General features: G+C 65.0%; 109 protein-coding genes and 1 pseudogene (1 of these 110 running past the window's edge). 87 read left to right on the top strand and 23 right to left on the bottom strand.

What is annotated here, in order from left to right:
* The 14 genes from ACX80T_RS08665 to ACX80T_RS08600 form a co-directional block, all read left to right on the top strand.
* Positions 1-534, top strand: the 3' portion of a protein-coding gene (locus tag ACX80T_RS08665; protein WP_019483488.1) for a CoA transferase subunit B. The gene continues 120 nt to the left of window position 1, outside the view; 534 of the gene's 654 nt are visible here — the last part of the coding sequence; its start codon lies beyond the left edge, outside the window; it ends in the stop codon at positions 532-534.
* Positions 527-1,033 carry a MaoC family dehydratase gene (locus ACX80T_RS08660; RefSeq protein WP_459304192.1) on the top strand — a complete coding sequence of 169 codons (507 nt, stop codon included), beginning with the start codon at positions 527-529 and terminating at the stop codon, positions 1,031-1,033. The genes ACX80T_RS08665 and ACX80T_RS08660 overlap by 8 nt, the downstream gene beginning before the upstream one ends.
* Complete coding sequence (locus ACX80T_RS08655; protein WP_116779090.1) at positions 1,030-1,857, top strand: HpcH/HpaI aldolase/citrate lyase family protein; 828 nt, start codon at positions 1,030-1,032, stop codon at positions 1,855-1,857. Before ACX80T_RS08660 ends, ACX80T_RS08655 begins: the two co-directional genes overlap by 4 nt.
* A 27-nt stretch (positions 1,858-1,884) precedes the next feature.
* Positions 1,885-2,556, top strand: coding sequence for an NAD(P)-binding oxidoreductase (locus ACX80T_RS08650; RefSeq protein ID WP_024477006.1), 672 nt, complete (start codon positions 1,885-1,887; stop codon positions 2,554-2,556).
* A 150-nt stretch (positions 2,557-2,706) separates the two neighbouring features.
* Entirely contained in the window at positions 2,707-3,924 is a 1,218-nt protein-coding gene (dxr, locus tag ACX80T_RS08645; protein ID WP_459304191.1) for a 1-deoxy-D-xylulose-5-phosphate reductoisomerase, read from the top strand.
* 15 nt (positions 3,925-3,939) lie between these two features.
* Positions 3,940-5,304, top strand: coding sequence for a M50 family metallopeptidase (locus ACX80T_RS08640; RefSeq protein WP_459304189.1), 1,365 nt, complete (start codon positions 3,940-3,942; stop codon positions 5,302-5,304).
* Positions 5,305-5,390: 86 nt separating this feature from the next.
* Positions 5,391-5,990: a MarR family transcriptional regulator gene (locus ACX80T_RS08635; protein WP_459304188.1), complete on the top strand. Its 600-nt coding sequence runs from the start codon at positions 5,391-5,393 to the stop codon at positions 5,988-5,990.
* 68 nt (positions 5,991-6,058) lie between these two features.
* Positions 6,059-6,601: a hypothetical protein gene (locus tag ACX80T_RS08630; RefSeq protein ID WP_459304187.1), complete on the top strand. Its 543-nt coding sequence runs from the start codon at positions 6,059-6,061 to the stop codon at positions 6,599-6,601.
* 19 nt (positions 6,602-6,620) lie between these two features.
* Entirely contained in the window at positions 6,621-6,911 is a 291-nt protein-coding gene (locus ACX80T_RS08625) for a YciI family protein (RefSeq protein WP_019483480.1), read from the top strand.
* Between the two features lie 45 nt (positions 6,912-6,956).
* Positions 6,957-8,123, top strand: a complete 1,167-nt coding sequence (gene ispG, locus ACX80T_RS08620; protein WP_116779093.1) for a flavodoxin-dependent (E)-4-hydroxy-3-methylbut-2-enyl-diphosphate synthase — start codon at positions 6,957-6,959, stop codon at positions 8,121-8,123.
* A complete protein-coding gene (locus tag ACX80T_RS08615; protein ID WP_083850938.1) occupies positions 8,077-9,015 on the top strand; it encodes a GNAT family N-acetyltransferase in 939 nt (312 codons plus the stop codon). Before ispG ends, ACX80T_RS08615 begins: the two co-directional genes overlap by 47 nt.
* A complete protein-coding gene (locus ACX80T_RS08610; protein ID WP_019483477.1) occupies positions 9,012-9,809 on the top strand; it encodes a hypothetical protein in 798 nt (265 codons plus the stop codon). The genes ACX80T_RS08615 and ACX80T_RS08610 overlap by 4 nt, the downstream gene beginning before the upstream one ends.
* Before the next feature lie 106 nt (positions 9,810-9,915).
* A complete protein-coding gene (locus ACX80T_RS08605; protein WP_459304186.1) occupies positions 9,916-11,715 on the top strand; it encodes a proline--tRNA ligase in 1,800 nt (599 codons plus the stop codon).
* A gap of 9 nt (positions 11,716-11,724) precedes the next feature.
* Positions 11,725-12,528, top strand: coding sequence for a sulfite exporter TauE/SafE family protein (locus ACX80T_RS08600; RefSeq protein WP_019483475.1), 804 nt, complete (start codon positions 11,725-11,727; stop codon positions 12,526-12,528).
* Positions 12,529-12,546: 18 nt separating this feature from the next.
* Here the strand turns inward: ACX80T_RS08600 and ACX80T_RS08595 are convergent, their stop codons facing one another.
* Positions 12,547-13,593 carry an aminoglycoside phosphotransferase family protein gene (locus tag ACX80T_RS08595; RefSeq protein WP_019483474.1) on the bottom strand — a complete coding sequence of 349 codons (1,047 nt, stop codon included), beginning with the start codon at positions 13,591-13,593 and terminating at the stop codon, positions 12,547-12,549.
* Between the two features lie 76 nt (positions 13,594-13,669).
* Positions 13,670-14,815: a DUF4439 domain-containing protein gene (locus tag ACX80T_RS08590; protein WP_459304185.1), complete on the bottom strand. Its 1,146-nt coding sequence runs from the start codon at positions 14,813-14,815 to the stop codon at positions 13,670-13,672.
* Positions 14,816-14,920: 105 nt separating this feature from the next.
* On the opposite strand from ACX80T_RS08590, the gene ACX80T_RS08585 reads away from it, so the two are divergent.
* The 5 genes from ACX80T_RS08585 to rbfA all read left to right on the top strand — a co-directional run bounded on the left by ACX80T_RS08585 (position 14,921) and on the right by rbfA (position 20,748).
* Positions 14,921-15,574, top strand: coding sequence for a ribosome maturation factor RimP (locus ACX80T_RS08585; RefSeq protein WP_459304184.1), 654 nt, complete (start codon positions 14,921-14,923; stop codon positions 15,572-15,574).
* Positions 15,575-16,546 carry a transcription termination factor NusA gene (gene nusA / locus ACX80T_RS08580; RefSeq protein ID WP_019483472.1) on the top strand — a complete coding sequence of 324 codons (972 nt, stop codon included), beginning with the start codon at positions 15,575-15,577 and terminating at the stop codon, positions 16,544-16,546. It begins immediately after the preceding gene.
* A 147-nt stretch (positions 16,547-16,693) separates the two neighbouring features.
* Entirely contained in the window at positions 16,694-16,945 is a 252-nt protein-coding gene (locus ACX80T_RS08575) for a YlxR family protein (protein WP_237715314.1), read from the top strand.
* 152 nt (positions 16,946-17,097) lie between these two features.
* Positions 17,098-20,037: a translation initiation factor IF-2 gene (gene infB, locus ACX80T_RS08570; protein ID WP_459304183.1), complete on the top strand. Its 2,940-nt coding sequence runs from the start codon at positions 17,098-17,100 to the stop codon at positions 20,035-20,037.
* Positions 20,038-20,289: 252 nt separating this feature from the next.
* Positions 20,290-20,748 carry a 30S ribosome-binding factor RbfA gene (gene rbfA, locus ACX80T_RS08565; RefSeq protein WP_116778771.1) on the top strand — a complete coding sequence of 153 codons (459 nt, stop codon included), beginning with the start codon at positions 20,290-20,292 and terminating at the stop codon, positions 20,746-20,748.
* Positions 20,749-20,828: 80 nt separating this feature from the next.
* On the opposite strand, the gene ACX80T_RS08560 is transcribed toward rbfA, so the two are convergent.
* Positions 20,829-22,007 (bottom strand): pyridoxal phosphate-dependent aminotransferase, encoded by a 1,179-nt coding sequence (locus tag ACX80T_RS08560; RefSeq protein ID WP_019483468.1) that lies wholly within the window; start codon positions 22,005-22,007, stop codon positions 20,829-20,831.
* 39 nt (positions 22,008-22,046) lie between these two features.
* On the opposite strand from ACX80T_RS08560, the gene truB reads away from it, so the two are divergent.
* The 8 genes from truB (at position 22,047) to ACX80T_RS08520 (ending at position 29,978) form a co-directional block, all read left to right on the top strand.
* Complete coding sequence (gene truB, locus ACX80T_RS08555) at positions 22,047-22,964, top strand: tRNA pseudouridine(55) synthase TruB (protein ID WP_116778773.1); 918 nt, start codon at positions 22,047-22,049, stop codon at positions 22,962-22,964.
* Entirely contained in the window at positions 22,961-23,332 is a 372-nt protein-coding gene (locus tag ACX80T_RS08550; RefSeq protein ID WP_019483466.1) for a hypothetical protein, read from the top strand. The genes truB and ACX80T_RS08550 overlap by 4 nt, the downstream gene beginning before the upstream one ends.
* Entirely contained in the window at positions 23,329-23,796 is a 468-nt protein-coding gene (locus ACX80T_RS08545) for a hypothetical protein (protein WP_019483465.1), read from the top strand. Before ACX80T_RS08550 ends, ACX80T_RS08545 begins: the two co-directional genes overlap by 4 nt.
* Before the next feature lie 53 nt (positions 23,797-23,849).
* Entirely contained in the window at positions 23,850-24,521 is a 672-nt protein-coding gene (locus ACX80T_RS08540; RefSeq protein ID WP_133185494.1) for a DUF4345 domain-containing protein, read from the top strand.
* A gap of 60 nt (positions 24,522-24,581) precedes the next feature.
* Positions 24,582-25,574 carry a bifunctional riboflavin kinase/FAD synthetase gene (locus ACX80T_RS08535; protein WP_019483463.1) on the top strand — a complete coding sequence of 331 codons (993 nt, stop codon included), beginning with the start codon at positions 24,582-24,584 and terminating at the stop codon, positions 25,572-25,574.
* A 118-nt stretch (positions 25,575-25,692) separates the two neighbouring features.
* Positions 25,693-25,962 carry a 30S ribosomal protein S15 gene (gene rpsO / locus ACX80T_RS08530; protein ID WP_019483462.1) on the top strand — a complete coding sequence of 90 codons (270 nt, stop codon included), beginning with the start codon at positions 25,693-25,695 and terminating at the stop codon, positions 25,960-25,962.
* Between the two features lie 284 nt (positions 25,963-26,246).
* Positions 26,247-28,508, top strand: coding sequence for a polyribonucleotide nucleotidyltransferase (locus ACX80T_RS08525; RefSeq protein WP_459304182.1), 2,262 nt, complete (start codon positions 26,247-26,249; stop codon positions 28,506-28,508).
* Between the two features lie 3 nt (positions 28,509-28,511).
* Positions 28,512-29,978 carry a M16 family metallopeptidase gene (locus ACX80T_RS08520; protein ID WP_116778775.1) on the top strand — a complete coding sequence of 489 codons (1,467 nt, stop codon included), beginning with the start codon at positions 28,512-28,514 and terminating at the stop codon, positions 29,976-29,978.
* A gap of 96 nt (positions 29,979-30,074) precedes the next feature.
* Here ACX80T_RS08520 and ACX80T_RS08515 read toward each other — a convergent pair whose 3' ends face one another.
* Genes ACX80T_RS08515 through ACX80T_RS08505 form a run of 3 tightly spaced genes read right to left on the bottom strand, consistent with a single transcriptional unit; the run spans position 30,075 to position 32,969 of the window.
* Complete coding sequence (locus tag ACX80T_RS08515) at positions 30,075-30,962, bottom strand: 3-hydroxyacyl-CoA dehydrogenase family protein (protein WP_116778776.1); 888 nt, start codon at positions 30,960-30,962, stop codon at positions 30,075-30,077.
* 2 nt (positions 30,963-30,964) lie between these two features.
* A complete protein-coding gene (locus ACX80T_RS08510) occupies positions 30,965-31,741 on the bottom strand; it encodes an enoyl-CoA hydratase/isomerase family protein (protein WP_459304181.1) in 777 nt (258 codons plus the stop codon).
* 10 nt (positions 31,742-31,751) lie between these two features.
* Entirely contained in the window at positions 31,752-32,969 is a 1,218-nt protein-coding gene (locus tag ACX80T_RS08505) for an acyl-CoA dehydrogenase family protein (RefSeq protein ID WP_116778778.1), read from the bottom strand.
* Between the two features lie 276 nt (positions 32,970-33,245).
* On the opposite strand from ACX80T_RS08505, the gene ACX80T_RS08500 reads away from it, so the two are divergent.
* Both ACX80T_RS08500 and ACX80T_RS08495 read left to right on the top strand, forming a co-directional pair.
* The gene (locus ACX80T_RS08500; protein ID WP_116778779.1) at positions 33,246-34,361 is read left to right on the top strand and encodes a TAXI family TRAP transporter solute-binding subunit; all 1,116 of its coding nucleotides are present in this window, start codon (positions 33,246-33,248) and stop codon (positions 34,359-34,361) included.
* Positions 34,351-36,378, top strand: coding sequence for a TRAP transporter permease (locus tag ACX80T_RS08495; RefSeq protein ID WP_459304180.1), 2,028 nt, complete (start codon positions 34,351-34,353; stop codon positions 36,376-36,378). Before ACX80T_RS08500 ends, ACX80T_RS08495 begins: the two co-directional genes overlap by 11 nt.
* Positions 36,379-36,414: 36 nt before the next feature.
* On the opposite strand, the gene ACX80T_RS08490 is transcribed toward ACX80T_RS08495, so the two are convergent.
* Positions 36,415-37,323, bottom strand: coding sequence for a LysR substrate-binding domain-containing protein (locus tag ACX80T_RS08490; protein ID WP_116778781.1), 909 nt, complete (start codon positions 37,321-37,323; stop codon positions 36,415-36,417).
* A gap of 210 nt (positions 37,324-37,533) precedes the next feature.
* On the opposite strand from ACX80T_RS08490, the gene ACX80T_RS08485 reads away from it, so the two are divergent.
* Genes ACX80T_RS08485 through ACX80T_RS08475 form a run of 3 tightly spaced genes read left to right on the top strand, consistent with a single transcriptional unit; the run spans position 37,534 to position 41,197 of the window.
* Positions 37,534-38,736, top strand: coding sequence for a CaiB/BaiF CoA transferase family protein (locus tag ACX80T_RS08485; protein ID WP_116778782.1), 1,203 nt, complete (start codon positions 37,534-37,536; stop codon positions 38,734-38,736).
* A 36-nt stretch (positions 38,737-38,772) separates the two neighbouring features.
* Positions 38,773-39,978: an acyl-CoA dehydrogenase family protein gene (locus tag ACX80T_RS08480; protein ID WP_116778783.1), complete on the top strand. Its 1,206-nt coding sequence runs from the start codon at positions 38,773-38,775 to the stop codon at positions 39,976-39,978.
* Positions 39,979-40,018: 40 nt separating this feature from the next.
* The gene (locus tag ACX80T_RS08475) at positions 40,019-41,197 is read left to right on the top strand and encodes a thiolase family protein (RefSeq protein ID WP_116778784.1); all 1,179 of its coding nucleotides are present in this window, start codon (positions 40,019-40,021) and stop codon (positions 41,195-41,197) included.
* Between the two features lie 31 nt (positions 41,198-41,228).
* Here ACX80T_RS08475 and ACX80T_RS08470 read toward each other — a convergent pair whose 3' ends face one another.
* Together ACX80T_RS08470 and moaA are read right to left on the bottom strand one after the other, a co-directional pair.
* Complete coding sequence (locus ACX80T_RS08470) at positions 41,229-41,492, bottom strand: MoaD/ThiS family protein (protein ID WP_459304179.1); 264 nt, start codon at positions 41,490-41,492, stop codon at positions 41,229-41,231.
* Positions 41,493-42,572, bottom strand: a complete 1,080-nt coding sequence (moaA, locus tag ACX80T_RS08465; RefSeq protein WP_459304178.1) for a GTP 3',8-cyclase MoaA — start codon at positions 42,570-42,572, stop codon at positions 41,493-41,495.
* A 126-nt stretch (positions 42,573-42,698) separates the two neighbouring features.
* Between moaA and ACX80T_RS08460 the strand changes: the two genes are divergently transcribed.
* From ACX80T_RS08460 to ACX80T_RS08430, 7 genes are all read left to right on the top strand, one after another.
* Positions 42,699-44,255 carry a molybdopterin-dependent oxidoreductase gene (locus tag ACX80T_RS08460; protein WP_459304177.1) on the top strand — a complete coding sequence of 519 codons (1,557 nt, stop codon included), beginning with the start codon at positions 42,699-42,701 and terminating at the stop codon, positions 44,253-44,255.
* 92 nt (positions 44,256-44,347) lie between these two features.
* Complete coding sequence (locus ACX80T_RS08455; protein WP_459304176.1) at positions 44,348-45,715, top strand: molybdopterin molybdotransferase MoeA; 1,368 nt, start codon at positions 44,348-44,350, stop codon at positions 45,713-45,715.
* A 24-nt stretch (positions 45,716-45,739) separates the two neighbouring features.
* Positions 45,740-46,225 (top strand): cyclic pyranopterin monophosphate synthase MoaC, encoded by a 486-nt coding sequence (gene moaC, locus ACX80T_RS08450; protein ID WP_019483454.1) that lies wholly within the window; start codon positions 45,740-45,742, stop codon positions 46,223-46,225.
* Entirely contained in the window at positions 46,222-46,704 is a 483-nt protein-coding gene (locus ACX80T_RS08445) for a MogA/MoaB family molybdenum cofactor biosynthesis protein (RefSeq protein ID WP_459304175.1), read from the top strand. The genes moaC and ACX80T_RS08445 overlap by 4 nt, the downstream gene beginning before the upstream one ends.
* Positions 46,694-47,146 carry a molybdenum cofactor biosynthesis protein MoaE gene (locus ACX80T_RS08440; protein ID WP_019483452.1) on the top strand — a complete coding sequence of 151 codons (453 nt, stop codon included), beginning with the start codon at positions 46,694-46,696 and terminating at the stop codon, positions 47,144-47,146. The genes ACX80T_RS08445 and ACX80T_RS08440 overlap by 11 nt, the downstream gene beginning before the upstream one ends.
* A 43-nt stretch (positions 47,147-47,189) precedes the next feature.
* A complete protein-coding gene (gene dapB, locus ACX80T_RS08435; RefSeq protein ID WP_116778789.1) occupies positions 47,190-47,948 on the top strand; it encodes a 4-hydroxy-tetrahydrodipicolinate reductase in 759 nt (252 codons plus the stop codon).
* Positions 47,949-47,956: 8 nt separating this feature from the next.
* Positions 47,957-48,439, top strand: a complete 483-nt coding sequence (locus tag ACX80T_RS08430) for a hypothetical protein (protein WP_024476252.1) — start codon at positions 47,957-47,959, stop codon at positions 48,437-48,439.
* A gap of 5 nt (positions 48,440-48,444) precedes the next feature.
* Here the strand turns inward: ACX80T_RS08430 and ACX80T_RS08425 are convergent, their stop codons facing one another.
* Positions 48,445-49,617, bottom strand: coding sequence for a heparan-alpha-glucosaminide N-acetyltransferase domain-containing protein (locus ACX80T_RS08425; protein WP_019483449.1), 1,173 nt, complete (start codon positions 49,615-49,617; stop codon positions 48,445-48,447).
* 89 nt (positions 49,618-49,706) lie between these two features.
* On the opposite strand from ACX80T_RS08425, the gene dapA reads away from it, so the two are divergent.
* The 6 genes from dapA (at position 49,707) to ACX80T_RS08395 (ending at position 57,149) form a co-directional block, all read left to right on the top strand.
* Positions 49,707-50,654 (top strand): 4-hydroxy-tetrahydrodipicolinate synthase, encoded by a 948-nt coding sequence (gene dapA, locus ACX80T_RS08420; protein ID WP_019483448.1) that lies wholly within the window; start codon positions 49,707-49,709, stop codon positions 50,652-50,654.
* A complete protein-coding gene (locus ACX80T_RS08415) occupies positions 50,651-52,342 on the top strand; it encodes a ribonuclease J (RefSeq protein ID WP_459304174.1) in 1,692 nt (563 codons plus the stop codon). Before dapA ends, ACX80T_RS08415 begins: the two co-directional genes overlap by 4 nt.
* A 167-nt stretch (positions 52,343-52,509) precedes the next feature.
* The gene (locus tag ACX80T_RS08410) at positions 52,510-55,428 is read left to right on the top strand and encodes an FtsK/SpoIIIE family DNA translocase (RefSeq protein ID WP_459304173.1); all 2,919 of its coding nucleotides are present in this window, start codon (positions 52,510-52,512) and stop codon (positions 55,426-55,428) included.
* Positions 55,429-55,437: 9 nt separating this feature from the next.
* Positions 55,438-56,064 carry a CDP-diacylglycerol--glycerol-3-phosphate 3-phosphatidyltransferase gene (pgsA, locus tag ACX80T_RS08405; RefSeq protein WP_459304172.1) on the top strand — a complete coding sequence of 209 codons (627 nt, stop codon included), beginning with the start codon at positions 55,438-55,440 and terminating at the stop codon, positions 56,062-56,064.
* A gap of 11 nt (positions 56,065-56,075) precedes the next feature.
* Positions 56,076-56,588: a CinA family protein gene (locus ACX80T_RS08400; RefSeq protein WP_459304171.1), complete on the top strand. Its 513-nt coding sequence runs from the start codon at positions 56,076-56,078 to the stop codon at positions 56,586-56,588.
* A 120-nt stretch (positions 56,589-56,708) separates the two neighbouring features.
* Complete coding sequence (locus tag ACX80T_RS08395; protein ID WP_024476255.1) at positions 56,709-57,149, top strand: helix-turn-helix domain-containing protein; 441 nt, start codon at positions 56,709-56,711, stop codon at positions 57,147-57,149.
* 95 nt (positions 57,150-57,244) lie between these two features.
* Here ACX80T_RS08395 and ACX80T_RS08390 read toward each other — a convergent pair whose 3' ends face one another.
* Positions 57,245-57,718, bottom strand: a complete 474-nt coding sequence (locus ACX80T_RS08390; RefSeq protein ID WP_019483442.1) for a MarR family winged helix-turn-helix transcriptional regulator — start codon at positions 57,716-57,718, stop codon at positions 57,245-57,247.
* Positions 57,719-57,816: 98 nt separating this feature from the next.
* Here ACX80T_RS08390 and ACX80T_RS08385 point away from each other — a divergent pair, with 98 nt between their 5' ends.
* From ACX80T_RS08385 to dapF, 7 genes are all read left to right on the top strand, one after another.
* Positions 57,817-58,035, top strand: a complete 219-nt coding sequence (locus ACX80T_RS08385; protein ID WP_024476256.1) for a DUF3046 domain-containing protein — start codon at positions 57,817-57,819, stop codon at positions 58,033-58,035.
* Between the two features lie 190 nt (positions 58,036-58,225).
* Positions 58,226-59,299 carry a recombinase RecA gene (gene recA, locus ACX80T_RS08380; protein ID WP_019483440.1) on the top strand — a complete coding sequence of 358 codons (1,074 nt, stop codon included), beginning with the start codon at positions 58,226-58,228 and terminating at the stop codon, positions 59,297-59,299.
* Positions 59,300-59,305: 6 nt separating this feature from the next.
* Complete coding sequence (locus ACX80T_RS08375; RefSeq protein ID WP_459304170.1) at positions 59,306-60,085, top strand: regulatory protein RecX; 780 nt, start codon at positions 59,306-59,308, stop codon at positions 60,083-60,085.
* A 158-nt stretch (positions 60,086-60,243) separates the two neighbouring features.
* Entirely contained in the window at positions 60,244-61,614 is a 1,371-nt protein-coding gene (locus ACX80T_RS08370) for a coiled-coil domain-containing protein (protein ID WP_459304169.1), read from the top strand.
* A gap of 78 nt (positions 61,615-61,692) precedes the next feature.
* Positions 61,693-63,258, top strand: a complete 1,566-nt coding sequence (gene miaB, locus ACX80T_RS08365) for a tRNA (N6-isopentenyl adenosine(37)-C2)-methylthiotransferase MiaB (protein ID WP_459304168.1) — start codon at positions 61,693-61,695, stop codon at positions 63,256-63,258.
* Between the two features lie 2 nt (positions 63,259-63,260).
* On the top strand, positions 63,261-64,190 hold the full coding sequence (gene miaA, locus ACX80T_RS08360) for a tRNA (adenosine(37)-N6)-dimethylallyltransferase MiaA (RefSeq protein WP_459304259.1): 930 nt from the start codon (positions 63,261-63,263) through the stop codon (positions 64,188-64,190).
* A 4-nt stretch (positions 64,191-64,194) separates the two neighbouring features.
* The gene (gene dapF, locus ACX80T_RS08355; protein ID WP_459304167.1) at positions 64,195-65,139 is read left to right on the top strand and encodes a diaminopimelate epimerase; all 945 of its coding nucleotides are present in this window, start codon (positions 64,195-64,197) and stop codon (positions 65,137-65,139) included.
* 53 nt (positions 65,140-65,192) lie between these two features.
* Here dapF and ACX80T_RS08350 read toward each other — a convergent pair whose 3' ends face one another.
* Positions 65,193-65,801 (bottom strand): class I SAM-dependent methyltransferase, encoded by a 609-nt coding sequence (locus tag ACX80T_RS08350; protein WP_459304166.1) that lies wholly within the window; start codon positions 65,799-65,801, stop codon positions 65,193-65,195.
* A gap of 243 nt (positions 65,802-66,044) precedes the next feature.
* Here ACX80T_RS08350 and hflX point away from each other — a divergent pair, with 243 nt between their 5' ends.
* Both hflX and ACX80T_RS08340 read left to right on the top strand, forming a co-directional pair.
* Positions 66,045-67,589 carry a GTPase HflX gene (gene hflX, locus ACX80T_RS08345; protein ID WP_019483432.1) on the top strand — a complete coding sequence of 515 codons (1,545 nt, stop codon included), beginning with the start codon at positions 66,045-66,047 and terminating at the stop codon, positions 67,587-67,589.
* A complete protein-coding gene (locus ACX80T_RS08340; RefSeq protein ID WP_459304165.1) occupies positions 67,582-69,609 on the top strand; it encodes an ATP-dependent DNA helicase in 2,028 nt (675 codons plus the stop codon). Before hflX ends, ACX80T_RS08340 begins: the two co-directional genes overlap by 8 nt.
* Here the strand turns inward: ACX80T_RS08340 and lexA are convergent.
* A complete protein-coding gene (gene lexA, locus ACX80T_RS08335; protein WP_459304258.1) occupies positions 69,606-70,262 on the bottom strand; it encodes a transcriptional repressor LexA in 657 nt (218 codons plus the stop codon). The genes ACX80T_RS08340 and lexA overlap by 4 nt on opposite strands.
* 470 nt (positions 70,263-70,732) lie before the next feature.
* Here lexA and ACX80T_RS08330 point away from each other — a divergent pair, with 470 nt between their 5' ends.
* From ACX80T_RS08330 to ACX80T_RS08295, 8 genes are all read left to right on the top strand, one after another.
* Positions 70,733-71,107 (top strand): LysM peptidoglycan-binding domain-containing protein, encoded by a 375-nt coding sequence (locus ACX80T_RS08330; protein WP_116778796.1) that lies wholly within the window; start codon positions 70,733-70,735, stop codon positions 71,105-71,107.
* A gap of 158 nt (positions 71,108-71,265) precedes the next feature.
* Positions 71,266-72,375, top strand: coding sequence for a histidinol-phosphate transaminase (locus ACX80T_RS08325; protein ID WP_019483427.1), 1,110 nt, complete (start codon positions 71,266-71,268; stop codon positions 72,373-72,375).
* 82 nt (positions 72,376-72,457) lie between these two features.
* Entirely contained in the window at positions 72,458-73,075 is a 618-nt protein-coding gene (gene hisB / locus ACX80T_RS08320; protein ID WP_019483426.1) for an imidazoleglycerol-phosphate dehydratase HisB, read from the top strand.
* Entirely contained in the window at positions 73,072-73,710 is a 639-nt protein-coding gene (gene hisH, locus ACX80T_RS08315; RefSeq protein WP_019483425.1) for an imidazole glycerol phosphate synthase subunit HisH, read from the top strand. Before hisB ends, hisH begins: the two co-directional genes overlap by 4 nt.
* Positions 73,711-73,724: 14 nt before the next feature.
* Entirely contained in the window at positions 73,725-73,871 is a 147-nt protein-coding gene (locus tag ACX80T_RS08310; protein WP_192813092.1) for a hypothetical protein, read from the top strand.
* 40 nt (positions 73,872-73,911) lie between these two features.
* Positions 73,912-74,670, top strand: a complete 759-nt coding sequence (priA, locus tag ACX80T_RS08305) for a bifunctional 1-(5-phosphoribosyl)-5-((5-phosphoribosylamino)methylideneamino)imidazole-4-carboxamide isomerase/phosphoribosylanthranilate isomerase PriA (RefSeq protein ID WP_019483423.1) — start codon at positions 73,912-73,914, stop codon at positions 74,668-74,670.
* Positions 74,667-75,545 carry an SseB family protein gene (locus tag ACX80T_RS08300; RefSeq protein WP_459304164.1) on the top strand — a complete coding sequence of 293 codons (879 nt, stop codon included), beginning with the start codon at positions 74,667-74,669 and terminating at the stop codon, positions 75,543-75,545. The genes priA and ACX80T_RS08300 overlap by 4 nt, the downstream gene beginning before the upstream one ends.
* A 34-nt stretch (positions 75,546-75,579) precedes the next feature.
* Positions 75,580-76,905, top strand: a complete 1,326-nt coding sequence (locus ACX80T_RS08295) for an MFS transporter (protein WP_019483421.1) — start codon at positions 75,580-75,582, stop codon at positions 76,903-76,905.
* Here the strand turns inward: ACX80T_RS08295 and ACX80T_RS08290 are convergent.
* On the bottom strand, positions 76,898-77,356 hold the full coding sequence (locus ACX80T_RS08290; protein WP_019483420.1) for a DUF1844 domain-containing protein: 459 nt from the start codon (positions 77,354-77,356) through the stop codon (positions 76,898-76,900). The two genes, ACX80T_RS08295 and ACX80T_RS08290, sit on opposite strands and share 8 nt — an antisense overlap.
* A gap of 345 nt (positions 77,357-77,701) precedes the next feature.
* Here ACX80T_RS08290 and infC point away from each other — a divergent pair, with 345 nt between their 5' ends.
* From infC to ACX80T_RS08270, 4 genes are all read left to right on the top strand, one after another.
* Positions 77,702-78,715, top strand: a complete 1,014-nt coding sequence (gene infC / locus ACX80T_RS08285; RefSeq protein ID WP_019483419.1) for a translation initiation factor IF-3 — start codon at positions 77,702-77,704, stop codon at positions 78,713-78,715.
* Positions 78,716-78,826: 111 nt separating this feature from the next.
* A complete protein-coding gene (gene rpmI, locus ACX80T_RS08280) occupies positions 78,827-79,021 on the top strand; it encodes a 50S ribosomal protein L35 (RefSeq protein WP_019483418.1) in 195 nt (64 codons plus the stop codon).
* Between the two features lie 99 nt (positions 79,022-79,120).
* Complete coding sequence (gene rplT, locus ACX80T_RS08275) at positions 79,121-79,543, top strand: 50S ribosomal protein L20 (RefSeq protein ID WP_116778802.1); 423 nt, start codon at positions 79,121-79,123, stop codon at positions 79,541-79,543.
* Between the two features lie 75 nt (positions 79,544-79,618).
* Positions 79,619-80,530, top strand: coding sequence for a TrmH family RNA methyltransferase (locus tag ACX80T_RS08270; protein WP_459304163.1), 912 nt, complete (start codon positions 79,619-79,621; stop codon positions 80,528-80,530).
* On the opposite strand, the gene ACX80T_RS08265 is transcribed toward ACX80T_RS08270, so the two are convergent.
* Positions 80,523-81,752: an MFS transporter gene (locus ACX80T_RS08265; RefSeq protein ID WP_019483415.1), complete on the bottom strand. Its 1,230-nt coding sequence runs from the start codon at positions 81,750-81,752 to the stop codon at positions 80,523-80,525. The two genes, ACX80T_RS08270 and ACX80T_RS08265, sit on opposite strands and share 8 nt — an antisense overlap.
* Positions 81,753-81,868: 116 nt before the next feature.
* Here ACX80T_RS08265 and ACX80T_RS08260 point away from each other — a divergent pair, with 116 nt between their 5' ends.
* Positions 81,869-82,324, top strand: coding sequence for a (deoxy)nucleoside triphosphate pyrophosphohydrolase (locus ACX80T_RS08260; RefSeq protein ID WP_459304162.1), 456 nt, complete (start codon positions 81,869-81,871; stop codon positions 82,322-82,324).
* Positions 82,325-82,398: 74 nt separating this feature from the next.
* Here ACX80T_RS08260 and ACX80T_RS08255 read toward each other — a convergent pair.
* Positions 82,399-83,456: pseudogene (locus ACX80T_RS08255) on the bottom strand (Rv2578c family radical SAM protein).
* Between the two features lie 80 nt (positions 83,457-83,536).
* On the opposite strand from ACX80T_RS08255, the gene ACX80T_RS08250 reads away from it, so the two are divergent.
* Together ACX80T_RS08250 and ACX80T_RS08245 are read left to right on the top strand one after the other, a co-directional pair.
* A complete protein-coding gene (locus tag ACX80T_RS08250; protein ID WP_459304161.1) occupies positions 83,537-84,568 on the top strand; it encodes an ABC transporter ATP-binding protein in 1,032 nt (343 codons plus the stop codon).
* Entirely contained in the window at positions 84,565-85,410 is an 846-nt protein-coding gene (locus tag ACX80T_RS08245) for an ABC transporter permease subunit (protein ID WP_459304160.1), read from the top strand. The genes ACX80T_RS08250 and ACX80T_RS08245 overlap by 4 nt, the downstream gene beginning before the upstream one ends.
* A gap of 16 nt (positions 85,411-85,426) precedes the next feature.
* Here the strand turns inward: ACX80T_RS08245 and ACX80T_RS08240 are convergent, their stop codons facing one another.
* Both ACX80T_RS08240 and ACX80T_RS08235 read right to left on the bottom strand, forming a co-directional pair.
* The gene (locus ACX80T_RS08240; RefSeq protein WP_459304159.1) at positions 85,427-87,040 is read right to left on the bottom strand and encodes an ABC transporter permease; all 1,614 of its coding nucleotides are present in this window, start codon (positions 87,038-87,040) and stop codon (positions 85,427-85,429) included.
* Positions 87,040-87,936 (bottom strand): ABC transporter ATP-binding protein, encoded by an 897-nt coding sequence (locus tag ACX80T_RS08235; RefSeq protein WP_026041161.1) that lies wholly within the window; start codon positions 87,934-87,936, stop codon positions 87,040-87,042. The genes ACX80T_RS08240 and ACX80T_RS08235 overlap by 1 nt, the downstream gene beginning before the upstream one ends.
* A gap of 206 nt (positions 87,937-88,142) precedes the next feature.
* On the opposite strand from ACX80T_RS08235, the gene ACX80T_RS08230 reads away from it, so the two are divergent.
* Positions 88,143-89,339 (top strand): cysteine desulfurase-like protein, encoded by a 1,197-nt coding sequence (locus ACX80T_RS08230; RefSeq protein WP_459304158.1) that lies wholly within the window; start codon positions 88,143-88,145, stop codon positions 89,337-89,339.
* A gap of 111 nt (positions 89,340-89,450) precedes the next feature.
* A complete protein-coding gene (gene pcp / locus ACX80T_RS08225) occupies positions 89,451-90,104 on the top strand; it encodes a pyroglutamyl-peptidase I (protein ID WP_459304157.1) in 654 nt (217 codons plus the stop codon).
* 21 nt (positions 90,105-90,125) lie between these two features.
* On the opposite strand, the gene ACX80T_RS08220 is transcribed toward pcp, so the two are convergent.
* Positions 90,126-90,773, bottom strand: a complete 648-nt coding sequence (locus ACX80T_RS08220; RefSeq protein ID WP_459304156.1) for an SIMPL domain-containing protein — start codon at positions 90,771-90,773, stop codon at positions 90,126-90,128.
* Positions 90,770-91,228 (bottom strand): eCIS core domain-containing protein, encoded by a 459-nt coding sequence (locus ACX80T_RS08215; RefSeq protein ID WP_459304155.1) that lies wholly within the window; start codon positions 91,226-91,228, stop codon positions 90,770-90,772. The genes ACX80T_RS08220 and ACX80T_RS08215 overlap by 4 nt, the downstream gene beginning before the upstream one ends.
* A 143-nt stretch (positions 91,229-91,371) precedes the next feature.
* Here ACX80T_RS08215 and pheS point away from each other — a divergent pair, with 143 nt between their 5' ends.
* Together pheS and pheT are read left to right on the top strand one after the other, a co-directional pair.
* Entirely contained in the window at positions 91,372-92,463 is a 1,092-nt protein-coding gene (gene pheS / locus ACX80T_RS08210; RefSeq protein ID WP_459304154.1) for a phenylalanine--tRNA ligase subunit alpha, read from the top strand.
* Positions 92,464-92,465: 2 nt separating this feature from the next.
* Positions 92,466-95,006 (top strand): phenylalanine--tRNA ligase subunit beta, encoded by a 2,541-nt coding sequence (pheT, locus tag ACX80T_RS08205; protein WP_459304153.1) that lies wholly within the window; start codon positions 92,466-92,468, stop codon positions 95,004-95,006.
* 72 nt (positions 95,007-95,078) lie between these two features.
* Here the strand turns inward: pheT and ACX80T_RS08200 are convergent, their stop codons facing one another.
* Positions 95,079-96,044, bottom strand: a complete 966-nt coding sequence (locus ACX80T_RS08200; RefSeq protein ID WP_459304152.1) for a quinone oxidoreductase family protein — start codon at positions 96,042-96,044, stop codon at positions 95,079-95,081.
* Positions 96,045-96,157: 113 nt separating this feature from the next.
* Here ACX80T_RS08200 and argC point away from each other — a divergent pair, with 113 nt between their 5' ends.
* The 10 genes from argC to ACX80T_RS08150 all read left to right on the top strand — a co-directional run bounded on the left by argC (position 96,158) and on the right by ACX80T_RS08150 (position 106,496).
* Complete coding sequence (argC, locus tag ACX80T_RS08195) at positions 96,158-97,189, top strand: N-acetyl-gamma-glutamyl-phosphate reductase (protein ID WP_019483400.1); 1,032 nt, start codon at positions 96,158-96,160, stop codon at positions 97,187-97,189.
* Entirely contained in the window at positions 97,186-98,355 is a 1,170-nt protein-coding gene (gene argJ, locus ACX80T_RS08190) for a bifunctional glutamate N-acetyltransferase/amino-acid acetyltransferase ArgJ (RefSeq protein WP_459304151.1), read from the top strand. Before argC ends, argJ begins: the two co-directional genes overlap by 4 nt.
* Positions 98,356-98,393: 38 nt before the next feature.
* A complete protein-coding gene (gene argB / locus ACX80T_RS08185) occupies positions 98,394-99,302 on the top strand; it encodes an acetylglutamate kinase (protein WP_459304150.1) in 909 nt (302 codons plus the stop codon).
* Positions 99,299-100,564 (top strand): acetylornithine transaminase, encoded by a 1,266-nt coding sequence (locus ACX80T_RS08180; RefSeq protein WP_459304149.1) that lies wholly within the window; start codon positions 99,299-99,301, stop codon positions 100,562-100,564. Before argB ends, ACX80T_RS08180 begins: the two co-directional genes overlap by 4 nt.
* Entirely contained in the window at positions 100,561-101,526 is a 966-nt protein-coding gene (argF, locus tag ACX80T_RS08175; protein ID WP_459304147.1) for an ornithine carbamoyltransferase, read from the top strand. Before ACX80T_RS08180 ends, argF begins: the two co-directional genes overlap by 4 nt.
* The gene (locus ACX80T_RS08170; RefSeq protein WP_459304146.1) at positions 101,523-102,047 is read left to right on the top strand and encodes an arginine repressor; all 525 of its coding nucleotides are present in this window, start codon (positions 101,523-101,525) and stop codon (positions 102,045-102,047) included. The genes argF and ACX80T_RS08170 overlap by 4 nt, the downstream gene beginning before the upstream one ends.
* A gap of 55 nt (positions 102,048-102,102) precedes the next feature.
* Positions 102,103-103,305 (top strand): argininosuccinate synthase, encoded by a 1,203-nt coding sequence (locus ACX80T_RS08165; protein ID WP_019483394.1) that lies wholly within the window; start codon positions 102,103-102,105, stop codon positions 103,303-103,305.
* Between the two features lie 2 nt (positions 103,306-103,307).
* Positions 103,308-104,744 (top strand): argininosuccinate lyase, encoded by a 1,437-nt coding sequence (gene argH, locus ACX80T_RS08160; RefSeq protein ID WP_019483393.1) that lies wholly within the window; start codon positions 103,308-103,310, stop codon positions 104,742-104,744.
* 53 nt (positions 104,745-104,797) lie between these two features.
* On the top strand, positions 104,798-105,559 hold the full coding sequence (locus tag ACX80T_RS08155) for a maleylpyruvate isomerase family mycothiol-dependent enzyme (protein ID WP_024476445.1): 762 nt from the start codon (positions 104,798-104,800) through the stop codon (positions 105,557-105,559).
* A gap of 61 nt (positions 105,560-105,620) precedes the next feature.
* Positions 105,621-106,496, top strand: a complete 876-nt coding sequence (locus ACX80T_RS08150) for an SRPBCC domain-containing protein (RefSeq protein WP_019483391.1) — start codon at positions 105,621-105,623, stop codon at positions 106,494-106,496.
* On the opposite strand, the gene ACX80T_RS08145 is transcribed toward ACX80T_RS08150, so the two are convergent.
* Together ACX80T_RS08145 and ACX80T_RS08140 are read right to left on the bottom strand one after the other, a co-directional pair.
* Positions 106,469-107,014 (bottom strand): methylated-DNA--[protein]-cysteine S-methyltransferase, encoded by a 546-nt coding sequence (locus ACX80T_RS08145; RefSeq protein ID WP_024476447.1) that lies wholly within the window; start codon positions 107,012-107,014, stop codon positions 106,469-106,471. The two genes, ACX80T_RS08150 and ACX80T_RS08145, sit on opposite strands and share 28 nt — an antisense overlap.
* A complete protein-coding gene (locus ACX80T_RS08140; protein ID WP_459304145.1) occupies positions 107,011-108,630 on the bottom strand; it encodes an AlkA N-terminal domain-containing protein in 1,620 nt (539 codons plus the stop codon). The genes ACX80T_RS08145 and ACX80T_RS08140 overlap by 4 nt, the downstream gene beginning before the upstream one ends.
* Positions 108,631-108,723: 93 nt before the next feature.
* Between ACX80T_RS08140 and ACX80T_RS08135 the strand changes: the two genes are divergently transcribed.
* The 4 genes from ACX80T_RS08135 to tyrS all read left to right on the top strand — a co-directional run bounded on the left by ACX80T_RS08135 (position 108,724) and on the right by tyrS (position 113,590).
* Complete coding sequence (locus ACX80T_RS08135; RefSeq protein ID WP_024476449.1) at positions 108,724-109,359, top strand: DNA-3-methyladenine glycosylase; 636 nt, start codon at positions 108,724-108,726, stop codon at positions 109,357-109,359.
* Complete coding sequence (locus ACX80T_RS08130) at positions 109,356-109,907, top strand: adenine phosphoribosyltransferase (RefSeq protein WP_237742115.1); 552 nt, start codon at positions 109,356-109,358, stop codon at positions 109,905-109,907. The genes ACX80T_RS08135 and ACX80T_RS08130 overlap by 4 nt, the downstream gene beginning before the upstream one ends.
* Positions 109,908-109,983: 76 nt before the next feature.
* A complete protein-coding gene (locus tag ACX80T_RS08125; protein ID WP_024476451.1) occupies positions 109,984-112,236 on the top strand; it encodes a HelD family protein in 2,253 nt (750 codons plus the stop codon).
* A gap of 13 nt (positions 112,237-112,249) precedes the next feature.
* Positions 112,250-113,590 (top strand): tyrosine--tRNA ligase, encoded by a 1,341-nt coding sequence (gene tyrS / locus ACX80T_RS08120; protein ID WP_019483385.1) that lies wholly within the window; start codon positions 112,250-112,252, stop codon positions 113,588-113,590.
* Positions 113,591-114,083: the final 493 nt, after the last annotated feature.

Below are 114,083 nucleotides of genomic sequence, written 5' to 3'. Positions count from 1 at the left end.
GAGGTGGTGCTCCACTCCGAGAACGGTATTCTCGGCGTCGGGCCCTATCCCACCGAAGCGCAACTTGACCCGGATCTGATCAACGCCGGCAAGGAAACCGTGACCGTGAACGCCGGGGCTGCCTTCTTCGATTCGGCTGCGTCCTTCGGCATGATCAGGGGTGGGCACGTCGACGTGGCTGTGCTCGGCGCCATGGAGGTTGCGGCGAATGGTGACCTCGCGAACTGGATGATTCCCGGAAAGATGGTCAAGGGCATGGGCGGAGCCATGGACCTGGTCTTTGGCGCGAAGCGGGTCATCGTGATGATGGAACACGTCGACCGCAGCGGCAAGCCCAAGATTGTCAGCTCCTGCTCACTTCCGTTGACCGGAAAGGGGTGCGTCAACCGGATCATCACCGATCTCGCGGTGATCGACGTCGACCCCAACCGCAACGGTGGCACCCTGGTGCTGCGTGAAACGGCGCCCGGAGTGAGCGTCGAAGAGGTCATCGCCGCCACTGGCGCTCCACTGGAGGTCGACCTGAATGGCTGAGCAGCCGGCGGACCCACAGCGGACCGTCATTGAACAGCGCGGGCTGTACTTCGAGGAGCTCGACACCGAAGTGATCTATTCGCACAAGCCGGGGCGGACCCTGACCGAGACTGACAACGTGCTGTTCACGACCATGACAATGAACACCCAGGCCCTCCACCTCGATGCAGCGTGGAGTGAATCCCAGCCTTTTGGCCAGCGTCTGATGAATTCAATGCTGACCCTGGCAACTGTTGTCGGGCAGTCGGTTCCGCAGCTGACTCAGGGGACCATCGTCGCGCAGCTGGGTATGACCAATGTGCGTTTCCCCCATCCGTTGTTTCATGGCGACACCCTGTACACGGAGACTGTGGTGATCGAGAAGCGGCTGTCGTCGTCCAGGCCCGGTCAGGGTATCGTCACGATGGAACATACCGGCCGCAATCAGGAGGGTACCGTCGTCGCGACGCTGACCCGGAGTGTGCTGATGTGGACCAGGGAAGGACACTCGGATTCATGACCAGTTTCACCATGGGACCAGCCCTTTTGTTCTGTCCTGCGGATCGTCCGGAGCGATTTGGCAAAGCGGCCGACCGGGCAAGTGCGGTGATCCTCGATCTTGAGGATGCAGTGGCTCCCGGGGATAAGCCGGCGGCACGAGAAGCGGTGGCCGCAAGCCGGCTGGACCCGAAACGTACCATCGTCCGGGTCAACCCGGCGTCGACAACCGACTTCGCTCTGGACATCGAGATGCTAAAGCACACGGCGTACCGCACGGTGATGTTGGCGAAAACCGAATCTGCGGCCGATCTGTGGGGGTTGAGTGCTTTTTCGGTGATCGCTCTGTGTGAGACGGCTACCGGTGTGCTCAACGCGCAGGCGATTGCAGCCGAACCTAATGTGGTGGCGTTGATGTGGGGTGCCGAGGACCTGGTGGCATCGTTGGGCGGGTCCTCGAGCCGTAACGAGGACGGGTCGTATCGTCAGGTTGCGTTGCATGCCCGGTCCCATGTGCTGCTGTCGGCTGCAGCTGCAGGCAAGGCGGCAATGGATGCGGTCTATATCAACATCGGCGATCTTGACGGGTTGGCTGCTGAGTCGCGGGATGCTGTCGCTTCAGGGTTCGGCTCGAAGGCGTGTATCCATCCAAGCCAGGCGCCAATCATCAGCGAGGCTTATCTGCCGTCTTCCGAGGAAGTCGACTATGCCCGGTCCATCCTGGCCGAGGCAGCCAGCAGCGGCGGTGTCTTCCAATTTCGGGGTCGGATGATTGATGGTCCGATTCTCCGTCACGCCGAGCAGACCCTGGCGAGGTCCGGCGACATTCTGGCTCCCGGGAATTAGTCGGGCCCCATTGGCCGTTACCCCAGTATGAGAACAGTGATAGCAGGAGCCCACGGAAAAATTGCCCGCGAACTCACCCGCCAACTTGTTCAACAGGGTCACGAGGTTGTCGGATTGGTGCGCAATCCCGACCACAACAAGGACATTGAGAACGACGGCGGCACGCCAGCAGTGGTCGACCTCGAGTCGAGCACAGCAGACGAGCTCGCCAAAGTGCTATCGGGAGCAGACGCAGTTGTCTTCGCAGCCGGAGCTGGTCCAGGAAGTAGCGCCGAGCGCAAGGACTCAGTCGACCGCGGAGCATCGGTGCTGCTGGCCGATGCAGCTGAAGTCGCAGGGGTCAAACGATTCGTTCAGGTCTCATCGATGGGAGCCGACTCCGTTCGAGACGGTCAACGCCCCGACGGCCTTGACGACATCTTCTACGCCTACCTTCAGGCGAAACTAGCCGCAGAAGAGGATCTGGCGGCACGCTCGTCCTTTAGCTGGACCATCGTCCGGCCCGGCGGACTCACCGACGACGCAGCAACTGGTCGGGTGCGCCTCTCGTCAAAGACCGGGCAGGGATCGGTGCCGCGCAAGGATGTAGCAACCGTCATCGCGGCTCTGCTTGAGACGAAGCTGGGGGACCGGCAAGTACTCGAGGTAATCTCCGGCGAAGAAACCATCGCGGACGCGCTGGCGTCCATCAACCGCTAGGCCAACCGGCCAAGTAAACGCCCGTAGCCAAAGAAACGGCCCGTAGGCTCAGAAACTGCCCTTCCAACCGGCGGACCTGAGCCTGCGGGCCGTTTCTGCGGCTGAGGGACTCCGCCGGCACGGCACATCCGCGTGCGCGATACTTAAACCATGGAATTCACTGCCCCTGACACAGGACGCCGCCGGATTGTCATCCTCGGATCCACCGGCTCGATCGGAACGCAGGCCATCGACGTCATCCGCCAGGCGCCCGAACGGTTCATCGTCACAGCCCTCGCAGCCGGTGGTGGAAATCTGCCGCTTCTGGCCGAGCAGGCCGTCGCTACCAACGCCCAGGCAGTCGCCTCAGCCACCAGCACCGAAGCTGAACTCAGCGACGCCATCCGCACAGCAGCCGCCAAAACGTCGTCCGCCAAGAACTATTCCCCGGTTCTGTTCACTGGCCCCGATGCCACCACCCACCTCGCCGCCTGGCCCGACGCCGACGTCGTCCTCAACGGCATCACCGGATCCATCGGACTTGCCCCTACGTTGGCGGCGCTAAAGGCCGGACACCTACTCGCCCTTGCCAACAAGGAATCCCTCATTGTCGGCGGTCAGCTGGTCCAGGATGCCGCAGCCGACGGCCAGATCGTCCCAGTGGATTCCGAACACTCGGCCATCGCCCAGTGCCTCCGCTCCGGCGCAGCAGGCGAAGTGGACCGGCTGATCCTCACCGCTTCCGGCGGCCCTTTCCGCGGCAAGGCGAGAAAAGACCTCGAAAATGTCACCCCGCAGCAGGCCCTGGCGCATCCCACCTGGGACATGGGCAAAATGGTCACCACCAACTCCGCCACCATGGTCAACAAGGCGCTTGAGGTTATCGAGGCGCATCTGCTCTTCGGCATCCCGCTGGAGCGGATCGACGTCGTCGTTCATCCCCAATCGATCATTCACTCAATGGTGCAGTTCAGCGACGGGTCAACGATCGCCCAGGCATCGCCCCCGGATATGCGCCTGCCCATCGCCCTCGGCATCGGCTGGCCACACCGCGTCCCGGGAGCGGCAATCCCCTGCGACTGGACCACGGCCGCGACCTGGACTTTCGAGCCCCTCGACGAAGAAGCGTTCCCCGCCGTTAGGCTCGCCAAAGCGGCTGCACAGCGGGGCGGAACGGCAATGGCGGTCTACAACGCAGCCAACGAGGAAGCTGTCGAGGCTTTTCACAGCGGAGCAATAGGTTTCACTGAGATTGTGGATACGGTAGAGGCCGTGACCGCCGAGCATGACGACGGCGGGCCGCTCACTCTCGGCAGCGTGCTCGACGCCGAGAAACGGGCACGCACACTCGCCCGAATTCGTTGTGGTGTGCAGGATCAGTACAGCTAAGCCAAAGGAACCACGTTGTCCATTCTGCTCTTCGTTCTGGGAGTGCTTTTCGTCGCAATAGGTATTGCGGCGTCCATCGCGCTCCACGAAGTGGGGCACCTTGTCCCCGCCAAGCTCTTCAAGGTCCGGGTCACCCAGTACATGATCGGGTTCGGTCCAACGCTCTTCTCCCGCCGCCGCGGAGACACCGAGTATGGGCTCAAGGCCATTCCCCTGGGCGGGTACGTCTCGATGGTTGGCATGTTCCCTCCCGCCAGGGTCGACGACGGCGACGGCACCGGCACCGGCACTGCCGTCCGCCCCTCCAGTACGGGAATGTTTCAGCAGCTCACTACTGACGCACGACAGGCGGCCGCGGAACAGCTCCGTCCTGGCGATGAGGACAGGGTTTTCTACAAGCTGCCGATCTACAAACGCATCATCATCATGCTCGGCGGGCCGGTGATGAACCTGATCATCGGCGTGATCATGTTTGCCATCCTCATCATGGGGTTCGGTTCGCCACAGGCCACCACCACGGTGTCCGAGGTCTACGAGTGCGTGGTGCCAGCCAGCCAGCAGGCCTCCACCGGTCAAACTGCCTGCACCGACGAGGACCCCGCCGCCCCCGCGTTCGACGCGGGCCTGCAACCCGGTGACCGGGTGGTGAGCTACGACGGTCAGGATGTGACGGACTGGACCCAACTGTCCGCCTGGATCCGCGACACGGCGGGCGACGAGACCGCCATCAGCTACCTCCGCGACGGCGAAACCGTCAGCACCACCATCACCCCGCTGCTGACCGAACGGCCCGTCCCCGACATTGACGGACGGCCTAAACTCAACGCCGATGGCACCCAGGTCCTCGAAGCCGTCGGGTTCATCGGCGTCGGCTCACAGCAGGAACTGGCTCCGGGTCCGCCAAGCGACGTGCTTCCCGCGGTGGGGGATAACATCGTCGCAGTAACCGGTGTGGTGATTAATCTCCCGCAGCGTGTTGTCGAGGTGGGGCAGGCAGCGTTCTCCGATGCACCCCGCGACCCGGAAGGCCCCATCAGCGTGGTGGGCGTCGGCCGGATTGCCGGTGAGGTTTCGGCGATGGACGAGATTCCTGTCGAATCCCGCCTGGCAACCCTCGTGGGGCTGGTGGGCGGTGTCAACATTGCGTTGTTTGTCTTCAACCTCATCCCTTTGCTGCCCCTCGACGGCGGACACATCGCCGGGGCGCTCTGGGAAGGCGTCCGCAGGACCGTCGCACGGTTGTTCAAACGTCCGGATCCCGGTCCCTTCGACATGGCCAAGCTCCTGCCGCTCACCTATGTCGTTGCTGTTCTTCTAATGGGAATGGGCGCGCTGCTGATCTACGCGGACATTGTGAAACCGGTGAATCTCTTCGGCTGACGGGCAACGCCGGGCCAAAGTGGTTGTAAATCAATTTGAGCTCTAAATAGGTTGTTATTTGATTTACACCCACATAAGATTGAACCATGTTTGTGATGACAATCGATCAGCAGGGGAGCTCACAGGCCGACGACGGCGTCCCCGGCCTGCTCGACCTGTTGCGCCAGGTCCCATCCGTCGTACCCTTCGAACGCTCCGTGGGCGATGAAGCACAGGGTGTTCTCGACTCTCCAGAGGCAGTGGTCGACGCCACGCTGCTCTGCCTGCGGGCCGGCAACTGGTATGTGGGGATCGGGGTAGGCGACGTCGAACTGCCGCTACCAGCCACCGCGCGGGAGGGGAGGGGCGACGCGTTTATCGCTGCGCGCGCGGCGGTCGAACGGGCCAAGAAGGCAGGGGATCGTGCCACTGTTGCGGTGGAGGGTGGTTCCGGGACTGCCGAAGCCGAAGGCGTCCTGATGCTGATTGGGCTGCACGTCATGAAACGGACCGCAGCCGAGTGGCGCATCCTGGACCTCCTGGAACCAGGCAAGTGGGGGACCCAAACCGTCGCAGCGCGGCACCTCGGCATCACGTCCCAGGCCGTCAGTAAAGCCGTGGCCCGCTCGGCATGGGTGGAGGAATGGGCAGCCCGACCCGCAGCCGCCGTGCTCCTGCGCCGGGCTGATGCTGCTCTCCGGAAATAGCTCCGGAAGTGGAATGTCGGACGCGGACTGTAGAGTCCCGGTGTAACGACAGGAAGACGAGGGCCGACATGGCAGTGCTGTGGGTGATACTGACCCTGCTGGTGGCAGCCGGCGTTGGCTGGCCGGTAACCGTAGGCGTGCTGAAGCTCGCTCGCTCAGTCGACGAACACGAGAAGGCGCCGGGTGGCGAGGAAACGGCTGAGCGCCAGGAAACGGTAGATCAGCAGGGGCTTGCAGCGCCTGTCGTGGTTGAAAAGACCCCGGGAATTGTGATTCCCGACCCGCCGGAAAACGACCCAGTGACACCGGCGCCGGCAAGACCGGCACCAGCAAGACCGGCACCGGCGACACCGGGGGGCCTGCCGGCACCTCGACCGGGTGTTCTTCGTGGCGGGCTCGTCATCGGCATTCTCGAACGTCTTGGTGTTGCGGGGGCCATCCTCGCCAACGAGCCGGTGGCGATCGCGTATGTGGTGGCCATCAAAGGTCTCGGCAGGTACGCAGAGTTGAAAGAAACCCCTGCGGTTGCCGAGCGTTTCATCATCGGGACCCTGACCTCGCTGTTATGGGCCGCCGGGGTTGCTGCCTTCGCGGCGGCGTACCTGTTGTAATCACGTATAAGGTGGTTCTATGAGTGTTTTCGCAGTGGAATATGTATACGGCCCTGATAGCTCCGACCTACGCGACGAGCACCGACCGGCTCACCGCGACTGGCTCAATAGCCTGGTGAGCGACGGGCGGGTGCTCTCCGCCGGCGCCTTCACCGACGGAGCAGGAGCCCTTCTGATCTTCACCGCCGACGACGAGCAGTCGCTCAACGACCTCCTCCGCCAGGATCCGTTCGCGCTCGAGGGCGCCATCGCTGCAGTCAAGGCCACCGAGTGGAAGCCGGGCATCGGCCAGTTCTCGCAGTATGCCTGAGCCCACAAAATTTGTTGTACCGATGAACTACACATGGAGGATCCTTTGACCTCGGTCAGTTTAGGAATGCCAGCCGCACCACCGCCCGTCCTTGCCCCCCGCCGGAAAACCCGGCAGATTAAAGTGGGTTCGGTAGGGGTGGGATCGGATTCGCCTATCAGCATCCAGTCCATGACCACCACCCCGACCACTGATATCAACGCGACGCTGCAGCAGATCGCTGAACTGACTGCCACCGGGTGCGACATCGTGCGTGTTGCGTGCCCATCGGCCGACGACGCCGCAGCACTGCCGATTATCGCCAGGAAGTCGCAGATCCCCGTCATCGCCGACATTCACTTCCAGCCGAAGTACGTCTTCGCAGCGATCGACGCCGGCTGCGCGGCGGTTCGGGTCAACCCCGGCAATATCCGCAAGTTCGACGACCAGATCAAAGAGATTGCCGCCGCGGCCAAGGACGCCGGCACCTCGATCCGCATTGGCGTCAACGCCGGCTCGCTCGATCCTCGTCTGATGGAAAAGTACGGCAAGGCAACACCCGAGGCGCTGGTGGAATCCGCGGTCTGGGAAGCGTCCCTCTTCGAGGAACACGACTTCCACGACTTCAAGATCTCCGTCAAGCACAACGACCCGGTGATCATGGTCCGCGCCTACGAGCTGCTTGCCGAACGCGGCGACTGGCCCCTCCACCTCGGCGTCACCGAGGCAGGCCCCGCCTTCCAGGGCACCATCAAATCAGCCACGGCCTTCGGAGCGCTGCTGTCCAAGGGCATCGGCGACACCATCCGCGTGTCCCTGTCGGCCCCTCCGGTCGAGGAAATCAAGGTCGGAAACCAGATTCTGCAGTCGCTGAACCTGCGCCCCCGCAAGCTGGAAATTGTGTCCTGCCCTTCCTGCGGCCGCGCCCAGGTGGACGTGTACACCCTCGCTGAGCAGGTGACGGCGGGCCTTGAGGGAATGGAAATCCCGCTGCGCGTGGCAGTGATGGGTTGCGTCGTGAACGGCCCAGGCGAAGCGCGTGAAGCCGATCTCGGCGTCGCCTCCGGCAACGGAAAAGGCCAGATCTTCGTTAAGGGACAAGTCATCAAGACTGTTCCCGAAGACCAGATTGTTGAGACACTCATTGAAGAAGCAATGAGAATAGCTGAGGAGATGGGGGAAGCCGATGGCGAGACTGCTGGCCAGGGTGGCCCCATGGTTACCGTCAGTTAGGTCACACTCCGGGCAGCTCGACACTTCCGGACGGGTCGGGACACCTGATGCGGTTGTGCCCGACGGGTTTGTGACGCTCGACAAGGAGCACAACGAAGCACTCGGGCGCCTGGTCGACCGTGATCCCACCGCCAACGTGTTCATCGCCTCGCACCTGGAAGCCTCCCGCGGCCTCTCGCCGTCCTACGCCGGCGGCGAGGTGATCGGCGTTTTCAGGAACGGCGACCTGGTTGCAGCGTGTTGGGCGGGCGTCAACCTGGTACCCATCGGGGTTTCCGAGGCCGATGGCGCAGCGTTAGGCACCCACCTGGGCAAGTCGGGGCGGAAGTTTTCCTCCATTTTCGGGCCAGCCGAAGCCGTCCTGGCCATCTGGTCCACGCTGCGCGAGTACAGCCCCGAGCCATTTGATGTACGCCCCTCCCAGCCGTTGCTGGCGATCACTGGGACACCCAAGGTGGAACCCGCCGCGGGTCTCAGATTCACCCGGGATGACGAGCTGGACGTCATAGTTCCGGCGTGTGCCGCCATGTTCGAAGAAGAAGTGGGATATTCGCCGTTCACTGGCGGGGGAGAACACTACCGGCGTCGGGTGGCGTCACTGGTCAGACGGCAGGCGTCGCTCGCCGATTTCGACGACGACGGCCAGGTAATCTTCAAAGCCGAACTGGGTACTGTCTCAAGCACCACCGTCCAGATTCAGGGTGTCTGGATGAACCCGGCGTACCGCGGACAGGGCCTCAGCGCCAGCTACCTTGCTGCCGTCGTCCTCGCAGCACAGCAACGCGCCCCGGTGGTGAGCCTGTACGTCAACTCATTCAACACCCGGGCCCTGGCCGCCTATCAGACGGTTGGGTTCCGCGAAGTGGGGACCTTCGCAACGGTCCTCCTGTGAGCACCGCAGGCCGGCGTTGGCTGACTGTTCTATCCTGCGCCGTCCTGATCATCGGCACCGGCTGCACCGCGGATGAGGGAACAGATGAGCTGCCCGCCCCTGCCACCCTGCCCGCCGCACCAACCCCAGCAGAGCCGACTGAAGACGCAGACCCGCCGGTCGGCGCTGACCCGGGCAGCGACCCGACGCCCGGCCAGGACAACGAGTACACGGCAACCGAGCTAGAGATGGCACTGGAAGCGGTCGATGAGCAGGAATCCCTTGCCGGGGTTATCCTTGACGATTCGGCCATTCGGGAGCTCGTCAACGGGGCCGACGATGGGACAAGCGACCTGACCGTGACCCCGGAGGAATGCGACGTGTTCGCCGATCCGAACCTCGCCGGGCAGGCCCTGAGTGCCACCCTCGGCGTGATGACCTTTGCCGGGGCCTCTTCCCTGCAACCGGATTCGGTCAGCCTGACCAGCCAGAAATCGGACGAATCAATCCAGGATCAAATCGAGGCCAACCGGACCCAGCTCGCCGAGTGTTCGGCGTTCGACATGGAGATCAGGGGAGAGGAGGTCTCAGTGGCGGTGACGGAGCTGACGGCCAGCACCAATGCCGATGAAACCTTCGCGGTCAGGACCGTGGTGCAGGTTCCCGGGACAATTCAGGAGACCGTGTCACTGACCGCCTTGATCGGAACCACCACCATCAACGTGACGATCGGCAGTTCGGGTGACGTTGCGCAGGATCTGGCCCGCGGCGAAAGTCTCGTCGACGCGACAATAACCGCACTGCGATCCCTGTAATCGCCCGCGGCGAGGGTGCGTGTCACCGGGCGCTGCCCGAAACGGATAGATTGGTATCTGATTAAGCTGCCTTGGCAGCCAGTGCTGAAGAAACGGATTTAAACGCGTGGTCCTTCGACTCTCAACCCTTTTCCTGCGCACCTTGCGCGAGGACCCCTCCGACGCCGAGGTAGCCAGTCACCGGCTCCTCGTGCGTGCGGGCTACATCCGCAGGGCTGCCCCCGGAATCTATAGCTGGTTGCCGCTCGGCCTGAGGGTGCTCGGCAAGGTGGAGACCATTATCCGTGAGGAAATGGCAGCCATCGGCGCCCAGGAAGTGCATTTCCCTGCGCTGCTCCCCAAAGAGCCCTACGAGGCAACCAACCGTTGGACCGAGTACGGCGACGGCATCTTCCGGTTGCAGGACCGCAAGGGCGCGGATTATCTCCTGGCCCCAACCCATGAAGAGATGTTCACGCTGCTGGTCAAGGACCTGTACAACTCGTACAAGGACCTGCCGGTGAGCCTGTTCCAGATCCAGTCCAAGTACCGGGACGAGGCGCGGCCGCGCGCCGGCCTGCTGCGGGGACGCGAATTCATCATGAAGGACTCCTACTCCTTCGACATCGACGACGCCGGCCTGGAGCGCAGCTACCATCTGCACCGCAGCGCCTACCTGCGGATTTTCGAGCGGCTCGGGCTGACCGTGGTCCCCGTGGCCGCGACTGCCGGTGCGATGGGTGGATCCAAAAGCGAAGAGTTCCTGCACCCCTCCGAAATCGGCGAGGACACGTTCGTCGCATCCGAAGGCGGTTACACCGCGAACGTTGAGGCCGTCACCACCGTCGTGCCCGAGGACATCGATTTCTCCGACGCGGCCCCGGCAGAAATCAGGGACACACCCGACACCCCAACCATCGACACGCTGGTCAGCCACGCGAACGAGGTCCTGGCGCGGGACGCCGGCCCCTGGACGGCTGCTGACACCCTCAAGAACGTCGTATTGGCAGCAGTCCTGCCCACCGGTGAACGCCGTCTGGTTATTATCGGGCTGCCCGGTGATCGCACCGTCGATCTGAAGCGCGTCGAAGCGAATCTCGCGCCGCACCTCGAGGTCGGTGGCGATGTGATGGTGGAGCCGGCCTCCGATGAGGACCTGCGGAAACACCCGGGCCTGGTCAAGGGTTACATCGGGCCGGGCCTGAGCCTTGATGCTCCGGTACTCGGCGCGGACGGGCTCACCGGGATCCCCTATCTGGTGGACCCACGGGTGGTCTCAGGCACGTCCTGGATCACCGGTGCCAACGTCTTCGGCAAACATGTGTTCGGCCTGGTCGCGTCCCGCGATTTCGCGTGGGATGGGGTCATCGAGTCAGTCGAGGTTCGCGACGGCGACGAAGCGCCCGACGGCTCCGGACCGCTGAAAGCCGCCCGCGGCATCGAAATGGGCCACATCTTCCAGCTCGGCCGCAAATACGCTGAAGCGCTAGGACTGAAGGTCCTGGACCAGAACGGCAAACTTGCCACCGTGACCATGGGCTCCTATGGGGTGGGGGTGACCCGTGCGATTGCGGCGCTTGCCGAATCCAACCGGGATGACAAGGGCATCATCTGGCCTCGAAACGTAGCCCCGGCCGATATCCACCTGGTCGCTACGGGCAAGGGCGAGGAAATCTTCGCAGCAGCCAATCAGCTCGCCGAAGACCTGACGGCCGCCGGTCTTGACGTCATGTACGACGACCGCCCCAAGGTGTCCCCGGGGGTAAAGTTCGGTGATGCCGAGCTGATCGGCGTACCGACCATCGTCGTCGTCGGGCGCGGTCTGGCGGATGGAGTGGTGGAGGTCAAGGACCGCCGCAGTGGCGAGGCAGAGAACGTAGCAGTGGCTGAGGTAGTGGAATACCTTCGCCGCCTCGTCAGCGCCTAGCAGGACAGCTTGAATTCCGGGCTGGAGGAGATCCAGCTCGCGACGATCCTGCTGGTGGTGGTTGCAGGGTTCGCTGCGGGCTGGGTCGACGCGGTGGTCGGCGGTGGGGGGCTGCTGCAACTCCCCGCCCTCCTTTTAGTACCCGGGATTACCCCGGTGCAGGCGTTGGCCACCAACAAGATGGGTTCGCTTTTCGGCACCACCACCAGCGCAATCACCTACTATCGACGGGCCAGACCCGATCTCAGGACTGCGTTACCGATGGCAGGAATCGCCCTGGTCGGTGGGTTCGGTGGCGCGATCATCGCGACGTCGCTGCCGTCGTCGGTCTTCAAGCCCATCATCGTCGTCGCTCTCATCGCCGTCGCGGTGTTCACCGCGTTCCGTCCAACCGTCGGCACCCTGACAAAGCTGCGCCACACCGGCGGGCGACACTATGGAACAGCCGCGGCGATCGGTCTGGTCATTGGCTTCTATGACGGGCTGATCGGCCCCGGTACCGGATCATTCCTGATCATCGCGATGGTCACCCTGCTCGGCTACAGCTTCCTGGACGCCAGCGCCAAATCCAAGATCGTGAACCTGGCCACCAACTTTGGTGCGCTGATGTTTTTCCTGCCCAACGGGTCGCTGCTCTGGGGTCTCGGGCTGGTACTCGGCCTGGCCAACATGGCCGGCGGCTATCTCGGATCGAGGATGGCCATCACCCAGGGCAGCAAATTCATCAGGATCGTCTTCCTCGTGGTGGTCGCGGCGCTGATCGCCAAACTCGGTTACGACGTCTGGGTCGAGAACATCCGACCGGCACTGTAGCTCCAGTCCGGGTGCGGGCTAGGGGCTGACCAGGTCCGCTGGCGACGGCAGCTCGGGCAGGGTCCGACGCAGCAGCGTACTTGCCACCCAGAGGGAACGCTGCGCGTCGTCACGGTTCCCCGACTCCACGGCCGAAAGTGCGTTTTGCACCTCACGGACCACCGACCAGTCCCTCGCCAACAGCGGGTCAAGATCAGCGGCGAAAGCCAGATCGGAGCACCGCTCCCGCAGATGGCCCGCAGGATCACCCGGAAACAGGTCTCCAATCCGGTTCCATAGCATCGGTGCGACGGCGAACTCCGCGTCCCCGACAACCGGCTTCGGATCGATGGCCACGTAGCTGGGAGCAGGCGCAGGGGCATCCGCCGGACCGACCGCACCGACCGGAACGATCGCGCCGGCGGGGAAAGGGCGGGCCCGGATATTGAGGTAGTGGAGGTCGGAGTGCAGCAGTACGTCCCGCTCAGAGCGTCGTCCAACAGCTCCGCGCACCTGGCAGACCTCCAGGGCACACTCAAGAAGCCAGCGTTCAAACGGACGGCCCAGCCGGTCCCAGTCTGCCGGGAGAGTGTCCGTCCACATTTCCGCTTGGGCGGCCACCGATGGAATGTCCTGCCAGAGCTCACCGCTACCCGGAGCCAACGCCAAATCCTTCACCAGGCCACCCCAGATCCCGGCTGTCTCTGCCAGCGGCACCCCTGCGAGAGATTGGTCCCCGTCGAGTCGCTCCAGCAACAGAACGTAGTCCTCCCGGCTGGCTTCCAGCAGTTTGACGGCCCCGCAGCCAGCCCAAAGCCTCAGAGCGTCGGGCTCGGGGAGTGCTTCATCGTGGGGGACTGTGACCTTCAGGACCGCCCGGCTACCGTCAGCCCGGTGCACGGGCAGCACGACGGCGGCGCTGCCGAACCAGGGGCGTCTCCCGCCGGGTAGATCGAGGGTCAGCTCCCATTCAGCCAGCGCGCTGTGAACCAGGTCCTGCCACCGGCTCAGCCAGGCGCGCCCGCCGGGCAGCCGTGAGGCGTTGCGAACCAAGGCCGCCGGGAGTTCAATTCCAGGGAGTTCCACGAGGCCAAGTCTAGGCTTCAGGTGTGGCCCGGTGCGGCATTGCCCAAGGCTGGTTGAGCGGGCTGCCCTTGGCAGGTCAGTTGCGAATGCCGGGAAACGCTTCAACAGCGTCGGTGGCCAGGTGTTGATGGTGGGCAAGATCGCTGAATCGTTGGACGGCCCAGCGCCGGGCGGGGCCGTCGGTCAAACCCACCATGTCGACGTACATGGTCATGAGCTCAGTGTTCAGGGCGGCGAGCGTGGCCTCAGGGTCGTCGAAGAACGCCGCGTCGAGGGCAAATGCCGGCGCCTGGGGGCCGGGTTGAGGGCAGGTGATGGTCCGCAGCAGGGTCTCGCCGGCGCCGGCAGCGCTGGCGTGCTCGGCCGCGAACTCGACCAGGGTCGACGGCTCAGCCCCACGGGCCGCAGCGACCTCGTACGCATAGGCGGACCGGTGTTCGGCGGCAACCGCCTCGCCAAGCAGATCAGCCTCCGGATGATCTTCGGGGCTAGTTCCAGCGCGCGGGGTGGAGCCGCCCGCAGTCCCGTTTCGGGGTATCGGGGCAGGGCAGGTGGGCGACGGCCCAGCGGCGACGCTCGGCAACGGTCCCGGTGGCGGCGATTTCAGGCCCTGCAGGTCGGCGAGAGCTAACGCCTGGCGTCGTTGACTGGCGCCAACCGACGCGAGTAGCCGTGCGATCCCTGGTTCGGCCGTCACAGCAGCGTTGAGGTTCTGCTGTGCGGAGCTGAACAGGTCTGCCACGAAACCGGCCGGTGTGGGTGTCGGGGTGGGAGCTGCCGTTGACTCGGCTGCGACGGTGGGTTCCGACAAACCTGCGGCGGTGGGCGCGGAGGTGACGGGCGGGTCCGAAAGTACCGGGTGCCAGAGGGCATCGGCTTGCTCCTGAAGGATGCCAGCCGTTTCGGCATAGGTGCCGCTCAGTTCGGATTCGGCACCGCCTGAAGAGGCTCCGCCTGAAGCGGCACCGCCCGAAGAACCAGCGACCGAAAGCGCTGTCGCAGCAGCAGCCAGGTCCGCTGCCCGAGATTCTGCACCCAATTGCGCTTCTTCAGTGAAGGACAGCGGTGGCGGACCATCAGCGGGGGGACCATCCAGGTTCAATCCCAGTGCAACCACCAGAGTGAAGGCGAGAAGAAGCGCGACCGTCCGTAGGGTTCGCCGTGCGAGAGTACGCAGGGTGCCGCGGAAGCCGGAACGCCGGGTGTCAGCAGAATCCTTCACAACTCTTGATGATGTCATGATCCCCGGCCGTTCTCCGGCTGATACACCGTACGCGCCGGAAAGTCGGTACCCTAGAGCTACAACATCATCGAGTGGGAGGCAGTAATGGCGGTTCGGCCGGGCAATGACAGTCCGCCTGCGGCAAGCACGCTGCAGCAACAAGCTCCTGACGCGGACGTCGAGGCGGAATCGGTGAGGCTCACAGCGCTGCTGCTGCCTACGGTCGAGGGGCACGGGCTCTTTCTGGAGGCCGTAGAGATCAAATCCGCGGGATCGGACCGTATCGTCAACGTGGTGGTAGACCTGCCGGAGAATCAGACTGGGTCAGTCAACCTGGACCTGATCTCGGATGTGGCCCACGACGTCTCACTCGCGATGGACGCCGACCCACACGACCATGGGCGTCCGTACAGCCTCGAGGTGTCTTCCCCGGGAGTCTCCCGCCCCCTCTCGCAGCCCCGGCACTGGCGGCGCAACAAGGGACGCATGGTCACGGTCCGCCGGCTCAAGGGCGACGACGTGACCGGCCGGCTGCTGGAAGTTGACGACGACGGCATCCGGTTGACCCCACAGATACCAGTGAAAAAGGGGATGAAGCCCAAAACCGGCGACCCCCTGACGCTCTTGTTCACCGAGATCCGTAAGGGCACCGTCCAGGTCGAGTTCACGCATCTTGACGACACGCATCTTGACGACACCGGGGACGAAGGCATCCAGCACGATGCCCGCCCCACCAAAAATACAGCTTCGGAGGCCTAAATGGATATTGATATGAGTGCGCTAAGGCTGCTGGAACGAGAACGGGAAATTCCGCTTGAGCTCCTGATTCCGACCATCGAGCAGGCCCTCCTGGTGGCCTATCACAAGACCCCCGGATCGCAGGATACTGCGCGGGCGGAACTGGATCGCAAGAGCGGCCACGTCACCATCTGGGCAACTGAGACCGACGACGACGGCGCCGCCGTCGGCGAGTTCGACGACACGCCCACCGGTTTCGGCAGGATCGCTGCGAGCACCGCCCGCCAGATCATCCTGCAGCGGCTCCGGGACGCCGAGGACGACAACATCCTTGGTGAATTCCGCGGCAAGGAGGGCGAGCTGGTTGCCGGCATGATCCAGCAGGGCACCAACCCCCACATGATCCAGGTCAACCTCGGATCGGTCGAGGCGTTGCTGCCGCCGCCGGAACAGGTGCCAGGCGAGAAATATCTGCACGGTTCGCGGCTGCGAGCCTTCGTCGTCGACGTTCACCGCGGTATGAAGGGCCCCTCGATTACCCTGTCACGCTCGCACCCGGGGCTCGTCCGCAAGTTGTTCGAACTGGAAGTGCCGGAGATCGCCGACCACACGGTCGAGATTGTGGCGCTGGCCCGCGAAGCAGGACACCGCACAAAGATTGCTGTGAAGGCTCAGGTGCCTGGGGTCAACGCCAAGGGGGCATGCATCGGCGAGATGGGCTCACGCGTGCGGGCAGTCATGAACGAACTCAATGATGAGAAGATCGACATCGTTGACTACAGCGACGATCCGGCCACCTTCATTGCCAGTTCCCTCTCCCCGTCCAGGGTGTCGTCGGTGACGATCACAGATGAGAGCACCAGGTCGGCACGCGTTGTTGTTCCCGACTATCAGCTCTCCCTGGCCATCGGCAAAGAGGGGCAGAATGCACGGCTGGCAGCCAAGCTGACCGGGTGGCGGATCGACATCGTGTCCGACGCCGCCAAGGCCTGAACAACCCGGTAGTGCCGCAGATGCGGCCTTGCCAGCTGAAAAGCGCTAGAATGGAAGAGGCTTAGGTCATTGCCATCCCAACAAACCGCCATTAGAACGTGCGTAGGTTGCCGGAAGCGTGATGACCAGGCTGTTTTGCTGCGGTTGGTGAAAGGAAATCTGGACGGCTCCAATGCCGTTGTGATTGACGATCGCCGCCGACTCTCCGGTAGAGGTGCGTGGTTGCACCCCCAGCCGGCGTGCATGGAGCAGGCCCTCAAACGCGGTGCGTTCAACCGTGCCTTCCGGGGCCAGGTTGAAACTCGCGACGTTGAGGATCGACTTCACGCACTCAAGGAAGCTTCACTAGGAAGCCACCCTAAACAAACCGTCCTCCCTGAAAGCGGGTCAGAAAACTGATGGATTCCCGATGAGTACCCAGCGATGAGTGCCCAACGATGAAAAATCTGTTGAGCTTTGCAAATGGCTTTTCGGTTGCCCCGGCAACTGTGGTCTGCAGTAGGAATTAGACGGTTCGTGCCTGACTCGGTGCGGACCGAGACAGGAGAAATGTGGCTAAGGTCCGCGTACACGAGCTCGCCAAAGAGCTCGGAATTACTTCAAAAGATGCAGTAGCCAAACTGCAGGAGCTGGGCGAATTCGTCCGTTCCGCCTCATCAACGATTGAGGCGCCCGTCGTGAAGAAACTTCGCGGCGCTTTCCCAGCAGCGGCACCGGCAGCAGCTCCAGCCGCACCGGCGCCAGCCAAGTCTGCGGCCGACCCAGCGCCCGAAAAGGCAGCTTCGGCACCCGCAGCAACCCCGGCGTCCTCCACCCCCGCCGCACCGAAGGCTGCCACACCGAAGGCAGCAACATCGGCCACTCCAGGGCCGAAGGCACCGGCGAAGGATCGCCAGGAGACCCCAGCAGCGGCTCCCGAGCCAGCGGCTACGGCACCAGCGGCTGCGGCACCAGCGGCACCGCAGGCGCCGGCAGCGGAACCAGCAGCCCAGCCAGCGGCCAAGGAAGAATCGTCGGCAGCCAAGCCGGGCGCTCGCCCGGCACCGAAGCCAGCCGATGCGCAGGCTCCAGCCGCGCGTCCCGGTGCGGCTCGCCCCGGCGCACCGCGGCCAGGCAACAACCCGTTCGCACCCTCACAGGGCATGCCCCGTTCAGGGCGCGGCGACGGCGATCGTTCAGGCGGACCCCGGCCAGGCAACAACCCGTTCGCACCATCACAGGGCATGCCTCGCCCAGGACGTCGCGACGACGAGCGTGGCCAGCGCCCAGCAGCGGGTGCAGGTGGCCCACGCCCAGCGGCCGGTGCAGGTGGCCCACGCCCCGCAGCGGGAGCAGCCCGTCCGGGCGGTCCCCGCCCAGCAGCCGGTGCAGCAGGTTCACGCCCCACACCGGGGATGATGCCGAACCGCACCGAACGCCCAGCAGCACCCGGTCGCGGTGGCGCAGCCCGTCCAGGCGGCGGACCGGGCCGTGGCGCCCCAGGTGGCGCCCCCGGTGCAGGTGGAGGTGCACCCGCAGGCGGTGGCTTCGGTAAGGGCGGTCGCGGACGCGGCGGCACTGCCGGCGCTTTCGGTAAGGGCGGTGCAGGACGCGGCAAGCAGCGCAAGTCGAAGCGCGCGAAGCGTCAGGAACTGGAGCAGATGTCAGCTCCGTCCCTAGGCGGCGTCAGCGTACCCCGCGGCGACGGCAACACCATTGTCCGGTTGCGTCGCGGCTCATCACTCTCCGAGTTCGCCGAGAAGATAGATGCGAACCCGGCGGCACTGGTCACGGTCCTGTTCCACCTCGGTGAAATGGCTACCGCTACCCAGTCCCTCGACGAAGGTACCTTCGAGGTGCTCGGCACCGAACTGGGCTACAAGATCCAGGTCGTTTCGCCGGAGGACGAGGAGCGCGAGCTCCTGGGCAACTTCGACATCGATATCGACGCCGAACTCGAAGCCGAGGGCGACACCCAGCTCGAGGCCCGTCCACCAGTGGTCACCGTCATGGGTCACGTTGACCACGGTAAGACCCGCCTGCTGGACGCGATCCGTAAGTCGAACGTCGTCGCAGGCGAACACGGCGGGATCACCCAGCACATCGGTGCCTACCAGATCGACCACGAGCATGAGGGCACCGAAAGGGCCATCACGTTCATTGACACCCCCGGTCACGAGGCGTTCACCGCTATGCGTGCCCGAGGTGCCAAGGTCACCGACATCGCGGTTCTCGTTGTCGCAGCCGACGACGGCGTCATGCCTCAGACGGTTGAGGCGCTGAACCACGCTCAGGCAGCCAATGTGCCGATCGTTGTCGCGGTGAACAAGATGGACCGCGAAGGAGCGAACCCTGACAAGGTCAAGGGCCAGCTCACCGAATACGGTCTGGTTCCCGAAGAATACGGTGGCGACACCATGTTCGTTCATGTGTCGGCGCTTCAGGGCGACGGCATCGACGAACTGCTCGAAGCGGTCCTGCTGACCGCCGATGCGGCACTGGACATGCGAGCCAATCCGAACAAGGACGCCCGCGGTATCGCTATCGAAGCGAACCTGGACAAGGGTCGCGGCGCTGTCGCAACGGTTCTGGTTCAGTCCGGAACGTTGCGTGTCGGCGACACGATCGTTGCGGGTGTGGCTCACGGACGCGTCCGTGCCATGTTCAACGAGGACGGCGACAACGTTATGGTCGCTGGCCCGTCCCGCCCCGTGCAGGTGTTGGGTCTTTCCACGGTGCCTCGTGCCGGTGACACCTTCCTGGTGACGCCTGACGAGCGGACCGGTCGCCAGATCGCTGAGAAGCGTGAAGCAGCCGACCGCAACGCAGCCCTGGCGAAGCGCCGCAAGCGCATCAGCCTCGAGGACTTCGATCAGGCCGTTGCAGACGGCAAGGTCGACACCCTCAACCTCATCCTCAAGGGCGACGTCTCGGGTGCTGTCGAAGCACTCGAAGACTCACTGCTCAAGATCGATGTGGGCGATGGAGTTGCTCTGCGGGTTATTCACCGCGGTGTCGGCGCCATCACGCAGAACGACGTCAACCTGGCGACCGTTGACTCAGCGATCATCATTGGGTTCAACGTCCGGCCAGCCGAGCGGGTGGCAGATCTTGCCGACCGCGAAGGCGTCGACCTGCGCTTCTACTCGGTCATCTACGCAGCAATCGATGACATCGAAGCAGCGCTCAAGGGCATGCTCAAGCCAGAGTACGAAGAAGCACAGCTCGGAACCGCAGAGATCCGGGAAGTCTTCAGGTCATCGAAGTTCGGCAACATCGCCGGGTCGATCGTCCGCTCGGGCGTCATCCGCAGGAACTCCAAGGCACGCCTGGTCCGCGACGGGACGGTTGTCGGCGACAACCTCACCATCGAGTCCCTGCGTCGCTTCAAGGACGACGCCACCGAGGTCCGCACGGACTTCGAATGTGGTATCGGCCTCGGGTCCTTCAACGACGTCAAGGCAGGCGACATCGTTGAAACCTACGAGATGCGCGAGAAGCCGCGCGTCTAGGTTGTGAGCTTGGGCGCCCCGGAATCCGGGGCGCCTTTGCCCACTTCGCGCCCGCACGCGGACTTCGTCCGGAGCGTTCGCTCAGACGCCCACCAACCATAGGCGCCCCGGAATCCGGGGCGTCCGAGTGGGGCGGTCAGGCCTTCTCGGCTTGGCGGCGTGTGTTCGGGGGCTTGCGACGACGACAGTCCTCGCCGGCGTCCTTGAAGTTCCCGATTTATAGGTAAGTATTTTAGGCAAGAGGAGTTAGTTATGGCAGATCCGGCCCGGGCCTCACGGCTTGCACAACGGATTAAGGTAATTGTTGCTGAGGCGTTGCGCCGCCGGGTCAAAGATCCACGGCTTGAGGCCGTCACCATCACCGATGCGCGCGTGACCAACGACCTCCAGCACGCGACCCTGTACTACACGGTGTTCGGCGACGCGGACGAACAGGCTGCTACCCGCACCGCCCTCGAGTCGGCGCGAGGAGTGCTGCGGTCAGAGGTGGGCAAGAACATTACCGCACGGTTGACTCCGACGCTGGAATTCGTCCCCGACGAGATTCCGGTCAACGCAAGCCATCTCGAAGAGCTGCTGCGCACTGCGCGGGAACGCGATGCAGAGGTGGCGGCCATTGCCCAGGGTGCGAAGTTCGCTGGCGACGCTGATCCGTATCGCAAACCGGACGAGGACGAGGACGACGACGCCGACGAGGTTTCGTCGAAGTAACGGTTAATAGCCAGACACCATGACAGCAGGGTGGGACCGCACACGCGGTCCCACCCTGCTGTCCTTAAGTTCGCCGGGAACTAGTCCTGGTTGAGGTCAGCGTCATCGCCGCGAGGCCGTGCCGGAAGGCGGGAGAGACCGTCGATGAGTTCGGCTGAGTCGCCGCAGAGCGAAATGCGGATCCACCCTTCGCCAATCGAACCAAACGCGGTCCCGGGCGCCACCGCCACGCCCCGTTCGCGAAGCAGCACGTGCACCCACTTCCGGACGTCGCCGTCCGTGGCGTGCGACAGGTCAGCCCACAGGTAAAAGGCGCCCTCGGCGTCCAGGAAGTCGATGCCCAGCGATTGCAGCACAGCCGAAGCCGCGTCCCTGTTGCTCCGGTAGTGGCTCAGCGCCGTCGCCACATAATCCTGCGGGCCGGTCAGCGCTGCCAACGCCGAATACTGCGACGACGCCGCTACGCAGGACACGATCGATTCCATCACGTTGTCGAGCTGTTGCTGCATGCCCGGGGGCGTAATGAGCGCTCCGACCCGGATCCCGGTGAGCCCATAGGTCTTGGACAGGGTGATGGAGGTAAAAACCCTGTCTGCTCCCGGCCTATCGAAACGGGCGGGGCTGACATGCGGGACGTCATAGGTGAACGATTCGTAGCACTCATCGGAGATAACCCAGAGGTCGTGGACCCGGGCGAATTCCATCAGCTCACGGGTCAGGCCTTCGCTGAAGACAGCACCGAGCGGGTTCGACGGGGAGTTCAGGACGATGACCCGGGTGCGGGAGCTCAGGAGTTCCTCGAGGTCCTTCACCCGGGGCTGGAACCCGTGCTCGGCGTGCAGCGGGTACTCCACGGGTACGGCGTGCAGCAGACCGGCAGTCATGCCAAACGTGGGATAACCGGGATTGGGGATCAGCACCTCGTCGCCGACGTCGAGCAGCAGGCTCATGGCCAGGTGCAGTCCCTGCTGGGCCCCCGCTGTCACGTAGACCCGACCCGGGTCCACGTCGACCGCATTCTGTGCGCTGAACCGGGCGGCGAAGGCTTCCCTCAGGGGGGCGATGCCAGCATTGGGTGTGTAGTTGGTCTCGTCCCGGTCCAACGCCGCCATCCCGGCTTCCAGAACATGGCGAGCCACCGGAAACCCCGGTTCGCCGATGCTCAGCACAATTGCACCGGGCGTCGCCCAGGCAGCTTGAGTGATTTCACGGATCTGGTTGGCTGGGAGCGAATCGGCGTGGGACGAGATCTTCGGCATTGGGCAAGCGTATCCCCGCGTCGCCCTATACTGAGAGGCGTGAATTCCGGGCAAGTCCACTCAGGACTAATAATCGTGGACAAGCCTCAGGGCTGGACCAGTCATGACGTCGTCAGCAAAATGCGCGGTATCGCCGGGACCCGTAAGGTGGGCCACGCTGGCACCCTCGATCCGATGGCAACAGGCGTGCTGGTGGTCGGCATCAACCGGGCCACCCGGCTGCTCACCTATGTGGTCGGTACGTCCAAAACCTATACGGCCACCATTCGGCTGGGGCAGTCGACGGTGACCGACGACGCCGAGGGCGACGTGGTTACAACCGCCGACGCCGCGGGCATCACCGCCGAGGCCGTCCGTGCCGGGGCGGAAGCGCTTACCGGTGAAATACAGCAGATACCCAGCAGCGTGAGCGCCATCAAGGTCAACGGGCAGCGCGCCTACACCCGGGTTCGCTCCGGGGAGGACGTGGTCCTCGCGGCACGCCCGGTCACGATCCACCGCTTTGATATCCACGACATCCGGCCCGTGACAAGCGCGGAGGGCGATGGAACGCTGCTGGACATCGATGTCACAGTCGAATGCAGTTCGGGGACCTATATTCGGGCGCTGGCCCGGGACCTGGGCGGTTCACTGGGCGTCGGCGGACATCTGACGGCACTCCGCCGGACCCAAGTGGGTCCGTACTCGCTGGAACAGTCGGCAACCCTGGAGGAACTGGCCACCGATCTCCGACTGTTGCCCATCAACGATGCGGCGCGGGTGCTCTTCACCCCCCGCGAACTTTCCGCAGCCGAAGCACTCGATCTATCGCACGGGCGTTTCATCCCGGCCGGGCCCGACGACGGTCCGGTGGCCGCGTTCGCCCCCGACGGCACCCTGATCGCCCTCCTCAAGAACTCGTCAGACCGGGCCCGCCCCCTGCTGGTTTTCGCTCCCGGGAACGGCTCTGCCCAGTGATCGTTGACGGGTTCTTTATCGCCGGCGTCATCGTGTGCCTGGCGTCGGCCGTGATCTGCTTCGGTGCTGCGGTGATCCGGCAGCCACCGAATGACATCACCATCCTCTCGGTCGCAGCTGTTGAGTTGTTTCTCCTGGTTTATGGGGTGGCAGCCATCATCAGGCAGGCCGGTGGTGAGGCAATCGCGGGGGAGGCCTGGGAGTTCTGGGGCTACCTGTTGACCGCGCTGTGCATCCCCGTGGCCGGGTTCTGGTGGGCCATCCTGGAGCGCAGCAGATGGAGCAACCTGGTGCTGGGCGCCGTCGGAATCACGGTCTTCGTTATGCTGTTTCGGATGGAACAAATCTGGGATCGGGTGCCCCTGTGACCGACAACAGCCCCGACAACAGCGCTGCTGTCTCCCGGCACCGCAACAGCGGGCCGGGACGCCTGCTGATTGCCGTGTATGGGGTCTTCGCCCTCGCGGCAACCGCACGCGCAGCCTTCCAGATCGGCACCAAATTCGGTGAGGCGCCACTCGCCTACCTCCTGACCGCGCTTGCCGCGGTCGTCTACGTCCTGGCGACCGTGGCCCTGGCGATGCCGGGGAAACGCTGGTACTGGATTTCAGTCGGTGCGGTGGGTCTGGAACTCGTAGGTGTCCTCACGGTCGGGCTGTTCAGCCTCCTCGACCCGGAGGCATTTCCCAGTGACACGGTGTGGTCCCTGTTCGGCAGGGGATACGGCTTCGTGCCGCTGGTTCTGCCGATCCTTGGCCTCTGGTGGCTTTTTCTGAATCGGCCGGGAACACCAACGGTGCAGACCACCGAGCGGATCAGCCCCGCTGCGTGAGAGTATGACTGCAGGAGTACCAATTAATGCTGGAGCCAGTTAAAGGGAGCATCATGTCCAATTCAGAGAACCACCCCACCGGCAATCCGCAGGACAGCACCCGCCCGGCCTCGGGCAACGCGCCGGGAAGCCCCTCCGCCGGGCAGCCACGGCCAACGGGCGCTCAGGCTCCGGGCCATGCCGCCGGGCGGACTGCCGGCCAGCCCGCCAGCCCGGCCGGAGCGCAGGCGAAGGCAGGGACGCCGTCGTCGGCACCCAAAACCGCAGCGAAGAGCGGAAAGAAGACCGCCAAGCCCAAGTCGCCCAAGGGGGAGTGGGGCGTCTTCAGGACTGTCGTCGTCCTGGTGGGTCTGATCCTCGCCGGTTTCGGCGCCTTCTACCTGATCACGGGAACCTCGGGCGTGCCTGACACCGATATTGGGAACCCCAGCCCCACGCTCGAAAGCCAGTTCCGCTTTTTCTCGGCGATGATGGTCGGTGTGGGAGCCGCGTTTATCACCATTGGCGTGAAGTTTGAGTGGGCCAACATGCTCTGGATGGTCTGCCTGATGGTCTTCATCGGCGGTATCGGCCGGGTCCTGTCCTGGGCGTTCTCCGGAACCCCCCACTACATGATGATCATCCTGATGGTCATTGAACTCGCCTTCCCGGCAGCATTGCTGGTGTGGCACCGGTACATCGCCAAGACCACCGAGATCCGCAACGAGTACGCAGCACGCGGCTAAGACCGGCGGTCAGCGCTGCACCCCGGGCCCGGGGGCGGTTTACAACGAAAGAGGAGATGCGTGTACTACTGGAATGACCTGACCAGTGTTCCGAATGGTTTTGGTCCATCGGTGGTCACCATTGGTAATTTCGACGGTGTCCACCTCGGCCATCAGCGGGTGTTGCAACAGCTGGTCGCCGCGGCAAGCGACCGCGACGCCGCAGCGGTAGTCATCTCGTTTGAGCCCCACCCCGCCAAGGTGCATCGGCCGGATCAGGCGCCGGAACTCATCATGGGTCTTGAGGACCGCATCGAGACCCTCGCCACCACCGGGATCCAGGCGTTGCTGATGATGCATTACACGCTGGAACTGGCGGCAAACACGCCGGAAGAGTTCGTCCAAAAGGTCTTCGTCGACGCCCTCAACGCCCGCGCCGTGGTGATCGGTCACGATGTCCGCTTCGGTCGGGACAATAGCGGCGACCTCGGCACGATGCGCGAACTGGGACAGAAACTCGGTTTCGAGGTGATCGTCATCGACGACTTCGGCGCCAGCCCGACCGATCCCACCGAGGCCGACGGCGATCGGCGCTGTTCCTCCACCTGGGTCCGCGAGGCCCTGGAAGACGGGGACGTGGCAACTGCCGCGCGGATCCTCGGACGGCCACACCGGATGCGCGGCGAAGTGGTCCACGGCGCGGCTCGCGGCCGTGAACTGGGCTACCCGACCGCCAACCTGTCACCAGCCTCCGGCGGCTATATTCCCGCCGATGGGATCTACGCCGGATGGCTCGTCGACGAAGCCGGCACCCGCTGGCCCGCAGCCATTTCGGTCGGATCGAACCCCACCTTCGAAGGCGTCAGTCGCCACGTCGAAGCACACGTCATTGATCGCCCCAAGGAAGACGTTTCCGACTTCGACCTGTACGGACAGATCATCATCGTGGAGTTCACCCGTCGGTTGAGGGGAATGGTGGCCTACACCGGGCCCGACACGCTGATCGCCCAGATGCGGCTCGACGTCGAAGAGACCCGCGAGGTCCTTTCGACAGAACAACGCCTCAGCAGGTAAACTGGACCGTGGATCCGGCTGCAGTCCGTGGTGGCTGGATCTTTCTGTGTCTTTGGTTCGGCAGGCGACTGTCGGCAAGACCAGGGAACTTGTTCACGGTACAACTCTAGGAGTTATTGTGGCCCTTGACGCCGCTATCAAGCAGGAAATCATTAAGGAATATGCAACCGGGGAAGCCGACACCGGCTCACCTGAGGTGCAGATTGCGATGCTGTCCCGCCGTATTCTCGACCTCACCGAACACCTCAAGATGCACAAGCACGACCACCACACGCGTCGTGGCCTGCTCTTGATGGTTGGACGCCGTCGTCGTCTGCTGGACTACCTGCGTAAGACTGACATCACGCGCTACCGTACGCTCATCGAGCGTCTCGGCCTGCGCCGCTAGTAACACACGTGGGGCGGGTCCTTCCTTCAGGGAAGGAGCCGCCTTCCACATGTGGCCACCGGCCACACAAACAACTAAAAACACATGGAGCCAGGCAGGCACCGCGCATTCGCGGTCCTCGGTAGTGGTCTCCGGGAGCAGACGGCCGTGCAGCGCAGAACAGTGCAGAGCACGCGTGAGTCCCCGTGGATCTCGATCGAAGACCGGGTGCGAGCATCACCGCATTGAACGGTGATCAGGTTCCGGCAGGGCACCAGCCCAAACAGAAACGGAGGTGACTCTCTATGGAGGGTCCCGAAATTCAATTCGCCGAAGCCGTTATTGACAACGGCCGGTTCGGCAAGCGCACCGTACGGTTCGAGACTGGCCGCCTTGCACAGCAGGCAGCCGGCGCCGCAATGGTTTACATCGACGAAGACACAGCGCTTCTGTCAGCAACGACCGCTGGCAAGCACCCCCGCGAAGGCTTCGACTTCTTCCCCCTGACCGTCGACGTTGAAGAGCGCATGTATGCCGCAGGGCGCATCCCAGGCTCCTTCTTCCGCCGCGAAGGCCGTCCCTCCACCGAGGCGATCCTCGCCTGCCGGCTCATGGACCGCCCGCTGCGCCCGGCCTTCGTGAAGGGCCTCCGCAACGAGGTCCAGATCGTGGTCACCGTCCTGGCGATCAACCCCGACGTGCGATACGACGTCGTTGCCATCAACGCCGCCTCGATGTCCACGCAGCTCTCCGGCCTCCCCTTCTCCGGTCCGATCGGTGGTGTCCGCGTGGCACTCGTCTCCGATGGCAGCGGCCAGGATCAGTGGATCGCCTTCCCGAAGCACTCCGAACTGGAGAACTCGGTCTTCGACATGGTCGTTGCCGGCCGTGTGGTCAGTGGACCCGAGGGTGACGACGTCGCCATCATGATGGTGGAAGCTGAAGCCACCGACAACTCGTGGAAGCTCATCAAGGAAGACGGTGCCACCGCACCGACCGAAGAGATCGTCGCCGACGGCCTGGAAGCGGCAAAGCCGTACATCCGCGCCCTGTGTGACGCTCAGGCTGACCTTGCCGGCCGCGCAGCCAAGCCAACCGTCGACTTCCCGGTCTTCCTTGACTACCAGGACGACGTCTTCGCAGCAGTAGAGTCGGCAGCAGCAGCCAAGCTGACCGAGGTCTTCCAGATCGCTGACAAGAAAGAGCGCGACCTCGCCTCGGACGCCCTCAAGGACAGCGTCACCGCTGACCTCGCCGGGCAGTTCGAAGGACGCGAGAAGGAACTCTCTGCCGCGTTCCGGTCGGTCACCAAGAGCGTTGTCCGCCAGCGCATCCTCAAGGATCAGATCCGTATCGACGGCCGCGGCCTGAGCGACATCCGTCAGCTCACCGCCGAGGTCGAGGTCCTGCCTCGCGTTCACGGTTCTGCGATCTTCGAGCGCGGCGAAACCCAGATCATGGGAATCACCACGCTGAACATGCTCAAGATGGAGCAGCAGATTGATTCGTTGTCGCCGGTGACGCGCAAGCGCTACATGCACAACTACAACTTCCCTCCTTACTCCACCGGTGAAACCGGTCGCGTCGGTTCGCCGAAGCGCCGCGAAATCGGTCACGGTGCCCTCGCCGAGCGCGCCCTGATGCCGGTCCTGCCGACCCGTGAGGAATTCCCTTACGCGATCCGTCAGGTCTCCGAGGCGCTGAGCTCCAACGGCTCGACGTCGATGGGCTCGGTCTGTGCTTCAACCCTGTCGCTGCTCAACGCCGGTGTGCCCCTGAAGGCACCCGTCGCTGGTATCGCCATGGGCCTGGTGTCCGACGTCGTCGACGGTCAGACCCGCTACGCGGCACTGACCGACATCCTTGGCGCTGAAGATGCTTTCGGCGACATGGACTTCAAGGTTGCCGGTACCGCCGAGTTCGTCACAGCCATCCAGCTGGACACCAAGCTCGACGGAATCCCCGCCTCAGTGCTCGCCGCAGCCCTGAAGCAGGCCCGTGAAGCCCGCCTGCACATCCTGGGTGTCCTTGAGGCAGCCATCGACGTGCCGGACGAGCTTTCCGAGTTCGCGCCACGCATCATCTCGGTGAAGATCCCGGTTGACAAGATCGGCGAGGTCATTGGCCCCAAGGGCAAGATGATCAACCAGATCCAGGAAGACACCGGCGCTGACATCTCCATCGAAGATGACGGCACGGTTCTGATCGGCGCCACCAACGGTGGTGCGGCCGAGGCTGCACGCGCCGCAGTGAACGCCATCGCCAACCCTCAGGTTCCTGAGATTGGCGAGCGGTACCTGGGTACGGTCGTCAAGACCACCACCTTCGGTGCCTTCGTGTCGCTGACCCCGGGCAAGGATGGGCTGCTGCACATCTCCGAGCTGCGCAAGCTGGCCAACGGCAAGCGCGTCGACAACGTCGACGACATTGTTTCGGTGGGCCAGAAGGTTCAGGTCGAAATCACCAAGATCGATGACCGCGGAAAGCTTTCGCTCTCCCCAGTGGTTGCCGACGACGCTGCGGCTGAGAACGCTTCGGCGGACTCAGCAGAGGGTGACGACAACTAACGAATGGTTGTATCAGCTAACAACGCCTCCGGTCCTGTTCCCGACACCACGTCGGGAGCAGGGCCGTTGGCCGTTTCACACGAGAACCGCACTGGGCCGACGTCGATCGTCCTGCCGCTGCTGCCCACCCCTGCGCCTTCCGCGGACAGTGCGGGTGCCGGCCACGATCCCACGCTCGTCGCGGGGACGCTGGGCGGCGCCGTGGTGCGCCGGTCAGTACTTCCCGGCGGGGTGCGTGTCCTGACCGAGGCAATGCCCGGCCAGCGGTCCGCGACCATCGGTTTCTGGGTGGGGGTCGGATCCCGGGATGAGGCCGAAGGCCAGCACGGGTCCACTCACTTCCTTGAACACCTGCTCTTCAAGGGCACCACGCGGCGCACTGCGCTCGAGATTGCCGAAGCGTTTGACGAGGTGGGCGGTGAATCCAACGCTGCCACGGCGAAGGAGCACACGTGCTATTTCGCCCGGGTGCTTGACGCTGATCTGCCCATGGCAATCGACGTAATCGCCGACATGGTGACCAGCGCCGTGATTGACGCCGACGAACTTGAGCAGGAACGCGACGTCATCCTCGAGGAAATCGCGATGGACAGCGATGACCCCGCCGACGTCGCCCACGAAGAATTCGTCGAAGCGGTGCTCGGGTCCCACCCACTGGGTCGCCCCATCGGCGGCACCCCCGACGCCATCAAGGCAGTGCCCCGCGACTCGGTCCTGGCTCACTACCGCCAGTATTACCGACCATCGGAACTGGTCGTCACCGCGGCCGGGGGACTGGACCACGAAGTGGTCTGCGGGCTCGTCCTCGACGCGCTGCGGACCGCCGGCTGGACGCTGGAGGCCGATGCGCTGCCCGTGGCCCGTCGTTCCGATACGCCGGTACCGATTGAAAGCACCGGAGGAATCCGGGTCATTCGGCGTGCGGTGGAGCAGGCAAACATTCTGGTCGGCTGCCCGTCAATCACCGCCACCGACGACCGGCGGTTCGTGATGAGCGTGCTGAACGCCGTCCTGGGCGGCGGGATGTCATCACGGCTTTTCCAGGAAGTCCGCGAGAAGCGCGGGCTCGTCTATTCGACCTACTCCTTCTCCGCCTCCTACGCCGACGCCGGCTACTTCGCCATGTACGCGGGGTGCTCACCGGCGAAGACCGGTCAGGTCATTGAGCTGCTCGGTGCCGAGCTGGACCGGCTCGCCGCAGACGGGATTTCCGCCGATGAGCTGCGTCGAGCCGTCGGGCAACTCTCCGGCGGTATGGTGCTGGCACTGGAGGACAGCGGGTCTCGGATGTCACGCCTCGGCCGGGCAGAACTGGTGTCGGGGGAGTTCCTCGGCCTCGATGAGGTGCTGGCACGGGTCAACGCCGTCACCGAGGCGCAGGTCCGGGAACTGGCCGCTGAACTAGCTGCCGCCCCGCGCACGATTACCGTTGTCGGCCCGTTCGACACCCCAGCGGATTTCGGCCACTAGCGGTCCTGCACAGAATCTTCGAACGCGCCGCTGCTCAGCAGGGGCGCGTTTTAGGATCATGACTTAACGGACTAGCAGGGTGCGAGCGGAGTGCCTCTAGCTGCCCTCGGTGTACTCGTACCAGCCCTTCCCAGTCTTTCGCCCGTAGTGCCCGGCTTCGTAGAGCTCGGCAAGGGCCGGATGTGGCAGGTCAGCGGGATCCCCGGTCTCCTGATGATGGGCGTGCCTGATCAGGTAGGCGACATCGAGGCCCACCAGGTCCATCAATTCGAAGGGGCCCATGGGGTGACCCAACGCAGTCTTGGCCGCCGTGTCGATGTCTTCAAAACTCGCTATGCCGCCGTCGTACAGTTTCAGCGCCTCGGTGCGCAAAGCGCCCAGCAGGCGGTTTGCGACGAACCCGGGGATCTCGCGATTGATCAGGATTGGCGCTTTGCCCAGCCGCGTGGCGAGACCCATTGTGGTGTCCACTGTTTGCTGGGAGGTGCTCTCGTGGCGCACCACCTCGACGCATTTCATGACCAGGGCTGGGTTGAAGAAGTGCATGTTGCAGACCCTGTCCGGACGCCCGGTGGCATCCGCCACTTTCGATGAGCCCAGCGTGGAGGAATTGGTGGCCAACACTGCATGGGCTGGTGCGTACTCATCGAGTTCCCGGAAGATCTCCCGCTTGATATCCAGTTTTTCCACTGCGGCCTCGATGACGAAGTCAGCAGTCGATGCGGCATCCCTGAGGCTGGTGGTGAAGCTCATCCGGTTCAATGCAGCGTCCGCTGCCCCGCGTTCGAGGCGGCCTTTAGCAACACTGCGGTCGAGCCGCAGTGAGAGCTCTTCACTCGCCGGCGCCAGCATCCTCTCCGAGATGTCCTGGACGGTGACCTGATACCCGGCCAGCGCGCCGACCAATCCGATTTGGGAGCCCATGGCGCCCGCACCTACGACGAGAATGCGGCGAATTTTCTGAAGATCAGGTTTAGTTTCCATTGCTACTTTCCTACGTATCTGGCTGAGCGTTTTTCGAGGAATGCTGCGGTGCCTTCGGCTTTGTCCTGGGTGGTGTACAGGAGCGATTGAGCAAGCCGCTCCAGGAGAAGTCCGGTCTGCTGATCGGTGTCAAAGCCATGCTTCACCACCATTTTGGCCAGGCGGACTGCTAGCGGGCCCTTCGCCATGATGGTGTCGGCGGTTTTCCTCACCGTATCCATCAGGTCCGACGACGGGACGACGTCGGTCACCAGCCCCATGCCCAGAGCCTCGGGTGCGTCGACCAGCCGTCCGGTCAGGATGAGTTCCACGGCGCGCCCCCGGCCCACCAGCCTCGGCAACCGCTGAGTTCCGCCCGCGCCGGGAATGATGCCGAGATTGGTTTCCGGCAGGGAAAACCGGCTACCTTCTGCCGCTACACGGATGTCACACGCCATCGCAAGTTCGAGCCCCCCACCGAGCGCATACCCGTTGATGGCGGCGATGGTCGGCAGCTCGTAACCCTCGATGGTGTCGTAGAGCCGTTGCATCCTGCCGGAGAGGCCATCAACCAGGCTGTAGTTGGCTAACTGGTTGATGTCGGCGCCAGCAATAAACGCCTTCCCCCCGGCGCCGGTAAAGATCACCGCGCCCACACCTTCGTCGTCAAGAAAGAGGTCCAGGGCGTTGGCGATCTCGTCCAGTACAACCCGGTTGAGGGCATTGCGGCTCTCAGGGCGGTTGATGGTGATGATGCCCAGCCCGTTGGTGGACTCGGCGTTGATCAGGGTGAATTCCATGAAAGCGCCCCTACCTGAACGCCGGGATGCCGGTGAGGTGACTGCCCAGAATCAGGGTGTGTACCTCATCAGTACCCTCATAAGTGCGCACACTCTCCAAGTTGTTGGCATGGCGCAGTGGCGAATAGTCGAGGGTCACGCCGTTGCCGCCCAGGACGGTCCGAGCCTCGCGTGCGATGGCGATGGCCTCCCGCACATTGTTCAGCTTGCCCACCGAGATTTGCTCCGGCTGCAGCGTGCCTGCGTCCTTCAGCCGGCCGATATGTATAGCCAACAGTGTGCCCTTCTGGATTTCGAGCATCATGTTGACCAGCTTCTCCTGGGTGAGTTGATAGGAGGCAAGTGGCTTGTCGAACTGCAGACGTCCCTGTGAGTAGTCCAGTGCGGCCTGGTAGCTGTCACGGGCCGCACCCATGGCACCCCAGATAATTCCGTACCGCGCCTCGTTCAGGCAGGAGAACGGGCCGCGCAAGCCTTTTGCCCCGGGGAGGAGTGCGGTGTCGGGGAGCCGGATATCCGTCATGATGATGTCGCACTGAACCGAGGCGCGCATGGAGAGCTTGGAGGTGATCGGCGTTGCTACGAAGCCGGGGGAGTCAGTGGGCACCAGGAACCCGCGAACACCGTCGTCCGTCATCGCCCAGATCACCGCCACCTGGGCAATAGACGCCAGACCAATCCAGCGCTTCTCGCCAGTGAGAATCCAGGACGCTCCATCCTTGCGGGCGAACGTCTTCATGGCGGATGGGTCGCTGCCTGCGGTTGGCTCCGTGAGACCGAAGCAACCGATAGCGCGGCCGGTAGCCATAGACGGCAGCCAATGATTCTTCTGCTCTTCGGAGCCCCACTTGTGGATGGCGCTCATCGCCAGTGAGCCCTGCACGCTGACGAGCGTCCGGATACCTGAATCACCGGCTTCCAGTTCCATGGCGGCCACGCCGTATTCGACAGCGGTGCGCCCGGGGCAGCCGTACCCGTGAAGGTGCATGCCCAGCACGCCCAGATCACCGAGCTCGTGCATTATTTCAGTGGGGAAGGAAGCGCTCTCGTACCACTGGGCGATGTTGGGCTTGATCCTGGTGTCCACAAATGCCCTGACCGACGTCTGAACGGCTAGCTCCTGGCTACTGAGTAGTCCGTTGAGCTGCAGGACGTCGGAGGTGTCAGGGACGTTTGCGACATCCGGTAGTGCCGAAGCGACAGGGGATTCGTTGAGTGCTGCCGTCATGGGGTCTCCTTCAAAAATGTAGTGACTGCCCTCACTCTCTCAGGAGTATTACAGCTAATCCAATACCAAAGCCGAGCATGATTGATACCGGATAGAAAACAATCTCTTCGAGAGAACGTCCTGTCTATCGATTCATTCAAGGTATGAATCTTCGGCGAATTAGGTATTGGAAGTATGGGTAACCTTTCTGGGAGAGTGACGTAGATAACACTTTCAGGCAACTGATCCATGGCATCAAGGCATATCGCCGGCCGCCGGATCTCATAGGGGCTTTCAATGAAGAAAATCTTGACCTGTACCGTGCTGGCCGGAGTCCTCATCACTGGCATCGTTACCAGCAGTTCGCCCGACAGCCGCGCTGACCCCAATTCCCAGCTGGTGATGACTACCTACGGTGTGGGAACCGGAACCTACAACGACCTTGCCGCTGTATCGGACAGTCTCACCCGTGTGCAGGGCACCCAGGTTCGTATCCTCACCTCCGACACATCGATTGGGCGGGTTGCTCCACTGAAGGCTGGCAGCGCCCAGTTCAGCCGGATGGGAGACGAATACTACTTCGGATTCGAGGGCATCCAGGACTTCTCCAGCGAGAACTGGGGCCCCCAGGATCTCCGTGTGGTGTGGGCGCCCATGGGAAATTATGGGCTGATGACCCGCACCGACGCTGGCATCGAAACTTTCGAGGACCTCAAAGGAAAAAAATTCCCCCGTGTCACAGCCAACACCTCAATTAACCTCAAGCTGGAGGCCTACCTTGCCTACGGTGGCCTGACCTGGGATGACGTCGAACCCGTCGACGTAAGTTATAGCGACCAAACCGAAGCGCTGAAGACCGGTCGGCTGGATGTCCTGTTCAGTAGTGCCTATGGCTCCAACCTGGAAGAGCTCGCCAGCACGGTGGACGTCGACTGGATGAGCATGAACGACGATTCCCCCGAAAAGATGGCAGCCGTCAACGCGATCGCCCCGATGGTGACCATCGGCGAGTTTTCGGGAGCCCCAGGAATGGAGGAGGGGGACTCGGCAAAAAACTTCGCCTACACGGTCCCGATCTCCACCTATGCGGACACCGATGAGCAGCAGGTCTATGACCTGGTGAAAGCCATGGATGAAAACTTTGACCGCTATGAAAACACCACACCGTCCGCTGGTGAGTTTGCCCTCGACAAGGTGCTCACCGAGCCCCTGGTGGTCCCGTTTCATCCCGGGACCGTGAGGTATCTCGAGGAACAGGGCATGTGGACCGAAGAGGCTGAACAGCGCAATGCCGAGCTTGTCGAACGGCAGGCCGCGTTGCAGGAAGGCTGGGAAACATTCATCGGACCGGCTGACAAGGAAAACCTGGCCCAGGAATGGACCGCATGGAAGGAAGAACACCTTGACGATTGAGACTGCGCCTCCCGCTGGGACGACAACCGATGCGCCGCCGCGGCTGAACGGCCCCTGGCGGGCAGTGGTGGTGGTGTTCACTGTTCTCGGCATCCTGCTCTCAATGAACCAGGTGTTCTTTTGGGATCTCTTCGGTGTCACACTGCTCACGCACGCCTATCTGTACTACATGCTGACCTGCTTCCTGGCCATCGCGTTCATCATCTTCCCGGCGTCAAAGTCCGTGACGTTGCCGGCCGCTGACGATGGTGTCGGGCCTCGACCAAGGCCTGCCGCGCTGGCCTGGTACGACATCGTTCTGTTCGCCGCGACGCTGGTGGTCACCGTCTACTTCGGCGTCAACGCTGAGACCATCCTGAATCTGGGATGGGATTACGCGGCGCCGCCGCTGGCAGCCGTCTTCAGCGTGGTGCTGTGGGGGCTGGCGATCGAGGCGTTGCGGCGCACAGCCGGGTCAGCGGTTGCGGTCATCGCGTTCCTGTTCTCTGTGTATCCGATGTTCTCTTCCCGGATGCCCTTCGGATTTCTGCAGGGCATCTCCCATGATTTCCGGACCACTGCCCAGATCCATGCGGTGGGCGTCGAAGGGATCATGGGCCTGCCGCTGCAGACCGCAGCCAGCATCCTGATCGGATTCCTGCTCTTCGGGGTGATTCTCCGGCACACCGGCGGATCCACGTTCTTCCACAATCTGGCCCAATCCCTGTTTGGTGGTGCACGCGGCGGCGCCGCCAAGGTGTCGGTGGCCAGCAGCGCTTCCATGGGAATGATGAGCGGAAGCGCCGTCTCGAATGTGCTCACCACCGGGCCCATGACCATCCCGGCCATGATCAAGGCCGGGTTTTCTCCCCGGTACGCAGGGGCGGTTGAAGCCACCGCGTCATCCGGCGGATCCATTACCCCGCCGGTCATGGGCACCGCGGCGTTCCTGATGATTTCCTTTGTGGGTGTGCCCTACAAGGAAATTCTGATCGCCGCGACTATTCCCGCAATCCTGTACTACGTGGGCATCTACCTTCAGATTGATGCCTATTCCTCCAGGAAGGGCCTGGCGGGGCTGCCGAAGTCCAAACTGCCCAGGTTTGGTCCGGTGATGGCCTCGGGCTGGCCGTACCTTGCCTCACTTGTCATGTTGACCGCGCTTCTGGTGGTCACCACCGAAACGCAGGCACCGTTCTGGGTAGCGGGTGCCCTGGTGGTCTACGGGATGGTCAAGCGGGAGGGCAGGCTCACGCCACGCCGGTTCGTCGATATGCTTTTCGACTGCGGCAGGACCATTAGTGAGATCCTGGGCATCATCGCCGGGGTGGGGCTCATTGTTGGCGGGCTCAACATGTCCGGGGTAACTCTCTCACTGGCCAGGGAACTGCTGGTCCTGGTCGGGGACAACGTGGTGCTGATGCTCATTGCCGGTGCCGTGACCTGCTTCATCCTGGGCATGGGTATGACCGTTTCCGCGGCCTACGTGTTCCTGGCAATCGTCATGGTCCCCGCCGTCGTCGAACTCGGTATCGATCCGATCGCAGCCCACCTCTTCGTCATCTATTGGGCCGCAGTCTCCTACATCACGCCGCCGGTGGCGCTCGCGTCCTTTGCCGCCGCCGGGATCGCCGGTTCCGACCCGATGAAAACCAGCGTCTCCGCAATGAAGTTGGGGGCAGTGAAGTACATCGTGCCGTTTGGGTTTGCGCTGAATCCGGCGCTGGTTGCCCAGGCCCCGTTGCCGGAGATTGTGATGGCCTTCAGTCTCAGCCTGATCGGTGTCTACGCTCTGGCCTGTGCCTTCGAAGGGTGGGTGCTTGGCATGGGCCGGCGGTTGCCGATGCTGCTGCGCGTCGTCTCCGCTGTCGCCGGTGTCAGCCTGATGATGCCCGGAGTGGCCGCCGCGGCCCTCGGTGGGGTGCTGCTGGGCGTGGTTCTCCTCCTGACCTTCATTGCCCTGCGCAAAGACGGGCAAACCCCGACGGCGGCGGCGCCCACCCACGCGGAGGGCCGGCTGCAGTCGCTCTCAGAGTAACCACTGGAGGTGCGGCCTGGGCGGGATTCAGCCCGCTTAGGCCGGGGACGGCTCCGGCGAGGGCATCAGGGCCTCAGAAAGGCGCAGGACCTCGCGCAGCGCTGGACTGCTGTCATCACTGCGCCAGATCAGACGCAGCAGGATGGGTTCGGCCGGATCCTCAAGGGGGACAAACACCACCCCCGGGTAGGACACGTTGTCCGGGACAGAGGACACAGTAAGGGCGCAGCCAATGTCTGCGGCGACCAACGAGAGCAGTGTGGACGTATCGGGTGCAGCCTGCACGATCGAGGGCACAAAGCCAGCACCGTGGGAAAGCCGATCGAGGTGTTCCCTGAGGACTGCCCCCGGGTCCGGCGGCAAGGCAACAAAATCCTCGGTGGCAAAATCTGCCATCCGGACCGACGTCCGGTGAGCCAGCCGATGGTTTGACGGCAGCGCAATCACCAGAGTCTCCCGGGCCACGGTCCGCGATTCGATCCCCGAGGGTAGGAAGCTCCACCGGCCCAGGCCGATGTCCATGGTGCCCGCAATGACCTCATTCAGGGCAGGGACGGCGTAGTAGGAGCTGTATAGCTCAATGTCGATTCCGGGGTGGGTCTGCCTGACCAGCTTTGCCAGCTTGCCCACCATGACGTGGGAGGACACACCCGCGAAAGCCACCCGGACCCTCCCAGTCTCACCTTTGCCTGCCGAAGTTACTGCCGATCGTGCCCTGCGACAGGCTGACATGATCTCCTCTGCCGGGGCCAGCAGCGCCTGGCCCGCAGTCGTGAGTTTCACGCTTCGGGTGCTGCGCTCAAAAAGGGTTGCACCCAGCTCGCGTTCAAGATTCTTGATGGTGCGGCTCAGTGGTGGCTGGGCGATGTGCAGACGTTCCGCGGCACGGCCGAAGTGCAGTTCCTGGGCGACGGCGAGGAAGGCGCGGACTTGCTGTATCTCCATAACCCTGAATTATTGTCGGGATTGTTACTAAGAGTCAATGATTGGAGCTAAGCAAGCTATCAATGAGGGACCTATCGGGGTGAAATCTGGGAAAGAACGTCAAGAGATTATTCCTGAAATCGTAAAAATAGCCGACACAATTTGTATTGGACGCGAGCTTGGGCCTCTGCGAGGGTGGTGACACACGACACATGTGATGGAGGATCAACTATGGCGGAAGCTGCAGCGGACACGCTGAACGAAATCTTTGGACGCACCGGGAGTGGTCCGCTGAGCGGAGTGGTCGTTGCGGATTTCAGCAGGGTGCTGGCGGGACCGTACTGCACGATGCTGCTCGCCGATATGGGCGCCACAGTGATCAAGGTCGAGTCTCCGGCCGGAGACGATGCCCGGACGTGGAAGCCGCCGGTACGCGACGACGAGAGCACGTTCTTCCTCTCCGTCAACCGGAACAAACACTCGATCACCCTGGACTTCAACGAGCCCTCAGACCTTGCCCTTGCACAGCAGCTGGCCGCCCGGGCCGACATAGTCGTTGAGAACTTCAAGCCCCATGGACTGGAGCGCTACGGTCTTGACTACGCCGCGATTGCCGATCTCAATCCCACGGTCATCTACGCATCGATCACGGGCTTCGGAACCGGTGCAGGCGCCGCGCTCCCCGGCTATGACCTCTTGGTCCAGGCGGCCTCGGGGATGATGAGCCTCACCGGTGGCCAGGAGACGGAACCGTACCGTGCCGGGTTGGCAATGTTCGACGTCATCACTGGCTTGCACGCCAGCACGGGAATTCTTGGAGCACTCCATCACCGCACCACCACCGGGGAAGGGCAGCATGTGGAGCTGAATCTGCTGTCCTCAGCCCTGTCGGGGATGGTCAACCAATCCGCGGCCTATGTCACTGGCGGTGTCATTCCCACCCGGATGGGCAATGAACACCCCAGCCTCTACCCTTACGAGCCTATGCTGACCGGTGACGGCCGGCTGGTCATCGCCGCAGCCAACAACGGCCAGTTTGCGCGGCTCTGCACGGTGCTTGAGGTACCCGAACTGGCGCAGGATCAACGGTTCTCCTCCGCGGAGCAACGCAACGCGCACCGGTCGGAGCTGCGCATCCTCCTCGAAGTGCAGCTGGCAGCCCGGTCGGCCGAGGAATGGTTCCCCCTTCTTTCCGGTGCGGGGTTGCCTTGTGCGCCCATCCAGGACGTGAAGGGCGGGGTGGACCTTGCCGACAGGCTGGGCCTGGATCCAGTGGTACTCCCGGGCGAAAACGAACGACAAATTCCGACGGTTCGACACCCGGTGAGTTTCTCCCGGACACCCGCCACCTACGATTTGGCTCCGCCGATGCTGGGCTCCAGCTCGGACCTGGTGCGCGGCTGGCTTGCGCAGCAGCTCGCCGCAGCCCGCTGAACTTTCCTAGATCCGACGACGACAGATGAGGACCCCATGAGCACTACCGCCCAGAGCGCTGATCCGGTGAACGTTGACTACTACCTTCTTGATGAGCTCCTGTCCGAGGAGGAGGTGCTGATCCGGAAGAAAGTCCGCGGCTTCGTCGATACGTCGGTGCTTCCGGTGATCAACGACTACTGGGAAGCTGCGCAGTTTCCCTTTGAGCTGGTCCCCGGCATTGCCCAGCTCGGAATCGTTGGTTCTACCATCGAGGGCTACGGCTGCCCCGGGCTGAGCAGGCTGGCCGCGGGAATGGTTTCCGTTGAGATGTCGCGCGGTGACGGCAGCCTCAATACGTTCATCGGAGTGCAGTCGGGGCTGTCGATGGGCACCATCAACATGCTCGGCAACGAGGAACAGAAGCAGCGGTGGCTGCCCGGCATGGCAAGGCTGGACAAGATTGGCGCGTTTGGCCTGACTGAGCCGGACCATGGGTCGGATTCGGTGGCGCTTGAAACCACAGCCCGACGGGAAGGTGAGCATTACGTCCTGAACGGCCGCAAGCGGTGGATCGGGAACGCGAACATTGCCGACGTCGTCATCATCTGGGCGCGCGATGAAGCGGACAACAAGGTCAAGGGCTTCATTCTGGAAAAGAATGACGACGGCACCTACCCGGATGGATACACCACCGAGCTCATCACGGGGAAAATCGGCAAGCGGGCCATCTGGCAGCCCGATGTGATGATCGACAACGTCCGCATCCCGGCCGAGAACAAGCTCGCCGAGGCTCACTCCTTCAGGGACGTGACCCGGGTACTGACGGCAACCCGCAGCGGGGCATCCTGGGAAGCCGTGGGCCACGGCATTGCTGCCTACGAAGCTGCAGTTTCCTATGCCACACAGCGGGTGCAGTTCGGCAAGCCCATCGCGGGCTTCCAGTTGGTGCAGAACAAGCTCGCCAACATGCTCTCCGAGCTGACAGCGATGCAGTTGATCTGTTTCCGCCTTGCCACCCTCGCGGATCAGGGAAAAATGACCAGCCCCATGGCCTCACTCGCGAAGATGCATACCGCCCAGAAGGCTCGCTGGATCTGCCTGCAGGCGCGGGACATTCTGGGCGGGAATGGGTTGCTGCTGGAAAACCATGTGGCCCGCCACATGACCGACATGGAGGTGGTGCACACCTACGAGGGGACCGACTCCATCCAGTCGCTGCTGATCGGGCGCGACATCACCGGCATCTCCGCGTTCGCCTGACCCCGCCCATCCAGCCAACACCTCAATTAAGGAACACCCAATGAATGAAGCTTTTCTTGTCGGAGGAGTGAGAACTCCTGTCGGCCGTTATGGTGGTGCCCTGTCATCGGTGCGACCGGATGACCTTGCGGCTTTGGTGGTTCGGGAGTCCCTGCAACGTGCGGGCATGGACCCGAAGGCCGTCGACGAAGTGGTTCTGGGCTGCGTCAACCAGTCCGGCGAAGACAACCGGAACGTGGCGCGGATGGCAACGCTGCTTGCCGGGTTGCCGGACACTGTTCCCGGCCTGACCGTCAACCGGCTGTGCGCTTCAGGGCTGAGCGCCATTTTGATCGCCTCGCAGATGATCAAGGCCGGTGCCGCTGACGTGGTCATTGCAGGTGGGGTGGAGTCCATGACCCGCGCACCGTGGGTGATGGAAAAGCCAGTGAAGGCCTTCGCCCGACCCGGCGAAATTGCTGACACCTCTCTGGGGTGGCGATTCACCAACCCGCGCTTCAGCGACCAGCAAAAGCTGTCGATGCCGGAAACCGCTGAAGAAGTGGCGTCGCTGGATGGCATCACCCGGGAAGATGCTGATGCGTTCGCGGTGAAGTCCCATGGGAGTGCCTTGGCGGCTATTGCTGCGGGGCGGTTCACCAAGGAGATTCTGTCCGTTGAAACGAAGACCGGCGTTGTAGACCAGGACGAGGGTCCCCGGCCAGGTACATCGCTGGAAACTTTGGCCTCGCTTCGTTCGGTCGTGCGGCCGGGCGGGATCGTCACGGCAGGAAACGCGAGTTCACTCAACGACGGTGCGTCCGCCATCGTCGTTGCCAGCGAGAGCGCGGTGAAGCGGTTCGGTCTGGTTCCCCGGGCACGTGTCGTGGACGGCGCATCAGCGGGAGTGCCGCCGGAAATCATGGGCATCGGTCCGGTTCCCGCGACGGAGAAGGTGCTTTCCCGAGCCGGCTGGCGGCTCGACGATATCGGTGCGGTGGAGCTCAATGAGGCGTTCGCCACCCAGTCGTTGGCCTGCATCCGCAGGCTAGGTCTCGACCCGGGGATTGTGAATAGCGACGGCGGTGCCATCGCCCTCGGGCATGCGCTGGGTTCATCGGGTGCACGGATCGCCATCACCCTGCTCGGACGGATGGAACGCGAGCAGGCGGACCGGGGGCTCGCGACCATGTGCGTGGGGGTCGGCCAGGGCACGGCAATGCTATTGGAACGCGTCTAGCACCTGACCAGGGGGCGGAGGCAGGCTGGGGCTAGCCCCCGGCGAAGGGCGGCAGAATATCCAGGACGTCGTCGGCGGCCAGCACCCGGCCGCGGTCACGGGCAGCCACCTCGTTCAGCAGGAAGCTGCTCCGGGCGATGACCTCGGGCATCGCCGGCCCGCCCACCCGAACCGGCAGCGGGTACCGGGCGGTGAGGTGCGCCAGGACTGTCTCGAGCGTCACTGCGTCGAGGTCGAGGCGTTCTTCTGCCGTACCGGCTGCGGCCTGCGCGGCGCCGAAATATCGAATCAGCATCTAGCCGCCGATCGCGCTCATGCTGCGGTCCGGCTGGACAAAATCGTCCGAACCCAGACCCACGTGGCCCATCCCATGCGCTTTCGGCTTGGCCCACATGGCGTCCTGCCAGCGGGCGGCGATCGCGTCGTCGTCGGCGTCCGACCGCAGCAGATCCCGTAGATCGGTCTCCTCGCGGGAAAATAGGCAGCTCATGATCTTGCCCTCGGCGGTGACGCGGGTTCGCCGGCAGTCGGCGCAGAACGGCTCAGTCACCGAGGCGATAATGCCCACGGTGCCGACGACGATGTCAGGGGCCGCGATTCGGCGTACCTCCCAGCGCTCGGCGGGGGCGCCGTCCCGGTTGCGCGGATCCGGGGTCAGCACAAACTGCTGCTCCAGCAGGGTCCGCATCTCGAGGGCAGTGATCATGCCGTCGCGGGTCCAGCCGTGGTCCGCGTCGAGGGGCATCTGCTCGATAAAACGCAGCTCAAATCCCTTGGACACCGCCCATTCGAGGAGTTCGGGCGCCTCATGGTCGTTGATCCCGCGCATCAGGACGGCGTTGATCTTGACCAGGCCAAGCCCCACCTGCGCCGCAGCTTCGATACCCCGCAGCACCCGGTCGAGGAACGGCCGGCGGGTCAGTTGGGCAAACGTATCGGGGTGGAGCGAATCCATCGACACATTGATCCGGCTCAGGCCCGCGTCCTTGAGGGCTTGAGCCTTTTTGTCCAGGCCCAGGCCGTTGGTCGTCATGGAGATGGGCAGGTCCGCGTGGTTGGCGCGGATGTCGCCGATGATCTGCAGCAGGTCGGCCCGCACCAGCGGTTCGCCACCCGTCAGGCGCAATTCACGCACCCCGAGGGAATCAACGCCGATCCGCACCAGCCGGACGATCTCCTCACGGGAGAGCACGGCTGACTTTTGCAGCCAGTCAAGACCCTCGGCGGGCATGCAATAGGTGCAGCGCAGATTACATTTGTCGGTCAGCGACAGGCGCATGTCAGTGGCCTTGCGGCCGAAACTGTCAATCAGCCCCGGCCCGGCATCAGAGGGACGCTGGACCCCGATATGCGGCATACCCAGTTCAATTCCCATCCCTCGAGATTACGCCCTTTCAGCTAGGGCCACTATTCGGTGGAGGCTTATGCACGCCCGGCGAACCGATGATGGGGCGCAGACGTTGGGCTAAATGACTGACACATCACAGAAAGGGTGACCGGCGTGAGACGGACCAACGGATGGGCAGCACTTTCCGGGCTGGTTGCTGTCCTGCTCGCTGTGATCGCAGCCGAGCTGACCGCCGCGCTGGTCAGCCCCTCCCTTTCCCCGGTGACCGCCGTCGGGTCGATCGTCATTGATGTGCTGCCACCCGGCGTCAAGGACTGGGCCATTGAGACGTTCGGCACCGCCGACAAGCTGGTATTCCTCGGCGCAATGTTCCTCATCATCGCTTCAATGGCCGCCGCCGCCGGAATCCTTGAATACAGGTGGCGTCGGGCCGGAGCCGCAGTCGTGCTGGCGTTCGGCCTGGCGGGGATCGCCGCCGTCGCCGCACGGCCGCAGTCCTCAACGCCCGCCTTCGCGGCGCCGGTGGTCGCCCTGGTACTAGGCGTCATGCTGATCAGCGTCATGATCGACCGGCTGGCGGCCTGGCACCCCCGCACGGCGGCCGACGGCGGCGTTCCAGGGCCGGTGGCCCGCCGCCGGTTCCTCGTGGGGGTGGGAGTGGGCGGCGTCGTCGCGGCAGTATCGGGGGCCGCAGCGGCGGGGGTGCGCAACAGCCAATCCCTGGTGACCGTCGCCAGGGAACAGATCTCCCTGCCAAGGCCGTCGGCGAGCGCGAACCGGGCTTCAGCGGCAGCAGTGCTTCCCGCAGGGGCGGATCTCGGCGTCGACGGCGTTTCACCGCTGGTGACCCCCAACGACAACTACTACCGGATCGATACCGCCCTCGTGGTGCCGGTAGTGGATCCGGTCACCTGGCGGCTACGGGTGACCGGCATGGTGGATCGGGAGGTCGAGCTGACCTTCGACGAGCTCCTGACCAAGCCCCTGATCGAAAGCTATATCACCCTCGCCTGCGTTTCGAACGTGGTGGGCGGTGACCTGATCGGCAACGCAAAATGGCTCGGCTGGCCGGTCCGCGACCTGCTAGCCATGGCGGGCGTCCAGGACCGGGCCGATATGGTGCTGTCGCGCAGCATCGACGGATTCACCGCCAGCACCCCGCTGGAAGCCATGACCGACGATCGGGACTCGCTGATCGCCGTCGGAATGAACGGCGAAACGCTCCCTGTTGAACATGGTTTCCCCGTCCGCCTGGTGGTTCCCGGGCTGTACGGTTTCGTCTCGGCGACCAAGTGGGTGACCGAGCTGAAAGTGACACGGTACGACGACGACGTCGCCTACTGGTCTACCCGGGGCTGGTCAGAACGTGGGCCGGTCAAAACCTCCTCACGCATTGACGTCCCCCAAAACAATTCGACGGTGCCCGCCGGGACGGTCGCGATCGCCGGCTACGCCTGGGCGCAACACCGGGGGATTGAGCGGGTCGAGGTGAGGGTGGACGGGGGCAGATGGCAGAGCGCCAGGCTGGGAACCGAGATCTCCCGGGACACGTGGCGGCAGTTCTCGGCCGACATCCAGCTGGACTCGGGATCACACACGGTGCAGGTACGGGCCGTCGATGCGACGGGGGCGGTGCAGGTGGACCGGGTGGCACCGGTGACCCCCGACGGCGCTACGGGACTCCACACCGTGTCGTTCACGGTTTCCTGAGCACGGTTTCCTGAACACGGTTTCCTGAACACGGTTTCATGGGAGCCTAAGGTGGAGCATCAGAGCTAACCGTGAGGGCAGGTAGGGATCCCATGATCAGAAGCGTCGAGGAACATCAGCAAGCCGTGCTGGGGCTGCTGCGCTACAGCAGCGGCTACCCCGCCGACAGTCTGGCCGATAGCCGGGCAGAGTCGAACAACGACCACCTTCCGCTGGCGGCGGCGCGCGGCCGGGTGCTGGCCACCGATCTGCCCGCCCCGGTGAGTCTGCCTCCGTTCGATAACTCGCAGATGGACGGTTATGCCATCCATGAGGCCGATGTGGATGTAATCAGCGACCATCGGGGGCTAACCCTCAGCGTCGGAGCTCCCATTCCGGCTGGCATCGAACCGCCGGACCTGGTTCAGGGGACCGCCGCGCCCATCATGACCGGCGCCATGATTCCCCGCCACACCGGTGCCGTCGTCCCAATCGAACGGGTCACACCCGCCCAGTTCTATTCGGCTGCGGACTACGCGTCAGGCGTCGCCCTGACCGTTGACCTCCCCGGGACGGTCGAGCCCGGTGCCTTCATCCGCCGGATCGGCAGCGACATCGCGGCCGGTACAGCGGCCGTCACCGCCGGGACACTCCTCGGCCCGGCCCAACTGGGCCTCCTCGCGGCCTGCGGCGTGGCAACCGTCCCGGTGCGCCGTCCCTTCACCGTCCTGCTGCTGACCACCGGGGACGAAGTACAGGAGCCCGGCAGCACCCCGCAACCCGGCAAAATCTTCGATGCCAACACCACACTGCTCGAAAGCGCACTCCTGGACGCGGGCGCCGCCGTCGTCCGCCACCGACTGATGGATGACAATCCTGCCCTGCTGCGGGAGGCGTTCGCGGCGGTGGCCGACAGTGGCATCCACCTGATCCTCACCACCGGTGGCATCAGTCAGGGTGCGTATGAGGTGGTGAAGCAGGCGCTGGCGAATAGCAGCGTCGAGTTCCTCTCGGTCGCCATGCAACCGGGCGGACCGCAGGCGTTGGGGACCATCGGCGGTGTCCCGTTCCTGGGGTTCCCGGGCAACCCGGTCAGCGCGCTCGTCTCCTTCGAAATGTTCCTCCGCCCAGCGCTGACCGCCGTCGCGGGGACCCCTCATCCTCGGGTCGCGCTGACCGCCGCGCTCGAAGAGGAGGTCACCTCGCCCGAGGCCAAACACCAGGTCCGGCGGGGCTGGTACACGCCCCGGGCGGCAGCGGGGGAAGCGCTCGGAACGGTTAGGCTGGTAGGCGGCCCGGGATCGCACCTGATCCATGCGCTGGCCGAATCAAACGTGCTGGTCCACCTACCGGTTGGCACCGGTTGCCTGGCCGCGGGGGATCTGGTTACCGTCTGGTTGGTGGATGGGGTGCACGGCGCACCATCCTTTGGGATTCCCGCAGCGAGCCTCCTCGCCGTGGCCGGGCCAGAGCACAGCTAAGTATCGAGAACCAGTAAGGACAGCATGACCGAGAACCCCAGCCCGTCGTCATTGAGCCACGTCCGCGCAGACGGCAGCGCCCACATGGTCGATGTGTCGGCGAAGGCTGAAACCACCCGCGAAGCCACCGCACAGGCCATCCTGCACACCACCGCGGAGGTGGTCGGACTGATCACCGCCGGTGGCCTGCCCAAAGGCGACGCACTCGCCGTCGCGCGGGTGGCCGGCATCCTGGCTGCCAAGCAGACGTCCGCACTGATCCCGCTCTGCCACCCCCTGCCCTTGAGCAAGATCACCGTGGATTTCGAGGCCGCCGAGAACGCGGTGACAATTACCTGCGCGGTCAAGACAACGGCAGTCACCGGCGTCGAAATGGAAGCCCTGACCGGTGCCTCCCTGGCAGCCCTCGCGCTCTACGACATGATCAAGGCAGTGGACAAGCGGGCCATCATCACTGACACGAAAGTGCTGGCGAAGTCCGGCGGCAAGAGCGGGGACTGGACGGCATGAGCGCCCCGCGCACCGCAGCGGTGATCATCGCCTCGACCCGCGCAGCCGCCGGGGTTTACCAGGACGAGTGCGGTCCACTCATCCACACCTGGCTGCTGGAGAACGGCTTCGCGCCGCAGGGAACCCTGGTGGTGCCCGACGGCGACGCCGTGGGCCAAACGATCGGTGACGTGCTCAAGGGCTCACCGTCGGTGGTTATCACCAGCGGTGGCACCGGGTTGAGCCCCGACGATGTCACCCCCGAACAAACCGCGCCCTACCTTCAGCGCCACCTGCCCGGCGTGATGGAAGCGCTCCGGCGCCTCGGTACGGAGAAGGTCCCAACAGCAGCACTGAGCCGTGGTCATGCTGGCACCGCCGGAAGCACCTTCGTGATCAACCTGCCCGGCTCACCCGGCGGGGTCCGGGACGGGTTGGCAGTGCTCAAACCACTGCTGGGGCACATCTGCTCCCAGCTGGAAGGAAAAAATGAACACTAGCCACGTGGTGCATGTGTCCCTCGCGCAGCAAAGCATCAGCCTCGATGAGGCCCTCGCCCAGGTCGACGCACCGGACTGTGGAGCGGTAGTGGGTTTCGGCGGGGTGGTGAGAAACCACGACGGCGGCCGCGACGTCACGTCGCTGAGCTACTCGGCGCACCCCAGCGCTGAGCGGATTATCGGCGAGATCGCCGACGGGATCGCCGCCCGGTACCAGGGCGTTCGGATCTGGGTGGCGCACCGCGTCGGTCCGCTAACCATTGGTGACCCTGCCCTGGTGGCAGCTGTCGCCTCCGCCCACCGGGGCGAAGCCTTCGCCGCCTGCTCCGAGCTGGTGGACACCGTCAAGGAAAAGGTCCCCATCTGGAAGGAACAGTTCTTCACCGACGGGACCGTCGAGTGGGTGGGTGCCGGATCCGCAGCCACCGCGGGGGACTCCTGACCCAAATGGGCAGGGGAGTGCCTGATCAGTAGGGTTGGGTGTTATGACTGAACAACTTGCCGTGGCCGTACTCGGCGCCGCCGGCCGCATGGGGTCGGAGGCCGTCAAGGCCATCGACGCCGCAGCGGACCTGAAACTGGTGGCAGCCCTCGGGCGCGAAGACACCCTGGAGACCATTGTCGCGGCCGGCGCGCAATGCATCGTCGACCTCTCCGTCCCCGACGCGACCTTCGACAACGTGGTGTTCGCCGTGGAGCGCGGCATCCATGCCGTCGTCGGGACTACCGGGTGGGACGAATCACGGCTGCAGCAGCTCGGCAGTCTGCTCGCTGATCACCCGACCACCGGGGTGCTGATCGCCCCGAACTTCGCGGTCGGCTCGGTGCTGGCCTCAGCGTTCGCCGCGCGGGCAGCCAAATACTTCGAGTCGGTTGAGATCGTCGAACTGCATCATCCGGACAAGGTGGACGCTCCCTCGGGCACCGCCGTGCGGACCGCGAACCTGATCGCGCAAACACGCCGGGAAGCAGGCCTTCCCGCCAGCCCCGACGCAACCACCGCCGAGCTCGACGGCGCCCGCGGCGCCGACGTCGACGGCGTCCGGGTGCACTCGGTACGGCTGCGCGGTCTGGTCGCGCACCAAGAGGTGCTCCTCGGTGGCGTTGGCGAGCAGCTCACCATTCGCCATGACTCCTACCACCGCGAATCATTCATGCCCGGCGTGCTGCTGGGCGTGCGCGGTGTCGCGTCCCACCCCGGCCTGACGGTCGGGCTGGACGGCTACCTCGAACTGGAAGCGTGAGCTCCCCCATGGCCGAAACAGCTGGATTCCTTGACGCAGTAAAACGCCACCGGGCCAAAATCGGCGTCGCACTGGTGAGCCTGCTGCTCGTCTTCTGGCTGATCATCGCCCTGCAACGCAGCGTCATCCTCCTCACCGACCCGGACCTGGTCGCCAAGGCACTCGGGCTCGCCTACCTCCTCTTGCCGCTGATCGGCGGGTGGGCCATGATCCGCGAACTGCTGTTCGGGATACAGACCTCAAAGATGGCGTCCGACCTTGATGCCGAGGGAGGGCTCCCCATCGACGACCTGCCCCGTACCCCCGCCGGTCGGATTGTCCGGTCGGCAGCGGACGCACGGTTCCCCGAATACCAGGCGGAGGTGGAGGCGGCGCCGGACGACTGGCGCGGCTGGTTCAGGCTCTCCTGCGCCTACGACGCAGCAGGGGACAGGACCAGGGCGAGGCGCTCCATGCGCACAGCCGGGAAACTGTACAACGCAGCCCGCTAACAGCGTTAGCTGTTCACACCCGCCCGCGCCGCCCGCGACGCTCCGGAGGTCAGTAACTCCAGGGGCCCGCGGGCGTTGATGCGCTGGAAGAGGATGCCGAGGACAACAAACACGACCGCCTGGCCCCAATACACCAGCGCCGGGTCGGGCGCCGGGGTCTGGGCATCGACAACGCTCATGGTCCAGATATGAACCGCGTAAAGGGTCAGGGTCATTGCCCCGGCTGCCGACAGGGGGAGCAGCGCGGATTCAAACCGCCGGGTGGCCAGCAGGCACAGCCCAATCACCAGGGCAGCCGTCCCGCCGGTGTGCAGCAGGTCCAGGGGGGAGCCCGAGTGGGGTGCGCTCACGGCCAGCCACCACCACGAATCGGATTGGTCGACCCCCGTCAGGCTGACGCTCATCATTGCCGCCAGCGGGTATCTGCTGCCGTCGGGGGTCTGCAGCAGTGCCGCCAGACCGCCCAACGGGCCGAGGAGGTAGCCGCTGACGAGTTTCGCCGCCACGGCCAGGGTCGCACCGGACACCACCAGGCCCAGTTGTACCCGTTTGTCCCGGAGTGGTAAACGGCCGATCGCCATGCCGATCAGGATGTAGCTCAGCCACTGCAACGCCGGGTAGTAGCCGGTCACGGTGATGTCGGCGAGCAGCGTGGCTGGTTCCAGCAGCGTTTCCCAGAGCGGATTCCCACCAATCGACGGCGGATTGACCGTCTCGGCGATCCAGGGCCGCAGCAAATAGGCGGCGACCGGCGAAAGGAGCAGCCAGCCTGCTGCCCACCAGAGAAGCCGCCTGAACGGCATGGAGACGAACGGCAGCGCCAGCAGGAACAGCACCCCGTAGTGGAAGAGGATGATGGCGATGTTGGTTTCCAGTCCGCCCAGCATCAGCCCGATCACCATGATGACGGCCGCACGTGCCGCGATGCCCCGGCGGTCCATCCCGATGGCGTTGCGGTGGTGGATCCGGTTCCCTCCGGTCAACAGGGCAAGGCCGAGCCCGGCGACGACGGCGAACAGGGCTGATGCCCGGCCGGAGAAAACCAGGGCCACCCATGACGCCTCGGCCGTGCCCGGAACGTACAGGGCAAAAATGTGGGTGCTCATCATCCCAAACAGCGCCACACCGCGGGCGGCGTCGACCCCGCTCAGCCGGCGGGTTACCTTGCCAGATACCATGACCTGATCGTCTCACAGCGGGGAGTCAGCCCCGCGGCGGCGATGTGCAGCGGAAGCTAAACGGTGTCGAACCGGGTAACGTTTTACCCATGGCTCAAACCGACACCCGCACCCTTCCCTTCGGCACCCTGGTCACAGCGATGGTGACCCCGTTCCACGCTGACGGCAGCGTGGACTTCGAGGCCACCGCCCAGCTCGCGACTCACCTGGTCGACGACGGCTGCGACGGCCTGGTGATCTCCGGGACCACCGGTGAGACCTCCACGCTGGAGGACCAGGAAAAGGAAGACCTGTTCCGGGTGGTCGTGGAAGCCGTGGGCGGGCGGGCGAAGGTCATCGCCGGCACCGGAACCAACCACACCTCGCACTCCATCGAGATGGCGCAGCGTGCCGTGCGCGCTGGCGTCGACGGACAACTGGTGGTCACCCCGTACTACAACAAGCCCACCCAGGCCGGTGTGCTGGCCCACTTCGAAGCGATTGCCGCTGCCACCGAGCTGCCCATCATGATCTACGACATCCCAGGCCGGTCCAGCATCCCGATCCAGACCGAGACCATGATCCGGCTGGCGGACAATCCCAGGATTGTCGCGCTCAAGGATGCCAAAGCGGATTTCGCGGAGATCACCAGGGTGCTCGCCAACACCACGCTCGACGTGTACTCGGGCGACGACGGCCTCACCCTCCCCTGGATGATGGCTGGCGGCGTCGGTGTGGTCAGTGTCAGCGCACACGTGGCCACCGCCCAGTTCAGGGCGCTGGTCGACGCCGCGGGCGCCGGGGACGTGGCCACCGCCCGCCGGATCCACTTTGAGCTCGACCCGGTGGTGCGCGCGGTGATGACCCACATCCCCGGAGCCGTCTCGGCGAAGCAGATCCTCAAACGGCAGGGGCTGATCCCCAACGCTGCGGTGCGGCTGCCCCTGGTCGGACCCACCGCCGTCGAGATGGAAACCGTGCTCGCCGACCTGGCCGAAGCGGGGATGAACTTCGACCGCCCGCGCTCCACCCGGACCGCTGACGGAACACCCGCATGACGGTATCGGCCGCCACCGCACTCATCGCCCCACCAGAACTCGCACCGGGCGTTCTGCGCATCGTCCCCCTGGGCGGCCTCGGCGAAATCGGTCGGAACATGGCGGTGTTCGAACTGGACGGAAAACTCCTGATCGTCGACTGTGGGGTGCTGTTTCCCGAGGAAAACCAGCCCGGCGTCGACCTGATCCTCCCCGACTTTTCGTACCTCGAGGACCGGCTCGACGACGTCGTCGGACTGGTCCTGACGCACGGTCATGAGGACCACATTGGCGCTGTTCCGTATCTGCTGCGGCACAAAAAAGACATCCCGCTGATCGGCTCCCAGCTCACGTTGGCCCTGATCGAAGCGAAACTGCAGGAACACCGGATCACCCCCTACACCCTCACCGTCACCGAGGGGCAGATTGAACAGTTCGGACCGTTCGAGTGCGAGTTCGTGGCGGTCAACCACTCCATCCCGGATGCCCTCGCGGTCTTCATCCGCACCAGCGCAGGAAACGTTTTGCACACCGGCGACTTCAAGATGGACCAGTTGCCCCTGGACGGGCGCATCACCGACCTGAGGGCGTTCGCGCGGCTCGGCGAAGAGGGAGTTGACCTCCTCATGGTCGACTCGACCAACGCCGACGTGCCCGGTTTCACCACCGCCGAACGCGAGATCGGACCGGTCCTGAACCGGCTGTTTGGGCAGGTCACCAAACGGATCATCGTCGCGTCGTTCTCGTCCCACATCCACCGGGTACAGCAAGTGCTCGACGCCGCCGAAGCGCACGGGCGTTTCGTCTGCTTCGCCGGCCGCTCGATGGTGCGGAACATGGCCATCGCCGCGAAGCTCGGCTACCTCAGGGTTCCCGACGGCATTCTCGTGGACATCAAGAACGTGGACACCCTGCCGGACGACAAGGTGGTTCTCATGTCCACCGGCTCCCAGGGTGAGCCGATGGCCGCCCTGTCCCGGATGGCCAACGGCGACCACCGGATCACCGTCGGCAAGGGCGACACCGTGATCCTCGCGTCCTCACTGATCCCGGGCAACGAGAACGCCGTGTTCAGGGTCATCAACGGGCTGCTCAAGCTCGGCGCCGACGTCATCCACAAGGGCAACGAAAAGGTCCACGTGTCCGGGCACGCTGCAGCCGGTGAGTTGCTGTACTGCTACAACATCCTCAGGCCCCGGAACGTCATGCCCGTCCACGGCGAAACCCGCCACCTGATTGCCAACGCCCGGCTCGCCGAGCAGACCGGGATCCCGAGCGAAAACGTGCTGCTCACCGACGACGGTTCGGTCATTGACCTGGTGGGCGGGGTAGCCCGCGTGGTCGGGGCGGTGGAATGCGGTTTCGTCTATGTGGACGGGTCGAGCATCGGCGAGATCACCGACGCCGACCTGAAGGACCGCCGGATCCTCGGCGAGGAGGGGTTCATCTCCATCGTCACGGTGGTCAACAGGAGCACCGGCAAGATCGTGTCCGGTCCCGACATCCACGCCCGGGGTTTCGCCGAAGACGACTCGGTGTTCGATGAGATCAAGCCCAAACTCAACGCCGCACTCGAAGAAGCAGTAATGAGCAACAAGGACCACACCGTCTACCAGCTGCAACAGGTGGTCCGCCGGGTGATTGGTACCTGGGTGAATAGGCGCTACCGCCGCCGGCCGATGATCATTCCGGTGGTCCTGGAGGCGTAGCAGCCGAAACCGGCAGCAGGCCTGCTCGCCGGGACTCCCGGCTCACCGGGCAGAGCTGTCGATGCTCGGCGGACGCCCCCACCTGCCGAGCAGCACTGCATGCGGCAACGCAGATCCGGCCGCGTATGTCCGGGGAATCCGGGGCTATGTCCGGTACCGTTGGCACTATGGCGACTCGTACTTCCCCGGACCCCAGAGGTTCACAGCAGTCGCGCGGTAAGAACACCTCGGCTGCTGCGCGTTCAACTTCGGGCCGTAGCGGCGCAAACAAAAGCGGTGGCAACACCCGGCAACCCACCAAACAGCAGCCCGCGCTGCCCGGGGACACGCTTCCTCTGCCTCTGCGCGCACTCCGGGGGCTGTGGATGGGGGCCGCCCACATGGTCGCCTCGGGTATCCGCAAGTTCGGGCACGACGTCCACCCGGACAAGGAGCTCCGCCGGGACGGTACCGGCCTGTTCCTGATGATCCTCAGCGTGGCAGTCGCCGCAGTCGAGTGGTGGGCGCTCACGGGCCCCGGCGCCGATGTGGTGCACGCTGTCGCCGCTGGAACCTTCGGTTGGATGGCGCTGCTTGTGCCGTTCATGCTGCTGATCGGCGCGGTGCGCCTCTTCAGGTATCCGGAGAACCACCGGGCCAATAACCGGGTGGGCATTGGGATGACCATTGCCCTGTTCGCGGGTTCAGGTATCGCCCACCTCTCGGGTGGAGCGCCAGCCCTCGCAGACGGTTTTGAACGCCTCTGGCAGGCCGGGGGAGTGGTCGGCTTCCTCGTGGCCGGCCCGCTCAGCGGAATCCTGACCGAATGGCCGGTGATCGTGCTGCTCTCGGCACTCATCTTCCTGAGCCTGCTGATCATTACCGCCACCCCGTTCCGCCACATCCCCTCCCGGCTGCGCGCCCTGTATGAGCACCTGATGGGCCAGAACCTCATCGAGCGGGACCAGCAGGGCACCAAGGAACGGGGAACCGACCCGGCCACCGAAAAACATGATCAAAGCTACCTCGACGAGCGCCACTCGGCACCCGGCAGAAAACCCAAACGCAAGATGCGTCTCTTCGGACGCGATCGTGCGGCCGACCGCGCCCAGGCCGAGCTTGACGGGTACGTCGGTGATGAAGCATTCGAGCGGGCAGTCCTGGCCGACGACGACGACGACACCCAGCACCAGACTCAGGCGCACCAGGCGGCGCCGGTCCCCACCGAACCGCGGGTACCACCGGGCGTCCGCCGGCCCACCCAGCAGGAACGCGCCACCGAGAAGATCAAACAGGATCATGGCATCCCCACAGATCCCAACGACCGCGCCCACGACCCCGGTGGCAACCCTGAACCGGCCACCGAGGCGATGGCGGTCCTCCCTGCCCCCGCACCACAGGTACCGTCCAATCCGGTGCAGCCGCAGATCCCGCCGACCCCCATGCCGCAGCGCACCGAGCAGCTGCAGCTGGCCGGCGACGTCACGTACACCCTGCCGCCGTCGGACTACCTGCCCGCCGGTACCCCGCCCAAGGAACGGTCCGAAGCCAACGACTCTGTGGTCGCAGCCCTGACCCACACCCTCGACCAGTTCCACGTTGACGCGAAGGTCACGGGGTTCTCCCGCGGCCCCACTGTCACCCGCTACGAAATCGAGCTGGCGCCGGGCACCAAGGTGGAACGGGTGACCGCGCTGTCCAAGAACATCTCCTACGCCGTCGCGAGTTCCGACGTCCGCATCCTGTCCCCGATTCCGGGCAAGTCGGCCATCGGCATCGAGATCCCCAACACCGACCGTGAAACGGTGTCACTGGGCGACGTGCTGCGGTCCGGCAACGCCCGCAAGACCGAACACCCGATGGTGATGGGTGTCGGCAAGGACGTTGAGGGCGGGTTCGTCGTCGCCAACCTGGCCAAGATGCCCCACCTGCTGGTTGCCGGTGCCACCGGTGCCGGTAAATCATCGTTCGTGAACTCCATGATTACCTCGATCCTGATGCGCTCCACCCCCGACGAGGTGCGCATGGTGATGGTCGACCCCAAACGGGTGGAGCTCACCGCCTACGAAGGCGTGCCGCACCTGATCACGCCCATCATCACCAGCCCCAAGAAGGCCGCCGAGGCGCTGCAGTGGGTAGTCCGTGAAATGGACACCCGCTACGACGATCTCGCCAACTACGGCTACAAGCACATCGACGACTTCAACAAGGCGGTCCGGAACGGGAAGGTCATCCCGCCCGAGGGTTCCAAGCGCGTGGTGCGCCCATACCCGTATCTGCTGGTCATCGTCGACGAGCTCGCCGACCTGATGATGGTCGCCCCGCGCGACGTCGAGGACTCGATCGTGCGCATCACCCAGCTGGCGCGCGCCGCCGGCATCCACCTGGTGCTCGCCACCCAGCGGCCATCGGTCGACGTCGTCACGGGCCTGATCAAAGCCAACGTTCCGTCCCGGATGGCGTTCGCGACGTCGTCGGTCACCGACTCCCGCGTGGTCCTGGACCAGCCGGGCGCCGAAAAGCTCATCGGCCAGGGCGACGCGCTGTTCCTGCCCATGGGCGCATCCAAGCCCATGCGCGTGCAGGGCGCCTGGGTCACCGAGTCCGAAATCCACCGGGTGGTGGAACACGTCAAGGGCCAGCTGAAGGCCAACTACCGTGAGGATGTGGCGGTCGAGGCGCCGAAGAAGCAGATCGACGACGACATCGGCGACGACCTCGACGTTCTCCTGCAGGCCACGGAACTGGTGGTCACCACCCAGTTCGGTTCCACGTCCATGCTGCAGCGTAAACTGCGGGTCGGCTTCGCCAAGGCGGGCCGGCTCATGGACCTGTTGGAGTCCCGCGGTGTGGTGGGTCCCTCGGAAGGCTCAAAGGCCCGCGACGTCCTGGTCAAGCCTGATGACCTGGCAGCGGTACTCGGCGCCATGCGCGGTGACGGACCCGTGTCCGTCCCCGATGAGCCGGCGCCCAGTGCCCCGCAGGCACCACCGATCGACCTGGTGGCCGACGATCTCGAGGCTCGCCGCCAGGCGGGCCAGTACCATGACGGCTCGGACGACGACGATGACGGCTCAACTGACGCCTGGAGCCTCACGGGAAGGTAGCCTTATGCCGTGAGTATTCCTCCGGCCAAACAGGTCCCTACGCTGAACATTGCCAACGTCCTTACGGTGGTGCGGATCCTTCTGGTCCCGTTCTTCATCTGGTTTCTGCTCCTGGACGACTCGGCCGCCGATGGCTCGGGCGGGCTTTTCCGCTGGCTGGCGGTGACGGTGTTCGCCGTCGCGATCTACACCGATAAACTCGACGGCGACCTGGCCCGGAGCCGCGGGCTAATCACCGACTTTGGGAAAATTGCCGACCCTATCGCCGACAAACTGCTCATAGGTGCCGCGCTGATCCTGCTCTCTGTCATTGGAGAACTCTGGTGGTGGGTCACCATCGTGATCCTGGTCCGCGAACTGGGCATCACCGTGCTGCGGTTCGCCGTCATCCGCTACGGAGTGATGCCAGCCTCGCGGGGCGGGAAACTCAAAACGGTCATCCAGACCTTCGCCATCTTCCTCTACCTGCTGCCACTGGCCGGGGTGCTCGGTGACTGGTATTCCTGGGCGGCCATCACGGTGATGCTGGCAGCGGTCGCCGTCACCGTCGTCACCGGGATCGACTACATTATCCAGGCGATCCGGCTCCGGCGTGATGCGCGTTCAACCGGGCACCCCGGCAGCCCGACGTCGTAAGCGCGGCACCGATGGAACCGTTAGTTCCCGCTGGGCCTGCCGCAGAGGTGATCCGCCAGGCAACAGCCTGTCACCTCACCATCGCCACTGCCGAGTCGCTGACCGCCGGGATGGTCAGCGCCGCGCTGGGCTCGGTGCCGGGCGCATCCGCGGTGTTGCAGGGTGGGGCGGTGACCTACCAGAACCAGATCAAGGTGAACATTCTCGGCGTCGACCCCGCAGGGATCGCCGCGACCGGGGCGGTGGACGCCGTCGTCGCACGCCAGATGGCGGAAGGCGCACGGCGCGTCTTCGACGCCGATCTGGGCGTTTCCACCACCGGAGCTGCGGGACCCGAGCCACACGCCGGTAAGGCGGTGGGCACCGTCTTCGTGGCCGTAGCATCAGCGGCCGGGACGACGGTGAACGAATACCTGTTCGACGGCGACCGGGAGTCGGTCCGGAGGCACGCCTGTGCCGCCGCACTGAATCTGCTGGGCGCCGTGTTACGCGACCAGGCCGCAGGGAACAAATCCCAGGACTGAACAGTTATCATTACTGTCAGCCATTGAACAGGTTGACAGCTTAGGCTTGAAACTACCAAGCCGGTACACCTTCCTAAGGAGACACCGGATCAATTGCAACGAGGGAGCATGGCGATTCAGATGGTAAAGCAACCCGTATCCATTAACGGAGTAGTCCGTTGGCGGGATGTGGGGTTGGCGGAAGATGCACAGCGCAAACCGAAGGAGCGCAAAATGGTAGTGCTACGCCATGAGATCGGCGATGTCCTGCGGGACGTCCGCCAGCGGCAGGGCCGCACACTACGCGAGGTTTCGCATAGTGCTCGAGTCTCCCTTGGTTACCTCAGCGAGGTAGAGCGGGGCCAGAAGGAAGCATCGTCTGAGCTCCTTTCCTCGATCTGCACCGCGCTCGATGTTCCGTTGTCCCTCATGCTCCGCGAAGTCAGCGATCGTCTCGCCGAGGCAGAGGGCGTATCAGTCCCTGACACGGTGCCCCAGGAATTCGCCCGGGCGTTTGTCGACGACATCCCGGCCGACCTATCCGAGGATTTCAGCCGCGGACTGGCCGCAACGAACCGCTAACTCAGCGTCCACAGCGATTTGACTGAAGCCCGCCGGAACACTCCGGCGGGCTTCAGTGTGTTGTCAACAGCGTGTTATCAACAGTGTGTTGTCAATCACCAGTTGTCTTTGGTGTACGTCTCATTGAGTTGGGCAATCAGGGTCCCCAGGGTGGTGAGGTCCTTGACATCCCAGTCGTCCATCAGGTTGTGGAACGCTTCCTTACGGGCGGTCTGGGCGGCGACCAGCTGCTTCGAACCGGCGGGGGTCAGGGTAATCGACTGGGCCCGGCCATCGAGCGGGTCGGCTTCCTTCTGGACCAGGCCGAGTTGTTCGAGCATCGCTATCTGCCGGCTGACCGATGGTTTGCCGACGCCGATACTCGCCGCGATGTCGGTCAGCCGCATGGCGCCCTCCCGCTGAAGGATCACCAGCAGGCCGTAGGCGGCCGGTTCCATGTCCGGGTGGACGCGCCGGGCCACCTTGTAGGAGTTCGATCGTGCCCTCCGCCACAGCATGCTCAGTTGTTGTTCCAATGCCTGGATGGCAGTGTCTACGGCGGGATCGGCTTCACGGTGCTCGGCTGTCATGTGCTTCATTCTATGGTTACGCACACAATCGCTCATCAACCGGCCCCGACAGGGGGCCAGCAAGTCAGCCAACTCAGAGACAGTGAGAGGATTACATCATGCGCACCAGTGCCTTTTGGCGGCTTATGGATGACGAGTTCGGCGCGGGGTACTCCCGTACCCTGGCCCGAACGATCGTCCTCGCCGAACTCGGCGGCCGCACGCCCGAAGAGGCCCTGGGTGCCGGAATCAGCCCGCGCGATATCTGGGTCGCGGTGTGTGACCTCCAGGATGTCCCGTCGGAACGCCGGTTAGGCAAGGACATCACTCCCAAATAGTCCGGATGCGGCACCTGACACGCCGCCCAAGTTATTCGAATACTTGTTCGGATAGGACTATCATTTCTAACAGACGGCTGTCGTGGTTATCCACATACGCCGTGAAGCTTCTCAATTTGTCAGTGCCCCGGGCTACGGTCGAATTGAACACGAAAACGGCCGCAACGGCCATAACCAACCGAGGTGAAGAATGGCCGCACCAGCAGACCGCGAGAAAGCTCTCGAAGCAGCACTTGCGCAGATCGACAAGCAGTATGGCAAAGGCTCGGTGATGCGCCTGGGTGATGAGGTGCGCGCCCCCATCGAAACGATTTCGACCAGCTCCATCGCACTTGACGCTGCACTGGGCATAGGCGGGCTGCCCCGCGGCAGGGTCGTCGAAATCTACGGACCAGAGTCCTCGGGTAAGACCACGCTGGCACTGCACGCGGTCGCCAACGCGCAGCGCAACGGTGGCATCGCGGCATTCATTGATGCTGAACACGCACTCGACCCCGAATACGCGAAGCGGCTCGGCGTCGACACCGACGCGCTCCTGGTCTCCCAGCCGGACACCGGTGAGCAGGCGCTGGAAATCATGGACATGCTGATCGGGTCAGGATCGATCGACGTGATCGTCATTGACTCGGTTGCTGCGCTGGTGCCCCGCGCGGAAATCGAGGGTGACATGGGAGATAGCCATGTGGGCCTGCAGGCACGGCTGATGAGCCAGGCGCTCCGGAAGATCACCGGCCGTCTCGCCCAAAGCAAAACCACAGCTATTTTCATCAACCAGTTGCGCGAGAAGATCGGCGTGTTCTTCGGTAGCCCCGAGACCACTACGGGCGGCAAGGCGCTGAAGTTCTACGCCTCCATCCGCATCGATGTACGCCGGATTGAAACCCTCAAGGAGGGCGCTGTCCCGGTAGGAAACCGGACCCGCGCCAAGGTAGTCAAGAACAAGATGGCACCGCCCTTCAAACAAGCCGAATTCGACATCCTGTACGGCTATGGAATTTCCCGTGAGGGCGGGCTGATCGATGTTGGAGTCGAGAACGGTCTCGTGAAGAAATCGGGTGCCTGGTTCACCTACGACGGCGACCAGCTGGGCCAGGGTAAGGAAAACGCACGGAAGTTCCTGCTCGACAACCCCGACCTGACCGACGAACTGGAACGGCGCATCCGCGAGAAACTCGGTGTTGGATTGGCTGCTGAAGAGGCGGCGGTCGAGCCCAAGGCGAAGGCTGAGCCGAAACTGAAAGCGGTCAGCGGAGAGAACCGCTAGCCAGCCATGCCTTTCGGACAGAACAACGGTTCCCGCAGTGGATTGAATTCCAGGCGGAAATCCGGGGCCGGCTCTGACGGGACAACCGTTCACCGGACATCAGGCGGCTGGAACGCTGGTGAGCGGAAGTCCGGGAGCGGGCGAAAGCTTCGTGGCCGGCAACCTGCTGGCGCCGGATCGGGTGCCATTGGCTCCTCCGGTTCGGCCTCGGAGGTGTCCGCTGGCAAGGATGCAGCGGGATCTGGTGGGGGAGCCCTCGCACCCGATGCAGACCCTTACGCGACGGCACGGTCCATCGTGTTGCGGCAGCTCACCCTCGCGCCCAAAAGCCGGCATCAGCTTGCCTCCAAACTAGCGGAGCGGGACGTGCCCGCAGAGGTGGCGGTGGCCGTCCTGGACCGCTTTGAAGAAGTCCAGCTGATCGACGATGCCGAGTTCGCGATGATGTGGGTGCGTAGCCGGGCAGCGACCCGATCCCTGGCCAGGAGCGCACTGAAACGCGAACTGGCTGAGAAAGGCATCCACGGCGAGATCGCCGAGGAGGCACTGTCCCAGGTGAGTGACGATGAGGAACGGGACGCTGCAGAACAGCTAGTGCGCCGAAAGCACCGCCCCGCCGCCACGGGTACAGATCGTGCCACCCTCGACAAGGAAACGCGGCGGCTGGTGAGCATGCTCGGGCGCAAGGGATACAGCCCGTCGCTGGCGTTCGGTGTGGTGAAATCGGTGCTCGACGACGTCGCCGCCGGCGCAGCTGACGACGACGCCGAACCTGATTTCCTCTGACGAGCCGAGCCTGATTTCCTCTGACGAGGTCCGCCGGGCTCAGGTCAGTCACGCTCAGCCGTTATTCATTCGTTCCCTAAAACGGCCGGTTGAGGTCTGGCGGACCCAGAACACCGAACTGTAGGCTGAGCATCCTTATGATCGGGCTGGCGCGGGGAATGACTGCTGCACGGACGGGCGCTGGTGCAGCGTTGGCCGTGGTGCTGCTTGGCGCTTCCCTCCTGACCTCGATCGCCCCGGTTGCAGCCCAGGACTACCCAACCTGGGACGAGATCAAGGCAGCCAAAGCCGATGCCTCAGCCAAACAAGCTCAGGTCGGCGAGATTGAAAGCCTGTTGGAAGGGCTCCGCACCGCCGCCGCCGAACTTGGCGACACCGCCGTCAGCTCAGCGGCTGATCACGCGCAGGCCGCAGAGGAACTGCGGGTGAGCGAACGGCTCTCCGACACGCTCGCCGAACAATTAGCCAATGCCGAGGCCGAGTCCGCGGACCTGCACCGGGCAGCTGGCGCAGCCGCTGCCCTCTCCTACAAGACCGGGAGCACCAACACCTCAATGCTGGCGCTGCTGGATCCGGAGGGCGCCATGGACCTGCTCGACCGCCTGATGATACTTGAAACCGTCACCGACCGGGCTGCCGGATCCTACAACGATGCGGTCGCCGCCGAGCGTGAGGCCGAGTCACTGCGGGACCGCTATGACGCCGCCACCGAGCGGCACCGGGAACTGACGGACGAGGCAGCTGAACGGTTACGCACTGCCCAGGGCGACGACGCCGCCGCCCGCACCTCGGTGCAGGAGCAGGAAACCCGGGCCGCAGAGCTCTTCGAGCAGCTTGCGGAACTGAACGACACCACGGCCGACCTTGAAGCCGACCGCATCCAGGGCTTGCAGGAAGAAGCGGCTTTCCTCGAACAACAGGTAGCAGCAGAGGCTGCTGCGGCGGCCCGGGCGGCAGCCGAAGCCGCGGTGGCAACGACGACGCCACCGCGGGCTCCTGCACCGCCGGTCGTAGCGGGTCCCGCGCCACAACCGCCGGCGCCCCAGTCTCCGGCGCCCCAGTCTCCAGCGCCTCTACCCATACCCATCCCTGGCCCGGCCCCTGCCCCGCCCCACGCCGAGCCGGACCCCGGCACCGCGCCAACACCGCCAACACCGCCGGCACCGGCCCCCGCACCAGCACCAGCCCCCGCTCCGGCACCGGGCCCCGCACCGATCGTTGACGACCCCGCCGGAGCCCAGGCCTATGCTTCATCCCGACTACCGTCGTTCGGGTGGAACGGAGACGAGTTCCAGTGTCTGGTCAACCTATGGAACAAGGAATCCCGGTGGCTGACCAGCGCGAACAACCCGTACAGCGGGGCCTACGGTATTCCCCAATCCCTGCCCGGCAGCAAGATGGGCAGCGCCGGCGCTGACTGGCGGACGAACTACCGCACCCAGATCGAATGGGGCCTCGGCTACATCTCCGGTAGATACGGTTCGCCGTGTGCAGCCTGGCAGCATTCCCAGCGGATGAACTGGTACTGACCGGTTCGCAGCGGTTGCCGCGGGAACTCCAGGTCCCGTCGATTGTGGGGGTCAGCGCAGCACACGTACCCTTAACGGGTGAGTCTCATTACCCCAACCCTTCCCACAGGTCCCGCCGCTGAACGGGCCGGTGTTCCTGGCGCAGCGGTGTCGGGGGCGCAGCGCACCTACGAGGTTCGGACCTACGGCTGCCAGATGAACGTCCACGACTCGGAGCGCATCTCCGGGCTGCTGGAGGCCGCCGGCTATGCCGCAGCAACGGACACCCAGGCCGACGTCGTCGTGTTCAACACCTGCGCGGTCAGGGAGAACGCCGACAACAAGCTCTACGGCAACCTCGGCATGCTCGCCTCGGTCAAGGAAACGCACCCCGGCATGCAGATCGCCGTCGGTGGCTGCCTGGCCCAGAAAGACCGCGACACCATCCTGAAGAAAGCGCCGTGGGTCGACGCGGTATTCGGGACCCACAACGTCGGCGCCCTCCCCGCGCTCCTGGAGCGGGCCCGCCACAACAACGAGGCGCAGCTGGAGATCCTCGAGTCCCTCGATGTCTTCCCGTCCACGCTCCCGACCAAGCGCGACGCCGTCTACTCCGGCTGGGTGTCCATCTCGGTCGGCTGCAACAACACCTGTACCTTCTGCATCGTCCCCGCCCTGCGCGGCAAGGAACGCGATCGGCGACCGGGGGAGATCCTCGCCGAAATCGAGGCGCTGGTGGCCGATGGTGCGATCGAAGTGACCTTGCTGGGCCAGAACGTCAATTCCTACGGGGTGGAGTTCGGCGACCGGGGTGCCTTCGCCAAGCTCCTCCGCGCCTGCGGGAGCATCGAGGGTCTCGAACGGGTCAGGTTCACCAGCCCCCACCCGGCAGCCTTCACCGACGACGTCATCGACGCCATGGCCGAGACCCCCAACGTGATGCCCCAACTTCACATGCCCCTGCAATCGGGCTCCGACCAGATCCTCAAATCGATGCGCCGCTCGTACCGGTCGTCGAAATTCCTCGGCATCCTGGACCGGGTGCGGGCCAAAATGCCCCACGCATCGATCTCCACCGACATCATCGTCGGTTTCCCCGGGGAAACCGAGGAAGACTTCCAGGCCACCCTCGACGTCGTCGAGAAGTCCCGCTTCGCCACCGCCTTCACGTTCCAGTACTCGAAGCGGCCCGGCACCCCTGCCGCTGACCTGCCCAATCAAATCCCGAAGGCGGTGGTGCAGGAACGGTTCGAACGGCTGACCGCCTTGCAGGACCGCATCGCAGCAGAAGAAAATGCCCTCCAGCTCGGGCGGACGGTCGAGCTGATGGTCACCGCCCAGCAGGGCCGTAAAGCCAGCGAAACCCACCGTCTCTCGGGCCGGGCCCGTGACCAGCGCCTGGTTCATTTCTCGGTGCCCGACGGCGTCAAACCGCCCCGCCCCGGTGACCTGGTCACCGTCACGGTTACGGAGGCTGCCGCCTTCCACCTGGTGGCGGACCCCGCGACGCCGGCAGAACTTCACATCCGCCGGTCCCGGGCCGGTGACGCGTGGGATCGGGCACAGGCCGATTCGTGCGGCGTGCCAGCGCCTGGCGGGTCAGCCGCTGGCCCAGCAGGCGCCGTGTCGCTGGGGATGCCCTCGCTGCCGGTCCGCGGCGCCTGACGGTGCTTCCCGCTGCGCCCGCATCCCCGCCCCTGATCGCCGTCGTCGGACCCACCGGGTCGGGCAAGTCATCGCTTGGCATCGAACTCGCGCGCAGGTTCAACGGCGAAATCATCAACGCCGACTCGATGCAGTTCTATCGCGGCATGGACATTGGCACCGCCAAGGTCAGTCTTGACGAGCGGCAGGGGGTACCGCATCACCTGCTCGACACGCTCGACGTCCGGGAGGAAGCCAGCGTCGCCGCCTACCAGCAGCAGGCGCGGACCGCGATCGACGCTATCCGGGACCGCGGCAGGATGCCGATCCTGGTGGGCGGGTCGGGGCTGTACGTCCGGGCGGCCCTTGACGTCCTGGAGTTCCCTGGTACCGAGCCGGGCATCCGGGCCCAGCTGGAAGCCGACCTGGCCCGCGACGGCGCGGACCTCCTCCGCGAGCGCCTCGCGGCAGTGGACCCGATCTCCGCCGGCCGGGATCTCGATGACCGCCGGCTGATCAGGGCCCTCGAAGTGTACGAGGTGACCGGCCGCCCGTTCAGCTCCTTTATGCCGCAACGCCTGTACCACCAGCCGGCACTGCAGCTGGGCCTGCGGGTGGACCGGCCGGTGTTACGTGAGCGCCTGGCTACCAGGGTCCATACCATGGTCGACGACGGGCTGCTCGACGAAGTAGCACGCCTGGACCGCCAGGGTCTGCGGAGCGGTCGGACGGCATCCCGGGCACTGGGATACGCCCAGTTCCTGCAGGTCCTCGACGGTGAGCTGACCACGGAACAGGCAGCGAGCGACACCATCGACGCGACCCGGCGGTTTGCCCGCCGCCAGCTCACCTGGTTCCGCGCCGACCCGCGGATCACGTGGCTCGATTGGGAGGATCCGCTCCTGGGCGCCCGGGCCGCAGACCACCTCCAGCAGACCTTCGGCCTATCCTAGACACGTGACTATTCAATCCGACGCACTGGTTTCACCAGCACCGACCACCCTGAGTGGTGTCGCCTTCACCAAGGGCCACGGCACCGGAAACGATTTTGTCCTGGTCACCGACCCGGACGGCGAGCTGGAGATCGGGCCCGACGACGTCCGCACCATCTGCGACCGGCACCGTGGCATCGGCGCAGACGGGTTGATTCGAGCGATCAGATCCCGCCACCTGCCGGAGGGGCGGGTGCTGCTCCAGAGCGATCCGTCGGCCGAGTGGTTCATGGATTACCGCAACTCGGATGGCTCGCTGTCGGAAATGTGCGGCAACGGCGTCCGGGTCTTCGTCCACCTGCTGGTCTCCGCGGGGCTGCTCAGCCTCGCCGAGGGAGCCACGGCGTCGATCGCCACCCGCGGCGGGATCAAACTGGTGGAACGGTCCGCCGATGGTTACTCGGTGGATATGGGTCCCTGGGAGTTCATTTTCCCCGACGCTGCAGCATCGCGAGCCACCGATTCCCTGGTGGAGGCCGATGGTCTGGAGGTTCCGCGGCCCGCCCTGTCAATCAGCATGGGCAACCCCCACACGGTCGTGGCACTGGCTGAGCCTGCCGAACTGGATGCCGCACGGCTGTTCACCGCGCCGGTCGTCGACCCAACGCCCGTCGACGGGACCAACGTCGAATTCGTGGTACCGCACGATCCGCTGGTGCACGACGGCGTCGGCCGCGTCAGGATGCGGGTGCATGAGCGCGGCGTGGGGGAGACCCTGTCCTGCGGGACGGGGGCGTGCGCAGTTGCGGCGGCCACGAGATTCTGGGCCGGGGCCGAAGCGCCCCTCACCTGGCGGGTCGAGGTGCCCGGCGGCGTCGTCGGCGTCCGCTTCCACGCCGGACCTGACGGGCGCGAACATGTCAGCCTGAGCGGGCCAGCCGTCCTGGTGGCGACCGGGACCTTCCTCTAAGGGCTCCCAGACAGCCGAGCGGTGCTAGGCGGTACGGTGCTAGGCGGCGTGCGCTAGGGAGTGAGGCGTTCCACCCGGATGATCCTGAACGACTTCGAGGTAGCAGTACGGGACACCTCGAACCCGTCGGCCAGCTGATCGGCAATCCACTTCTGCAGCGAGTCAGCGCCGAGATTCTTCTGCACCACCAGCCACGCGGACCCGCCAGGCGACAGCCGGGGCAGCCACTTCAGCAGCAGCGCGTGCAGCTCGTCCTTGCCCACCCTGATCGGTGGATTGGACCAGATGGTGTCGAAGGTGGCATCGGCGTCGACCTCTTCCGGGCGGGTCGCCAGCACATTGCCCAGGCCCAACAGTTTCGCGTTTTCCGCGGTGAGCGCCAGCGCCCGTTCGTTGACGTCGACGGCGACCACCTGGGCGTCGGGCGCCAGCAGCGCCATCGTCAGTGCCAGTGGACCCCAGCCGCAGCCAATATCGAGCATCCGGGAGCCCACCGGATCGGGGGCCTCAGCGAGCAGGATGCGGGTGCCCTTGTCGATCCCGTCGGAGCTAAAGATGCCCGAGGACGTCACCAGGGTGCGCTCCACCCCGGCCAGTACCGTGCGGAGCGGTTTGCGGGTCTCCGGGCCGGCCGGCTGGGCGCTGAAGTAGTGGGAATCCATAACAAACCAGCGTAGTCGAGCCGCCGACGGTTTCTGGAACCCGGTCACCGCCGAATCCGCCAGCAACCTGGGCGCCCGTGAGGGGAATTTCGGCCACCGCCGTCCCGGCAGGGCCCGCCCGGTCCACTTTGCTCACCGGTAGGGCCCTGCCGCGCCGGAGGGATCAATTGCGCGCTCAGTGAAGTGCCTCACCCGATCGGGACCGGGACGACTACCATTGAAGGACACCACTTTAGGGAGCGTATGACCACGAATAACGGGGGACCGGCGACGCCGGAACCAGAGATCGGCCCAGCCGAAATTCAGGCAGTGATTGATCGGATCCTGGCTAAAGACGAGGCCGCGTCCGCGAAGGGCGCAGGCAACCGTTTCGTCGGTGTCTCATCCGGGCACGACGACGAACGGTCGTCCTACGACGGCGACCAGCAGGACCTGGACGAACGGCGTGCACTGCGACGCGTCGCAGGGCTTTCCACCGAACTCGAAGACGTCACTGAGGTCGAATACCGGCAGCTCCGCCTCGAACGCGTCGTCCTGGCAGGGCTCTGGAGTGAAGGCACCGCCGAAGATGCGGAAAACTCGCTGCGGGAACTGTCGGCGCTGGCAGCCACCGCCGGTTCAGAGGTGCTCGACGGCATCGTCCAGCGCCGGCTCAAGCCAGACCCCGGCACCTTCCTCGGCTCGGGCAAGGCCCAGGAGCTCAAGGACATCGTGGTATCCACCGGAGCCGACACCGTCATCGTGGATAGCGAACTCTCTCCCTCCCAGCGCCGCGGACTGGAAGACATCGTCAAGGTCAAGGTCATTGACCGGACGGCCCTGATCCTCGACATTTTTGCCCAGCACGCGAAATCGCGGGAGGGCAAAGCCCAGGTCGAGCTGGCACAGCTCGAATACCTACTCCCCAGGCTGCGCGGTTGGGGTGACTCCATGTCCCGCCAGGCAGGCGGCCAGGTCGGCGGCGCCGGCGCCGGGATGGGTTCCCGTGGGCCCGGCGAAACGAAGATCGAGCTTGACCGGCGGAAGATTCGCACCCGGATGGCGAAGCTGCGCCGGGAGATCAGCGGGATGAAACCAGCCCGCGAAACAAAACGCGCCAACCGCCGTCGTAATGAGATCCCCTCGGTCGCAATCGCCGGCTACACCAACGCTGGCAAATCCTCCTTGCTGAACCGCCTCACCGACGCTGGCGTCCTGGTGGAGAACGCGCTGTTCGCCACCCTGGATCCCACGGTGCGTAAGGCCGAAACCGCCGATGGGTTGGGCTACACGCTTGCCGATACGGTCGGGTTCGTCAGGTCGCTGCCCACCCAGCTGGTTGAGGCATTCCGGTCGACGCTCGAAGAGATTGCCGACTCGGACCTGATTCTCCATGTGGTGGATGTGTCCCACCCCGATCCGGAGGGGCAGATCGCCGCGGTGCGGGAAGTGCTCTCTGAGGTCGATGCCCGCAAGGTCCCCGAAATCATTGTTCTGAACAAGGCCGATGCCGCGGATCCCTTCGTGATCGAACGCCTGCGTCAACGCGAGCCCCGGCACGTGGTGGTCTCAGCCCGCACGGGCGAGGGTATCGCCGAGCTCCTCGAAGCCGTCAGCGCTGCCATCCCGCGACCCAGCGTGAAGCTGACGCTGCTGGTGCCGTACGAACGCGGCGACGTCGTCAGCAGGTTGCACCAGTCCGACGCCGAGATCCTGAACCTTGAGCACGTTGAATCGGGCACCCGACTCGACGTCATGGTCCGTGCGGGTCTTGCCGCCGATCTGGAGGAATTCCGCCAGCATGCCTGACAGCGGTACCGCGGGGCCGCTGGAACTTCTTGACGCCGCAGTTGAAGCCATGGGCGGCGAGAACCGGGTGGGCCAGCATGAGATGACGCAACGGGTCGCCGAGGCGCTGACCACCGGGGACCACCTGCTGGTGCAGGCTGGCACGGGCACCGGTAAATCGCTGGCCTACCTCATCCCCTTGATCTCCCACGCCCTGACCCACGACAAACCGGCCATCGTATCCACTGCAACGTTGGCGTTGCAGGCCCAGATTGTCGGTCGCGACGTGCCCCGGCTGCTGAAGGCCCTCAAAGGCAAGCTACCCCGCCCCGTCGACGTGGTGCTGCTCAAAGGCCGCGGCAATTACGTCTGCAAGCACAAAACGGGCGGAGGCTTCCCCGAAGAGGGGGCACCCGACGCGCTCTTCAGCCTCGGCGAGGACACCGCCGCACCGCATCCCTCCGCCGGCCCGGCCACCCCGCTGGGCCGCGAGGTTGTCAGGCTCCGGGAGTGGGCCGAAACCACCGACACGGGTGACCGGGACGAGCTGACTCCCGGGGTGAGCGAGCAGGCGTGGCGGCAGGTGTCCGTGACCAGCATGGAATGTCTTGGCGCCCAAAAGTGCCCGGTCGCGGCGGAATGCTTCAGCGAACGGGCCAGGGCCAAGGCGGGCGACGCGGATATCGTCATCACCAACCATGCAATGCTCGCGATCAGTGCCTTCGAGGGGCTGGCGGTGCTCCCCGAGTACGACGTCGTCGTCATCGACGAAGCCCACGAACTGCATGACCGGGTCACCGGCGCGGTGTCCGGACAATTATCGGCGGGGATGATTTCCGCTGCGGCGTCGGCGGCCCGCCGTCATCTGTCAATCGCCACCGAGGGCCTCGACTCCGCAAACCGCTTTTTCGAGTCAACAGTCGCCGGGATCCCCACGGGATTAATGGCTGCCGGACTCACCGAGGAGCAGGAAACGGCGATCACCCAGGTCCGCGAAGCCTGCCGGGCCGTCCTGTCGGACGCCAAAGGAGACGGACCGACCCCGGCAGACGGTGGCCGGCAGATGGCGAAGTCCCACGTCCTCGCCGTCTTCGAACTCTGCGAGCGGCTTCTGACGGCGACACCGGCCGGTGAGGTGCTCTGGGCCTCACGGCCAAGCACCTTCTCACCGGGCACCGGGTATTCACAGCCCGACGACGACGCACCCGCGACCATCAACATCGCGCCACTGTCCGTGGCCGGGAAGCTGCGGGAAGGCCTGTTCGCCGATCACACAGTGGTCCTGACCTCGGCAACGCTCGCCATCGGGGCCGAATTCGGTCCAGTCGCCGGTTCGCTCGGTCTCGCGGGCGCCTCGGCGCCGTCATGGACCGGCGTCGACGTCGGCAGCCCCTTCGACTACCCGAAGCAGGGCGTCCTGTATGTCGCGAAGGACCTTCCAAAGCCGGAGCGGGGCACCTCGCCTGAGCAGCTCGACGAACTGGAGGTCTTGCTGAAAGCATCGCGGGGTGGGGCGCTGGGACTTTTTTCCTCCCGCCGCGCGGCCGAAGACGCAGCCGAAGCACTGCGCCCACGGGTCGACTTCGAGATCCTGTGCCAGGGCGAATCGTCAATGTCGGCGCTGGTCAAACAATTCTCGGATGAGCCGGACACGTGCCTCTTCGGCACCATGTCACTCTGGCAGGGCGTCGATGTGCCAGGCCGGTCGTGCCGGCTGGTGACCATCGACCGCATTCCCTTCCCGCGCCCTGACGACCCACTCATGACAGCGCGGACGAGAGCCGTAGCGAAGGCCGGTGGAAACGGTTTCATGAGCGTTTCGGCAACCCACGCGGCCGTCCGCCTCGCTCAGGGCGCCGGACGCCTCATCCGCGCAGCCGAAGACAAGGGGGTGGTGGCGATCCTCGATTCCAGGCTCGCCAACGCACGCTACGGATCATTCCTGCGTGCCGCGCTGCCGCCTTTCTGGTCCACCACCGATCGCACGACGGCGGTCGGCGTCCTGGAGCGGCTGGCAGGAAAACCCACGCCCGGGGGTTAGAGGGCGCGCATCACCGAGACGACCTTGCCCATAATCGTGGCGAGGTCTCCCAGGATCGGCTCGTACTGGGTGTTCTGGGGGAGCAGCCAGGTGTGACTGTCGCGCTGGCGGAAAGTCTTCACCGTCGCCTCGTCGTCGAGGAGCGCGGCCACGATGTCACCGTTCTGTGCTTCCTGCTGGCGCCGGACCACTACCCAGTCACCGTCGCAAATGGCGGCGTCGATCATCGAATCGCCATAGACCCGCAACATGAAGAGATCGCCGTGTCCCACCAACTGGCGGGGTAGCGGCATGACATCTTCCACTACCTGGTCGGCCAGCACCGGGCCGCCGGCAGCGATCCGCCCCACCATCGGAACCATGGCTGCGTCGATCGCGCCGCCGACGTCCGGTGTCGTACCCTGGCCCGATCCTTCTTCGCCGCTGTGCTGATCATGGTCGAGGGTCAGCGGAAGCAGGATCTCCATGGCGCGGGGGCGCTTCGGATCGCGCCTGAGATAGCCCATCCGCTCGAGCTGCGACAACTGATGGGTGACGCTCGAGAGACTGGCGAGCCCCACCGTGTCTCCGATCTCGCGCATGGAGGGCGGATACCCGTTGGTGCCGATGGCCCGCTGAATGGTCTCAAGGATCTTCTTCTGGCGGGGCGTCATGCCCTTGGGCACCTGGCGCCCACGCGGGCGGCCACGGGCTGGCAGGACGGCCGGGGCGGGGTCAGCCGGGGCAAGGTCGGAGGCCGGTTCATCCAGTGGTGCGTCGGACTCTTTCACGGTCGCTGTCCCTTCGATAAGAATCCATGTACCCCGGCAGATCCCTGGATTCCAGGGGCCGAGCTTATTTTGTCAGTGGCGGATGATGTGCTGGTTTCTGCTGGATCCCGAACCTTCATCCTTGCCCTAACGGTAAGGGAGTCAGGACACGTTTTCAAACATTTGTTCGATCGTGTCTCGACAAAGTTCGTCAATCAGTGCTAAAAATAAACAAGCAGTAATTCGAAGATAAGTTCGAACAAAACAGGAATCGCCGGTTTTAGCTCGAACACCGCCTTCAACCTTCAGGGTTGGTCCCGGGCTCATACCCCAGGACCGAATGGACTGATTCGAGAGTACAGAGAGGTGTATCCATGTCTGTCATCACCACACACCAGAATTTCCCCACCACCGAAAGCGACGCGACCACGAGCGGCGCCACCAAGCTGCGGCTTACCCGCAGGGGCCGGCTCCTGTTGGTCGGATTGCCGATCGTGCTACTCGCGTCGGCCGTTCTGATGTTGTCAGGATTTTTCAACTCGCCTGCCAAGGCATCAGCTGAAGGCGGAGAGGTGACCGAGACCGTCAGTGTCAGCGTCGCAGCCGGCGAAACCATCTGGCAGCTGGCAACCGAGTTCGCTCCGGACCGCGATCCGCGCATCGTCGTCTCCGAGATCGTTGAACTGAACAGCCTGGGCACCTCAGTGCTGCAGGCAGGGCAGCAACTGGATGTCCCCACCAACCGGTAACTCCTCGACAGCCAGTACTGCACCCCCAGAACCCTCCAACCCGGTCGGCCAGTATCGGCCACCGGGTGCGGAGCTTCTGCGAACGCGGTGAAGATCCTGATGAAGGGTGAAGGCCCGCCGATTCTGCACCTGCAGCACTCCACGCTTAACCTTGACAGGTGAGCGAACAGTTTGAGCGGTTGAGCCGGTTGCCCCTGCGCGAGGATCTGCGGGGCAAGCACCCCTACGGGGCACCCCAGTTGGATGTCCCCATCCTCCTGAACGTCAATGAGAATACCCATGGAGTGCCGGACGATGTCCGGCAGGCAATCGTTGATGCGGTGAGCCGGGAGGTCGGGGGGCTGAACCGTTACCCCGACCGTGAGTTCACCGAACTCCGGACCAATCTCGCACGCTACCTCGGCCACGGACTGACGCCCGAAAACCTGTGGGCCGCCAACGGATCCAACGAGGTACTGCAGCACCTGCTGCAGGCCTTCGGCGGCCCGGGTCGATCAGCCATCGGCTTCCCGCCGACCTACTCCATGTATCCGTTGCTGGCCAGCAGCACCGGCACCCGCTATATCGCAGGGCAGGGTAACGACAGGTTCGAGCTCAGCGCCGCCGACGCGGCCCGCGAAGTGCGCGAATCCGGCGCGAACCTCGTCTTCCTGTGCTCGCCGAACAACCCGACCGGCTCAGCGCTGGGCCTGGATGTGGTGGAAGCGGTTTATGAGGCGGGCAGCGACGCGCAGGCAATCGTGATCGTCGATGAGGCCTATGCCGAGTTCGCCCACGCAGGCACCGTCAGCGCCCTCAGCCTGCTGGCGGGCCGGGAACGTCTTGTGGTGTCACGCACCATGAGCAAGGCTTTCGCGATGGCCGGGACGAGGCTCGGTTACCTGGCGGCGGCCCCCGAGGTTGCTGACGCGCTGCGCCTGGTCCGGTTGCCGTACCACCTTTCGGCCATCACCCAGGCGGCAGCGAACGCGGCCCTGACCCACTCTGACCGATTGCTTGCCAACGTGGAAAACATCAAGGTGCAACGCGATCGGATAGTGACCAGTCTCCAACACCTCGGGTTGACCCCGGTGCCCTCGGACGCCAATTTCGTTCTCTTCGGCGGACTGGACGACCCGCACCGCATCTGGCAGGGCCTGCTCGACGGGGGAGTGCTGATTCGCGACGTCGGTATTCCCGGTCACCTCCGGGTCACCGCAGGCACCGAGACGGAAACCACAGCGTTCCTCGACACCCTCGGTGCCCTGCTGGAGGGGACCGTCTCCTAGACTGGTGATAGACCCTTTCCAAGCGGCGCCCGGTGCTGTCCCTACCGTCACCCATCCGCTACGTACCAATCGAAGGATAGCCATGAGCGTGGAAACCACTGTCGGACGCACTGCGAGCCGGGAACGGACCACCAGCGAGTCGTCGGTGTTTGTCGAGCTCGATCTTGACGGCACCGGACGCGCGGAGATCAGCACCTCGGTGCCGTTCTACGACCACATGCTGACTGCGCTGGCCAAGCACTCACTGATCGACCTCACGGTCCGAGCCACCGGTGACACGCACATCGATGTCCACCACACCGTCGAGGATGTCGCCATCACCATCGGCGAGGTGCTCCGGGAGGCCCTGGGGACGAAGGCCGGGATCCGCAGGTTCGGCGAAGCGACGGTGCCCCTGGATGAGGCGCTGGCCAACGCCGTCGTCGACATCTCCGGCCGGCCATACCTGGTGCACACGGGTGAGCCCGCAGGCCAGGAATACCACCTGATCGGAGGGCACTTCACCGGCTCGCTGACCCGGCACGTCTTCGAGGCGATCACCCTGCATGCCCAGATCTGTCTGCACATGACGGTGTTGGGTGGACGGGATCCACACCACATTGTCGAAGCCCAGTTCAAGGCGTTCGCCCGGGCGCTGCGCGCTGCAGTGGAACCGGACCCACGCGTGGAGGGCATCCCGTCCACCAAGGGGGCACTATGAGTGCGCCACGCGTAACGGTTCTGGACTACGGTTCGGGGAACATCCGTTCAGCGGTCCGTGCCCTGGAACACGTCGGCGCTGAAGTGACGTTGAGCGCCAAACCCGACGATGTCCTGAACGCCGACGGGTTGGTGGTGCCCGGCGTCGGAGCCTTCGCGACCGTGATGAAGGGTCTGAAGGATGTCGATGCACTGCGCATGATCGGCCGGCGGGTGGCGGGCGGCAGGCCAGTGCTTGGCATCTGCGTCGGCCTGCAGATCCTCTTCGAGGAGGGCGTCGAGCACGGCGTCCGGACCGCGGGCATGGGCGAGTGGCCAGGCACCGTTGAACGGTTGCAGGCTGACGTCGTCCCGCACATGGGCTGGAACACGGTGAAGGCAGCCGAGGGGTCACAACTGTTCGAAGGCATCGAGGACGAACGGTTCTACTTTGTGCACTCCTACGGCGTGCAGCAGTGGAAGTTCGAGGTCACCCAGCCAGCCATGAAGCCCCCAATGGTGACCTGGGCGGACCACGGCGGTCAGTTCATTGCCGCCGTGGAAAACGGTCCCCTCAGCGCCACCCAGTTCCACCCCGAAAAGTCCGGTGACGCCGGGGCCCGTCTGCTCTCCAACTGGACAGCCGGGCTGCGGTAGTCATGTGGAGCATAGTGTTGATGGGGCTCGCGGGCCTGTTGATCGGTGGGGCTATCTCCTTCCGGCGGCAGGAACTACCCAAGGCCCTGATCATCAGCTTCTGGGTCCTGGCGGGAATGGCGCTCCTCGCTGCCTACCTCCTGACCCTGACCGACATCTGATTCCAGACCTCCGACAGCTACGAAAGAGTCACAACACCCGATGAGCCCCTTTACTGAATCCCCCATTCTCGAACTGCTTCCTGCCGTCGACGTCGTCGACGGGCAGGCTGTCCGCCTGGTCCAGGGCGAGGCCGGCAGCGAAACGGGCTACGGTGACGCCCTCGAGGCGGCCCTCGCCTGGCAGCAGGACGGCGCCGAATGGGTGCACCTGGTGGACCTTGACGCAGCCTTCGGCCGGGGCTCAAACCGCGAACTGCTCGGACGCGTGATTAACGAACTCGACATCAAGGTGGAGCTGTCCGGGGGAATCCGCGATGACGCCTCCCTCGACGCAGCCCTGGAACTCGGCGCGCACCGGGTGAACCTCGGCACCGCAGCCCTGGAAAACCCGGAGTGGACCGCTGCGGCCATCGCCCGCTACGGCGACAAGATCGCCGTCGGCCTGGACGTCCGGGGCACCACCCTGGCAGCCCGCGGCTGGACCGAAGAAGGCGGCGACCTGTGGGAAGTCCTGCAGCGCCTCGAAGACGCGGGCTGCTCCCGGTACGTGGTCACAGACGTCACCAAGGACGGCACGCTCCGCGGCCCCAACCTCGAACTACTTCAGCAGGTGCTTGAGCGGACCTCGCAGCCCGTGGTCGCATCGGGTGGAATCTCAAGCCTCGAGGACCTCGCGGCGCTGCGCCAGCTGGTGCCACACGGACTGGAAGGTGCAATCGTGGGCAAGGCGCTGTACGCCGGCGCCTTCACGCTGCCCCAGGCGCTCGACATCGCCGGGCACCCGGCATCCCGGATGTGAGCGAGCGGCAACTCCCCGCACATATCGCCGCTGCCCTGGCGGCCAACACCGCCGATTCCGCGGGGCAGGCCTGGGAAGGCCGTGACCTGAGCGGCGAGGGTAACCCGCTGCACAACTTCGACGACGACGACGGCGCCGCACCGCCCGCCTACACCGAGGCAATCGACCGGCTGCTGGCCGGGACCAGCGACGAAACGGGAGTGCTCGCCGCCCTCGCCGGGGTGAGACTTTTCGTACCCGTGGTAGCCCAGCTCGCCGGGGAAACCGCGCCCGACGACCCTCACTCGCACGCCGACCACGGCCACGGCGGGGGAGCACCGGAGGGCGACAAGGAGGCCGACATGGCCCTGGTCACGCTCAAAGCACCCGATGGCCGCACGGCGCTGCCGGTCTTCAGCTCTGTTGCTGCACTGGCCGCGTGGCATCCGGAAGCCAGGCCCGTGGCCGTTTACGCGCCGCGTGCGGCGCTGTCGGCGGTCGCCGACGGAGCGCAGCTGCTGGTCATCGATCCGGGCGCACACTTCACCTTCGTTGTGCGTCGCCCCGCCATGTGGGCGCTGGCCCAGCAGCACCAGTGGCGGCCGGCCTACAGCGACCCAAGCATCGCCGACCTGGTCGCCCAGATCACCGGTAAGGAGCCAGCGATCCTGCGGGTAGCGCTGGGTCCCGGAAGCGGGGTTCCGGCCCGCGCGGCAGACGGTACACTGGCATCCGGCGGCGGACCGGGCCCCGAAGTGCGGCTCCAGATCACGCTGCGAGACGGGCTGGCTGGGGAAGCGGTCCAGACGGTGGTCCAGGAACTGCAGGACCGGCTGCGGGCCAATACAGAATTTGTGGAACGGGTCGACTCCCTTGAGGTGGTACTGACCCGCTGAGGACGTGCGGGCGGACCCGCAGAAGAGTGAACCAGTGAATTTTGCCCTCTACCGGGAGCTGCTCCGTATTGTCCCGGTGCGGCGTCTGCTCATCGTCGGAATGATCGCCAGATTCCCGCACTCCGCGGCCGGGGTCCTGCTGACCCTTCATGTGGTGCAGACCCTCGACCGTGGGTACGCGGAAGCCGGCGCTGTCGCGGCTCTTCTGACGATTGGCATCGCCGTCGGCGCACCCTGGCGGGGCCGTCGGGTCGACAGCGCGGGGCTGCGCAAGGCACTGATTCCGTCCGTGATCGCCGAAGCGGTGATCTGGTCTGTGGCACCCCAGCTGTCCTACGAGTGGCTGCTCGTCGCCGCCCTGATCGGTGGGTTGTTTACCCTGCCCGCCTTCTCGGTGGTTCGCCAGTCCCTGGGCGTGATGGTGTCCGGGGAGAAGCGACGGACCGCGTTCACCCTTGACGCGATCAGCACCGAAATGATCTTCATGGTGGGACCGGCGCTGGGCGTCGTCCTGGCCACCCAGGTCTCGACGGTCTTTGGCCTCACCCTGGTGGGGCTGGCCACCGCCGGTGCCGGTCTCTTCCTGATGTGGTTCAACCCACCGACCCGGAGCGAGCAGCTGGGAGCTGTCTCCCGGCCCCCGACCGAAGCCGAGGACGAGGCCGCCGCCGTCGGTGCGCTGGTCGCATCGGCGCCAGCGCACGTCACCGAAGCGTCGGCCGAACTGTACCCGGGGGGACGCGCAGCACACGGTCGTCAAGGGGCGAAGGGACGTCAGCGGGTCAAGGAGCGGCTGGCGGGCAGCTTCGTCTGGCTGACGGTGGCGGTGGCGGTGGTCCTGGTGGTGGCTGCCGGGGCAGGACTGGTGCTGGCCGGTACCGAGGTGGGGATCGTCGCCGCGCTCGAGGATTCGGGCCGGGAGGGTGAACTCGGGCTGGTCTTCGCCGCCTGGTGTGCCGCATCGGTGGTGGGCGGCCTGATCTATGGTGCGCTGCACCGGCCGGTGTCCCCGCTGGTGCTCCTCCTGCTCATGGGGCTGTTCACCATCCCCATGGGTTTCGCCGAAAACACACTGGCACTGTGCCTGCTCTCGATCCTGCCGGGACTATTGTGCGCACCGGTCCTGTCGGCGGCGTCCGAACGGGTGGCCGACCTGGTGGTCGAGGAACGGCGTGGCGAGGCGATGGGATGGTATGGCTCGGCACTCACCTCGGGGGTGGCGCTGGGTGCACCACTGGCCGGCATCACCATCGACACGGTGGGCCCGTCCGCGGCCTTCACCGCCGTGGGGTCGGTCGCGGTACTGATCTGCCTGCTGGGCCTAGGCGCCCAGCAGGTACGACGACGGCGGGCTAGTTGACCGCGCCGGTGAATTTTTCGCCGGGGCCCTGACCTGGCGCGTCCTGAATGACCGACGCTTCGCGGAAGGCCAGCTGCAGTGAGCGGAGCCCGTCGCGCAGCGGCCCGGCGTGCTGGCCACCGATCTCGGGGGCAGCGGCAGTGACAAACCCGGCCAGTGCCGTGATGATCTTGCGGGCCTCGTCAAGATCCTTGAGTTCCTCGGCGTCGTCGCCTTCTGCCAGGCCGCATTTCACGGCTGCGGCGCTCATCAGGTGCAGCGCGGAGGTCATGATCAGCTCCACGGCACTCACCTCGGCGATGTCGCGGCGAACCTGGCGACCGTCGTCGGCGGTTTGGTCCAGGGGGTCCTGGAGTGATGGCTGGTCCGGGGCGCCAGCGGAACCGCCGTCGTCGCCGGGTGCCTGGAAGATGTTGCGTTCGCTGTCTGGATTACTGGCCGGAGTACTCATGCTGGTAAGCTTGTCACAGACCGACTGGAGGTCACTATTTCATGCGCCCACACGGGGCATGAAAAAGATCACTTCCAGTTTGCAAGCGGAGTTTCCTCCCACCCGCGATTGCCAGGTGTTTCGTTGCGAAACATGGTGGCAGCCGGGTAACAGGTCGGTACGTACGATCGTCAAGACATTTCTTGACAGTACGCTTCCACTCGCAGTGGAAGTAACCGATCATCGAGGCCTCTGATTGCACGTGCAGTCGGGGGCCTTCTTCTATTGCAGGTGGTATTACTTCAAAGATTTCAGGAGCAACACATTAGCGAGCCAAGAATCAATGATCGTATCCGCGTCCCAGAGGTGCGGTTGGTAGGACCTGCGGGCGAACAGGTAGGCATCGTCCGTATTGAGGATGCTCTCCGTCTTGCCTCCGAGTCAGACCTGGATCTTGTTGAGGTTGCACCGCAGGCCAAGCCTCCGGTTGCCAAGCTCATGGATTTTGGCAAGTACAAGTATGAGGCCGCGGTCAAGGCTCGTGAGGCGCGCAAGAACCAGACGAACACCGTTCTCAAGGAGATCCGGTTCCGCCTGAAGATTGACACTCATGATTACGAGACCAAGCGCGGACATGCAATGCGCTTCCTGGGCGCAGGCGACAAGGTCAAGGCCATGATTCAGTTCCGTGGACGCGAGCAGCAGCGACCCGAAATGGGTATTCGCCTGCTGCAGAAGTTCGCTGAGGACGTTGCCGAGGTGGGAATCGTTGAATCGACCCCCCGCATCGACGGTCGCAACATGGTCATGGTCATTGGTCCGGTCAAGAACAAGGCTGAGGCAAAGGCTGAAGCGCGACGCGCTACCCAGCGCGCCGATGCCAAGGCTGCGAATGAGGCAGTGAAGGCTGGTACCGAGAAGGTGGATACCACCCCGGACAAGGCGCCCATGACGCAGAGCCTCGCGGACCTGCTGCCTGACGGCTACTCAACCACCGCTTCCCAGGAGGCGGCCGAAGAAGCCGCAGCACAGGAAGTGATTGCGGCCGAAGTTGCAGCCAAGGAGGCCGCGGCGCAGGAAATCGTCGACCGCGAGAAGGCTATCCAGGACAAGGCGGATCAGGAAGTCGCAGCAGCCGAGGCAGCCAAGGCAGCGAAAGCTGCCGAGAAAGCCGCTGCTGAAGCACCGAAGGCTCCAGCCAAGGCGGCCGGTGCGAAGGCAGCTGAGAAACCAGCAGCTGCTCCCAAGCCCGCTGCAGCGCCGAAGCCAACCGCGGCTCCCAAGCCGATGGCCATGCCCAAGCCAGCAACACCCAAACCTGCCAGCAAGGCAGCTCCCCGGAGCACGCCGAGCCGGCCTAAGCCCGGAACCTCCGACTAGGGATTACGTCCCCCGGAGCCGCCAGGCGCCCGAATAAACCCGCAGGCACCCCCGCGGGTGCCGTACGACCCGCCTGCAACAGCTGGTGGAAACCAAAGGAGATCGGTTCTCATGCCGAAGATGAAGACCCACAGTGGTGTCAAGAAGCGTTTCAAGCTGACCGGAAGCGGCAAGCTCAAGCGCCAGCAGGCTAACCGCCGCCACTACCTGGAGCACAAGCCCTCCACGCTGACTCGCCGTCTCGGTAGCGACAAGATCGTCTCGAAGGCCGACACCAAGGTCATCAAAAAGATGCTCGGCATCTAACTCACCCAAACCACTTAACCGGGCTTGCGCCAGTCTCCTGCACACTGCAGGACAGCGCTGAACATCATCACCCGGTAGATCTACTGAAGGAGTACGCACGTGGCACGTGTGAAGCGGGCGGTAAACGCCCACAAGAAGCGTCGGGTAATTCTCGAGCGGGCGAAGGGCTACCGTGGGCAGCGTTCACGCCTGTACCGCAAGGCCAAAGAGCAGCTGCTGCACTCATTTGTGTACAGCTACGGTGACCGTCGCAAGCGCAAGGGTGACTTCCGTCGCCTCTGGATCCAGCGCATCAACGCTGCGTCCCGCGCCAACGGCCTGACCTACAACCGTCTGATCCAGGGCCTGAAGGCCGCCGAGATCCAGGTTGACCGCCGTATGCTGGCCGAGCTTGCAGTATCTGACGCCAACGCGTTCTCCGCACTGGTACAGATTGCCAAGGATTCGCTGCCTGCTGACACCTCAGCACCAGCCGGCGCCCAGGCGTCAGCCACCAAGGCACCAGCCAAGGCAAACGCCTAAGCTTTCGTTTTACCCTTCTCGGTTCGGTCTCACCCGGATTACGGGGAAGACCCAAAATACTGAGAACATCAGTACATGACTAACACCGGACGCCCAGCGGCACCGCCCATGACCAACCCCCGAGCTGATCGGGTCAAGGAAGTGGCTCGGCTCGCTGGGCGTCCGGCCCGTTTAAGGCAGGGCCGGTTTCTCGCCGAGGGGCCTCAATCCGTTCGGGAAGCATTGGCATTGCATTCGGCGCGCCACACTGCGGGCGAGCCGGAGGTCATCGAGGAACTGTTCATCACCGAGGAATGCCTGGACCGGCACGCCGAGCTTGGGCTGTTCGAAGGACAGCCAGCGCCACGGCTGGTGACTGAGGAAGTGCTGGCCGCAATGTCTTCGACGGTGACGCCACAGGGTGTCATCGCGGTGTGTTCGTTTGTCGATGTCCCGCTCGAAGCGATGCTCGCCAGGGAGCCCCGGCTAGTTGCCGTGATGGTGGAAGTGCGCGATCCCGGCAACGCGGGAACCATCCTGCGGGCAGCCGATTCCGCGGGCGCCGACGCGGTGGTGTTGACGTCGTCGAGCGTTGACCTTTACAACCCGAAGGCTGTCCGGTCAACTGTCGGGTCACTGTTTCACTTGCCGGTGGTCCTGGGCGCCGACCTTGACCTGGTGCTCACCTCGCTGCGGGAGCGCGGGATCACCGTGCTGGCAGCCGACGGATACGGCGACGTCGACCTCGACACCCTGCAGGAAGGCAGTGCACGACGGCGGCTGGCACCCTCAGCCGAGAACGCTGGGGACGGGAGCAGTGCAGCTAGATTGGAAGCCCCGACGGCCTGGCTCTTCGGTAACGAAGCGCAGGGGCTTCCCGACGTCGTTTTGAAGGGCGCGGACCACCGGGTGGCAGTGCCCATCTATGGTCGGGCCGAAAGCCTCAACGTGGGGACCGCCGCAACCGTCTGCCTTTACGCCTCCGCGAGGGCGCAGCGCCTCAGCTGAGGCCCTGGCCGACCGCCGAATGTTCAGTCGGCCGGGGCGTCCTGGTTCCCCGGTCCATCCGCCCGCTGACCAAGGCCACAGCAAGCCCGATGACGGCCAACACCGCACCGACCAGTGCCGGAGCCGTGTACCCCCAGCCAGCGGCGATCACCGCGCCGCCCAGGAACGCGCCCAGGGCGTTGGCAATATTGAGTGCTGCATGGTTCAGGGACGAGGCGAGGGACGGCGCGTCAGGGGAGACGTCGAGCAGGCGGACCTGAAGCGACGGAATCAGCATGGCGCCAATCGCACCGACCAGGAAGACGAACAGCAGGGCGGTTGGCGCCCATTGAACGGCGAAGGAGAACGCCACCAGTGCGGCGGCGATCACGCCCATCACCCAGTAGATGGTGCCCATCACGGAAATGTCGGCCAGGCGGCCGCCAATAATGTTCCCGGTCACCATGCCCAGACCATAGAGGGCAACGACGAACGGCAAGGTCGCTTCGGGTAGGCCCGTGACCTCGGTCATGGTCGGGGAGATGTAGGAGTAGACAGCGAAGAAACCGCCGAAGCCAACTGTGCCGATCAGCAGCGTCATCCACACCTGGCCACGTTGCAAGGCGCCCAGCTCGCGGCGGATACTCGCATTCTGCAGGACCTGCTGGTGAGGGACGCTGCGGGAAATCATCCAGATAGTGACCACCCCAATGACACCGACCAGAAGGAACATGGTCCGCCACCCGAACATCTGACCCAACCAGGTGGCGAACGGTACCCCGATGACGTTGGCGATACTGAGCCCCAGCATCACCATGGCCACGGCGTGCGCCCGGCGCGTGGGCGCCGAGAGGGACGCGGCAATGACAGCCGCGATGCCGAAGTACGCGCCGTGGGGGAGACCCGACATGAAACGGGAAAACAACAGCCAGCCGTAGTCGGCGGCGAAATAGGACGACAGGTTCCCGACGGTGAAGAGAACCATCAGCCCCAGCGCCATCCCTTTGCGGGGCAACCGGGCGCCGAGGGCAGCGAGCAGGGGAGCGCCGATGACGACGCCGATCGCGTAGGCCGAGATGACATGCCCACCCTCGGGAATGGAGATATCAAGGTCGCCCACCATCTCCTGCAGGAGACCCATGATGGCGAACTCGGTGGTGCCGATACCGAAGCCGCCCATGGCGAGGGCGATGATGGCGAAGTTCAGCTGCCGTGGGGTGAGGGTGCGTCGGGCGTCAGACATGGAACTCGTTTCGGCATCAGATGGTGTTGGTGGCGTTGCTCTGTAGAGCGCAACGCATCGACGCCGTTGTCTATTTCAACTGTAGCCGGGCCGGTACCGCCAGCTACACTCGGTTCGTGCCAGCTGACCAGTTACCCCGCCAGATTGTCGGCGCAGCGATCGTCGATTCCCTGACTCGCCCCACCCGGCTGCTTGCCGCCCGTCGCACGGCGCCCGAGCAGTTCGCCGGCATGTGGGAATTCCCCGGGGGGAAGGTCGAGGCGGGGGAAACGGACACAGCCGCACTGCATCGGGAGCTCCTGGAGGAGCTTGGGGTCGAAGTTGAGCTCGGCGCTGAGATCGTCGGGCCGGTACCCGGTGGCTGGGCGCTGAACGAACGCGCCGTCATGCGGGTCTGGCTAGCCGAAGTCACCACCGGTGAACCCCGGCCGCTGGAAGACCATGATGTTCTCTCCTGGGTTCCCCTTGCCGGTTCCACTGAGTTGGCCGACCTCGCCTGGATCCCTGCCGACCGCCCCATCGTTGACGCGGTGCTGACGCAGACCTGCCATGCCGGAGCGGCTCAACAGTAGGCCGGGGAGCTCTGGCGCCGCTTCTAGAACAGTGCTGGCTCTAGAACAGTGCTGGCTCTAGAACAGTGCCGGTTCTAGAACAGTGTCGGCTCCGCATCCGTAGCGTGTGCAGGGCGCACGGTAGACGTAGCAGCCGTTTCGCTGACTCCGGGAGGTCCCGGCTGAAGCTCTCGAAAGAACTGCGCCCCGGAGGTGAACCCGTGATTAGCCCGGTGCTGCCGAATCCGCCCCGACAGCCAGGTGCGGTCTCCTTGGATGCATAGCTCCCGCCGCGATACAGGCGCCGGTACCGGCCCACCAGCGCCGGGTGATTCTCCGCCAGCCATTCCAGGTACCACTCCCGGGCCCCGGGCCGTAGATGAAGTGCGCCCGCCGAGACTCCAGTGGCACCGGCAGCGGCCAGTGCGCCAAACAATGCATCGAGTGACTCGTCATCGTCGGTCAGCCACGGCAGGATCGGCATTGCCAGAACCCCGCAGGGCAATCCAGCGTCGCGCAGGCGGCTGATCAGCTCGAGCCGTGCCTTGGGGCTGGGTGTACCGGGTTCCACCGCATGGGCTAGGACGGGGTCGATAATGGCGAGCGAGATTCCCATCCCAATCTGCACCGCTGAAGATGCTTTCTTCAGGAGCGGGATATCCCGTGCCAGGAGGGTGCCCTTCGTGAGGATGGAGAACGGTGTCCCCGAATCGGCGAGCGCGGTGATGATGTCGGGCATCAGCCGGTAGCGGCCCTCGGCCCGCTGGTACGGATCGGTGTTGGTGCCCATCGCGACATGTTCCCGCTGCCAAGACCGGCGGGACAGTTCGCGGCGCACCACTTCACCCACATTGGTCTTGACCACCAGCTGGGAGTCGAAGTCCAACCCAGTGTCGAGGTTCAGGTAGCTGTGAGTCTTTCGAGCGAAACAGTAGACGCAGGCGTGGGAGCAACCGCGGTAGGGGTTGATGGTCCAGTGGAACGGCATGCTGGAATTGCCGGGTACCCGGTTCAGCGCCGACTTGGCGAGCACCTCGTGGAACGTGATGCCCGCAAATTCTGGCGTCCTGACAGTCCGGACCAGGCCGCTCAGGGGCAGCAGCGGCTCCTGAGGAGCCGGCGTCGTCGTCGTACTCTGACCAGCCCATCGCATGAATATATTAGAACATACGTTCTACTGTGGCTGAGGGAGGACTGCTTGTAAGCTGTGAACTCAGGAAGGTGGTGCGTGCCATGGGCCAGGTGATCGAGGTCAAGGGCCTCCGGAAATCGTTTGGTCGCCGGGATGTCCTGCACGGCATCAATTTTGGGGTGGAACGCGGCGAAGTCTTCGGCGTTATCGGGCCCAACGGTGCAGGAAAAACCACCACCATGCGGTGCCTGCTCGACATCATCAGACCGAGCGCCGGGAGTATCAGGATTCTGGGTGAGAATCCGGGCGCTGCGGGACCTAAACTGCGGCGCAAAATCGGTTACCTGCCGGGTGAGCTATTCCTTGAGCAACGGATCACCGGACGCCGGCTGCTGGCGCACTATGCGGCGATCAGCGGTGCGGTGCGGCCGGGGCGAGCGGACGAGCTGGCGGAACGCTTCAACCTGGACCTGGACCGCCACACCCGCAAACTGTCCAAAGGCAACAAACAGAAGCTGGGGCTCGTGCAGGCTTTCATGCATGACCCCGAAGTGCTGATTCTGGATGAACCAACCAGTGGCCTCGACCCGCTCATGCAGCAGGAGTTCCGGGCACTCCTGCGCGAAGCCCAGCAGCGGGGGCAGACCATCTTCCTGAGTTCACATGTCCTGAGCGAGGTCCAGCAGGCCGCGGACAGGGTCGCTATCCTGCGCGACGGCGACATCGTCCAGGTCTCAAGCGTCTCAGTCCTCCGGGAGGGTGCCCACCGCCAGATCCGGATCGCGGTGACCGGTGTCCCCGGGCCCGAGCTGGAGCTGCTGCTCCGGCACGTACCGGGGTTGCACACCATCGAAGTTCAGACGGCCGGCGAGCTCACCGAAATCTCGGCCACCCACGAGGGTGCCATCCGGCCGTTGATCCGTGCCCTGGCACCGCTCCAACTCGCCGATCTGGTCATCGAAGAACCCGATCTCGAGGAATCAGTGCTCACCCTGTATGGCACCGGCAGGAACGATGGCACCGGCAGGAACGGAGGCACCGGTGGGACGGGCGCTGCCAGTGCTGCCGGTGCTTCCGGTCGCCGCGGTGACGTGGCCGGCCCCCGTGGATTCAGCGAGCGGAGCCGGTCATGAGTCATTCGGCACCGCCAGCCACCCGGGACGGCCGGACCGACCCAGCCAGGATCCTGCCGTTGTTCAGGCGCGCGCTGCTTGATCACTGGCGATCCACCCTGGCCTGGGCCGTGGGGCTCGCCGCCGCCATCCTGGTGTACCTGCCACTGTTTCCTTCCCTCGGGAACAGCGACGAGATGCAGGACATGATCAATGCGCTCCCTCCGGAGATGACCAGAGCACTGAACTATGATCAGATCGCCTCGGGTCCCGGGTACACGCAGGCCACCATCTTTGGGCTGATCGGCTTCCTGCTCCTGACCATCGCGTCGGTGTCCTGGGGTGCGTCGGCGGTGGCCGGTGATGAGGAGTCCGGCCAGTTGGAACTGACGCTGGCGCACGCGGTCACCAGACCCCAAGTGGTGTTGGAGCGGGCCCTGGCGATTGCGGTGCGCACTGTCGCGCTCGCGGCCGTCGTCTTCATCCTCGTGCTGCTCCTCAACGAGCCCGCTGAGCTGGGGATTCAGACTCAGGACCTCTTTGGTGCGACGGTCCTGTTCGGGGGACTCGCGCTCCTCAGTGGGATGGCCGCCCTGTTTGTCGGGGCGGTGAGTGGCAGGAGGCTTTATGGTCTTGCGGCCGGTGCCGGGGTCGCAGTGCTGAGCTACGTATCCAACGCCGTCGGACGCCAAAGCCCCGACCTTCAGTGGCTGCTGAACCTCTCGCCCTACCACTGGGCGTATGGAAACTCGCCGGTGGCCAATGGGGCGGACTGGGGCGCTGCCGCCTGGCTATGGGGTATCTCGGCAGCGCTCGCCGGACTCAGCGCTGTCGCCTTGCAACGACGGGATGTCGGGATCTAGGAGGGAAGGGGTTGGTTCAGCCAGCGAGATCGCGGTGCCGGATGAGGTACGCGGCGAGGACTGCACCCCCAACCGCTACGAGGCCCATCACCACAATCGGGACGGGATCGAAAGCTTCAACCGGCATGGCCGGGGAATGATGAAACGGGCTCACTGCCTGCAGCCACTCCGGCAGGCCCAGCAACTCGCCAAACTGGCCGAGCACCAGCCCGCCCGTCAGAAGGCCCCAACCGGCCCCTACACTCCACCGGGGAACAGCGGCGAAGATGACAGCGGGTGCGGCGATGAAAATCGCGGCCGCTGGTACATGGACGAGGCTCGCGGCGACCAGCTGGATTGCTGGCGTCCCTGCCGAGCCAGTCAGAGACAGCCCGACGGCGGCAGCAGCTCCTGCGACAGCCGCCACCACGGTCGCGGAAGCGATAGCCAACAGGAGATTGGCGACAAGCCAGCGGGTCCTGGACTTAGGCACCGTCATAAGCAGTTCCGCCCTGCCCTCGGTTTCCTCGGCCCGCAACCTGAGAATCCCCTGGATGCCAGCGGCGGCAGCGAGGACACCGGCGATGCCGAGCAGGGCGGTGGTAAAAACGTCGACAATATCCGTCCGGCTGCCGGGGACCAGCCGTCCGATCAGCTCTTCGAGGGAGGTGTTGCCAGCCACCGCATCGGTGACCACTGGTGCGAGCCCGCCGGCAAGGCCGCCCAGTACAGCTGCGCCACAACACCAGCCAACGAGGGTGGGACGCTGCAGAATCCACGCCAAACCGAGGAAGGACGTGAGCCTTCCGCGAGAGGCTACTGCCCGCTCAGGAAACAGACTGGCGCCCAAGTCCCGGCGGTCCCTGATAATCAGGACCGCCGCACCTACAGCAACTGCGGCCACCGCAAGCACGAATAGCGGCGCAGTGTCCGCCGTGGTGAAGGGTCGGGAACGTTGTCCCCACCCGATCGGCGACATCAGCGAAATCCAGCCACTCGTGACCTGGGTGAGGTCCGCACTGGGCGTACCGATTGCGTCGCCGATACCTCGTAGCAGGTAGGCAGCACCCACCAGGCTTGAGGCTACCCCGTTGGCGCTGCGCCCCGACGGCATCACCTGTGCGGCTAGGGCCGCCACCGGGACAAAAAACAGTCCCACTGCACCGACGGCAAGACCAGCCGTGATGGACCCGGGGGATGGCAGCCCAGCAGCCAGGAAGCCGGCCGCCACGCAACCGGCAAGCAGGAGGTTTGCGGCGCCGCCCACCAGCAGCGTGGCGGCGAGCGGTGCGGCACGGGGGAGCAGTGTGGACCCGATGAGTTCCGCACGCCCCAGTTCCTCGTCGGCGCGGGTATGGCGAATGACCAGGAACGTACTCATCAAGCCCGCCAACAGGGCGGTGAACGCAAACCCCTGGAAAAACACCACCGCACCAAGGCTAAAACCGTCCGGCAGCCCGCGCAGGAACAGCAGTGAAGGGTTCGCTGCAGCCACGGCGATGATCGCCCGCCGGTCACCCGTCTCGCTAAACTCGCTGGCCACCGCGGTGGCTGTGACATAACCCAGCAAGGCAATGCCCAGGATCCAGATCGGCAGCAGAATCCGGTCCCGCCGGAGCTGCGCCAACGCAAGCCGGAGAATTTCGGACATCAGGATGGCTCGGCGTAGTGGCGCAGGAACAGCGACTCGAGTGATGGCGGGGAAATGGTCAGACCGGTGGGCCTGACGGCAGCGATTCCCTCCAGGACGGACGGGAGATTGGCGGCCTCCACCTCGAATTCGGCGGCCAGGCCGTCGTCGTGAACGTCCTGGACACCCGGAAGGCGGGCCAGGAGTCCGGCGTCGACTCCCTCCACCCGAAAGTGGGTCAACTTGAGGTGCCGGAGTTCGGCCAGCGAGCCCGACTCGACCACCCGGCCCGAACGGATAATCGTCACCCGGTCACAGAGCTGTTCCACCTCGCTCAGGATATGGCTGGAGAGCAGCACGGTGGCGCCGTCGTCGTGCACCCGCCGGATCTCCCGGCGAAACACCGACTCCATGATCGGGTCCAGCCCTGAGCTCGGTTCATCCAGGACGTATAGCCGGGCAGGCCGCGCGAATGCCGCAATGAGGGCAACCTTCTGCCGGTTGCCCTTCGAATAGGTGCGGCTCTTTCGCCGTGGATCGAACTCGAAGTCATCGATCAGGCGGGTCCGCAAGGCTTCATCAGCGCCACCGCGCAGCCCGGTGAGGAGATCGATGACCTCTCCACCGGACAGGTTGGGCCAGAGACTCACGTCCCCGGGCAGATAGGCGAGATCCCGGTGGGTGCGGACCGGTTCACGCCACGGATCGGCACCAAAGACGGTGACAGTGCCCGAGGAGGGCCGGATGAGGCCGAGCAGGATCCGCAGGGTGGTCGACTTCCCTGCCCCATTTGGGCCAAGAAACCCATGCACCTCACCGGCGCCGACCGACAGGTCGAGACCGTCCAGTGCGTGGGTTTTTCCGAATACCTTCCCCAGCCCCCGCACAGCAATGACCGGATCGGTTGCGTCAGCCATAATGTGTCCGTTCACCAGCCCGACGACAACGACGCGGTGGTTTCCGCAGCGTTCCCCGAGGCTCCAGCCTTCGGGCCGCAAGTGCATCGACGGGTTCTGTTGCACAGCGTACAAGCGTCCGGGTAGCGGCGGTAGAGTCCTGCCCACCTCTCGCGGGTTTCCCCCTTAGGCTTGAGCAACGTCTGCCAGCCATCCGAAAGGACCTCATGCCCCTCGACGTCGAGAGCCTGCGTTCACACTTCCCGTCCCTGGCCTCCGGGATCGCCCATTTTGATGGTCCGGGCGGAACCCAGACACCGCGCGTCGTGGGGCAGGCGATCGCTGATACGCTCACCGGTCCGCTGTCCATTCGGGGGAGCTCAGTCGCCTCCGAACGCAACGCTGATACGGCGGTACTCAGCTTCAGGTCGGCGATGGCGGATTTCCTCAACGCGGACCCGTCCGGGATTGTCTACGGCCGCAGTGCCACCCAACTCACCTACGACTTCGCCAAGCACCTCAGCACCGGCTGGGGGCCAGACGACGAGGTGGTCGTGACCCGTCTGGACCACGACTGCAACGTCCGGCCGTGGGTTCAGGCCGCCGAGCGGCGGGGCGCCACCATCCGCTGGGTCAGCTTCGACCCTGAGACCTCAGAATTGCGCCTGGACGAACTGCGGGAGGCGCTGAGCCCCCGCACCCGGCTCGTCGCCGTCACAGCAGCATCGAACCTGCTCGGGACCATGCCCGACATCCGGGCTATTGCCGGGATGGTGCACGACGCCGGTGCCCTCCTGTTCGTCGACGGTGTCCACTACGCCGCCCACGCTGCCGTGGATGTGCGGGCGCTGGGCGCCGACTTCTTCGTCTGCTCGCCCTACAAGTTCCTGGGCCCCCATTGCGGTGTGCTCGCCGCAGCGCCAGCCCTGCTGGAGACGCTGTTTCCCGAGAAGCTGCTGCCCTCCACCAACGCGGTCCCTGAACGCTTTGAACTTGGCACCCTGCCGTACGAGATCATGGCTGGCACGACGGCGGCAATCGACTTCACTGCGACCCTGGGCGACGGCGGGTCCCGCCGGGAACAGCTCATCGCGGCCCACGCCGACATCGAACGGCATGAGGCGTCACTCCTGGCGCTTTTTGAGGCGGCAATAGCCCAGCTGCCAGCCGTGACAGTCCACTCCCGGGCCGCCGTCCGGACCTCGACGCTGCTGCTCACCTTCGACGGCCACGACGCTGCCGCGGCCAGCCGGTTCCTCGCCGAACGTGACATCCTGGTGCCCGCCAGCAACTTTTATGCGATTGAAGCGGTCGGCGTGCTGGGGCTGGGAGCGGCGGGCGGGCTCCGGGTGGGTCTGGCGCCCTACACCAACCTCGACGACGTGCAACGGCTGATCGAGGGGCTGACCGCGTTCCTCGCCTGACCGGGCCGCCGGTGCCCGGCCCAGAAGAGTGGCGCACCCGAGGACGCGGTGTTGGGCAACCACTACTGTGCGCCTACGCCACTCGGGTGGGGCGTCGCCTAGGCTTGACCCATGATTCTCCTCACTGGATTCGAGCCGTTCGGCGGCGAAACAGTCAACCCGTCCTGGCAGGCGGCGCAGCAGGCCGCCGAGGACCTGCGTACTGACGGGGTCGATGCACTTGCGGTCGAGCTGCCCTGCATCTTTGGTGAAAGCATCGCCATCCTGCGTGCTGCGGTGTCCCTGCACCGCCCCAGACTGGTGTTCTGCGTGGGTCAGGCCGGCGGGCGAACGAGGATCTCGCTGGAACGCGTCGCGATCAACATCGACGACGCCCGCATCCCCGACAATGAAGGCAACCAACCCATCGATGCCCCGATTCGGGTCGGCGGACCGGCGGCGTATTTCTCGACCCTGCCGATCAAGCAGGCGTTGCAGGACTTGATCGAGGCTGGCATTGCCGCTGAAATTTCCCAGACCGCCGGCACCTATGTGTGCAATCACGTCTTTTACGGGCTCATGGACCAGCTGGCCACCACTACCGACCGCAAGGGTGACGGCCCTCGGGGTGGTTTCATCCACGTTCCTTATTCCGTGGAACAGGCAGCAGTTCACGGCGTTCCCGGAATGCCCGTTGCCGAGATGGCAACCGCGCTTCGCCTCATCGCGTTGACGAGCCAGCAGACGACGTCGGACCTGCGCCTGGCCGCCGGGGCGGAACACTAGGTCAGGTAGCCACCCGCGAAGCTAGGCCGCAGGTGCAATCCGCCAGCGGACCGTAACGCTACAGACGACGTCGGCCTCGCCTGGTTCGACGGGCATAGCTGATTGCTCAGCCAACATCACTTCGCGCATCAGGGGACGCGGAGAGTGTCCCGCCACCTCGGATACTTCCTCCACTGTGCCGAGGACGCATCCCGCCAGTTCGGCCCAGCGGCGGGCCCGGGCGAGTGCATCCTGCCAGGCGGCCTCCTGTGCCTGGGCAGCCCTGGCCCCCGGATCGGAGAAGCCGAACGACAGAGAGCTGATTCGGGCATCGTCGCCGCCAGCCTGCACCACAGCCTCAAGTACGGCTGACGCCGACGATAGGTCACCGATCGACAGGTTGAGATCCTGTGACGCGACATACCCGGTGACCCGCTGCTCCTGGTTCTCGCCCCACAGGATTTCCGCGCGCAGCCCGATCTGGTGGGTGGCCCGTTGAAGTGACTGAAGCCGGAGGGAGTCCAGGGCATCGAACACCCTGACAGCAGCGTCGGCGGCCCCGAGATACGCCTGCGGGGCCGTCGGACGGCGTACCTCCACCCCGACGCCGAGGTGCAGGCGGTCGGGCACGGCGGCGACCGAGCCGGTACCGGTGACCGTGATGGTTGGAACGTCGGTACCCAACGTCACGGTGCTCCCCTTTTCCCGAATACGGCGGAAAGTGTCGTGGCAAGCGGCCGCACTGGTCGCTGAACATACCCACCATCGGCCAATCCCGCGCGCCGCTCAAAAAGGTTCAGGGATGCAGGATCACCGGTACGCAGGAGGGAAAAAGCCGCCGCCGCGAAGTAGAGGGGCAGGAAGGGCAACCCCAGACAGATGGCGTACTGGGTGCTGTGCCGGGCTTCGTGGGCAAGGAGCGCCGGGCGGGGTGCCCCCTCCGAGGCCGACCCGCGGAACAGGATGACGTTTCCCACGGTGAAGGCACGCGCGACCGGCAGGGTGCCGGTGTAGCTGAAAGCGAGGAGGAGCCCCTCGGGGCCAGGGCGGAGGTCGCACCGTTTCGTTTTCGCCAGCATCAGCCCCGCCGCGGTGGACAGGTTCAGCCAGTTGAGCAGCCATCGCATTCTGTGGGCCGGGACCATGGGAATCATCCTAGTACGGGAGTCACAGGTGCCCATTGGGGACTCAGCACCGGTGTTAGCTAGACTTGCACCGTCTGCCAACGGTCACCGGATCCGCGGTGAAACACCAGTTGCCCACCACCACTGAAGGTATGAACATCTCGATGTCTGACTCCACACCGCCGGGCGGACCCGCGCACGCAACGTCCGCCGTCGTCGACGTTCCTTCCCCGCTTGATGCCGAGGCGATTCGCGCGACCGTTGATCGCGCGCTCGACGACATTGCAGCCGCGGCCGATCTTGACGGGCTTAAGCAGGTGCGAATCGCCCATACCGGCGACAAATCGCCACTCAGCCTCGCGAACCGGGGCATCGGTGCCCTCGCCAAGGACGAGAAGGCTGCGGCCGGCAAGAACATCGGGCCGGCGCGCGGCAGAATCAACGCTGCGCTCGCCGCCCGGACGGCTGAACTGGAAGCCGAACGTGATGCCCGCATCCTCGTTGAGGAGGCGGTGGATGTGACGGCCGCACCGCGACGTCGGCGTGCGGGTGCACGCCACCCCCTGTCCACGCTGCAGGAACGCGTCAGCGACATCTTCGTGGGCATGGGCTGGGAAATCGCCGAAGGACCCGAGCTGGAGTCGGAGTGGTTCAACTTCGACGCGTTGAACTTCAAACCAGACCACCCGGCCCGTGACATGCAGGACACCTTCTTCGTGGAGCCTCCCGAGGCGCACCTGCTGCTGCGCACCCACACCTCACCCGTCCAGGTGCGGTCCATGCTGGAACGTCCGCTGCCGCTGTACGTGCTGTGCCCCGGCAAAGTGTTCCGCACCGATGAGCTCGACGCCACCCACACGCCCGTGTTCCACCAGTTCGAAGGCCTGGCCATCGACCGGAACCTCAGCATGGCCGACCTGCGCGGCACCCTGGAGCACTTCGCCCGGCTGATGTTCGGCGACGACGCCCAGATCCGGTTGCGCCCGAACTTCTTCCCGTTCACCGAGCCATCAGCCGAACTCGACATCTGGCACCCCGGCGCCAAGGGCGGGCCGCAGTGGATCGAGTGGGGTGGCTGCGGCATGGTCCACCCCAATGTGCTGCGTGCTGCGGGCATCGACCCCGAGGAATTCTCCGGGTTCGCCTTCGGCATGGGCATTGAACGCACCCTGATGTTCCGCAATGAGGTAGGCGACATGCGGGACATGATTGAGGGCGATGTACGGTTCAGCGAGCACTTCGGGATGGAGATCTAAGCATGCGTATTCCACTTTCCTGGTTGCGTGAATTCGCACAGGTCCCAGCCGGTGCCACCGCCGAAGACGTAATGGCCGAACTGGTCAAGGTCGGCCTTGAGGAAGAGGCCGTGCACCGTCCCACCGACACCCTGTCCGGGCCCGTCGTCGTCGGCCAGGTGCTCTCGGTGGTCAAGGAGCCGCAGACCAACGGCAAAACCATCAACTGGTGCCAGGTCCGCGTTGTCCCCGAAGGCCAGCCCCAGACGCTGACCACCGAGGGCATCGACCCGTCGGGGGTGCAGGGCATCGTCTGCGGCGCCCACAACTTCGTCGAGGGTGACAAGGTGGTGGTCACCCTGCCGGGCGCCGTATTGCCCGGCGACTTCCACATCGCCGCCCGCAAAACCTACGGCCACGTCTCCGCCGGCATGATCGCCTCGGTGCGTGAACTTGGCATCGGTGACGATCACGACGGCATCCTGGTGCTCTCCACCCTCGGACTCGACCCGGAGGTGGGCTCCGATGCCATGGACCTGCTGGGTCTCTACGACCAGGCCGCCGAAATCAACGTCACCCCGGACCGCAGCTACTGCTTCTCGATCCGCGGCGTTGCCCGTGAGTACGCCCATGCCACCGGGACCGCGTTCACCGACCCCGCAGCCCAGGTCACCGCGCCCGCGGCTCTGTCCGGTGGTTACCCGGTCACCATCAGCGACGAGTCGCCGATCTACGGCAACCCGGGCTGTGACAGGTTCGTCGCCCGCACCGTCCGCAACGTCGATGCGAGCCGTCCCACGCCGCCGTGGCTGGCCTCCCGGCTCCGGCTCGCCGGGATCCGTTCCATTTCCCTGCCCGTCGACATTTCCAACTATGTGATGCTCGAACTGGGTCAGCCCATTCACTGCTACGACCAGGACAAGCTCTCCGGCGGCATCGTCGTCCGGCGGGCAACGCCGGGGGAGACGCTCAAAACCCTCGACGACAAGGTCCGCAAGCTCGACGTCGAGGACCTCCTGATTGCCGACGGTTCAGGCGCCATCGGCATCGCCGGTGTCATGGGTGGCGCCGACACGGAGGTGTCCGACTCGACCGGCACGGTGCTGGTCGAGGCGGCCCACTTCGATGAAGTGTCGATCGCGCGATCACGCCGCCGCCACAAGCTGCCGTCCGAGGCCTCCAAGCGGTTCGAGCGTGGGGTGGACTGGCAGGTTGCCGGCATCGCCGCCCAGCGCGTGGTCGACTTGCTGGTCGAACTCGCCGGTGGCACCGCCGACGACGCCGGAACCGAGGTGGGCACCCAGCCCGACGCCGTCGTCATCGAGCTACCTGCTGGTTACGCGGCCAGCCGGATCGGCATCGACTTCACCGACGAGCAGATCACCGGGGCCCTCACCGATTTGGGGGCCGTAGTGGAAGCGCACGACGGCGGTCACACCGTCACGGCGCCCAGCTGGCGGCAGGACCTGCAGATCAAGGACGACCTCACCGAGGAAATCGCCCGGCTGGTGGGCTACGACAAGATCCCGTCGCGGCTTCCCGTGGCACCTCCCGGCAGCGGCCTGTCCCGCGTCCAGGTGCAGCGCCGCCGCGTGCTGCAGGCACTGGCCGACTCGGGCCTCACCGAGGTGCTCTCCTACCCGTTCGTGTCGCTGGACAGCAACAACACCTTCGGGTCCGCCGACGCGACGGAACAGCCCGCCATCAAACTGGCCAACCCCTTGAGCGCCGAACTGGGCTACCTGCGCCGTTCGGTGCTGCCCGGACTGATCGAAGTCGCCAAACGGAACCATTCACGTGGCTTCCGGGATCTGGCCCTGTACGAGGCGGGCCTGGTGTTCCTGCCACAGGACGCCGTCGGCAGTCGTGACATTCCGCCGTTGGGTGTCCGCCCTTCCGAGGACATCCTGGACGGCCTCTATGACGGACTGCCCGACCAGCCGTTGACCATCGCTGCTGTCTTCACCGGCAACGACTCACCGGCAGGCGCCAACCATCAGCCACGCCCGTGGGACTGGGCGGATGCCCTGGACACGGTCCGGCTGATGGCCGACGTCGTCGGCGTCGACCTTGAGGTGACGCAGGGGGAGCACCAGGTGTTCCATCCCGGTCGCACGGCACGCATTTCGCTGCGCACCGGTGAACTGCTCGGCTATGCCGGCGAACTTCACCCGAAGCTTCTCGCCGCCCATGACCTGCCAGCCCGCACCGTGGCGCTGGAAATCAACGCCGACCTGCTGTTCGACGCCGCTCCGGATGTGATTGTCGCGAAGCACCTCTCGACCTTCCCTGCCACCACCCAGGATGTGGCACTGGTGGTCGACGGCGGGCTGCCGGCCGACGTCGTGCTCTCGACCCTGCGCGAAGGCGCGGGGGAGCTCCTTGAGGACGTGCACCTGTTTGACGTGTACGACGGCGCGGGAATTGAGGACGGGCGCAAGTCGTTGGCCTTCGCCCTGCGGTTCAGGGCACCGGACCGGACCCTGACCGCCGACGAGGCCAGCGGCGCCCGCGACGCAGCGGTCCACCTGGCGGCCGAACGCCACGGAGCCGTCCAGCGCTAGCCCGTTCCGGGCGGTCCGGTCGCGGTTCCGGACCGCCCGGACTGCCCACGGGTCACGGGCAGTCAATCCGGGTTAGGGAACGAGCAGCACTTTTCCGGTGGTTTTGCGTGCCTCCAGGTCTTCGTGCGCCTGCGCAGCGGCTTCCAGGGGATAGGTTGCGCCAATCCTGACCTTCAGCGAGCCGTCCACGACGGCGGCGAACAGCTCCGAGGAGCGCCAGCGCCGTTCCTCAACGGTCAGCAGGTGATCGAGCAGTTTCGGCCGGGTGAGATGAACCGACCCCGCGGACGCCAGCCGCTGCGGGTCGAACGCCGGAACCGGCCCCGACGCAGCGCCGAACAGCACCAGCGTGCCGCGCTTCCGTAGCGACGCCAACGACCCGTCAAAGGTGGCCCGGCCCACGCCGTCGTATACGACATCCACTCCGACGCCGTTGGTGAGCTCCCGCACGGCGGTGTCGAAGCCCTCATATCGGAGCACTTCATCTGCTCCGGCTTCCCGGGCCAGCGCTTCCTTGGCGTCGGTGGAGACCGTGGTGATCACCCGGGCACCCCTGGCCTTGAGCAGTTGGATGAGGAGCAGGCCCACGCCTCCCGCACCGGCATGCGTCAAGACCGTCTGGCCCAGCTGAACGGTGAAGGTGGTGTTGATCAGGTAGTGCGCGGTCATGCCCTGCAACGGAAGCGCTGCTGCCGTTTCGAGGCTGATGCCCTCGGGCACCGGCAGGGCCTTGTCGGCTTCCACCAGGGTGAACTCGGCGTAGGTGCCCTTCCCTTCGGCGAAGGCCACCCGGTCGCCGACGGCGAAGCCGGACGCCTCCGGGCCCAGCGCCACCACCTCGCCGGCGGCCTCGGCGCCCGGGGTGAAGGGATAGCCCACCGGGTAGTAGCCGCTGCGCTGATAGGTTTCGATGTAGTTGACGCCTGCCGCGGCCACCCGCACCAGGAGCTCGGAGCCCGCTGGTGTGGGCCGATCCACCTCGGTCACCTTGATTACTTCGGGCCCTCCGGCTTGCTGGATAACAATGGCTGTTGGCATCGAGGCTCCTTTGTTGGCGTGCTGTGTTTCCATGCTAGAACGACCGGGTCTCCTCGCAGCACCTCCTGCATATTTATGTGGACCTCTGTATATTCCTATTGTACTGTTGGGTCATGACTATTTCAGTGGCGGTTTCGGGTGCCAGCGGCTACGCAGGCGGTGAGTTGCTCCGCCTGCTCGTCTCCCATCCTTCGGTGACCATCGGTGCGATCACTGCCCACAGCAGTGCAGGATCGCGTCTCGGTGAACTTCAACCACACCTGCACTCGCTGAGCAACCGCCTGATTGAAGAGACCACAGTGGAGAACCTCGCTGGCCATGACGTGGTTTTCCTCGCCCTGCCTCACGGCGCCAGTGCCGATATCGCCGCCCAGCTACCCGACACCACCCTCGTGATCGATGCCGGCGCCGACCACCGCCTCTCCGACCCGGCTGCCTGGGAAAAGTTCTATGGCTCCGCACACGCCGGCACCTGGCCGTACGGCCTCCCTGAGCTGCCCGACCACCGCGAACTCCTGCGCTCCGCCCGCCGGGTCGCCGTCCCGGGCTGTTACCCCACCAGTTCGCTGCTGGCGCTCACCCCGGGGTTCGCGGCCGGGCTGCTGCAGCCCGACGACGTCGTTATCGTCGCAGCGTCGGGCACCTCCGGCGCGGGCAAAGCGGTCAAGCCGCACCTGCTGGGGTCCGAGGTGATGGGGGGGATGAGCCCTTACGGAGTCGGTGGCGCACACCGGCACACCCCCGAGATTGAGCAGGGGCTGTCCCTCGCCGCCGGGCAGCAGGTCCAGGTGTCCTTCACCCCGACCCTCGCACCGATGGCCCGCGGCATTCTCACCACCGCCACCGCCAAGGTGATGCCCGGAACCACTGCCGAACAGCTGCGGGATGCCTGGACCGCAGCGTACGACGACGAACCCTTCGTCACCGTGTTACCGGAAGGCCACTGGCCGGCCACGAAGGCCGTGCTCGGCTCCAACTACGCCAACCTCCAGCTGGCGTTCGACGAACACGCCGGGCGCGTGATTGTCACCTGCGTGATCGACAACCTCACCAAGGGCACCGCCGGCGGGGCCATCCAATCCATGAACATTGCCCTGGGACTCCCGGAGACCGCTGGGCTCACCTTGCAGGGAGTAGCACCATGAGCATCACCGCACCGGCCGGATTCCGCGCCGCAGGCACCGCCGCCGGACTCAAATCCTCGGGCAAGCCCGACGTCGCGGTCGTTGTCAACGACGGACCCCTGCAGCACGCAGCGGCAGTGTTTACCTCCAACCGGGTTGCCGCCGCACCCGTGCAGTGGTCCCGTCAGGTGGTTTCCGACGGGAGGGTCGATGCAGTGGTCCTCAACTCCGGGGGAGCGAACGCCTGCACCGGGGCCGTTGGCTTCCAGAACACTCACGCCACCGCCGAGTACGCCGCCGACGCGCTGGGGGTCTCCTCGGGCGACATTTTCATCTGCTCCACCGGGCTGATCGGGGAACAGCTCCCCATGGACAAGCTGCTGCCAGGCGTCAGCGACGCCGTCGCCCAACTGTCCACCGCCGGCGGGCAGGCCGCAGCCGAAGCCATCATGACCACCGATTCGGTGCCAAAGAACGCGAGGCACCCGGCTTCAGTCGACGCCCCCAGCGAGGGATACTCCATCGGCGGGATGGCGAAGGGCGCCGGGATGCTCGCCCCCGGTCTGGCCACCATGCTGGTGGTACTCACCACCGACGCTGTTGTCGATCCCGCACAGTTGGCCACGGCCCTGCGCGCGGCCACTCGAGTGACCTTCGACCGGACCGACTCGGACGGGTGCATGTCCACCAACGACACGGTGGTCCTGCTCGCGTCGGGCGCCAGCGGGGTCACCCCCGACCTGCAGGAGTTCGAGGGAGCGCTCACCGGGGTCTGCCATTCACTGGCCCAGCAGCTGATCAAGGACGCCGAAGGTGCCAGCCACGACATCGCCATCACCGCCGTCAACGCGGCCAGCGAGAAGGACGCCGAAACGGTGTGCCGATCGGTGGCCCGCTCAAACCTCTTCAAGACGGCCATCTTCGGCAACGACCCCAACTGGGGCCGGGTGCTGGCAGCGGTCGGCACCACCGACGCGGCCTTCGAACCGGACCAGTTGAACGTCACCATGAACGGGGTGCAGATCTGCCGCAACGGCGGCATCGGCGATTCACGGGACCTGGTGGACCTCACGGGCCGCGACGTCACGGTCGAGATTGATCTCAACGCCGGGACCGAGACCGCGACCATCTGGACCAACGACCTCACGCACGAATACGTGCACGAAAACTCGGCGTACTCGTCGTAGCGGTTGCCCGCCGCGGCAGCTTAGAACAGAAGGACACCATGAATTCAGTCATTGCCGCACAAGACAAGGCAGAGACCCTCATCGAAGCGCTGCCGTGGATCCAACGGTTTGCCGGCACCACGATGGTGATCAAATACGGTGGCAACGCCATGGTCAACGAGGACCTGCGCCGCGCCTTCGCCGAGGACATCGTCTTCCTCCACCACGTCGGAATCCGCCCGGTCGTCGTCCATGGCGGCGGACCGCAGATCAGCTCCATGCTGCAACGGCTCGGCATGGAGTCCGAATTCAAGGGCGGCCTGCGGGTCACCACCCCCGCCACCATGGACGTGGTCCGGATGGTGCTCGCCGGTCAGGTGGGCCGCGAGCTGGTCGGTCTCATCAACTCCCACGGCCCCTACGCCGTCGGACTCTCCGGTGAGGACGGCGGCCTCCTGCAAGCCACCCGCACCGGCACCGTCGTCGACGGCGTCGAGGTGGACCTCGGCCTGGTCGGCGAGGTGGTCGGCGTGAACCCGGCCGCCATCCTCGACATCCTTGAGGCCGGCCGGATCCCCGTGATTTCAACGGTCGCCCCGGAGATTGACGACGACGGCGAAGGCACCAACCAGGTCCTCAACGTCAACGCCGATACCGCCGCGGCGGCCCTGGCCCAGGCCCTGAACGCCTCCAAACTGGTGATCCTCACGGACGTCGAGGGGCTGTACGCCAACTGGCCCGACAAGTCCTCGCTGATCTCTTCCCTCACCGCCGGCCAGCTGCGCGCCATGCTGCCGCAGCTGGAGTCGGGCATGATTCCCAAAATGACCGCGTGCCTCGCCGCCATCGACGGCGGAGTGGAGCGCGCGCACATCGTCGACGGCAGGCTGGCCCACTCCATGCTGCTGGAAACCTTCACCACCGCCGGAATCGGCACCCAGGTGGTACCGGACGAGGACGGATCATGACTGATCTCAACCACACGGAACAGCTCGCCGAAGTGCTCGACCAGCAGGCCTCGGGTGCTGACTGGCTGGCGCGTTACAGCTCCTCGCTGCTCGGCGTCTTCGGCACCCCGCAGCGGGTCCTGGTCCGCGGCAACGGTTGCACCGTCTGGGATGCCGACGGCAACCAGTACCTCGACCTGCTCGGCGGTATCGCCGTCAACGCTCTGGGCCACGCCCACCCGTTCGTCACCTCGGTGATCTCCAGCCAGCTCGCCACCCTGGGTCATGTGTCGAATTTCTTCACCAGCCCCACCCAGATTGCCCTGGCCGAAAAACTGCTGCAGCTCTCGGCGGCGCCCGCCGGGTCGAAGGCTTTTTTCACCAACTCAGGCACCGAGGCGGTGGAGGCAGCCTTCAAGCTGGCGCGCCGCAACAGCACCCCAGCGGCGGACGGCAAACCCGCACGCACCCGGATCCTGGCCCTGGACGGCGCCTTCCACGGCCGCACCATGGGGGCGCTCGCGCTGACCGCGAAGCAGGCCTACCGTGAGCCGTTCGAACCGCTCCCCGGCGGCGTCGAACATCTGCCGTTCGGCAGCATCGAGGCGCTGGTGAACGCGGTCGACGAGACCGTTGCAGCGGTCATCCTCGAACCCATCCAGGGGGAGGCTGGCGTCCGTCCGCTCCCTCCCGGGTATCTGCAGGCCGCCCGTGAGGTCACCACCCGAGCTGGCGCGCTGCTGATCCTCGACGAGGTCCAGACCGGGATCGGCCGCACCGGGTCCTGGTTTGCCCATCAGCCCAGCGGCATCGTGCCGGATGCCATGACGCTTGCCAAGGGACTCGGCGGCGGGTTCCCTGTTGGTGCCCTGATCACGTTCGGCGCTGCGGTGTCATCCCTGTTCACCCCCGGCCAGCATGGCACCACCTTCGGGGGGAATCCCGTCGCGACGGCCGCAGCGTTGGCTACCCTGCACACCATCGAGGCCACCGACCTCCTCGACCACGCGCACGACGTCGGAGCCTGGCTCCGCGCCGAGCTTGCCACTGTCGAGCTGGTCACCGAGGTCCGCGGTGAAGGGCTGCTGATCGGATTCGACCTGACCGGCGACTACGCCGCTGCGGCCGTGACCGAAGCACTACTCCAGGGCTTCATCATCAACGCTCCCACCCCGCACACGCTGCGCCTGGCACCACCGCTGATCCTCACCACAGAGCAGGCTGCCACCTTCACCGCCGCGCTGCCCGGCATCCTGAATATCGCAAAGGAACGTACCCCATGACCCGCCACTTCCTGGTCGACACCGACCTGACCCAGGCCGAGCAGACCGAAGTCCTCGACCTTGCCGCCGAGCTCAAGCGTGCCCCGTATTCGCGCAGCACCTACGCCGGCCTGGACCCAGCCGGAACAGCCACCGCGGGACGTCAAACCGTCGCGGTCATCTTCGACAAAACGTCCACCCGCACCCGCGTCTCCTTTGCCACCGGCATCGCCGACCTCGGCGGGGTCCCACTGATCATCGGGGCGGGGGAGTCGCAGCTGGGCCACAAGGAATCCATTACCGATACCGCCAAGGTGCTCGAACGGATGGTTTCCACCATCGTCTGGCGCACCTACGCGCAGGCCGGGCTGGAAGAGATGGCCGCGGCGTCGAAGGTCCCGGTGATCAACGCGCTGTCCGATGACTACCACCCGTGCCAGCTTCTCGCTGACCTGTTGACCATCCGCGAACACAAGGGCACCCTGGCGGGGCTCAGCCTCGCGTACCTGGGCGATGCTGCCAATAACATGGCCAACTCCTACCTGCTCGCGGGGGTCACCGCTGGCATGCACGTCCGGATCGCCGGCCCCGAGGGGCACCTTCCCCAGCAGTCGGTGATCGATCAGGCCACTGCCCGGGCGGCCGAGACGGGTGGGTCGGTGCTGGTCACCACCGACCCTGCCACCGCGCTTGCCGACGCCGACGTCGTCGCCACCGACACCTGGATCTCCATGGGCCAGGAACCGGACAGCGCGGGAGCCAAGGACGCAACCTGTGAGCTGTTCAGCAGCTACGGGGTGGATGCGGCCGCGATGGCGCACGCCGCCCCCGACGCCGTCGTCCTACACTGCCTGCCCGCGTACCGTGGTTTCGAGATTGCCGCCGATGTCATCGACGGCCCCCAATCGGTGGTCTGGGACGAGGCCGAAAACCGGCTGCACGCCCAGAAAGCCCTGATGGTCTGGCTGATGGACCGACGATGACCTCCCTCCAGCCCACCACCAAGACCGCCCGCCAGGCGAGGATCCGGGCGATCCTCACCGGGCAGTCGGTCCGGTCCCAGGCAGAGCTGGCTGCTCTCCTGGCCGACGACGGGGTCCTGGTCACCCAGGCGACCCTCTCCCGCGACCTGGTGGAGCTCGGTGCGGTGCGGGTCCGTGCTGGCGAGGGTACCCTCGTTTACGCGGTGCCCGCCGAAGGCGGCGGGCGGACGCCGCAGAGCGGGGTCACCCAGGAAGTCCTCGATTCCCGGCTGTCCCGGCTGTGCTCGGAGTTACTCGTCACTGCTGAGGCGTCGGGAAACCTGGTCGTCTTGCGGACCCCGCCGGGGGCCGCGAACTTCCTGGCCCTGGCAATCGACCACTCGGTGATGCCCTCGGTCCTGGGGAGCATCGCCGGCGACGACACGATTATGCTGGTGACCCGCGACCCGGCGGGCGGGCCGGACGTGGCGGAGCGCTTCCGCCAGTTTGCGCAGGACCCGATGAGCAAACCCCTGCCCTGACCATTTCTTGCCTCTTTCAGACAAAATCAACCTCAACACCCTAGGAGCACAACCCATGACTGAACGCATTGTCCTCGCCTACTCCGGCGGACTCGACACCTCAGTAGCCATCGGCTGGATCGCCGAAGCGACCGGCGCCGAGGTCATCGCCGTCGCCGTCGACGTTGGACAGGGCGGTGAATCCCTGGAGGAGATCCGCCAGCGTGCCCTCGACTGCGGTGCCGTCGAAGCCTACGTGGCTGACGCCCGCGACGAGTTCGCCAACGACTACTGCATGCCAGCACTGAAGGCCAACGCCCTGTACATGGACGCCTACCCGCTGGTCTCGGCGGTCTCCCGCCCGGTCATCGTCAAGCACCTGGTGGCGGCCGCCCGTGAATTCGGCGCCACCACGGTGGCCCACGGCTGTACCGGCAAGGGCAACGACCAGGTGCGTTTCGAGGTGGGCATCCAGACCCTCGGCCCGGACCTGCGCTGCATCGCCCCCGTGCGTGACCTGGCCCTGACCCGGGACAAGGCCATCACCTTCGCGGAGGAGCACAACCTGCCGATCCAGACCACCAAGAAGAACCCGTTCTCGATCGACCAGAACGTCTGGGGTCGCGCCGTCGAGACCGGTTTCCTCGAGGACATCTGGAACGGCCCGTCGAAGGACGTCTACGAGTACACCGATTCGCCCGAGTTTTCCCCGGCCGCCGACGAGGTGACCATCACCTTCCGTGAGGGCATCCCCGTCGCCATCGACGGCGTCGCAGTCACCCCCCTGCAGGCCATCGAACAGCTGAACCGCCGCGCCGGCGCCCAGGGCGTGGGCCGGATCGACATCGTGGAGGACCGCCTGGTCGGCATCAAGAGCCGCGAAATCTATGAGGCGCCCGGCGCCATGGCCCTGATCGCCGCGCACCGCGAGCTGGAAAACGTCACGGTGGAACGCGAGCAGGCCCGGTTCAAGAAGACCGTCGGCCAGCGCTGGACCGAGCTGGTCTACGACGGCCAGTGGTTCTCCCCGCTGAAGCGCTCCCTTGACACGTTCATCGACGACACCCAGAAATACGTTTCCGGGGACATCCGGATGGACCTCCACGGCGGCCGCGCCACGGTCACCGGCCGCAAGTCCGAGACCTCGCTGTACGACTTCAACCTGGCCACCTATGACACCGGCGACACCTTCGACCAGTCAATGGCCCGCGGCTTCATCGAGATCTTCGGTCTGTCCTCCAAGGTGGCCTCCGGCCGCGACGAGCGGGCGGGTCAGTAGCGATGGCGGGAGCCTCCACCAACGAGGGAGCCCTCTGGGGCGGCCGGTTCGACGGCGGACCCGCCGACGCGCTGGCCGCCCTGAGCAAGTCGACCCACTTCGACTGGCGCCTGGCCGTGTATGACATTGCCGGGTCCCGGGCGCACGCCCGGGTCCTGCACCGGGCGGGCCTGCTCGACGACGACGAACTCACCGGCATGCTCGCCGCCCTCGACGCCCTCGACGACGACGTCCGCTCCGGCGCGTACACGCCCGCCGCATCGGACGAGGACGTGCACGGGTCGCTGGAACGTGGCCTGATCGAACGTGCCGGCGTCCAGCTGGGCGGCAAGCTCCGCGCTGGCCGCTCCCGCAATGACCAGGTCGCCACCCTGGGGCGCATGTATCTGCGGGACCACGCCCGGATCGTCGGGGCCGGAGTGCTGGCCACCATTGAGGCGCTGGTACAACAGGCCGAGGACCATCTGAGGGTTCCGATGCCGGGCCGCACCCACCTGCAGCATGCCCAGCCCGTGCTTTTGAGCCATCACCTGCTCGCCCATGCCTGGGCGCTGCTGCGCGATGTGCAGCGGCTACAGGACTGGGACAAACGGGCGGCCGTGTCGCCCTATGGCTCCGGCGCCCTCGCGGGATCCTCGCTGGGGCTGGACCCGCAGGCTGTCGCGGCGGAGCTGGGTTTCGCCTCGGCGACCCACAACTCGATCGACGGGACGGCGGCGCGGGATGTCTACGCCGAGTTCGCGTGGATCGCCTCAATGATCGGGGTGGACCTGTCCCGGATCAGCGAGGAGGTGATCCTGTGGGCCACGAAGGAGTTCTCCTTCGTCACCCTGCATGACTCCTATTCCACCGGGTCATCGATCATGCCGCAGAAGAAGAACCCCGACGTCGCTGAACTGGCGCGGGGCAAAGCGGGCCGCCTGATCGGCAACCTCACGGGGCTGCTCGCCACCCTCAAAGGGCTACCGCTGGCCTACAACCGTGACCTCCAGGAGGACAAGGAACCGGTCTTCGACGCGACCGACACGCTGGAAGTGCTGCTCCCAGCAGTCTCCGGCATGATCGCCACGTTGACGTTCAACACCGAACGGATGGCGTCCCTCGCACCCCAGGGTTTCGCGTTGGCGACCGACGTAGCCGAATGGCTGGTCCGGCAGGGGGTCCCCTTCCGGGAAGCCCACGAACTCTCCGGTGCAGCCGTCCGGCTGGCCGAGGGCCGTGGCGTGGAGCTGTGGGACCTCAGTGACGCGGATTATGCGTCCATTTCGCAGCACCTCACCCCGGGTGTCCGCGAGGTCCTGACGGTCGAGGGTTCCCTGAACAGCCGAGACTCCCAGGGCGGCACGGCCCCGGTGGCGGTGCAGCGCCAGCTGCAGGCCCTCCGGCAGGAGCTGGCAGGCGTTGCCAGCTTCCTGACTGACGTGCGGGGTACGCTCTAGGACAGGATCTAGTGCAGCCGCCCGTTGACCGGGCCAGACGAAAAGGACCCACAGTGATTGAGCATCTCATCCGCGAAGTATCAGCCGGGCTCGCCGTTGCCGGTGAGGACCTGAAGACCACAGTGAAGGGGATCGACGACAGTTCGTTCGGCGAACCTACCGCGTTGCCCGGCTGGTCGCGGGCCCACGTGGTCGCGCACGCGGAAGGGATCTCGCGCGCCATGCAGCGGCAGGTCGAGCATGCGATGCAGGGCAACCTGATCGAGCTTTACGACGGCGGGTACGAGGGCCGGGTCCAATCCATCGAGGCCAGGGCCCAGCGCCCGGCCGCCGAGCAGAAGGAAGCACTGGTGGCGGCGGTTGACGCCGCCGTCGGCGCGTTCGAGAACGCCCGCGACCAGTGGGAGGCAAAAGTCTCCTTCCGGAATGGGACTGTCTACGACGCCGCCCTGGCGCTGTGGCGGGAGCTGGTGATCCACGCGTCCGACCTCGATGCCGGCACCACCACCCGGGATTGGAGCGACCGCTTCTGCCATTACCTCATCGATTTCCTTGCAGCCCGCGTCCCACAGGGAACTGTCCTGAAGCTGCAGCCGATGGGCGAGGAAGCGATCACAGTCCAGGCGCCCGGTTCCGACGACACCTCGGAGGCCGCCCACACCGTCGTCGTGACCGGCGCATTGCAGGACATCGCCGCGTGGCTTGCGGGTCGCGAACCCGTCGGTGGTCTGGAAGCCACCGATGCGGCCGAAGACGCCGACACAGTTGACCTGCCGGAGCTGGGACCCTGGCCGGCAGCGGTCTCGCCCCAGTAACACCCTTCCGGAACGGTAGGTGCCTGCTGTAGGTTGGGAGCATCCTGTCCCAGGAGGCAGCATGGAATCCCAACTCACCGGCGAGTTGCAGCGCGAATCGGCGTCCCACCGTGCCGAGCCGCTGGGCCGTGTTGAACGGTTGAGGGACGGGTATGTGCTGGCGTTCGACCGGCAGTTCGATTATCCGCGCTCCTACATCTGGAACCTTCTCACCGAACCGGCACGGCTCGCCCAGTGGCTTGGGAAGCTGACACCCGGCTGGGAACTCGGAAAGGAATATGCGCTGGATATGGGCGGCGACCCGTCCACCGGCACTGTTCTTCAACTCAACCCGCCCACCAGCCTCCAGGTCACCTGGGACGACAACATGGGGCTCGAATCAATCCTGGAATGGCGGGTTCTTGACTGCGCCGGCGGTGCCCTGCTGCAGTTGCGGGTCCGATCGGAAACCGCAGATTTCCTCACCGAGGGTGCTGCCGGCTGGCAACTCATCCTGGACACCCTCGACGCCATCGCTGCCGGCAGGACGCCCGGCCCGGATGCGGACTGGGCTGCGTTACGGGACGCGTACGCCACCAAATACCAGCTCTCCCACACGATGGGTGAACTGGAGATCGCCGACGGGGTCACCATGATCCACTTCGATCGACGCTTCGAAGCGACCCTGCCCAGGGTGAAGGACGCGGTGACCGCGGATCCGTCGCAGCAGCCGCGGGTCGAGCAGGCGGAGGTGGACTTCACGGCCGCCGGCTCTTCCACCATTGTCACCGTCAGACATGTGGTGGAAGACCCCACCGAGACCGCAGCACTGATGGCCCGCTGGCATGCCCATCTTGATGCGGTGGGAGTGGATATCGACGGCGATACCCCTCACATCAGCGTCCGTAAACTGCGAGTGCTTGAGGACTTCTACCGGGCCAACACCGCCGCTGAGTGAGCCGCCTCGCGGGCCAACAGGCTGGTCTTGACCGCCAACCCCCACCGGAAGCCGCCGAGGGAGCCATCGGTGCGGATCACCCGATGACACGGTACAAAGAGCGCCGCAGCGTTCTTGGCGCAGGCGCCGGCTGCCGCGCGCACCGCGCTGGCATTGCCCGCCAGCGAGGCGTACTGCGCGTAGGTGACCGGCCGGCCCGGCTCAACAGTGCGCAACATGTCCCACGCGTGGCTGCGGAACGGTCCCGACACCTGTTGCACTCGCACCGAGTCGATCGCCGTAATGTCGCCGTCGTAGTACGCGTCGACTGCCGCAGCGATGGGCCCAAGCTCGGCGGGAGCCACCTCACGTGGTGGGTCGGTGGGACGGAGTGTCGGATGGATTTGCCCGGTCAGTTCCGCCAGCTCCGAAGTCCAGCCAGACGCGAGCACAACGCCGCCCTGCTCCAGGATGGTGAACGGACCGTCAGGGGTGAGGACTGTGGTTTGCCGGACCACGGTGGGGGCATCGAGGGTCATGGGGTTGCTGCTTTCACTGGTGGGGTTGCGGGGGTTGCGGGGGTGCGGGTCGCAGGGTGGCTGGCAGCCAGGCGCCAGAGGTGCATGGTGGCGTAGGAGCGCCAGGGGCTGAAGCGTTCCATGGACGCCGAGAGCTGCCGCGGGTGGACCGGTCCGGTCTGTCCCGGGAGGGCGGCCCAACCGGTGCGCAGGGCTGCGTCATTGTCCAGCTGGATATCGGGGGCACCGAGCACGCGCAGTGCCACATAGCCGACGGTCCAGGGACCAATGCCCGGAAGTGGGAGGAGTTTGCGTTTCAGGTCGGCGACGCTGTCCTCCACCCCAAGGTGCAGACTCCCCTCGGCGAGGGCTGCGCTGACCCGCAGAATACTTTCACGACGTCGAGCCGGGCCGGTGAGGAGCTCGGCGCCGCCGTCGGCTAGTTGAGCCGGGGTGGGAAAGAGCCGGTGGAGCGTGCTGGCGCCCGGTTGGGGGACCAGCGTCGACGCGGTACCGAGCGCCGCGAGCCGGTGCAGCGTGCCCCGGGCGGCTTTGACAGTGATTTGCTGACCGATGAGCGCGCGGATCAGAATCTCGTGGGGGTCGGTGGCCCCGGGCAGCCGGATCCCGGGAAGGAGGTGCACCCGGTCGGCGAGCAGCGGGTCGGCGCCCAGGACGCCGTCGACGGCTTGCGGGTCGGCGTCGAGATCGAATAGCCGGCGAATCCGGGACAACAGCACCGGCAGGTCGGGCAACTTCTCCACGGTCACTGTCACAGCCAGCGCAGGCACGCCATTGGGCGCCGTGGTCAGGCGTGCGCTGAACCTGCCCTGTCCTCCCGGCAGCTGCAGCAACCGCTCGTACACCCCATCGGTTGCGTGCTCCACGCCGTCGACCGCTCGGAGCCGCAGGAACTCGAAGATGCCGGGGTCGTAGGGGGCGCGGAGGGGGAGGGTCAGCGCCAGGGTTGAACCCGCCAGGGTGGTACCAGCCAGGGGTGAACCAGTCAGGGTTGAACCAGCCGGGGTGGTACCAGCCGGGGTGGTACCAGTCGGGCGGCTGGGGGTGTTGTCGCCGGCGGCTTTCGCACGGCCGCGAAGATCGGAGGGGGTGAGCGCAAACACTTCCTGCACGGTGTCATTGAAGGACCTGATACTGCTGAACCCGGCGGCGAAGGCAATGTCCGAAAACTTCAAGCCGGTAGCCGTGAGCAGTGACCGTGCGGTCTGGGCGCGGGTGGCACGGGCGAGGGCGAGTGGGCCGGCGCCCAACTCCTGATGCAGGATCCGGTTCAACTGGCGGCTTGAATAACCCAGCCGCGCTGCCAGTCCCGTGACGCCGGTCCGGTCCACCTCTCCATCGGAGATCAGCCGCATGGCGCGGGCCGCAGCATCGGAGCGCAGGTTCCAGTCCGGGGTGCCCGGGACCGCCTCTGGGAGACACCGTTTGCAGGCACGGTACCCGGCCTGGTGCGCGGCCGCCGAGGTCTGGTAGAAACGCACATTGGCGGGCTTGGGGGTTCTCGCTGGGCATGACGGCCGGCAGTAAATTCTCGTTGTCGCCACAGCTGTGACGAACTGGCCGTCAAAACGCGCGTCCCGCGAGTCGATTGCCCGATACTGCTGCCAGAAGTCCATCCACCCATCGTTGCAGGTTGAACCGCCCTCAGCTAGCGGAAATCGGACATCAGCGTGGGTGGGGTGGCTGCAGGGTTTGCTACCGTCGTGTGCGTGACTGCGACCCCCGACAGAAACCGCCTGGCCCTGCCCGCCACCCAGGTTGCGCCCCTGCTGCTGGGGAGCACCCTGACCCACGACGACGACACCGGCCGCGTTGCCGTCCGCATCACCGAGGTGGAGGCCTATCTTGGTGCCGACGACCCGGGATCGCACGCGTTCCGCGGACAGACGGCACGGAACGCCACCATGTTCGGTAACCCCGGCCACCTCTATGTCTACTTCACCTACGGTATGCACTACTGCGCCAATGTGGTCTGCGGCGAGGCAGGTCAGGCAACCGGGTTGCTGCTGCGGGCAGGGGAAATCGTCGAAGGGCTCGAGGTTGCCCGGGAACGGCGGAAGTCTCCACGACACGACGTCGACCTGGCCCGCGGACCAGCCCGCCTGGCTCAGGCGCTCGGACTGAACCGGAAACTTGACGGCGCCGACCTGTTTGCGGCGCCCCTCACCCTGACCCTGCCTGCGGCACCGGTGGACCCGGACCTCGTGTCGAGTGGCCCCCGCGTCGGAGTCGCCGGCGTGGGCGGGGGCAGTGAATATCCCTGGCGGTACTGGCTCACCGACGACCCCACCGTGTCGCGGTACCGCGCGGCGAAGCCCCGTATACCCCGTACAGTTAACGGGTGAATAATTCAGTGCCCACAATCTCCGGGACGACAGCTCAGGACTATGTTGAACAACTCTGTCTGACCGTTCAGGACTTTCCCCGGCCGGGAATCAGCTTCCGCGATCTCACCCCGGTGTTTAGCGATGGACCCGCATTCCGTGCCGTCATCGATGACCTGGTCAAACCCTTCACCGGCACCTTCGACCTCGTCGCAGGGATTGAGGCACGCGGATTCCTGCTGGCCGCCGCCGTCGCCTACGCGACCGGCACCGGAGTGCTGGCGGTCCGCAAACCCGGAAAGCTGCCCCGGCCGGTCCTCTCCGAGTCCTACAGCCTCGAGTATGGGGAGGCAAAGCTGGAGATCCATCAGGACGACGTCGCCCCGGGGACGCGGGTGCTGGTGCTCGACGACGTGCTGGCCACCGGGGGCACCCTGGCCGCGGCGACCGCCCTGTTCGAATCGTGCGGAGCCGAGGTTGTCGGTTGCGCGGTGGTCCTGGAACTCACCGGGTTGCAGGGACGGCTGAAAGTCCAGCAGTACCCAGTGCACACGGTGGTGGCCTCATAGGATTCACCGACCATGCCAAAAGTGCCAGCTGCACTGTAGAATTGACGGTCTGCCTTTGGCGAGAGGGAAACGCATAATGCATCACACATCCACGGCCCGTAACGAACTCGACCATGAGCGCGGCTACGTGGCGGGACTCTACCAACGGCTCGATGAACTCCGTGACGAGAAGCGCGGGCAGCTGGCAGAGGTGCGCCGTTCCCTGTCGGCCGGCTCCCACCAGAACCGGTCCGAACGCGACGCTTTCGCCACGATGTACGAGGATCGGCTGGCCCAGCTCAACGCCGTCGACGACCGGCTCGTCTTTGGCCGGCTGGACCTTGACGACGGGGATGAGCGGTACATCGGCAGGATCGGGTTGTCCACCGAGGACCTGCAACAGCTGATGGTCGACTGGCGTGCACCCGAAGCCGGTACCTTCTACCAGGCGACCGCTTTCGAGCGGATGGGCGTTCGTCGTCGTCGTCACCTGATTCTGTCCCGACGGAACGTCCTTGCCATTGAAGATGATGTGCTGGATGCAGCCCTCCTGACCGAAGATGAATCACTTCAGGGTGAGGGTGCGCTGCTCGCCGCCCTCAATTCCAAGCGCACCGGACAAATGTCCGACATCGTCGGAACCATCCAGGCCGAACAGGACCGGGTGATTCGGGCGCCGCTGCAGGGCGTCGTCGTCGTACAGGGTGGCCCGGGAACCGGCAAGACAGCTGTTGCGCTCCACCGCGCCGCCTACCTGCTCTACACGCACCGTGAACGGCTGAAGTCGGCTGGCGTCCTCCTGGTGGGACCCACCAACGCGTTTATGAAATACATTGAGCGGGTGCTCCCGTCGCTGGGTGAAACCGGCGTGGTGATGGCGAGCATCGGCAGCCTGATGCCCGGCATCACTGCCATACAGGAGCCCACCGAGGAAGCAGCAGAGATCAAGGGCCGCCTGGAGATGGTCGAGGTGCTGAAGCGAGCCCTGGCGAACCGCCAACGGGTCCCCGACCAGGACAAGCGTCTCAATGTCGAGGGAACCATCCTGACCCTTTCCCCCCGGCAGGTGCGCAAGGCACGCGACCGCGCCCGGGCCACCGGGAAACCCCATAACGAAGCCCGGGTGACGTTCGTCAAGATCCTCCTGCGCGAGCTGACCGAACAACTCACCGAGCAGCTTGAGGAATCGTCGGGCGCCGGCAATACCGCTGACCGGTCCTACCTGGCAGAAGACGTGCGCAGTTCGCGCGACGTCCGGATCGCGTTGAACCTGGCCTGGATGCCGCTGACCCCAGAGAAATTCGTCGCTGAACTATTGACCAAGCCCGGCATCCTTGCCGCTGCAGCCCCTGGCTTCAGCGACGCGGAGGTGGGCCACCTCACCCGACCAGCAGGTGCACCGTGGACCGAAGCCGACGTGGCGTTGCTGGACGAGGCAGCCGAACTGCTCGGCGACCTCGATCCCTCAGCGGGTCGGGACACAGCGGCCCGGGACCAGGAGCGTCGCCGCGACCTGGCAAACGCCGAACGAACCCTCGAGAATGTCAACGAGTCGCTGGCGGATTCAGGGGTCGATGGTGTGCTCAGCGCTGAAGACCTTGCGGACCACAATGCAGTCACCGAAGCCCGGCTGAGCGCAGCTGAACGCGCCTCAGTCGACCGGACATGGGCGTTTGGCCACATTGTGGTCGACGAGGCCCAGGAACTATCCCCCATGCAGTGGCGGGTGCTGATGCGCCGCTGCCCCCTGAAATCGTTCACCATTGTGGGTGATATTGCCCAGACCAGTTCGGCCGCGGGCTCCAATTCATGGCAGCAGGCGCTTGAACCGTTCGTGGGGGAGCGGTGGCAGCTCGAGGAGCTCACCGTCAACTACCGCACACCGGCGCAGATTGCCGAGGCGGCGGCCCGGATGGCCAATGCCGCGGGCCTGGTGGTCTCGGCACCCAAGGCTGTCCGAGAAGGCCGGTGGGCCCCGATCGTGGACCGGGTTCCTGAACTGATTCCGGCGCTCCTGCAGGCTCTTCCCGAAGAACTCAGTGCGGTGGAGGGCGGGTTGCTTGCCATCATTGCCCCCGAACGACTCCTGGCGGAGGTGCGGTCCGCTCTGACCGGAGTCTACGGTCAGCGGATCGGCTTCGGTGCGGGCAGCATGGGTCAGGACATTGTGGTCACGAGTCCCCGGGAGGCGAAGGGGCTGGAGTTCGACGGCGTCGTGGTGCTGGAACCAGCAGAAATGCTCGACCCACGGTCCATCCGTGTCGGCGACCTGTACGTGTCGATGACGCGACCTACCCAGCGACTGCGCCTGATTGCCACGGGCGAAATACCGGCGGGCATCGAGGACTGATAATTTAGAGTCTGTGTCCCAGCAAATAGAAACCACAGACCACGGCCTCGCCGAACTCCTGAACGCCCAGCGCAACGACCCAGCTTTCGCCAATGTGTGGCAGGAACTGAAGTGGCGTGGACTGATTCATGTGTCCACCGACGAGGAAGCGCTCGAAAAAGCCCTTGCGGGGGACCCGGTGACTTTCTACTGTGGTTTCGACCCGACTGCACCGAGCCTGCACCTCGGACACCTGGTGCAGCTCCTCACCATGCGCCGGCTGCAGCTCGCCGGCCATCGTGCGCTCGGCCTGGTTGGGGGGTCCACCGGTTTGATCGGTGACCCGCGACCCACCTCCGAACGGACACTCAACACTCCTGAAACGGTGGCGGAGTGGGTCGAGAAGCTGCGGGGACAGGTCGAGAAATACCTCGATTTCACCGGGTCCAATCCTGCCCGGATGGTCAACAACCTCGACTGGACGGCACCCCTGAGTGCTATTGATTTCCTGCGTGAAATCGGGAAGCACTACCGGGTGGGCACCATGCTCGCCAAGGACGCCGTCAGTGCGCGGCTGAATTCCGACGCCGGGATCAGCTACACCGAGTTCAGCTACCAGATTCTGCAGGGCCTGGATTTCCTGGAGCTCTACCGCAGCTACGGTTGCACCCTGCAGACGGGCGGCTCAGACCAGTGGGGCAACCTGACCAGCGGCACGGACCTGATCAGGCGTGCCGAGGGGAAGAGCGTCCACGCTATCGGGACGCCGCTGATTACCAACTCGGATGGCACCAAGTTCGGCAAGAGCGAGGGCAACGCCATCTGGATCGATGCCCAGCTGACCAGCCCGTACGCCTTTTACCAGTTCTGGCTCAACACCGCCGACGCTGATGTGGTGGGAAGGCTGAAGGTGTTCACGTTCAAATCCCGTGAGGAAATCGAAGCGTTGGGCCGCGCTGCCGACGAACGGCCGCACTTGCGGGAGGCGCAACGCGCGCTTGCCTTCGAGGTGAACTCGTTGGTGCATGGCGTGGACGCAACAGAGAAGGTCATTGCCGCGTCCGCAGCGCTTTTCGGTCAAGGTGAACTGTCGGAACTCGACGAGACCACCCTGTCGTCGGCAATTGCCGAGTTACCCACTGCCACCGTGTCGACTGCTGGTCTGGGGATTATTGATCTGTTGGTGGCTAGCGGGCTGTCGGCAAGTAACTCAGCCGCACGACGCACCGTCTCGGAAGGGGGTGCCTACGTGAACAACACCAAAGTCCAGGATCCTGACACTGTTGTGGGCCCCGAGTCGCTCCTGCATGGGCGGTACCTGGTCCTTCGCCGGGGCAAACGGACGCTCGCCACTGTGGACGTCGCACCCGCCTAAACCACCTGGTTCAGGCGCGCAGCAGGACGATTTGCGTGCACCCAGATCCACGTGTAATGTTTCATGAGTTGCCGCCACTGAGTGGCAACCACCCCCTTCGAAAATTTACAGGTAGCTCCGGCATGTGCTTTGCACAGAAGCCAGAATTACCTCAACTTTTCGTCGGCTCATTCGGTTGTTTTTGCCGAAATCCGGAAATAACGCGGATTTGACAAAGAGAATGCGGATGGAATAACTTTAGATAAGTCGCAGCGAGGAAATGTAAATAGAAAGATTATTTACAGATAATACGAATTGCGCCTGTTGTTTGAGAACTCAATAGTGTGCCATGTTTGTTGATACCGATTGTTTTATTGATTGGTTGAATTTGGCTGCATGATGCCACCCCGTGGTGTTGTGTGGTTGTTTTTGGCTGGTTTCGAATTTTGCGCGTGCCTGTTTACTGGTTTTTCCTGGTGGTGGGTGCGTGTCTGTAATGCATTTACGGAGAGTT

The sequence above is a fragment of the Arthrobacter sp. Sr33 genome (assembly GCF_054511195.1).
This window is presented reverse-complemented; position numbering and strand designations above follow the sequence as displayed.

Bases quoted from the DNA above. Each gene is read 5' to 3' on its own strand.
- ACX80T_RS08140 (WP_459304145.1), bottom strand. From the start codon at position 108,630: ATGGACTTCTGGCAGCAGTATCGGGCAATCGACTCGCGGGACGCGCGT.
- hflX (WP_019483432.1), top strand. From the start codon at position 66,045: ATGACCACGAATAACGGGGGACCGGCGACGCCGGAACCAGAGATCGGC.
- hisB (WP_019483426.1), top strand. From the start codon at position 72,458: ATGAGCGTGGAAACCACTGTCGGACGCACTGCGAGCCGGGAACGGACC.
- ACX80T_RS08125 (WP_024476451.1), top strand. From the start codon at position 109,984: ATGCATCACACATCCACGGCCCGTAACGAACTCGACCATGAGCGCGGC.
- ACX80T_RS08615 (WP_083850938.1), top strand. From the start codon at position 8,077: ATGGCGAGACTGCTGGCCAGGGTGGCCCCATGGTTACCGTCAGTTAGG.
- ACX80T_RS08200 (WP_459304152.1), bottom strand. From the start codon at position 96,044: ATGCCAACAGCCATTGTTATCCAGCAAGCCGGAGGGCCCGAAGTAATC.
- ACX80T_RS08270 (WP_459304163.1), top strand. From the start codon at position 79,619: ATGACTAACACCGGACGCCCAGCGGCACCGCCCATGACCAACCCCCGA.
- ACX80T_RS08170 (WP_459304146.1), top strand. From the start codon at position 101,523: ATGACCTCCCTCCAGCCCACCACCAAGACCGCCCGCCAGGCGAGGATC.
- ACX80T_RS08505 (WP_116778778.1), bottom strand. From the start codon at position 32,969: ATGACGGCAGCACTCAACGAATCCCCTGTCGCTTCGGCACTACCGGAT.
- dapB (WP_116778789.1), top strand. From the start codon at position 47,190: ATGACTGAACAACTTGCCGTGGCCGTACTCGGCGCCGCCGGCCGCATG.
- ACX80T_RS08215 (WP_459304155.1), bottom strand. From the start codon at position 91,228: ATGGTCCCGGCCCACAGAATGCGATGGCTGCTCAACTGGCTGAACCTG.
- ACX80T_RS08525 (WP_459304182.1), top strand. From the start codon at position 26,247: ATGGAGGGTCCCGAAATTCAATTCGCCGAAGCCGTTATTGACAACGGC.
- ACX80T_RS08425 (WP_019483449.1), bottom strand. From the start codon at position 49,617: ATGGTATCTGGCAAGGTAACCCGCCGGCTGAGCGGGGTCGACGCCGCC.
- ACX80T_RS08415 (WP_459304174.1), top strand. From the start codon at position 50,651: ATGACGGTATCGGCCGCCACCGCACTCATCGCCCCACCAGAACTCGCA.
- hisH (WP_019483425.1), top strand. From the start codon at position 73,072: ATGAGTGCGCCACGCGTAACGGTTCTGGACTACGGTTCGGGGAACATC.
- ACX80T_RS08625 (WP_019483480.1), top strand. From the start codon at position 6,621: ATGAGTGTTTTCGCAGTGGAATATGTATACGGCCCTGATAGCTCCGAC.
- ACX80T_RS08540 (WP_133185494.1), top strand. From the start codon at position 23,850: ATGTCCAATTCAGAGAACCACCCCACCGGCAATCCGCAGGACAGCACC.
- dxr (WP_459304191.1), top strand. From the start codon at position 2,707: ATGGAATTCACTGCCCCTGACACAGGACGCCGCCGGATTGTCATCCTC.
- ACX80T_RS08150 (WP_019483391.1), top strand. From the start codon at position 105,621: ATGGAATCCCAACTCACCGGCGAGTTGCAGCGCGAATCGGCGTCCCAC.
- ACX80T_RS08250 (WP_459304161.1), top strand. From the start codon at position 83,537: ATGGGCCAGGTGATCGAGGTCAAGGGCCTCCGGAAATCGTTTGGTCGC.
- argH (WP_019483393.1), top strand. From the start codon at position 103,308: ATGGCGGGAGCCTCCACCAACGAGGGAGCCCTCTGGGGCGGCCGGTTC.
- ACX80T_RS08500 (WP_116778779.1), top strand. From the start codon at position 33,246: ATGAAGAAAATCTTGACCTGTACCGTGCTGGCCGGAGTCCTCATCACT.
- ACX80T_RS08245 (WP_459304160.1), top strand. From the start codon at position 84,565: ATGAGTCATTCGGCACCGCCAGCCACCCGGGACGGCCGGACCGACCCA.
- ACX80T_RS08660 (WP_459304192.1), top strand. From the start codon at position 527: ATGGCTGAGCAGCCGGCGGACCCACAGCGGACCGTCATTGAACAGCGC.
- dapA (WP_019483448.1), top strand. From the start codon at position 49,707: ATGGCTCAAACCGACACCCGCACCCTTCCCTTCGGCACCCTGGTCACA.
- argC (WP_019483400.1), top strand. From the start codon at position 96,158: ATGACTATTTCAGTGGCGGTTTCGGGTGCCAGCGGCTACGCAGGCGGT.
- ACX80T_RS08400 (WP_459304171.1), top strand. From the start codon at position 56,076: ATGGAACCGTTAGTTCCCGCTGGGCCTGCCGCAGAGGTGATCCGCCAG.
- ACX80T_RS08370 (WP_459304169.1), top strand. From the start codon at position 60,244: ATGACTGCTGCACGGACGGGCGCTGGTGCAGCGTTGGCCGTGGTGCTG.
- ACX80T_RS08510 (WP_459304181.1), bottom strand. From the start codon at position 31,741: ATGGAATTCACCCTGATCAACGCCGAGTCCACCAACGGGCTGGGCATC.
- moaC (WP_019483454.1), top strand. From the start codon at position 45,740: ATGACCGAGAACCCCAGCCCGTCGTCATTGAGCCACGTCCGCGCAGAC.
- ACX80T_RS08290 (WP_019483420.1), bottom strand. From the start codon at position 77,356: ATGAGTACTCCGGCCAGTAATCCAGACAGCGAACGCAACATCTTCCAG.
- pheS (WP_459304154.1), top strand. From the start codon at position 91,372: ATGTCTGACTCCACACCGCCGGGCGGACCCGCGCACGCAACGTCCGCC.
- ACX80T_RS08145 (WP_024476447.1), bottom strand. From the start codon at position 107,014: ATGACCCTCGATGCCCCCACCGTGGTCCGGCAAACCACAGTCCTCACC.
- pcp (WP_459304157.1), top strand. From the start codon at position 89,451: ATGATTCTCCTCACTGGATTCGAGCCGTTCGGCGGCGAAACAGTCAAC.
- rpmI (WP_019483418.1), top strand. From the start codon at position 78,827: ATGCCGAAGATGAAGACCCACAGTGGTGTCAAGAAGCGTTTCAAGCTG.
- ACX80T_RS08635 (WP_459304188.1), top strand. From the start codon at position 5,391: ATGTTTGTGATGACAATCGATCAGCAGGGGAGCTCACAGGCCGACGAC.
- ACX80T_RS08240 (WP_459304159.1), bottom strand. From the start codon at position 87,040: ATGTCCGAAATTCTCCGGCTTGCGTTGGCGCAGCTCCGGCGGGACCGG.
- ACX80T_RS08475 (WP_116778784.1), top strand. From the start codon at position 40,019: ATGAATGAAGCTTTTCTTGTCGGAGGAGTGAGAACTCCTGTCGGCCGT.
- argJ (WP_459304151.1), top strand. From the start codon at position 97,186: ATGAGCATCACCGCACCGGCCGGATTCCGCGCCGCAGGCACCGCCGCC.
- ACX80T_RS08520 (WP_116778775.1), top strand. From the start codon at position 28,512: ATGGTTGTATCAGCTAACAACGCCTCCGGTCCTGTTCCCGACACCACG.
- ACX80T_RS08330 (WP_116778796.1), top strand. From the start codon at position 70,733: ATGTCTGTCATCACCACACACCAGAATTTCCCCACCACCGAAAGCGAC.
- ACX80T_RS08655 (WP_116779090.1), top strand. From the start codon at position 1,030: ATGACCAGTTTCACCATGGGACCAGCCCTTTTGTTCTGTCCTGCGGAT.
- recA (WP_019483440.1), top strand. From the start codon at position 58,226: ATGGCCGCACCAGCAGACCGCGAGAAAGCTCTCGAAGCAGCACTTGCG.
- ACX80T_RS08445 (WP_459304175.1), top strand. From the start codon at position 46,222: ATGAGCGCCCCGCGCACCGCAGCGGTGATCATCGCCTCGACCCGCGCA.
- ACX80T_RS08490 (WP_116778781.1), bottom strand. From the start codon at position 37,323: ATGGAGATACAGCAAGTCCGCGCCTTCCTCGCCGTCGCCCAGGAACTG.
- ACX80T_RS08585 (WP_459304184.1), top strand. From the start codon at position 14,921: ATGGCGGTTCGGCCGGGCAATGACAGTCCGCCTGCGGCAAGCACGCTG.
- ACX80T_RS08560 (WP_019483468.1), bottom strand. From the start codon at position 22,007: ATGCCGAAGATCTCGTCCCACGCCGATTCGCTCCCAGCCAACCAGATC.
- ACX80T_RS08630 (WP_459304187.1), top strand. From the start codon at position 6,059: ATGGCAGTGCTGTGGGTGATACTGACCCTGCTGGTGGCAGCCGGCGTT.
- ACX80T_RS08485 (WP_116778782.1), top strand. From the start codon at position 37,534: ATGGCGGAAGCTGCAGCGGACACGCTGAACGAAATCTTTGGACGCACC.
- ACX80T_RS08230 (WP_459304158.1), top strand. From the start codon at position 88,143: ATGCCCCTCGACGTCGAGAGCCTGCGTTCACACTTCCCGTCCCTGGCC.
- ACX80T_RS08440 (WP_019483452.1), top strand. From the start codon at position 46,694: ATGAACACTAGCCACGTGGTGCATGTGTCCCTCGCGCAGCAAAGCATC.
- lexA (WP_459304258.1), bottom strand. From the start codon at position 70,262: ATGACGCCCCGCCAGAAGAAGATCCTTGAGACCATTCAGCGGGCCATC.
- ACX80T_RS08410 (WP_459304173.1), top strand. From the start codon at position 52,510: ATGGCGACTCGTACTTCCCCGGACCCCAGAGGTTCACAGCAGTCGCGC.
- ACX80T_RS08375 (WP_459304170.1), top strand. From the start codon at position 59,306: ATGCCTTTCGGACAGAACAACGGTTCCCGCAGTGGATTGAATTCCAGG.
- rbfA (WP_116778771.1), top strand. From the start codon at position 20,290: ATGGCAGATCCGGCCCGGGCCTCACGGCTTGCACAACGGATTAAGGTA.
- ACX80T_RS08515 (WP_116778776.1), bottom strand. From the start codon at position 30,962: ATGGAAACTAAACCTGATCTTCAGAAAATTCGCCGCATTCTCGTCGTA.
- ACX80T_RS08265 (WP_019483415.1), bottom strand. From the start codon at position 81,752: ATGTCTGACGCCCGACGCACCCTCACCCCACGGCAGCTGAACTTCGCC.
- argF (WP_459304147.1), top strand. From the start codon at position 100,561: ATGACCCGCCACTTCCTGGTCGACACCGACCTGACCCAGGCCGAGCAG.
- ACX80T_RS08455 (WP_459304176.1), top strand. From the start codon at position 44,348: ATGATCAGAAGCGTCGAGGAACATCAGCAAGCCGTGCTGGGGCTGCTG.
- ACX80T_RS08470 (WP_459304179.1), bottom strand. From the start codon at position 41,492: ATGCTGATTCGATATTTCGGCGCCGCGCAGGCCGCAGCCGGTACGGCA.
- argB (WP_459304150.1), top strand. From the start codon at position 98,394: ATGAATTCAGTCATTGCCGCACAAGACAAGGCAGAGACCCTCATCGAA.
- ACX80T_RS08430 (WP_024476252.1), top strand. From the start codon at position 47,957: ATGGCCGAAACAGCTGGATTCCTTGACGCAGTAAAACGCCACCGGGCC.
- ACX80T_RS08385 (WP_024476256.1), top strand. From the start codon at position 57,817: ATGCGCACCAGTGCCTTTTGGCGGCTTATGGATGACGAGTTCGGCGCG.
- ACX80T_RS08390 (WP_019483442.1), bottom strand. From the start codon at position 57,718: ATGACAGCCGAGCACCGTGAAGCCGATCCCGCCGTAGACACTGCCATC.
- ACX80T_RS08165 (WP_019483394.1), top strand. From the start codon at position 102,103: ATGACTGAACGCATTGTCCTCGCCTACTCCGGCGGACTCGACACCTCA.
- nusA (WP_019483472.1), top strand. From the start codon at position 15,575: ATGGATATTGATATGAGTGCGCTAAGGCTGCTGGAACGAGAACGGGAA.
- pheT (WP_459304153.1), top strand. From the start codon at position 92,466: ATGCGTATTCCACTTTCCTGGTTGCGTGAATTCGCACAGGTCCCAGCC.
- ACX80T_RS08650 (WP_024477006.1), top strand. From the start codon at position 1,885: ATGAGAACAGTGATAGCAGGAGCCCACGGAAAAATTGCCCGCGAACTC.
- moaA (WP_459304178.1), bottom strand. From the start codon at position 42,572: ATGGGAATTGAACTGGGTATGCCGCATATCGGGGTCCAGCGTCCCTCT.
- ACX80T_RS08480 (WP_116778783.1), top strand. From the start codon at position 38,773: ATGAGCACTACCGCCCAGAGCGCTGATCCGGTGAACGTTGACTACTAC.
- ACX80T_RS08235 (WP_026041161.1), bottom strand. From the start codon at position 87,936: ATGGCTGACGCAACCGATCCGGTCATTGCTGTGCGGGGGCTGGGGAAG.
- ACX80T_RS08340 (WP_459304165.1), top strand. From the start codon at position 67,582: ATGCCTGACAGCGGTACCGCGGGGCCGCTGGAACTTCTTGACGCCGCA.
- ACX80T_RS08350 (WP_459304166.1), bottom strand. From the start codon at position 65,801: ATGGATTCCCACTACTTCAGCGCCCAGCCGGCCGGCCCGGAGACCCGC.
- priA (WP_019483423.1), top strand. From the start codon at position 73,912: ATGAGCCCCTTTACTGAATCCCCCATTCTCGAACTGCTTCCTGCCGTC.
- ACX80T_RS08180 (WP_459304149.1), top strand. From the start codon at position 99,299: ATGACTGATCTCAACCACACGGAACAGCTCGCCGAAGTGCTCGACCAG.
- ACX80T_RS08395 (WP_024476255.1), top strand. From the start codon at position 56,709: ATGGTAAAGCAACCCGTATCCATTAACGGAGTAGTCCGTTGGCGGGAT.